Genomic DNA, 115,343 nt, shown 5'->3' with positions numbered 1-115,343 from the left:
GCGTGATGACGGGATCGGCTTTGAGATGGATGAGAGCAAGCAGACATCCTACGGTTTGTCTAATATGCAGGAGCGGATAACGGAGATCGGGGGCTCGATCCAGTTCATCACCGCTCCCGGCAAAGGAATGCGGATTGATATTACCGTACCGGTAGTCAATGAATAGGGGGCAAGGGTAACCATGGAGATGGAGGAAGCGGAAGCGATCAAGGTCCTGCTGGTGGACGATCACGAAATGGTCCGGATCGGACTTGCTGCGGTGCTTGGCACCGAGGATGGCATTGAAGTCGTAGGTGAAGCCGGAAGCGGCGAAGAAGGAATCCGGCTGGCACAGGAATATAATCCGGATGTGGTGCTGATGGATCTGGTAATGGACGGCATGGACGGGATTGAAACGACAAGACAGCTGCTGAAGCTGTACCCGGACTGCAAAGTCATAGTGCTGACCAGTTATTTGGATGATGAGAAAATGTATCCGGTCATTGAGGCTGGCGCGTTCAGCTATCTGCTCAAAACCTCGCGGGCCAGTGAAGTTGCGGATGCGATCCGGGCTGCCGCAAGAGGCCAGTCGGTGCTGGAATCACAGGTGGCTTCCAAAATGATGAACCGGTTCCGCTCGAATGCCAGAGGTGAATCCCCGGCCTACAAAGAGCTTACCGAACGCGAGATGGAAGTGCTGAAGCTGCTGGCCAAGGGCAAATCCAATCAGGATATTGCCGATCAATTAATTATTGGAATCAAGACAGTGAAATTCCATGTCACGAATATTCTTGCCAAGCTGGGCGTCGAAGACCGGACCCAGGCGGCTATTTATGCATATAAGAATGGACTGGCGGAATAAAGCCATAGACCATAGAAGCCATTACGCACTTTCAAGAGAAATCAGCCCTGGCCTGGGAAGGACGGGGATTATCTTGAAAGTGTTTTTGCGTGCGCGTAAGGCTCGCGTCCTTGCAGTTTGTATACATAACCTAAGGATAAGAGCAGATAACTTAACCCAAACCCGAGATAGACACCGGTTAATTCGAGCTTCCGGATACATACATAAATGATCACCAGGGACACTGCATACACCACCCCCGAGTACACAAGCACCCACTTCTCCAGATCAATCGCCTGCAGGGTGGAACGCATAATCATCTGCAGCCCGTTCATCAGATTCAGCGCCAGCGCCAGCGGAAGAACATGTTCCACTAGTGAAATAACAACAGCTTTGTCAGTGATGATGGCAATAAGCGGATAGGAGAAGGAGATCACGATCAAGGTTAGCGGAATACTGAATATTAACATAAGCTGGAGCGACAAATACGAATATTTGGTGTACCCCGCTTGCTGCTTGCCGTAGGCCTTCGCGGTAATTGTCATACAGCTGCTTGCGAAGCAGTACATCGGAATCATAATGATCTCAAGCAAAGTGGTCACAACGGTGTATGACGCGATGAATTCAGACTCCATTCTGGAGATGATCGCCATGATGCCCATTGCAAACAAAGTGTATTCAATAAGGTCCTGAAGGGCCATGGGGAAATAAAGTTTCAGCAGCTGCTTGGCAATGGGCCGGCTGATCCGAAGGGAGAAGCTGAATAAGCTGCTTTTGCGGAAAAAATAGATGCAGACTATAATGCTCGCACCATAGCCTGCGACAGAGCCGACAGCGGCGCCGCTCATACCCAGCGCAGGAAATCCCCATTTGCCGAAGACGAGCACATAATCAAAGAATATATTCACGATGCCTGCTGCCACGAAACTGAATGTTAACAGCTTGGCTTGGTTGATGTTCTTGAAATAGGCTGAGAAATTAAACAGAACCATATTCATGCCCATAGTCATTCCGCTGATATACAAATAATGAGTGGCAGGTGCGAAATTCAGATCATAGACCGTGCCCAATATCCATTTGCCTGTCCCTAACAGCAGCAGTTCGAACAGGATGCCGATAATGATGGACATTGTCATGCTTGTATTAAAAGCTTGGCCAAACTTAGGAATCTCATTGTTGCCGAAGAATCTTCCGCCGATGATGTTGAAGGCCGCGCACAGAATGCCGATCGTTCCGGTGATTAGAAAAATAAAAGATGAGGCGATGCCCACTGCGGCAAATTCTTCAACGCCAAGCCTGCCGATAATCGCCTGGTCGCCGAGTTGAAAGAGTAGCTGGAGAATCTGAAGGAAAAGCATAGGGACAACCAGATCGTTGATGAGCCGGAAGTCAGCGCTGTTTCGGTGAAACCACTTTTTAAGCATGCTGTATGTGTACCTCTTCTATATTAATATAATGTGAATCCTATTAATGGAAATATAAACTAATAAATACCTCTATAGAAGTGATTAAAATCTCATTACTTTCGGTGTGAACTATGCAGCTGCCGGATCGGGAGTCTCGGTCAGTCTCTCTCTGCGGGGTATATCTTTCTCTGAAGCTGGATATCCTGTCTAGTAGATTACTAGAACGGATTGAGAGGGAGATGCAGAGTGGGGAACAGAGGACAGAGCAGAGTGATACTGGTGCTGGCGGGCTTGTGTGTGGCGGTTATGCTGCTCAGCGGTTTCCGCAGCGCGGGGACAGCCGGAGGGAATAGCTTACAGGGGGAATCTGCTGCATCTGCGGTCAGTGCTTCCTCTTCTGTGGCGGGAGAGCTTGAGGATTCGCTGGCGCTGCTGACTACACTCGGACGCGGGGCTTCTGCCCCCGGAACTCCGCTCCGGCTCGTATTGAAGTGGCAGGGAGAATACAGCGGAGAAGCTTCGGCAGACGCTACTGTACGGGACCTGTCCTCCAAACTCGGACTTGGTGAGGTCAGCCGCACGGATGAAGACGGGCATCTGACCTCCCGCTCCTCCGCAGAACTCAGTGGAGGAGCGCAGGTCTCCCTGTTCTGGAGCGACCTCGGCGGCGGACGCAGTTATTGCATTGTCACCTTCGAGACGGCGGATCTCCTGGGCTCGCCGGAGCTTCCGGCAGCAGCAGATGACGCCGGGAAGGCGATGCTTCAGGCGGGCATCGCTGCAGAATGGAACGTCTCGCTGCAGGCTGCGGGGAAGGAGCAGAGCGGACCGCAGGCTGCGCTCCTGGCCACAGAGCAGAATCTTGCAGCGCAGCTCCCCGGAATTCACGCGGAAGAGAACTACACAGATGAAACTACATCCAGCCGTTCATATAGTGTACCCGGCCTGCAGCGTTCCGTCAGCAGCGGCGGACATGATCTTGCGCTCCAGCTGGCTGTACACAGAGACGGGAATGAGGACAGTAACCGCGTGACCATCGGACTTCCGCTGATTACGATCGAATATTGAAGCCGGAGATTATCCGGGTTCGCTCCGCAGGCGGCTTCACGTTGCGGAGCTTTTGGCGTGGCGGTATAATATCGGTAGTATAAGCGGGAACATGTGAAAGCATAAGAAAGAGTAATGGAAAATTACGAAATCCCGAGAAAAACTGTCAGGAATGTGATAGCATCCTTAGTGCGTTTATGATAAAATGACATCACGCCGTCATGCGTGTTTTGTACCACGACCGGCGCTGAGAATGAATGTCAACTATATTACATACAGAGAGATGAGGAGCCATGGCTGAAAATCAAACCCTTGATGCACTGCATACACCCGGTGCTGTATTCTTTATCTTCGGGGCAACCGGAGATCTAGCCCGGCGTAAGCTTTTCCCGGCGATCTACAGTTTGTACCGTGAAGGCAAGCTGACACATGATTTTGCGGTAATTGGCGTGGCTCGGCGTCCCCGTACCCAGGATGAATTCCGGGAAGATGTGAAGGAATCCATCCGCGAGTTCTGCCGCTACCAGGCAGGAGATGCTGCGGAATGGAACGAGTTCGTACAGCATTTCGAATATAAGTCTCTGGACATCAACAATATCGACGGCTTCCGTGAGCTTAATGCCCAGACGGAGGCGCTCGAAGAGAAGTTCCATATTCCGGGCAACCGCTTGTTCTATCTGGCACTTGCACCGGAACTGTTCGGCAGTGTCTCCTTCAACCTGAAGGCTGGCGGCATGCTGCAGACCAGAGGCTGGAACCGTCTGGTGATCGAGAAGCCATTCGGCTACAATCTGGAATCGGCTGAACAGCTGAACGAGCAAATCCGCCAGGTGTTCAAGGAAGAAGAGATTTACCGGATTGACCATTACCTGGGTAAGGAAATGGTGCAGAATATTGAAGTGATCCGGTTCGCCAATGCCTTCTTCGAGCCGCTGTGGAACAACAAGCATATCGCCAACATTCAGATCACACTCGGGGAAACCGTGGGTGTGGAAGAGCGCGGAGGGTATTACGATCATGCCGGAGCACTGCGCGATATGGGCCAGAACCATATTCTGCAGCTGCTGACAATGATCGCTATGGAACCGCCAAGCCGTCTGCTGGCTGAGGATATCCGTGATGAGAAAGTGAAAGTGCTTCGTTCGCTGCGTCCTTATGCTACGGCTGAAGAGGTGCGCGAGAATGTGGTGCGCGGTCAATACACGCAAGGGCTCTACAAGGGCAAGACCCTTCCGGCTTACCGCCAGGAAGATAAGGTGGACCCGGAATCGAATACGGAGACGTATTTCGCAGCCCGTGTATTTGTAGACAACTTCCGCTGGGCAGGAGTTCCCTTCTACATCCGTACCGGCAAACGTCTGCCTGTGAAGACTACGGAAGTGGTTGTAGAGTTCAAAGGAATGCCGACCAACGTTTATCTGGGCCAAAAGCATAATCTGGAGCCGAACCTGCTCGTAATCCGTGTGAATCCGATGGAAGGCATCTACGTGAAGATCAATGCCAAGAAGCCGGGCTCCGAATCGGAAATTCAGCCGCTGGCGATGGATTTCTGCCAGAGCTGCATGATCGGCATCAACTCGCCGGAAGCTTATGAGCGTCTGCTGCATGATGCTGCGCGCGGGGATTCCACTTACTTCACCCGCTGGGATGAAGTGTCCTCGGCCTGGTCCTTCGTGGACCGTATCGCCAAGGCTTGGAAGGAAGAGAGCAATGACCTGGCTTCCTATCCTGCCGGTTCCTGGGGGCCGGTCGAAGCCGACCAGCTGCTTGCCGGAGAAGGCTTCCACTGGTGGCCGGTCAACGGCCAGGATGAAGATAATGTGGTATGGCAGGTTAACCGCTAGACCCTGAATAAGAGAACTGTTAGAGATCCCTCTGCATATCGCTGCAGGGGGATCTTTTTGCGGAATAATGAGTTTCCTGCGGACTATTCAGCAGATTTTGTGCCAAAGCCGGAGTTTCTGCACATAATATTGCAAGATATTTGACTTACGGAGCTTTTTTGTAGATAATGTTTGCCGGATTTTGCTATACTAAAAAGGATGCTTTCAAAATAAAGAATTTCTAGGCAAGGCGCCATAAATTATCCTATAAACCGTACTTCAACGATGTAACGATGAATTCTAGGTGAAAGGATCTGGACAAATGAGTAGTGCACCGATTTGATTGAAATCCGGTAATTGAAGCAGAAGCAGGGATGAATTTATATATGAAGGGATATGTGTAATGAATAAGGCACAGGACCACAAGCTTCAGAGTGAAGTAGACAAACGCAGAACCTTTGCGATTATTTCCCACCCGGATGCGGGTAAAACAACGCTGACCGAGAAACTGCTCCTCTTTGGGGGCGCTATCCGCTTAGCAGGAACAGTCAAAGCCCGTAAGGCAAGCAAGCACGCCACAAGTGACTGGATGGAAATTGAGAAGCAGCGCGGGATCTCCGTCACTTCTTCCGTCATGCAGTTTGATTACCTGGATCACCGGGTGAACATTCTGGATACTCCGGGTCACCAGGATTTCAGTGAGGACACTTACCGTACGCTGACTGCGGCTGACAGCGCGGTCATGCTGATCGACGTCGCCAAGGGTGTGGAAACACAGACGATCAAGCTGTTCCAGGTCTGTGCGAAACGCGGCATTCCGATCTTCACCTTCATCAACAAGCTGGACCGTGAAGGCCGCAATCCATTTGAGCTGATGGAAGAGCTGGAGAATGTACTGGGTATCCGCTCTGTGCCGATGAACTGGCCGATCGGTATGGGCCGCGAGCTGTGCGGCGTATACGACCGGATGAAGAATCAGGTTGAGCTGTTCCAGGGCGACGATCATTCCGTGATCAGAGTACAAAAAGTGGAAAGCTACCGCGACCCGATCATCCGCGAGATGGCCGGAGAATACCTGCATGACCAATTATGTGCGGATCTGGAGCTGCTGGATGTAGCGGGCGATCCGTTTGACTATGAGAAAGTACTCCGCGGAGAGATTACCCCGGTATTCTTCGGCAGTGCGATCAATAACTTCGGGGTGCAGACCTTCCTGGATAACTTCCTGGATCTTGCACCGAAGCCAGAACCGCGCCGCAGTACAGCTGGATCTGTTGAACCGACAAATGAGAAATTCACCGGCTATGTGTTCAAAATCCAGGCTAACATGAACCCGGCTCACCGTGACCGCATTGCCTTCCTGCGCATTGTGTCCGGCAAGTTCGAGCGTGGCATGAGTGTGAAGCATGTGCGTGCCGGCAAAGACATCAAGCTGTCCCAGCCGCAGCAGTTCCTGGCCCAGGATAGAGATATTGTCGAAGAAGCGTATCCGGGTGATATTATCGGTCTGTTTGACCCGGGTATCTTCCGGATTGGCGATACGCTGAGCCAGGCAGGGGATATCGAATTCGATGAGCTGCCGACGTTCTCGCCGGAGATTTTCTCCAAAGTGAGCATTAAGAATGCGCTGAAATCGAAGCAGTTCCAGAAGGGCATTGACCAGTTAACTGAAGAGGGCATGATCCAGGTGTTCCGCACCGTTAACTTCGATGATATCCTGCTGGGTGTTGTCGGACAGCTGCAGTTTGAGGTGTTCGAGTACCGCATGAAGGGCGAGTACGGCGTAGATGTCCAGCTGCAGCGGATGAGCTACCAGTTCGCGCGCTGGATTGTGGATGATAATAAGCCGGACGCTAGCAAATTCCGGATTAACTCCACACTGGTTACCGACAAGAAGGGCAATTATGTGGTGCTGTTCGAGAATGAATACGCCATGCGGACCGCGATGGAGAAGAATCCGACGGCCAAGTTCCTCGAAACCGCGCCTTGAAAAGTACAGTTGAAGTAGGATAAGCTGACGGCTTATTCGATTGTTATGTAATAAAAACCTCCGCCTCCACTGTGCAGCTTGCACGGTGGATAGCGGAGGTTTTTGGCGGAATGAACCTCTTTAGGAGGTTATGGACCCTGGCGTAAGCTTCTCCAGATGTCTGTGCAGCATGGAGAGTACCCGGTCCTGCTTGGCGGGATCAAGGTCCTTCCAGATCATTTCGAAGACAACGCCGAGTCCGGGAAGCGCGGCTTCCGGCCCGTCCACGGAATTCTCGATCACTTCCCGCAGACCTTCTTCGGTCTGTCCGTGAATCTTGTGTACAATAGCCTGGCGCAAATCAATGGTGACTGGCATAATCGACCTCCTAAAAGTTTTGTTAGCTTAGGCTTCCTGGGTCAGCTTCGCAAAACTGGCTTCGGGAGCGTGGGCTTAAGTTTTGTTAGCATAGGCTCTTTATAAGGTGCCCTGCGGCAGTGCTGAAAATTCAAGTTTATAACGGCTTATGCTATACTGTTTGAGATGCGAAATGCGGGCGGGAGGTACAACAATTATGGCAAAAAAACAATATGCCGTCATCGGAATGGGACGTTTCGGCTCAAGTGTAGCCAAAGCGCTCAGCGGTATGGGCTTTGATGTACTGGCCATTGATGCGGATGAGCAGCGCACCCAGGAAATCTCGAATATTGTTACTCATGCCGTATCGGCGGATTCCACAGATGAAGAGGCACTTCGTGCACTCGGAATCCGTAACTTCGATGTGGTCGTTGTCGCGATTGGCGAAGATATTCAGGCCAGTATTCTAACCACGCTGATCTTGAAGGATCTCGGCGTGCCTGCGATTCTGGTTAAGGCCAAAAGCGAGCTGCACGGCAAGGTTCTGAGTAAAATCGGGGCGGATAAGGTAATCTACCCTGAACGGGATATGGGCCTCAGGGTGGCGCATCATCTGGCCTCGCCGAACATCCTCGATTATATAGAGCTGTCACCGGATTACAGCATCCTGGATATGAAGGTCTCCGGGCCGATGCTGGGCAAGAATCTGCAGGAGCTTAACATTCGTGCCAAATATGGCTGTAACGTAATGGCCATCCGCCGGGGAGAGGAAATGAATATTTCCCCCAGAGCGGAGGATCGTCTGAGCGAGGGCGATGTACTTGTCATCGTCGGCCGGAAGGACAACCTGACGAAGCTGGAAATGGCTTATCAATAGGGGAAGTATGAGTGAGTACAGACACAGACATAGATACAGGTACAGGTAAGGTTAATTGTATTTTGTGCAGTTATTTTAAATGAATTAATCCGTTATTTGCAAATAGATGTATCTGGTACAACTAAAATCACACAAATGGCGGAGTTTTACTCAAACTGCTACTTTTAGTTGTACAGACTCCAGTTAAAAGGGGATTTGCTGCGGAAAGTCTGTTTTTAGTTGTACTAACTACAGTTAAGTCGCCCGGTTGGTTTAGCATACTTAAGATCAGGAATCTGCAAGCAACAGAAAGGTAGGACCTCATGGAAATTATGTCGCCGCAGAATACGCGGGTGAAGGAATGGGCCGGACTGCAGGAGAAGAAGCACCGCGACAAATCCGGTAAATATATCGTGGAAGGCATTCATCTGGTGCAGGAGGCGCTGCAGGCAGAAGCAGATGTGGAATGCCTGGCGTTTGATCTGGATAAAGGCATGCCGTCCGAGCTGAAGCCTCTGCTTCAGGCCGTTCAGGGCATGGAGGTAATTGGCGTGTCAGCAGCGGTGATTGCGAAGTGCAGCAGCACGAATACACCGCAGCCGGTGTTTGCGGTTGTGCGCAAGGAGCAGCAGGGCGTGGAGGCCATCCTGGCGAAGCCGGATAGTCTGGTTGTCGTGCTGGACGGGGTCCAGGACCCCGGCAACGTGGGCACGATCATCCGCAGCGCCGATGCAGCGGGTGCCGACGGGGTCATCCTCGGCCAAGGCTGCGCCGATCTCTTCAATCCGAAGACCATCCGTTCCACGATGGGCTCGATGTTCCATCTTCCGGTGGTGGAGGGAGACCTCGGCATGATTCTGCCGCAGGCGCGGGAACGCGGTGCGCTGCTGGTCAGCACTTCACTGACAGGTGAAGATTCCTGCTACACCCATGATTTCCAGGGCAGCCAGTGGCTGCTGATCGGCAGCGAAGGTAAAGGTATCTCACCGGAGACGGCAGCCCTTGTCGATAAGAGCATCATCATCCCGATGGCCGGCCGCGCCGAATCGCTGAATGCTGCGATGGCAGCGACGATCCTTTTATTTGAGGGGATGCGGCAGCGGGGGAGTCACGGGAAGTAGACTAAGTTGTTGTCGGATATGCCTTCTCCGAAGGGCAATTGGTCCATGACCATTTCATAACGGCACGCCATGGGACGGCCGAGCCGGTTTACCAGGTGGCGTTATCAGCGAAGAGATGACAGCAGGCAGATAAAATTCAAGACAGCATCAGAGCAAGGCCCAAGCCGGAACAAGGCTTGGGCCTTGCGCTTTTTACTCTCCGGCATCAAAACTTTCGACCCGGATGTCATTTTTTTCAACCTTAATCGGGCGGGGATTAATTATATAATCAATTCAAGGCAACAAGCTATAAACACTGGAAGGAGGAAGGCGGCTAGGTCAACACTAATGACAGGGGGAATAATGATGAAGAAAAAAACTTCGGTATTGGCATTATTTTTAGTGCTCTTGATAGCGGTTACAGGATGCGGCGGAGGGGCTGGTAATGCAGGCACGACAGAAGCGGCCAGTACATCCGAAGGCTCCAATTCATCCGGGAAATCGGGAGACGGAAAAATTGTAATCGGTTTCTCGCAGACGGTCATGAATCACCCGTTCCGGATTGCCAACGTAGATACGGCAAAGAAGGCAGCCGCCGATCTCGGGGTTGAGATTATTGTGACAGATGGACAAGGGGACGCAAACAAGGAAATCGCCAACATCGAGAGCCTGATCGCCCGCAATGTCGATGCCCTTATCGTGAGCAGCCTGTCGGGCAACGCGATCTACCCCGCATACAAGGAAGCGGAAAGAGCGGGCATCCCGCTGATTATCGCAGCCTCCGGAGTACCGGACGATGACAGCATTCCCTATACGACATTCGTTGCTTCGGATGAGGTGACGATGGGCCAGCAGGCGGCGAAGTACATTGCCGACAAGATGGGCCAAAAGGGCAATCTGGTCATCCTCAACGGTGTCGTCGAGTCGACCAACTCCCAGCTTCGTACGCAGGGGTTCATGCCGGAGATCCAAAAGTATCCGGATATCAAGATCGTGGCGGAGCAATCCGGAGAATGGCTGCGGCTGCCTGCGATGCAGGTGATGACGAATATTTTGCAGGCCAACAGCAAGATTGACTTCGTGTTCGCCCAGAATGATGAGATGGCGCTCGGCGCGATTGAAGCCATTAAGAAAGCAAACCGGATGAGCGAGATCAAGGTGGTCAGTATGGACTCCCAGAAGGAAGCGCTGGAGAAGATCAAGAACACGGATGAGCTGATGATGTCCGTGAAAAATGAATGGAGCTTCGAGACGGCTGTGAAGCTGGCGATCGATGCGGCGAACGGCAAAGAGATTCAGAAGAGAGTGATTCTGGACTCTCCTGTAATCGACAAGTCGAATGTCGATGACTTCTACGATCCGAATTCAACGTTCTAAAAGAAACATATCCGCCAAGACCAATCCAATTATAAATTCAGGAGGAATTCATCATGGGCTTTGAAGACGTATTGCAGGAAATTCCGGTAACCGAGTACAAGGAACGTTTGCAGAAGGCAAGAGTGAAAATGGAAGCGGAAGGCCTGGACGGGCTGCTGGTTTATTCAGACTCGTACCGTATGAGCAATGTCCGCTGGTTAGCCAACTATCGCGCATTTGACGGGGTATTCCCATATCCTGCTATGGTGTTTATCCCGCTTGACGGCGAACCTACGCTGTTCGCGGAAGGCAGTCTGGTATCCTATGCCGCCGACGAGACATGGTTCTCCGATGTAAGAGGCATCCGCCAGGAGCTCGGCAATGTGCTGAAGGATTTCCAGAAAGGCAGAAATTCTGCCAAAATCGGCCTCAGCGGCTCGAAATACTGCGCGCTTGAATTCTATGAGACGATCCGCGACAGCCTGAATCCAACCTCGGTGTTGCAGAAGACCAATATTATCGAGTACCTGAAATCGATTAAGAGCGAAACGGAAATCCGTAATATGAAAGTAGCCGGCCGACTGGCGGACATGGGGATTGAAAAAATCCACGAGCTGCTCGCCACCGAACGCCTGACCGAGAGAGAAGTGACGCGTCAAGCGATGGCGCACATGTTCGCGAGCGGTGCGGACACCGTCTCGTTCGATATGATGGTCCAGTCGGGACCGAACTCCGGGGACTTCTTCCTGGCCCGCCCGCGTGACCGCGAAATTGTCAAAGGCGACACGATCCTCATCGATATCGGCTGCCGTTATAACGGATATTCGTCCGATATGGCGCGTGGTGTAGCTTACGGCAAGGTGGATGCGGAGAAACAGCGCCTGCTCGATACCTGCCTGGAAGCATGGAGAGCGGGAATGTCCGCTCTGAGACCGGGTATGACCGGCGCGGAGGCCGATGTGGCCGCCAACGAAGTGCTGAAGCGCGAAGGATATCCGCATATGGCCGGTGAAGGCCGGGGCTGCGCCCACTCCACTGGCATGGATCCGGAGGAGGAAATTCCGGTAGTAGGCCCGGACAGCCAGGATATTCTGGTCGAGAACCAGACGATCGCTTTTGAAATTACTCTGCTCATTCCCGGATATGCCGGTACCCGTGTAGAAGATACAGTTGTGATCCGCAAAGACGGACCGGAGTCGCTGACCAATCATCCGTATGTCTGCAACTGGTACCAGGATTAAAATTTGAGAATAGCAATGATGGCTTTGCCTCAGTTAAGCGTCAGTAAGCAAAGCCATCATTGTCCCATTAAATAAAGGGGAATCAGGCAGATGGAAACCATTCAGAAAGCCCGTACGCTCTTGAAACAGGAAGAGACGCTGCTGCTGCTGTTTATCGTAATCGTCACATTAATCTCTCCAATCTTCTCACCGGAGTTCTTCACTTCCTATAACTTCTCAAATCTGCTGCGGCAGATCTCCTATCCGGCCATCGTGTCGATCGGGATGCTGCTGACGGTACTGATCGGCGGCATTGACCTGTCGGTGGGTTCTGTGATGCAGGCGGTAAGTTTAACGGCCATTATGCTCGTTCAGCTGCAGGCGCCAACCGTTGTAATCGTGATTGTTGTCCTGGCACTGGGTTTGTTCCTCGGTCTCATTAACGGCATGCTGATTACCTTCGGGAAGCTGCAGCCATTCATCGTAACGCTCGGGACCAAGGTAATTATCGACGGAACCACGCTGTTTATGACGAAAGGCAAAGGCATCAGCGGAGACGCGAGCGACAGCTTTCTTTCCATTGGCGGGGGGTACATCGGGGCTATTCCCAATCCCGTCATTATCATGCTGGTGTTATACATTATCGGGTTCATTATGCTGAACAAAACGATCTTTGGGCGGCAGATCTACAGTGTAGGGTCCAACCGGGTGGCGGCTTATAACTCGGGCATCAACGTTAAAAAAGTACAGCTGAGCGTTTATGCGCTGTCCGGATTGTTCGCCGCGATAGCGGGCCTGCTGATTGCCTCCAGAACCGGCGCTTATCAGCCGATGTCCGGCAACAGCGGAGCAACAGGCATGGAGCTGAGCGCCATCGCCGCCGTCGTGGTGGGCGGAGCCAGCTTATCCGGCGGAAAAGGCACAATCTGGGGAGCATTTTTAGGTGCTCTGCTCGCCGGGCTGCTGTTTAATCTGCTCGTATTCCTGAACATGAATCCTTATATTCAGCAGTTCATTCTGGGCATCATCATTCTGGCTGCCGTCGTCTTTTCCGCTTCCAAGAACCGCAAGTAACTACAAATCCATGTATATGACAAAGAGGGAACGATATGGATAATGTCATCCTTAAATTAGACGGAATCTCCAAGCAGTTCGGCAATCATTATGCGCTGAAAGATATTAACGTGAACATTAGCGAAGGGGAATTCCATGCGATTGTCGGCGAGAACGGGGCCGGCAAATCAACCCTGATCAAAATATTATCCGGCGTTCATTTGCCTTCGGAAGGCAACGTTCATTTTAAAGGCCAGTCCGTCAAGTTCCTGTCGCCTTATATGGCGCAGAAGAGCGGGGTCAGCACGTTGTTTCAGGAAATTCAGGAGATTCCCGCGCTGTCGGTGGCGGAGAATATTTATCTGGGGAGAGAACCGCAAAAGGGTTCCCTGCTGCAGTGGAAGACGCTGTATAAGGAAGCGGGAGAGCTGCTGAACAATCTCGACATCAAGATTGATCCTTATAAGAAAATGGAAGAGCTGAGCATCTCGGAACGGAAGATGGTCGAGATCGCCAGAGCCGTCTCGTTCAACGCGGAGCTGCTGATTATGGATGAACCTTCCGCGAACCTGAACGAAGACGAGCTGGCTGTGCTGTTCAAGACGATTGCCGAGCTCAGAAAAAGAAAGGTAACGATCATCTATATTTCGCACCGGCTGCGGGAAATTTTCGCCATGGCTGACCGGGTTACCGTTCTGAGGGACGGACAGCATGTAAAAACGATGGATATCAAGGATACGGATGAAGCGCGGCTCGTCCAGCTGATGATCGGGCGGGAGCTGAATGAATATTATCCTGTGAACACGGAACAGATCGGTGCCAAAGTGCTGGAGATTTCTGATTTGAATGTGCCGGAGTTGCTGCATAATGTGAGCTTAAGCCTGAACAAACGCGAAATTCTCGGCATTGCCGGATTGGCGGGCTCGGGCGGAAATATTTTGACTAAAGTACTGTTCGGGCTGATCAAAGGCTATTCGGGTAAGATGGTGCTGGACGGCAAGCCGTTCGCTCCGAGAAATCCGCGGCAGTGCATTGCGGAAGGGATTGCATTTGTGCCGGAGGACCGTAAGACGCAAGGGTTATTTCTGAATTTAAGTGTGCGGACCAATATGTCCATTACTTCGCTGCGCAAGTTCAGAACGTTCGGTCTGATCAGTGAGCCGAAGGAAAGCAGGCAGGCCAATGAATTGGTGCAGCAGCTGTCGGTGAGACCGAAGAACATTAAGGCGCCGATCCGCTCTCTCAGCGGGGGCAACCAGCAGAAGGCGCTTATCGGACGCTGGCTCCTGGACAAGTATAAAATTCTTATTCTCGAAGAGCCTACCCGGGGTGTGGATGTCGGGGCCAAGATGGAAATTTACCAGGAAATCAACAAGCTGCTGAGCCAGGGTCTGTCCCTGATCATGGTCTCCTCCGAGCTTCCCGAGCTTCTGGGAATGTGTGACCGGATTCTCGTCTTCTCCGGCGGAACCATTACCGGCGAGCTGCAGCGGGACGAAGCATCCGAAGAGAAAATTATGGAATACGCACTGCAGGAGGTGAAATGAATATGGCGAAATGGAGAAGCTATCTTCCGCTGGCAACCCTCATCCTGTTAATGATCGTAGGTTCACTGCTGTCCGATAAGTTCCTGACGTACGCCAATCTGATGAATTTGCTGCAATACAGTGCGGAAAGTGCGCTCATTGCCGTGGGTATGACACTTGTAATTCTTACGGGGGGGATCGATCTTTCGGTCGGATCCGTTGTGGCTTTAACGGCGGTCGTCAGCGCCAATACGCAGCATTTGGGCGTGTGGGGCATTCTGACTGTGGTGATCCTGATCGGCGCTCTTGTCGGTGCGCTCAACGGAGTCGTGCTGACGAAATTCCGGGTCGAGCCTTTTATGGCGACGCTGGCTACGATGGCGATCTTCCGGGCCGTTGCTCTCTGGTACACGAACGGCGGGCCGATTATCGGAACGGTGACACCTGCGTTTTCGAATATAGCGAACGGAAGTTTGCTGGGCATTCCGCTTCCCGCCGTCTATGTCGTAGTAGTGTTCGTCCTCGGATATTTCGTTCTAAATCGTACGCCGTTTGGCAGACATGTGCTGGCTGTCGGCGGCGGGGAAGAGACATCCCGGTTGTTCGGGATCAAGGTTGAGCGCGTCAAGGTGATCGTATATATCATTAGCGGCGTTCTTGCCGCCCTGGCCGGGCTGCTGATTACTTCCCGGATCGGCATGGGTGAACCGCGCTCGGGCTTTCAATTTGAGCTGGTGGCCATCGCCGTCGTGATTGTCGGGGGAACCAGCCTAACCGGAGGCCGCGGCACGATCGGCGGAAGCTTCATCGGACTGCTCATTTTCGCTGTTGTCATGAACATCATGAATCTGCTGAACATCTCATCCTTTGTCCAACCGATCGTGCGGGGACTGATCATTATACTGGCCGCCCTGGCGATTTCCCGGATGGTGAAATCGAAATCCGCAGCTGCGGAAGCTTCGTGAGCGAAAGACGCATAGCGAATGTGCACAAGAGTACAGGCCGGACGGTCCGCATCATGGGACGTTCGGCTGTTTTCACTGTATGGAGTATAAAGGCGATCCGTGTTGGATTTGCGGCAGGCAGGTTAATTTTGTTTATTAACATGTAAAAGGATTCTTGGTAATATAGGTACAACCTATGTTTGAAGGAGCTGCTGGATGTTGAAGCGCGCACTGCTAACCTACCTGTCTTCCAGTGTAAAGCGCAAGATGATTCTGATGGTTGTAGTTATGCTAATTCTTGTAATCGCTATCATCGAGATTGTCACTTACGCCGTTTCCATTAATTTTCATCTGAATGACGCCAAGGCAAATGATGCCCAGAAGGTGCAATTTATCAGCGAGAATATGGACGATGCCATTTCGTATATGGGCAAGCTGATGGACAGCATTACCGAAGATTCAGAAATCCAGTCTATGCTGCTGCAGACGAACCAGCTTACATATGAGAAGTTAAGCTCGCTGGAACAGCTGGTCGTTTCCAAAATCCTGTACTCCACCGATAAGCTGGAAACCGTCTATCTCTTCAATACGCAGCAGTTCCTGGTCAAGCTGAACTATAACACTTCCGGGCTTGTGAATAATAAGGACGATGTGCAGTCCGAGCTGAAGAAACAGCGTTATGACACGGTGGGAAGAATCACCTGGAGGGTCAACAAAGGGGTTATTTATATCGAAAGAGCCATCCGGGAACGGGATTCGCTCAAGATGCTCGGTTATATTACCATTTCGCTCAAGGACGATTATTTAAAGCAGCGCCTGCAATCCGAGCCTTACCGCTACAGCTATGTGTTTGATGAGCAGGATCGTATCGTTGTCAGCAGCAGCGAGGTTCCCGATATCCACGTGGAGGATCTGCTCCGCCGCGCGAAATTGCAATCCGCCGAGGGGCCTTCTTTATTGAATATGGAGCCGTATGGAAAAATGCTGTTCACAACCTTTGTATCCGCCCAGGAAGGGTGGAGAGTAGTCTCGCTTGTGCCGCTTAAGGAAATCTCCAAAGGCACGGAACTGATCGGACGCTGGATCACCGCGATCGGAGTGATCGGCGTGCTGCTGGGCATCCTCTTGACCTGGTTCACGACCAGCCGCTTAATCGCTCCGCTCCACGCGCTGAAGCAGGTTATGGATCAGGTGGAGACAGACCGTTTCGATCAGCAGGTCAGAATCAGCCGGAGGGATGAGTTCGGGCGGCTCGGGCGCAGCTTCAACCAGATGATGGGCAAGATCAATTATTTGATCTCCGAGGTGTACCAGAAGGAGCTGGCCCAGCGTGAATCCGAATACCGGGCGCTTAAGGCCCAGATTAATCCCCATTTTCTGTACAATACGCTGGATACGATCCGCTGGCTGTCCATGTACGGTGAGAATGACAAGATCGAGAATGTGACCATCTCCCTGGCGCAGCTGTTAAAGGCCAACCTGGCCGATCACCGGGAAATGGTGCCGGTCCGCTCGGAGCTGGAATATATCAATGCTTATTTGGCTATTCAGAAGACCCGTTTTGAGAGCCGGATCACGGTTTCAATCCACATGGACGACGACATTGCGGAGCTATGGATTCCCAGGTTTATTTTGCAGCCGATTGTGGAGAATTCGTTCGTGCACGGGCTGGAGAATAAAGTCGGTCCGGGCAACCTGAGCATAATCGGGATCATGGATGGTGGGAGCGTAAGATTCCGGGTGATTGATGACGGTGTCGGGATCGAGGCACAGAAGCGGGACCGGCTGCTGGAATTCACGGGCGAGGTGGACCTCGGCAGTGCCAAAGGGACAGGCAACGGAATGAGAAACGTACACAAACGGATTCAAATGCTGTTCGGCGAAAGCTACGGTCTGACGATCAACGGCATGCCGGGCAGCGGTACCATTGTCGAGATTATAGTGCCTGTAATGGAGAATGTAACTGCGCCTCCCAATACTGCGGATGAAGGTGGGAAGAATATTGTATAAAATCGTGATTGTGGATGATGAAGACATCGTAAGCCGGGGGCTGAGCGAGAAGGTAGACTGGAGCAAGCTGAACTGCACAGTATGCGGGACGGCCGCCAACGGACTGGAAGGCCTGGAAGTCATTGAACGCTTTAAGCCGGATATCGTCATTACTGACATCAAGATGCCCGGGATGAACGGGCTGGAGCTGGCCGAGCATATCAAGCGTCATTATCCGGGGATGATCACGATTCTCCTCAGCGGATACAGTGAATTCGACTATGCCCGTACCGCAGTAAGGCATCAAGTATTCGATTATCTGCTCAAGCCAATCAAGATTCCCGACCTGAATGCCTGCATTCTTAAGGCGGTGGACAGGATCAACGGCAAGAGGGCTTCTCTGCTGCAGGCGGCCAGTGACTCCAAGCGGGAGAACGCGGACATCGTGGAGGCGGGCATCCTCATGAATGTGATTGTGAACGGCAATAAGGATATTGCCGCTATGCGTACAAAGCTGAAGGATTACGGCATCCAGCTCGGCTGCGGTGTGGTCGTGGTGTTTGAGATGTATAATCCCTCGGATCTTTCTTATGAAGAGTATGCCTCCCTGTACCAGTATGCCGTCAACAATATAGTGAATGAAACGTACCTCCGCTTCCAAATGGCGACCTCCATCGTTGATATGGAAGGGAAGAGTGTTGTCGTCGTCAAGTCCGATCCCGCCTTGCAGCAGGTGATTATCCGCAAAAGAGTGGTAGAAGCGACAACCGAATGTCTGGAGAACATCGAAATGTATTTAAAAAAGCAAATCAGCGTCGGCATTGGCACCAACTTCCGGGAAATCAGCGAGCTGTACAGCTCCTTCCAGCATGCGCTCAAGCTGCTCGAGACCCAATTGTTCTGGGGAAGTCTGATGCCAAAGCTGCAGGATGCACTTCAGTGCAGCTCTGGCAAGCCGCCCTTGGGCCGCATGGATGCGGAATGGTTTGAGGCGATCTGTGACGGCGACGAGCCGAAAGCGAAACGGTATTTGGACGAATTCACGGCCGGCATTAGAGCCGGCAGGAATAAAAGTATCGCCCTGAACAGCTGTCTTGACTTCCTGCTCGGCCTGTCCAAGCATGTGCCGGAGTGGAAGATAAAGGACCAAATCACGGAAGCCATTGCGGGAATCGCCGGACTGCGGACCTTTGAAGAATATACGGACCTGTTAAGCCGGATTACGGCCCTGGCCTGCGAGGAGGCGTTATGGAGGAAGGAAGAAGCGATGGGAAGAAGCCTGGCGGAGCGGATCGCCCGGTATGTGGATGATCATTATGCCGAAGCCGAGCTGAATCTTCAATTGGTTGCAGACTTGTTCCATGTGAGCGCCAGCCATCTCAGCAGAATTTTTAAAAAAGAGCTGGGGACTAACTTTAACGAATACCTGTCGCTCAAACGGGTGGAAAAGGCCAAGCAATTACTCACCGGCAGCCGGCGTTTGACCGTACTGGAAGTTGCCCGCCGGGTCGGGTTCGCGGACGGCAAATACTTCGGGCAGGTGTACAAAAAATACTATGGAATGACGCCCTCGGAATATAAAGAAACCTTGTTCGGCCCCCGGTGCAATGCGTTATAACGCCTAGAGGGCGCACAGCAAAAATCTCTATCCCCGGCCGGTTTGGCAAAACAAGCGGGGATAGAGATTTTTTATTTGATGCCCTGCTTTTCGATTTCCGCCTTGGCTTCATCCAGCGCCTGCCTGGCCGTCTTCCTGCCGGTGAGCACCGAGGTGATGGCATCCTGCAGCACACCCGACCACTCCACATAAGATGACATGCTCGGCCTGTTGATCGCATATTCGAATTGTTCGGTCATCAGGTTCCGGTTCAGGTATTTTTCCTCATTCTCGAACTGGTCGATCTGCTCGCTCCAGACTGAAAGGCCTCCAATTTGGTCCTTGGCGGACACTTCATTTCTCATGCTGATCGTCAAATCAATAAATTTCCAGGCCCAGTCTTTATGACGTGAAGTTCGGGTAATGCCGAGTGCGCCGCCCCCGGTAACGGTGGAGCTTCTTTGATATCCCTGGAAACCGGGCACGAGCGCCATTTTAAAGCCGGGTTTGCGGCTGAGGATCGGATCGGCATAAGCCCAACTGATCAAAAAAGGCAACTTGCCCTCCGCGAAGGTCTCAATAGCCGACATATCGCCTGCAGTCAGGGAAGCGGGATCGGATAAACCGCTGCTCAGGGTGTTCACCATGAATTCCAGCGCCTGCACGCCGCCGCCCTCATTGAATACCCAGCGGCCGTTGGCATCCTTCGCCTGCACGCCAAGGGCATTGGCCAGTAGCGTATAATCGGTGATCAAGCCTTCGCCCGGCTTCCAGCTCCAGATCAGGCCGTACTTGGCAAGTCCCTTATCCTGAATGTACTTCGCCATGTCCTTCAGTTCCTCCCAGGTGGCTGGAGGAGCATAAATGCCGGCGCTTCTCAGCATCGATTCATTATAGTAGAGGAACTTCTCTTCCATGATGACCGGGAAGGCATATAAATCGGGAAGCGCATACAAATCATTGCTGATGACCCGCTGGTTATAAGCAATGGGTACCAATTTATCAATTACGCTGCCTGTGACATAGTTCCGCAGAGGCTCAAGCAAGCCGGTTCTGGCGAATCCGGTGGTCCAGACCGTATCGACCAGAATAATATCCAGATCTGTGCCTCCCCGCAGGAGGCTGTCTTCTATCTGGTCATGCAGCGAGTTGATATCGGTGGAGCGGATATCGACTTTGATCCCGTATTGCTCTTCATACCGCGCGGCAATTTTCCTGATATATGGCAGATAGGAGTTTTCGATCAGAATGCTGATCTGGTCAGGACGGCCGGAGGCCGTAGACGTTGACTGGGCTGCTTCATTTCCGGATCCACGTTCATTCGAACGGGTGCTGATGATGAAGATGGCTGCCAGGGTCAGGAGTGACAGTAATAACAGATAATAAAAAAGCTTGGATCTGAGCATAGACTTGTCCATACACCCCCAAAGCAAAGTCGGGTTATCTTCCTCTAATAGTATAGTGGGATTATTTGATTAAATCGACAGAAATGTTTTTTTCGAAACTGCCATCCGCTTGATCTAATAAAATTTGGAATAAACCGTAATTTCAAACAAAATTTTTCGGCAGGCTGTTGTATCTGAACATATTGAAGTCCCCGGGATTATAATTTGCAAAAGAACGTTACAAGTTCGCTCGAATTACTCCTTTTTAATGCCAAGATGATATACAACTCACAAATAGCGAATCAGCATTTATAAAAGATATTGAAAAGCCCGCAATCAGCCTAACCGCTGATTGTGGGCTTTTGTCTTACAGAAGCTCTCGTCCGTTCTCATTCTCTGTATAGATGGAGATTAGTACAATTGCCGTGTCTTCACCAATATTTCGTACTAAATGAGGCGTACATGCATTCCAGCTAAAGGAATCCCCTTCACCAAACTCAGCCCCATCCTCGCCTTGTTCTGCGTAAATTCTCCCTTTTAAGACCACATGTACCTCTTGGCCTTCATGTGCATGAGGAGCATCTCCGATAATAGCACCGGGAGGGAATTCTACAATTGTCATTCGCACATTCTTTGTTGAACTCAAGTGCTCCACCTTCAAATTATCCGGACCGCTGGTAGTAATTGTCCGTTCACCCTTCCGAACAATATGCATTCGCTCTTCTTTCTTTAAAAGCAAATAAGCTAACGGTACTTTTAGCGCTTGGGCTATATTTTCCAGTGTTGAAATAGAGGGTGAGGTTTTATTCGTTTCAACCTGACTCATAAAGCCTTGAGATAGTCCGGTAGTCTCACATATCTGAGCAATGGTGATGTTTTTTCTTTTCCGGATTGTTCTTATCGAAGAGCCAATATCCATAGGATCACACCTCAATAATATTTGTAATACAAAACTTAATTACATATTATCAATTTTCATGTTGACAAGTCAATGTGGCATGAGTTAAATTACACATATAGAATTTATATTTTTATTACTAATATTTATAGAGGGAGTGAACAGAATGAACAGAACAACTGTAGTTTCAATTATTATGCGTGTGGTGCTGGGAATCATCTTTGTATTCCATGCTGTAGATAAGTTTCAAATGGGTCTTGGTAATGTAGAAGCGTGGTTTACCTCATTGGGTATTCCGGGATTTGTAGCCTATGTTGTTGCGGTGATTGAATTTGTCGGCGGTATTATGCTTATCCTGGGATTGTTTACCCGTTATGTATCCGCAGTATTTGTGATTGTGCTCATCGGTGCCATTATGACAGCCAAATTATCTGTAGGTCTTCTGGGCAATGGTCAGATGGCCGGTTATGAGCTGGACCTCGGATTCATATTGATCTCGCTTTATCTGATTGTTGCAGAACGGACACCGCTATCTATTGACCATTTTATTTCGAGCAAGCGTAGCAGATAACTTACAGCAAGGAGAGATGAAGATGAATCCCACATATCAGTATGACGTTCACCTACCTGTTAATCTTGAAGAGGGCAAGAAGTACCCTGTGATTATCACCCTACATGGCAAAGGATCGAATGAACGCAATATGTTCGGTCTGGTTGCTCCACTGGCTGCAGATTTCATCATCATCGGGGTTCGCGGGAACCTGCAACTTGGCAGTGGATATCAATATTATGATTTGAAAAGTCTTGGCAATCCCATCCGGGAGATGTTTGACCAAGCGGTTACAGATCTCGAAGCTTTCATTCAATATGCAACAGAGAAGTACCCGATCGATCCTGACAAACGTTATTTGCTCGGTTTCAGCCAGGGTGCAATCCTGTCCATGACGCTTGCGCTTACGATGGGGGAACAGCTGAAAGGAATTGTGGCGCTGAACGGATACATTCCTGACTTTGTGAAAACGGAGTATTCTCTTCGCAGTATTAAAGATGTTTCTGTATTTGCCTCACATGGGGAATATGATTCTGTGTTCCCGGTTCGTATAGGGCATGAGACTGCCAGCTATCTAGAGGGCCAAACAGAGCGTTTAACATTTAAATTATATCCAACTGACCATGGCGTATCCGAAGAGAACCAGCTAGATTTTTTGAATTGGATTAAGCAAGATGCTAAATTCAATACTAATAAGGGGTGAAAAATCATGATGCCATCTTATTTTTTTGCACACGGTGCACCATCAATCGTGCTTGAGGATAACGAATATACAAAGTTACTTAAACAGTTTAAAGACAACAATCCAAGGCCAAAAGCAATTGTTATCTTCTCCGCTCATTGGGAGGAGAATGTTCAGACGGTCAGCGCCGCCAAAACGTATGAAACCATTTACGATTTTGGTGGATTCCAGGACGAGTTGTACCAGATGACTTATCCGGCGCAAAGTGACAGAGTACTTGTAGATCAGATCCAAAATTTATTTTCCAAGTATGGTGTTGATAATGTTAGAAATGAGACAAGAGGCTTGGACCACGGCGCTTGGGCTGTTCTAAAACTGCTGTATCCGGATGCCGATATCCCGGTTATAGCACTATCCGTAAACCGTTATCTGTCTAATGAGCAGCAGTATGAGATCGGCAAGGCACTGGAGGAGCTTCGCGAGCAGGATGTGCTGATTATCGGAAGCGGAGGTACCGTTCATAATTTAAGAAAATTAAACTGGCAGTCGGAGGCGGTTGACGGGTGGGCAGAACAATTCGACAACTGGATTCAAAGTAAGCTGGAGGCATGGGATACCGCAGCCTTGTTTCAATACCGCGACCTTGCTCCCCATGCAGGGGAGGCTGTTCCTACGAGTGAGCATTTCATTCCACTTCTTCTCGCTATGGGAACAGGTGACTCGGCCCGTAATGCGCAGCTTCTTCACCGGAGCTACCAATACGGTAATCTAAGCTTAAGCTGCTGGCAATTTAATTAAGCTTATACGGCAGTGGGGATTACATTCTCCATTGCTTTTTGTTTTTCATGGAATCATTCTACATAGCGGGGGATTTTTAGCGCAAAATAAGACATGCTTTTCATGGAAAACAACATAAAGGAGTCCTCTATATGCCAGGTACACAAAGTCTGAATTCTCAGGTACTCTCACATCTGCAGGACAAAATAAAACTGATCAAAACCGAAAAGGGAGCCATATATCTGGTCGGCCCCATTAATCTGCCGGTTAATTTACTTGGGGATACTGCCCAGTTCAAATGGTATTGCTGGCTTAATTGTGATGAGGTGACAGAAGATTTCGAGCATATTATCGCAAAGCTATCCTCCGCTAATCTGGCTGAACTGCAACAATCGAGTGTACTTGTTCATGGTGACTTTCAGAATGCCGGCCATGCGTTGATCCGGTTTCATTCCATCTGCCATACCGGAGATATTTTCGGCAGCAAGCGCTGCGATTGCGGATATCAGCTTAAACAGGCGATGAAGCATATTGCGGACCACGGACATGGTGCGATCTTTTATTTGGCGAATCATGAGGGGAGAGGCATAGGCCTCTTCAGTAAGGCACTTGCTTATATTTTGCAGGAAAATGGATACGACACAGTAGATGCTAATCTTAAACTTGGATTTGTGGATGACTCGCGTGATTACAGCGATGCCATTAAGGTATTAAAGGTGCTTCGTACCAAACCAGTTACATTGATTACGAACAATCCCAAAAAATTAGAAGCACTTCGTCAAGCCGGACTAGACCTGGAAGGCCGGGTACAGCTATGGGGAGATATCTCTGAGTATAACGAGAAATATCTCAAAACGAAAATTGAACGTTCAGGACATCTAAATGAAGACGAGGGTTGTTGTAACAATGACTAATTAAGAATAATATGAGGAGATGGTTCCCATGGGAGAGGAAAACCATACTAAAGATGGCATAGAGATTGGACTATATATGGTCATAAGCGGTTTCTTGCCCAAATTGATATTGGCGGAATCCCTTATCATAAAGTTGCTGAAAGCATCGAACGAATAGCTGCGGACATTGTACCTATAATTCGAAGAGCAACGAGTAAGTAAGGTGCAAACTACTAAAGTCCTGGAGTCGCTTTATTAGCATTCCGAATATTATCGGCAAAATTCAAATAATTGTTTTCTGAAAGAAAGGGTTTACATCTATAAAAACGATATGCTATAATCAGGCCACAAGTAAATAAGCTTCTTGAAGATTGTAACTGTTAAATCAGGCAAGACTTCAACTAACATAGGATTATTTTCCATATGTTGTTGATGTCTTGCTTTTCTATTTTTTAGACCTGGAGGGGTAGTATGGTAATAAAACAGCTCATTAATAATAATATTGCCATAAGCATAGATGCCCAAGGGGATGAAATTATATTAATCGGGAAGGGGTTAGCCTTTGGTAAGAAGAAGGGTGATGAAATCGATGATCTGAAAGTTGAGAAACGCTTCTATCTGGAAGATAAAGGATTGTATTCTAAGTTCAAAAAACTTCTGCAGGAAGTATCGATCGATGATATTAATATCGCGGATGACATTATTAGCTTAGCCAAAAGAAAACTGAAAAAAGATTTAAATGAGAGCATCTATATTTCCTTACCTGATCATATCAGTCTGGCTATAAGCCGCACTAAAAATGGATTGAAAGCAAAAAACGGATTGCTCTGGGAAATTAAAAAGTTATACAGAGAAGAATATGAAGTGGCCCAAATAGCTGTGCAAATGATTAATGAAAAATTCAATATTGACCTGGGTGAAGATGAAGCGGGGTTCATTGCCTTTCACTTTGTGAATGCAGAACTAAACAGTGGAATGAATACGATTACAAAGATTACCAGGTTTATCAAGGAAATCTTAAGCATTGTCAGTTATCAGCTGAACATGCAGATCGATGAAGAGTCTTTAAACGCCTTCCGCTTTATCACCCATTTGAAGTTTTTTGCCCAGCGAATCTTTTTGGAAGAACAGAATGATGTGATGGACGATCCCTTTTTGTACGAAGTGGTAAAAGAAAGGTACTCTAAGGCATTTATCATTACACAAAAAGTTAAAGATCATATAAGTAAGCATTACTCCTATCAATTAATGGATATGGAAGCCATCTATTTAACGGTTCATATTCAGCGTTTGTTAGAACGGAAAAACTAAATAGGACCGATTCAAACTTGTTACTCTTCGGGAGGCCAGACTTGGATTAAATCTGAAAGTATTGTCTTTGACAATCATTTCGGATTGAATCCAAGTCTTTTTATTTATCAGGAGGTGTTGTGAAGTGGATTATAAACAACTGGCAAAAGAAATTACTGAAAAAGTGGGCGGAGAAGACAATATTGCGGATTTGTATCACTGTGCCACGCGTCTTCGTTTTACGCTGAAAAATACGAAAAAAGCAAAAAAGGCTGAGCTTGAAAAAATGGAAGGCATTATCACCGTTGTTGAAAGCGGCGGAATGTTCCAGGTTGTAATTGGTAACAATGTAGCCGCCGTACACGATGCAATTTATGCACAGACAAACTTGGAAAAGAAAGAAACAAATGATGACGATGCTGTAAAGAAAAATTTGTTTGAAAAGTTTACGGATCTGATCTCAGGGATCTTCAGTCCTCTTTTGGGCCTCCTGGCTGGGGCAGGTCTCATTAAAGGAGTATTGGCACTTCTAAATAATTTCAAATGGATTGACCCGGCTAGTGGAACTTATAGAATACTTGCAGCCGCAGGGGATAGCTTCTTTTACTTCCTCCCAATGATCATAGCCTTTACAGCTGCCAGAAAGTTTAAAGTCAATCAATTCCTGGCTGTAACCCTGGCTGGCGGTTTGATTTATCCGGATCTGGTAGCAGCGTATGTGGGGAAAGAATCGCTTGATTTCATCGGCATTCCAATCATTTTGGCTAAATACAGCAGTACGGTTATTCCAATTATTCTAGCTATTTGGGTGCTCAAATTTGTTGAAGACTTCTTCAAGAAGCTTCTTCATGAGACTGTACGTAATCTGTTAACGCCATTCTTTTGCCTAATTATTATGGTGCCTCTAACCTATTTAGTAATTGGTCCAATCTCTATTACCGCAAGTAATCTGCTAGCTGATGGCGTTCTAAGCATCTATAACTTAAGTCCAATTGTATCCGGTATTGTAATGGGGGCAAGCTGGCAGATTCTTGTCATGTTCGGCCTGCACTGGGGGATTACGCCAATCGAGCTGAACATGATCTCCAAATTTGGCAGGGACCCCATCGGTCCAATGTGTGGTCCGGCAGTCGCAGCCCAGGCGGGTGCTTCTCTCGGCGTATTCTTCAAAACGAAAAATAAAGTAATGAAGGGTATCTCTCTCTCTGCATTCATCGCCGGCTTATTCGGGATTACAGAGCCTGCTGTGTACGGTGTTACCCTAAAGCTGAAGAAACCATTCATTATTGCCTGTATATCCGGTGCGATCGGCGGTGCGATTGCCGGCGGATTCGGCGCTGGAGCGATTGCGGTTACTCCAAAAAGTATATTAACCTTCCCGGTTTTTGTGGGCCACGGTTTCCTTGCTTACATCGGCGCCTATTTCTTCTCCATGATATTGGCTTGTGTGCTTACTATGGTGATCGGGTTTAAGGAAGAAGCAGACGTTACCCCGTCAACAACTTCTAATAATGCCAAAGATAATAAAGAGAAATTAGTCAAACAAGGAAGTATCAGCAGCCCATTAACAGGATTGGTCAAATCACTATCCGAGATTAGCGATCCGGTGTTTGCATCCATGGGCAAAGGGTTCGCCATTATTCCTGAAGAGGGAAAGGTGTATTCTCCGGTGGATGGAACTATTGCCACAGTGTACCGCACTAAACATGCGTACGCACTGACAACAGAGGCTGGTGCGGAAATCTTAATCCATATTGGCATTGATACCGTGAAGTTAAAAGGCGAGAACTTTACCAGCCATGTAGAAGACGGAATGAAAGTGAAGAAGGGGGACCTTATTGCTGAGTTTGATTTGGAAAAAATAAAACAGCTTGGCTACGATGTCACAACCTCTGTAGTGATTACAAATTCAAATGACTACTTGGATGTACTGCCGTTAACTAAAAAACACGTTGTTCATGGAGAGGAAAGCTTGTCGCTTATGATTTGAGAACATGCGGGGGATCTGTCGATCAGACAAATCCCCTTAGCTATTCAAGTTAGTTAAATTCAAAGAGGAGGTGCATGGGATGCGGATGGCAGAGGTATTGCATTAAGTGATGTGATAAGAGGGGGAGGTGAATGAGAATGGGGAAAAACATCTTATAGAAATTGCAGAGGCCATTGAAGATGGCGTCGAATTAATGGGCTATACCTGGTGGGGGCCAATCGATATTGTAAGTGCGGGTACGGGTGAAATGAAGAAACGCTACGGGTTCATCTATGTAGATAAAGACAATGAAGGAAAAGGTACACTTGAACGTTTGAAGAAAAAAAGCTTCTATTGGTACAAAGAAGTTATCGCAACAAACGGAGAAATTTTGTTTGATAAGTAACATTGGGAAGGGTACGTGGAAGGCGGGAGTGTCGTGGAATTTGTTCTAATTATATTACCGGTATTTTTGATCATGGGAGCAGGATTCCTTGGACAGAAGCTGCTCAAGCTGGAGATCAGGTCAATCTCAACGATGGCTCTTTATCTGATGATGCCTTTTTTGACGTTTAACACCTTTTATACGAATGAAATAAATATTGATTATGCTTATATGTTTTTATTCAATATATTGCTTATTCTGGTGCTGGTTATTGTGACAGTTGTTGTGGGAAAGGCTATCAAGGCGGATAAATCCAGTATGTCGGCTATGCTGCTGGGGACTGCTTTTCCTAACATGGGGAATTACGGAGCACCGGTGATCCTGTTTGCATTCGGAGCTACCGCATTTAATTATGCCGTTATTACAATGGTCATCCAGACCTTGTTAATTAATACGATAGGCATTTTCATCGCGGCATATGGCAGTGAACAACCGACTTCGGTAAAACAAGCTTTACTGAGTGTTGTGAAGATGCCTGTGTTATACGGTGTGCTTTTGGGAGTAGTCTTTCAAGTGATGCCTATAACATTACCCGGAGCGATTATGGATGGAATCGAATTGATCGGATCAGCCTCGATTCCCACCATAACCTTATTGTTAGGGATGCAGCTGGCGCAAATGAAAGCACAACAATTTGAGTTCAAATATGTAAGCAGTATTACATTGATCCGTATGGTAGTCTCGCCACTTGTAATGGCAGTGTTGGTCAGCCTTATGCCGGTAAGCCCTATGATCCGGAATGTATTTATTCTGTTAGCGGCGATGCCAATTGCAGCCAATACAACGCTGCTCGCGCTTCAATTCAACACAAGACCCAATTTAGTTTCCTATATTACGCTCGTTACAACCCTGGTGAGCTTACTGACGGTTCCGATAACTTTATATCTGCTAGGATAACAAATTCACTTAAATACAGGAGGATTACAAACATGAAACCACTGAATACTAAATTCCCGAAAAACTTCTTATGGGGAGGCGCAACGGCAGCCAATCAGGTCGAAGGGGCATGGGATGTCGATGGAAAAGGTCTGTCGGTCGCGGATGCCTATAGCTTTGACGAAAACTTACCCAAGGAGCGCTGGTCTGATCAATGGCTGATGATGACATATGAGCAGTTAGAGGAAGCCCAGAATCCTGCCAGTAAACAATATTATCCTAAAAGACATGGTGTAGACTTCTATCACCACTACAAAGAAGATATCGCTTTATTCGCAGAAATGGGCTTTAAATGTTACCGGATGTCGATCGCCTGGACCCGGATCTTCCCTAAAGGAGATGAGCTGGAGCCCAATGAGGCAGGCTTGGCATTCTATGACCGTGTGTTTGATGAGCTGCATAAATACGGCATTGAACCGGTTGTGACGATCTCTCACTATGAAATGCCGCTTCATCTTGCTACTGAATATGGCGGCTGGGTGAACCGGAAGCTGGTAGACTTCTATGTGCGCTATGCAACGGCAGTTCTGAGCCGTTACAAAGACAAGGTGAAATACTGGATGACCTTTAATGAGATTAATTCATTGAATCATCATCCCTATACCAGTCTGGGAGTTGTGGAGGAGAATCATCCTCATCTCGAACAAGCCAAGTACCAAGGGGCTCATCATCAATTCGTAGCAAGCGCACTGGCGACCCGAATTTGTAAAGACCTTAACCCAGCAGCACAAATGGGCTGCATGATCAGCTATCAGCTTCTGGTACCCTATAGCTGTGACCCAGATGATGTTCAAGCGACTGTAGAGAAGCAACGCCATGCCTTGTTCTTCAGCGATGTGCAGGCGAGAGGCTACTATCCTGCCTATACCGCGCGGATGCTGGCCGAGAAGAATGTAGTTCTCGAAACGCAGCCTGAAGATGAACAAGTGATGAGAGAGAATCCGGTGGATTATGTCTCCTTCAGCTATTACATGTCCAGTGCAGTAAGTGCACACCCTGAGAAATTAGAAGGTGCAGTTGGGAATATGCTTACCGGAGGAATCAAGAATCCTTACCTGTCAGCCAGTGAATGGGGATGGCAGGTAGATCCTAAGGGACTGCGGACTGCGCTGAACCAGCTGTATGACCGTTACCAGAAGCCATTGTTTATTTCGGAGAATGGACTAGGGGCTATCGATACCGTTCAAGAAGGGGATATCATCGAAGATGATTACCGGATTTCGTATTTGAACGATCATATTGTGCAGATTAAAGAGGCCATTAAAGATGGCGTGGACGTATTCGGCTATACTTCTTGGGGATGTATTGATATTGTCAGCGCCAGCACCAGCCAGGTATCCAAACGCTACGGCTTCATTTATGTCGATCAGGATGATATGGGCGGAGGATCCAAACGCCGTATTAAGAAGAAATCCTTTGATTGGTATAAGAATGTTATTGCAACGAATGGCGATCAGTTGGCTTAAGCGGATGCTGGCAACACTATAAATATAAGCGAAACTGGAACCTGTAATTGCAGGTTCCGGTTTTTGTTTTTGACAAAGACTCAATTCTTGTAGGTTCAGGTAATATATATCCGTTCTCATCTGGACTTAATCACCCAATAGTAGTTAATGAAACAGTGGATGGATGTTACCATTCATACTGCAGCGTATTCCCTTGTTTGTCATCAGAAAACTCATACATGGATGCAGAACCGTGTTCGATATAGAACATAGTAAGGATAGGGTTATCAGCCGAACCATAAATCTTCTTAATGTTAGGGAACATCTCCAACGTGCGGTCAATTAATTCATAATTGTATTCAAACACAACTTCCGCGCTAATTCTCAGCGATTCGGTGTAATCCCGATTGCTCGAGACAAACTTAATATAAGGAAGCTTTTGCAGATCCTTATATAATGAAGCATTTGTATCGGTCTGAAAATAAATTCTTCCGTTCTCAAACCACTGGAATTGAATCGTCCGGATCGCCGGTTTGCCATCTGTACCCACCGTAGCCATCTGGGGGTGTATGGCTGGAAGTGGGGCTGGGAATAACAACTGTAGTTGGTTGTACGGCAGATGTTGGAACAGGCGTGGACGTATTGTTCTGAGTGCATGCAGAAAGTCCGAATACGAGCAGCAGTGATACAGGTAATGTAAAAAGCTTCATCACATTAATTCCCCTTATACCTTTAATTATCCTATCTACTATATATGCCAGACATCTTTTTTGTAAGCAGGCACCTTTTTATTATTAAGTAACCTTTAAGTAACCCGCGCCAACTCCAATAGTTACAAAAAGGTGACTCTATTATAAAAAAGTGCCTACTTCCAGTAAGTAACTGTATATCTTATGCTTAATTTAGCGCTAGTAAATGCAAAGGCGGGGTTCAGCTTGGACAGCAGCTTATGGGAGCAGATTACGAACTATTTTACAACTGACATAGGTGCTTACTTGCTCTCTGTAAAAGAGCATATCGTCATCAGCGTCTTGGCTTTGGCGGTTTCGGCCTTGATTGGAATAATCCTGGGATATTTGTGTACTGTACAGAGAAAATATGAGAAATGGATTATCTCCCTCTTTCAGGTTTTGCGGATTGTGCCAAGCCTGGCGATCCTCTTTCTGCTAATCCCGGTGATGGGGACAGGCTTCCAGCCGGCAATGACAGCACTGATATTATTAGCCATTCCGCCTATTCTGATGAACACTGTGGCCGGACTGGAAGAAGTGCCTGATTTCATGCTGGAAACAGCGTACGCGGTAGGAATGTCGAATTGGCAGGCGCTGTGGAAGGTAAGGCTTCCATTAGCTGCACCGCTTATTCTGACGGGAGTCAAGACGGCTGCCATTGAGATCGTAGCGAGCGCGACATTAGCTGCAAAGATCGGCGCGGGCGGACTTGGAAGCATTATTTTTACCGGCCTGGGCCTGAACCGGATTGATCTGCTTCTGATTGGCGGTATATCAGTGGCCGTGCTGTCCATCGCCATCGGACTAGTTCTGGATAGGTCGGAAAGATGGTTATTCAAATATAAATACACTGGAAAGTAGGGGTTAACGATGAAGAGAAACATAAAGACATTCGCAGCAGCAGCAATGGTATTAGTATTAATGCTTACACTGGCCGCTTGCGGCAGCAAAAACGAAGATGAAGGCGGAAAGCCGACTATACGTATCGGAAGCAAGGATTTCACAGAAAATTTGGTCGTTGGTGAGTTATACGCCCTGGCGCTAGAAAATGCGGGATACAAAGTCGATAGAGTGTTCAACATAGCTGGCTCTGTCATCCACACTTCGCTTATCAATAAAGAGATTGATTTATATCCGGAATACACAGGGACAGGCCTGTTATCCATTCTCAAGCTGCCGCTGATGACTGACCCTGACGAAGTTTATAATACGGTGAAAAAAGCATATGAAGAACAATTCCAGGCCACCTGGCTGAATTACTCCAAAGCTAACGACGGAGCCGGGCTGGTAGTGCGCACTGCGGTATCTAAGGAGCTGGGAATTACAACGATTTCTGATCTTCAAAAGCATGCTGCAGAGCTGCGGTTTGCCTCACAGGGTGAAGTGGATCAGCGTGAAGACGGCATTCCAATGCTGGAGAAGGTCTATGGTCCGCTGAAATGGAAGTCCTCGAAGGTCTATGATAACAGTCTGAAATATGAAGTACTCTCTAATGATGAGGCGGATGTCGCTCCGGCCTATACAACCGAAGGCATGCTTGCAAATACGGATGAATTCACACTGCTGGAAGACGACAAGCAGGTATGGCCGCCGTATAACCTGGCTCCTGTTGTCCGTGACGAAATCCTGAATGCTAATCCGGACATTGCGGAAGCGATTAATAAAGTAAGTGCTGCGCTGGATACTCAAACGATCACTGCCTTGAATGCAAAGGTGGATGTGGACAAGGAAGAGTATGAAGATGTAGCTAAGGAGTTCTACGACTCCATTAAATAAACGGAATTCATGGAGGGTAACATGGCACAGACTGCGATCGAAATCAGCAATGTGAGCAAGATATATAGTCAGACCGGTACTTACGCGGTGGATCATGTCAATCTGTCCATTGAGGAGGGGGAGTTCATTACGATTCTGGGCTCCTCCGGCTCCGGCAAAACAACATTGCTGAAAATGATTAACCGTCTGTATGAACCGGATGAAGGCAGCATTACGTTATTTGGAGAAAATATCGCTGCCCTTGATCCAGTTTTGGTAAGAAGACGCATCGGTTATGTCATACAACAGGTAGGCCTGTTTCCGCATATGACGATAAAGCAGAATGTGGCCGCTGTACCTAAGCTTTTAAAATGGGATACCGCAAAGATTGCAGCAAGAGTGGATGAATTATTATCCCTTGTAGGCCTTACACCGGCGGTGTTTAAGAGCCGCTATCCGGCCCAATTGTCAGGCGGCCAGCAACAGCGGATTGGCCTTGCTAGGGCGCTGGCGTCAGATCCCAAGATTATGCTGCTGGATGAGCCTTTTGGAGCCATAGATGCTATCACCCGGATGAATCTGCAGGATGAGCTGCTGCGCATCCACGGGGGACTGAAGAAAACCTTTCTGTTCGTGACCCACGATATCAATGAAGCTTTTAAACTGGGTAACCGGGTTATTGTTATGGATCAGGGCCGGGTCTGTCAATTCGATACGCCGAAGAATATTGCTTCTTCCCCCGCAGATGGCTTCGTAGCCTCCTTAATTGCCTCTTCCCGTGAACAGGAGAAGTTCTGGGAGGGATTAGTTTGATTGAATATATCACTGGTCACCCCGATAAATGGGGAACGGCGCTTCTCGAGCATCTGGAGATAGTGGGTATCACGCTGCTGGTATCCCTCTTACTTGCCTCGGTTCTGACCTTTCTATCCATGACATCTATAACGTTGTCCAAGGTGCTGGTTTATTTATTCTCGGTCATCTATTCCATTCCGAGTGTTGCACTATTTGCGATGATGATTCCTGTTACGGGGCTGGGTATGACTACGGCTATTACAGTGCTGGTCGTATACAATCAGTATTTGCTCTTACGCAATTTCATTGCAGGTCTGAACGGGGTTGATCCGGCTATCATTGAAGCGGCTACCGGGATTGGCATGAGTAACCTGCAGGTGTTGTACCGGATCCGGCTGCCGTTATCGGTCAGAGCCCTTTTTACCGGAATCCGGCTTGCGGTAGTGTCTACGATAGGTATGGCTACAATCGCTGCATTTATCAATGCGGGCGGGCTTGGCGATATCCTGTTTGACGGACTGCGTACCATGAATGTGTACAAAATCGTATGGGGGAGCGTACTCTCCGCCGGTATGGCGGTTGGCGTAAATGCCCTATTTATTCGGATAGAAAAAAGCATCTAGAAGGAGAGCTGCAGCATGAAAGCAGTAGTATTGGAGCACCCCTGCGAACCTCAGGAGCTAAAGGTAAGGGACGTCCCCTTACCCGAAGTGAAACCAGGCTGGGTGCTGGTTAAAATTAAGGCTTTTGGCATCAACCGTTCAGAAATTTTTACAAGACAGGGACATTCTCCTTCCGTTCAGTTGCCGCGGATTATCGGGATTGAATGTGTCGGCGAAGTGGAAGATCCATCAGATAGCAGTTGGGTCAAAGGTCAACGCGTTGTCTCCTTAATGGGCGGGCTTGGACGGGATTTTGACGGCAGCTATGCAGAGTATGCACTTATTCCGTCTGACCAGGTGTATCCGGTCGACATTCAGCTGGACTGGGCAGAGCTGGCTGCCATTCCTGAAATGTACTACACAGCTTATGCTTCCTTATTTGATACGCTAAAATTAACCCATGGAGAGACACTGCTGATTCGCGGGGGCACGAGTTCGGTAGGACTCGCAGCCTTGCAGCTTGCCAAGAGTATAGGCGCAAGAGTGATCTCAACGACCAGAAATCCGGACAAGTTCGAGCTGCTTAGGCAGTCTGGAGCGGATCATATTCTGCTGGACGACGACAGCTTGAGGGAGAAGCTGTTTGCGATTGCCCCAAGTGGTGCAAATAAAATACTGGAGCTGGTGGGAACAGTTACGCTGAAGCATTCTCTTAGCTTGGCCGCTGAATACGGCGTTGTATGTGTCACGGGGATTCTAGCAGGGGAATGGGTCATGAGCGGATTTGAGCCAATGGTGGATGTTCCGACTAACGTGTACCTGACCTCATTCACAAGCACACCTGTTAAGAGTGACTTGCTTTCTGATCTTTTTCAGCATATGGAGAAATATGAGCTCAAGGTCCCTATTACCAAAGTGCTTCCGCTCGAGCGGATTCATGAGGCGCACCTCCTGATGGAGAGCAACACGGCAAACGGTAAAATTGTAATCGTGAATAACAGCTCTGAGTAAAGGTGGGACGACCGTGCGTAGTAGTTATAAGAAACGTCTGGAACGGGCCAAAAGAGCGCTTGAAGGAGCCGAATATGTATTATTAGGCGGTGGAGCGGGCTTATCGGCTGCTGCCGGAATTACGTATAGCGGCAAAAGATTTACGGAGCACTTTGAGCCATTTATCAATAAGTATGGCTTCACCGACTTATATACTTCCAGCTTCTATCCCTTCAAGACGGAGGAAGAGAACTGGGCGTATTGGGCCAAGCATATCAGCGTCAACCGCTTTGAAATAGGGGCTACCTCGCTGTATGAAGATTTATTTCAGCTGGTAAAAGAAAAGGAGTACTTTGTAATCTCAACGAATGTGGAAAGCCAGTTTGTTAAAGCTGGGTTTCCGGAAGATAAGGTCTTTGAAATTCAAGGGGATTACAGTTACCTCCAGTGTGAAAAAGGCTGTCATGATACCCTTTATTATAATGAATCGCTTGTTAAAGAAATGATTGAACATACAAGGGATTGCCGTATCCCTACTGAGCTTGTGCCCAAATGTCCTGTGTGCGGCGGGAAGATGGATGTGAATCTGAGGAAAAACGGGTACTTTGTACAGGATGAGAACTGGTATGAGGCCGATCGGCGGTACACCCAATTTCTCAGCAAGTCAGACAAAGGGAGAATCGTTTACGCTGAGCTTGGTGTAGGTTTCAATACACCGGGTATTATCCGGTATCCGTTTGAAAGAATGACGTATAACAATGACAATGCGGCCTTAATCCGTTTCAATCTGGAACACCCTGAAGGTGCGCCCGAAAATAAGTTCAAGACCATTGCTTTTACTGAAGACATGCGGGAGATTGTACGGGACTTAATGGAGTGAGGTGGGGATAATATGCCCAAATTGCAGCTGCAAGACTATGCTTCAGCTATTCGCCTGAAAGAGAAATTCAAGCCAACACTTAGCTCTCCGAAACATAAAAATGAGCTTGTAGATGAGTTGCTTACTGTATTCCTGCAGGAAAGTGACCAGGCCGGCCTTTCAGAGATTCCTATACCTTATACAGATAAGCGAAACCTGCTGCGGGGACTATTAAATGTCAGGAAACCGCAAGCCATTGCAGCTCCATATCAGGAGATGCTCGATTCACTACTGCAAGCCGAGCTACAGGAACGAAGTATTATTCAGGCCGAAGAGCTTGAATCGGTATTAGCCCAGTTTCCTGATACCCCTTTTCTATCAGCAGAGAAATTGATTCTGTGGCAAGGTGACATCACCTGCTTAGACGCGGATGCAATCGTAAATGCGGCCAATAAATATATGCTGGGCTGCTTCCAGCCTTGGCACGCCTGCATCGATAATGCCATCCATTCCGCGGCCGGTCCCCGGCTCCGGGAAGACTGTAATACGATAATGTCCCTGCAAGGTGCAGATGAAAGTACAGGTGAAGCTAAAATAACAAGGGGATATCATCTGCCTTCGGCTTATGTGCTTCATACCGTCGGACCCATCGTGCGGGAGGGGAGTGCTGTACAAGAGCTTCACAGGCTGCAGCTGGCTTCCTGTTACCGGTCTTGCCTGGAGCTGGCGAATGAAGTTACTGAAATCCGCACAGTCGCCTTCTGCGCAATTTCAACAGGTGTTTTCGGATTTCCTAAGCCTGAAGCTGCCCGGATTGCGGTTAAGACCGTAGATGAATGGCTTGTCCGGAATCCGAAGCGTTTCGATAAAATTATATTTAACGTGTTTAGCGCTGAAGATTACCTGGAGTATGCCAACGTATTCTAATCCGCAGGTATTTCTTCAGCCAATGCTGCTGCCTGATTATCCTTATATGTTTCTTGATATCCATTGCCCCATTGCTCCATTGCAGCGATGATGGGCCGCATCGTATTCCCTATTTCACTTAAAGAATATTCGACCCGCGGAGGGACTTCAGCAAATACCGTTCTCACGATAATCCCGTCTTGTTCCATGGAGCGGAGATTATCCGTCAGCACCTTCTGGCTGATGCCGGGAATGGTATTCCGCAGTTCAGTGAAACGGTTGGGCCTCGCCAAAAGATTTCTCATGATCAGAAGTTTCCACTTGTTTCCAATTAATCCTACTGTAACAGCAACCGGGCAAAAGGGCATTTCATCTTTAGTCAGCATAGGTTTATCCTCCAATAGTTACAAAATGAGTCTTACATAATAAAATGAATGTATGCTTTAAAAATGGATATTGCATCATTATCATAGTATGGGAATCCTCGTAAAGCAAGTAAATCGACTGGTGGGGAAGAGACGGTATACCACATGCCTAGTAAAAGAGTTCAAAGCCAGATGGCTTACAAGTCGGGCATGAACTATGTGGGTAAATCCATCGAATTTTTGCTGACCGACAGTTTTGGTCAAATGATTGATGAGAATGAGCGCTATGTGCCAAAATACCGGCCGCATTGTTCTACGTGCAGCAGTAAGCTGATTTGTAACGGCTGCAGTAATTGCGGAAAGTGCGGCTGATAAGTAATGGACTGCTTTTATTTGAGTGTATATCCTAATGCTCTGGACAATTCCGAACCTTTTTGCTGTAGCAATTGTATAAACTCTGAAGTTGCTGATGTATCTAATGCACCCGTCATGAATACGACTGTTAGAGCGGCGGCTATATTGCCGTTAATGTCTAGCGCAGGACAACTAACAGCCGTGATGCCAGGGACCACGGAGTCAGTAGATACACAGTATCCTTTTTGCCGGATATCCATAATCTCATCGGTTAACGAGTCCATTCCAATGCCGCGTTCACTTAACTCACGATCGATAAGATGTTGCGTTCTCTCCGCGGGCAGATAAGCAGCAAATAGCTTGCCGGGAGCACTTTCAGTTACACTCACCTGTGAACCTGTCTTAATTCCCAGATTAACTGCCCGGTTGCCTGCTTCCCATTGAATGAAGAATGGCCCGTGTTCTCCCCAAATGGCAAGTGCTGCAGTTTCATTGAGATATTCTTTTAGTTGAATAAGATAGGGATGACAGATGCTTTGAATATCAAACTGCTCGGAGGCTTTAATACCCAGAAGAATTAAGTCGATACCCAAAGTATATTTCAGATCCGCATTTTTCTGCAGAATTCCGCTTCGGGAGAAGCTTGTAAGATAGCGGTGCAATTTACTCTTGGAAATGCCGCACAGTGACGATATTTCTGTAACCGTAAGGGGTTTTCCTACACCAGCGATTTTTTTTAGGATATCTAATCCCAGTTCAAGAGACTGTATACCATGACCCTTTGGCTCTTCCATTATCATACAATGACTCCCTCTTCTATGAATTGAAGTTTCCTTTCGTTAAATTCGTAATATTTGTTCTTTAATGTGAGGTTTATGTGCCAGCTTATGACCTTTCCCTGTACCATGCACGCCAAGCGATAAACATAATACGACGATGCTTCCTATAAGAGCAGTCACGTAATAATGCGTATAATTCAGTGATGCTTTAGCAATAAGAACGCTTATTGCCGGATTTAAATAGAATCTGATGAATTGGACAGTTGTCATTCTCTCAACCAGATGAGTAAGCGGGCCTCCTAAGGCAGCGCCCATAAGACCGGCTCCGACCGCTATTCCAATCCCTGCTGTCATAAGGATTAGATTGTAAGGCATGAATAACAAGGAATGGGACTCATTTAAGAACAGCCACTGAATGCTGACGGTCACCATAACCAGAGCGCCTATAACGCCAAGGAGCCCCGGACCTATTTTATCATAGAAAAGAGTGCATACAACTGCCGCGATAATTACCCCTATCAGGGGAAACAGGAATAGCAGCATGTGCTGTCCGGAAGAAATCCGGTACAGGTTTCTTAGCTGGCTCTGCACGGTAAACAGGCTGCACACCATTACAACATTGCTGCAAATAGTGATCAGCATCCCCAGCAGTGGTTTGGGTTCTATAATCATTTTAAAAGATAAAAGAGGATGCTCAGCTGTCCGCTCCGCGAACCCTATAATAATGATCGTTATAAGGATTCCCCCCGCAAATATCCAATCGTCAAGCGCCATCCCCGCCCATTTGTCGAGATTATTCACTGTAACCAGAATTGTAACGGAGACAAAAGCTAAAAGTGCTAATCCGGCTCTATCCTGCGAAATTTTCACCTCCGGATGAGGGGGATGTTCATCTTTCAACGTAAAATGGCAAAGAATCAAAGCTATTACGGCTATTGCCCCGGATACATAAAAGATCCAGCGCCACTCATTGAGATGGACGGCGGCAGCGCCCAAGAACATTCCTGTAACCGCAAACCCGAAAAATCCGCCTATAAGGGTGAGTAATGAATAATTTCGTTTTTCCATAGGGAAAGAAAGAACCAGCATAGGCAGCATAATCATTAATATTACACCTGTTGCTGCTCCTTGCAAGAAACGTCCAAGTAACAACCAGAGAAGGACTGGTGAGACGGCTGCTAATAAGGAGCCTAATACAAAAAGGGCCATGGCTATCTGATATGTACGTCTTGCACCCAGCTTATGTCTGAGCACGGGTCCCAGGGGAATGCATAAAGCGAGTGCAGTAAGGCCGATGATTCCCGGACTGAATAAGGAATGGGGGGGAACTCCAAAAGATAGCTGAACTAGGCTTTGGAAAAAGGGCAAAGCGCTATTCATCATTAAACCGGGGCCTACAGCCAAGACTGCAAGGATTGATACTCTCCAATGCTTGGGTATCTTCAGATTTCGGTGCGTAGTTCTTCTGCTCAGAATCATGTTGTTCAAATCAGTAACACTCCTATGTTCACCATTAGTAAACTTTATTTACTAATAGTATACAACACTTCCTGCTTCGGATATATTAAAATTAAAATAAAAAAGGGGGGAGCCGCATGCCCGTTGATATAAATGAGATTGTATCGAAGAAGATCCTTAATGAAGCTAAGGGGTATTTGGATATCGGCTTTACACATTCCCTTAACCCGTACAGCGGATGTGCCTTTGCTTGCAAGTACTGTTATGTAAGAGAAATGCCCATCCAAAAGTATAAAGAAATTCCCTGGGGGGAATGGGTCGACATTAAAGTAAATGCAGCCGAAAATTACCGGAAGGAAGTTATCCTCCTTCGACGTAAACGTAAACCCATAAATATCTTTATGTCTTCGGCCACAGACCCCTACCAACCCGTTGAGAGACGGATGGAGCTAACGCGGCAGCTGCTTCAAGCGATGATTCAAGATCCGCCGGATCTGCTGCAAATTCAGACGCGGAGCCCGTTAATTACAAGAGATCTGGATCTGTTGCTGCAATTAAAAGAACAGTGTGAAGTTCTTGTATCGCTGACAATCGAAACAGATCGCGAAGATATGAAACGGATTTTTGCTCCGTATGCACCGGGCATCCGGTTGCGGTTGAAAGCTCTGAAGGAAGTCCATGATGCGGGTATATTCACTCAAGCATCCATTTCACCTGTTTTACCGTTCACCCCTGATTTCCCTAAAGTGCTGGAAGGGCATGCCGACCGTATTTGGATCGATACGCTGAATATAGGAGATGGATCTATGGGGAGGCGCTCTGAGCAGCTTGGTATGCCGCAATTATTTGAAACATCCGAGGTGTCGAAGTGGTATGAGAAGGACATCCATGTCAGAGTGGAAAAGTACTTTAAGCGGTTTTTTCCTGATGAAATGGTGCAGGTATCTAAGGCTGGCGCATTTCCATTAAGTATGAGCCAGACCAAGGATCGCTTGCCCTAACTTTCCTGTGAAATCTATCGCGGAGAAATTCGGGTTGACCTCTGAACATCTCTCGAGATTCTTTCAAAAAAATATGGAGATGACCGTACTTCAATCTTTTTTGCTGCATTCCCATCCTTCCAACAGAGAAACAAAGATAAGGCAATATTTAAATCCCTATATATGATACTTATTGCAATAATAATATCTATATTTGACATTTTATTTGGTGCACCCTATACTGAGTTAGAAGTAACTTCTCCACTAATTTTGCAAATATACACACGAAAGGATAGATGGAAATGAACTTCGATACGAATAAAACAGCGTTACTAATTGTTGATTTACAGAACGATAACCTGATTAAAGGAGGCAAGTTTGAAGCTTCCGGAGCTGTTCAGCACGCTGAGAAACAAAATGTGGTCGCTAACATAAAGGCAATTGCAGATAAGGCGCGCGAGGCTGGAGTACCGGTCTTCCATAACCATTTTGTAGTAGAAAAGGGCGCGAAGGGAATCGGGAATAGAGCTCCAATATTCAGAGCCATTGCTGAAGCAGAAAGTATCGTTAGAGGAACCTGGGGAGCTGCACCTGTCGCTGGAGTAGAGCCGCAAGAAGGTGATTTTGTCATCGAGAAATCCCGGATGAGCGCATTCAATGGTACGCAGTTAGATACATTGTTAAGAGGACTGGGCATTGAAAATATTATTGTTACAGGTGTATGGACGAATATGGCTGTAGAGCACACCTGCAGAGATGGCGCGGATTATGGTTATAACGTCACTATCGCTACTGACGGCACATCTACCCTTAATGAGGAATGGCAAAAAGCAGCCTTGGATTACGCGATGAATAACATAGCAACCAAAATGACTACAGAAGAGATCATCAAAAATTTAGGGTGATTGTAAGGAAACAAAAGAATAGTCATCCTAAATGTCTCCTTTAAATTGATTAGTCACTTGGTTATAATGAATGAACGAATAGACTAACTATGTTTAGGGGACGGATTGTTGTGAACGAAGTAGGTACATTAAAAAAAGGCATTGATATACTGTGGCTGATCATTGAAAAGGGCAGTCTGTCGGTACTTGAGGTTATGGAGATTCTTTCTTTGAATAGAAGTACCACATACCGGCTCGTTAATACATTGGAGCAAAATAATTTAATCGAAAAGAACAGTGATAATACGTATTCTGTATCAGGGCAACTGATACAAAGTCTCCAGGATAATAATTTCAATTTCGATTTGGATTCAAGTATTCTCCGGGCTTCGGATGAATTCAGAGCATTAACAGGGGAGACCATTTTTATTGGGGTGTTAAGCGGGGATCATGTTATTGCAACCCATATTATTCCCGGCCGATATGCGACCAGGACGCACTATGAAAAAGGAGACAAGCTTCCGGCAAGCCAAAGCGCTCTTGGAAAATGTATACTAGCGTTTCAGCCTCTAAGCATCCAGGACCAATATAAAGCCCAACTATCGGATGAAGCAGATTCTTTTTTTACTGAGCTTGAACGTATTAAAGCTTCCGGGTACTCCGTTGATAATGAAGAAACCGAACCAGGTGTTCGTTGTATTGCGGCCCCAATCTGGAGAGGCGGACGGGTTGCTGCGGCGGTGGCGATTTCCGGACCTTCTGTAAGAGTTTCGGAAGAAAAAGATGAAGAGAACAGTGAAATTGTACGAAGGTTTTCTCAGCAAATTTCAGACTCTTTAAATAATTAACGATCCCAATCATGAAAGAAAACGCATTCTTTTTCTTGCCAAACTGAATTTAGTATGATACTTTAGTTATGGGCTTGTTACTGAAAAGGCATAACCCAGGACATGTATGCTATTGCATGTTTTGGGCTATGCCTTTTTGTTTTATTAGTTGAAATTAATGGGAACATTAAAGGAGCGACTACCATGAATGAACACAATTCTTCTCTAGATAAAACAGGTAAGAAAAAAGGATTATTTAATAAGCTGATGGATAGAATTTCCGGATTACCGCAAGAGGAGCAGGCAGAATCGATTGCATCCGTTGATACTATTATCGGTAGTCCGCTTAAAGGGCAAGTTCTTCCTCTTAGTGCTGTGAAAGATGAAGCCTTCTCTTCAGAAGCATTGGGTAAGGGAGTGGCGATCCTTCCAACTGAAGGAAAGGTCTATGCACCAGTTGACGGAATTATGACAAACATATTCCCATCCGGTCATGCTCTTGGGATTACAAGTAAATCAGGCGTCGAAGTCTTGATTCATGTGGGCCAGGATACAGTGAAATTAAAGGGCCAGCACTTTAGACCGATTGCTAAGCAGGGGCAAACTGTTAAGAAGGGGGATTTGTTACTGGAATTCGATTTAGAGGCTATTATAGCCGCAGGGTTTGATATTACGACACCAGTAATCATTTCTAATACCGCTGAATTTGCGGGAGTTCATGAAACGGATAAACGGATTGTTGATTACAACGAACAATTGCTACTAGTCGCGATCTAGACGTTGCCCTGCAACACAGATATTGAAGGTGGGGTTGCTAATGAAAGTTATTAAGAAAATTAACAACAACGTAGCTCTATGCTTGGATGGTAACGATAATGAATTGATTGCTTTTGGAAAAGGGATCGGATTTCCAGTCGCACCTTATGAACTTTCAGATCTAAGTCAAATTTCTATGACGTTCTATAGGATTGACAGGAATTTATATAAATTTATTCAGGAAATTCCAGAGAATGTGTTCGAAGTTGCTGCTCTTATCGTGAAAAAGGCCCAGTCTGAAATTAAAAGTAACCTGAATCCTAATCTTGTGGTTGGCCTCTCTGATCACATCAATTTCGCACTGATACGTATGCAGAACTACAAAGAAATGCAGATGTTGTTTTCTTATGATGTGCAGCAGCTATACCCCAAGGAAACTGAGCTTGGAAGATACGCAGTCAGGCTTATCCAGGAAAAGCTAAATGTACAATTGCCTGATAGTGAAATCACAAATATTGCCATGCATTTCGTTAATGCAGAAGAGGAAAGGGAACCTGATGAAGGCACCGCTGCCGAAGCATTGATTCTAGAGATCGCTGATAAAATTGAAGAATTTTATTCAATTGCAATAGACAGAAAGGATTTCAACTACAACAGATTTGCCATGCACCTAAGGTATTATTTAAAAAGAGTGAAGGATGAATCGCAGTTTAAGGATGATAACGCTTCCTTCATCCAGGCAATTAGGGACTTGAATCCACAAGTCTATGAATGTGCCTATATGATTGGAGAATTTATTGATCAACGGCTTAACTCCAAAAGTACCGAAGATGAAATTCTGTATCTGATGATGCACATTTACCGTATAGTCAGGAATTCGAAAATTGAAAATAAGGGATTGTAACTCGTAATGGAGGCATTACCCAAAGCGGATGTGAGTAATAACTCATATTAGCTTTGGGTTTTTTTATTAAATTTAGGGGTGATAAATTATGGCACAAAACGAAAAAATCGAAAAGACAGCTAGCGAGGTATTAAAGGCAGTTGGAGGAACAAACAATATCACTACAGTTACACATTGTATGACCAGACTGCGGTTTAACCTCAAGGATGAGAGTGTACCGAATGCAGAGGAAATTAAAAGGATTCCGGGTGTCTTGGGTACTGTAAATGCCGGGGGACAATTCCAGGTCGTTATAGGACAGACCGTTGATCAGGTCTACAAATCTCTGAATTCAATCGCTGGTCTGGACAATAATGCGCAAGCTGATAACCAACCTGTAGAGCAGAAGAGAAAAATAACTTTAAAATCTATTGGAAGCGGTATCCTTGACGGTATTGCCGGCTGTCTTACACCATTAATTCCACTTATGATGGCGGCTTCTATGTTCAAATTGCTAGTAGCATTGCTCGGACCAAGTATGCTAGGTGTTATTAGTGAATCCAGTGATTTGTATACTTTGTTTACTCTTGTGGGAGATGCGGGATTCTACTTCTTCCCGGTTGTGGTTGGTTATACCGCTGCTAAAAAATTCGGAGCGACGCCAGTGTTGGGGATGTTCCTGGGCGGTATTATGATACATCCAACCCTAATAGATATTGCTACAAATGGCACCGGCTTTTCTGTCCTCGGTATTCCAAGTAAAATTCAAAATTATAATAGCACTATATTCCCGATTATCATGTCAGTGTGGGTTATGTCTTACATCGAAAAATTCATCAAAAAATATTTACCTAACATACTAAAGAGCATATTAGCTCCGTCCCTAACAATTCTAATTATGCTTCCTATTGCACTTACTGTACTTGGACCGGCAGGGTCCTTCCTGGGAAGTTATATCAGCAGCGGACTTTTAGGATTATCGGGAGTTACAGGATTCCTTGGAATTGCAATTATTGCAGCAATCTATGAGTTCCTGGTAATGAGTGGCATGCATATTGTGCTGATAACTACACTTATCCTCGCTTTTTCTACGAATGGGCATGAGGGTTTGGTTACTCCTGCTGCGATTGCAGCCAGCTTTGCTGTTGCAGGGATGTGTTTGGGAGCGGGGCTGCGAATTAAAGAGAAGGAACAGCGTAGTCTTGCAATTGGTTATTTTATAGCCTCACTTATCGGTGGAGTTACCGAACCAGGACTTTATGGGGTAGGAATGAGATATAAACGTCCGTTTATCGGAATGATCATCGGCGGATTTGCCGGTGGACTTTATGCTGGAATAGCGGGTGTTACTGCGTATACTTTTATTCCGGTAGCAAGTTTTCTGGCCGTGCTTGGTTTTGCCGGTGGGCCGACTTCCAACCTTGTGAATGGGATTATAGCAGGAGTAATCGGTTTTATCGTTTCTGCGGTCGCTACGTATTTCCTGGGTTTTAAAAAAGATGATCCGGTAACTGTAAAACTTCCCGTAAATTAATAAAGGAAATTATATATAGGATAGGAGAAGAGTTCCAATGAAAAAGCTACTGTTAAGAGCTGATGATCTAGGCTACTCCGAGGGAGTTAATTATGGGATTGCTAAGAGTGTGAAAGATGGCATCATAGGAAGTGTGGGAGTGATGCCCAATATGGCATCGGTAATCCAGGGGCTGGAGCTTCTGAAGGATACAGAGGTTTGCTTGGGACAACATACCAATATATGTATTGGCAGGCCGCTCACGCATCCTTCCTTAATTCCAAGCATCACAAATAGTAATGGTGAATTTAAATCATCGCGTGAATACCGCCAGACTAAAGAAGACTTTGTCGTTCTTGATGAAGTAATCCTTGAAATAGAAGCTCAGTATCATAGATTTGTCGAGCTTGTCGGCGAGCCTCCGCGTTATTTTGAAGGCCATGCCGTTTTCAGTGCTAATTTTTATAAAGGTCTGGAAATCGTTGCGGTAAAATACGGTCTTAAGTATTCAGGCATCTCTATGGACGGTAGTCCTGTGCACATAGGAAGTAAAGATGTTATATTTCATATGGATAGTATGAAGCCTGAATACGTTCCTTTTGAGTCTTTAAAATCAGCTATGGAAAAGGCCAATGAGGATGAGTACAATATGTTTATTTGTCATCCCGGGTATTTGGACGGCTACATTTTAAAGAATTCGTCTCTCACCTTGCCAAGGCCAATGGAAGTAGATATGTTATGTGATCCCATGACGAGAGAATGGCTAGAGGAATCAGGAATAGAGCTAATCACTTATGATGATTTATAAATCGAATGAACCAGCTTAATAGGTGTGAGACTGATGCAAAAACCAGTAGTAGCGATACCCTTGCTATGACTGGTTTTTTGCGATAGACCGCTCCATTAAACATCTCAGACCCCCTTCTGGAAAGGCAATCGCAGCCGAAAGGTGAAGATATCATGATTATGTTCAAGTGACAAGGTTCCATGGTGCAGCTCCGCGATATTCCTGGCAATCGAAAGGCCAAGACCGGCTCCGGATTGAATGCCTTCGCTTTTTCTGGAATGGTCCGCCTTATAAAATCGTTCGAATAGACGGTTCTCCTGGTCTTTTGAGAGAGGTGTTCCTTTATTTTCAACCTCAATGGTACATTGTTCCGATTCCGTTATCATTCGTATGCGGATACTCCCCGGTTTGAGAGAATACTTTAAGGCGTTCATGAGCAGGTTATCGATGGCTCTGGCGATTTTTTCACTGTCGACTAACGTGATGGTTGGACTCTTACCAATATCTTTGACAAGAAGAACGCTGTTGTCTTGAGCGAGCGGTTCGAATTCAAACAACAATTGATTCAAGAGCTGTGATAAATCGACCCTCTCCAGATTTAACCGGGAGTCCACCGAGGACAGCCGGGTATATTCAAACAAGTCATCCAGCAGCTGTTTCAAATGAATCGCTTTATTATAGGTGTTCTGAACAAACCGCGAGTATTCTTTCTTATCTTGAAAAGATTCTGTTCTAAGAAGCTCAATATAGCCGATAATGCTTGTAAGCGGTGTACGCAAGTCATGTGAAATCCCGGTGATCAGTTCCATCTTGGATTTTTCTACTTCCCGCTCTTTGATAATCTGTTGCTCTAACCGCTCCGCCATCCGGTTGATGTTTAGCGCCACAAGTCCCAGTTCATCCTGCCGCTCAACATCTACCCGGTAACTCAAATCACCCTCAGCTATAATCTGAAGCCCTTGCTCTAGCGTAACTAAATCTTTGACGATTCGCCGGGTCAATGTGAAAAAAGTAAAAACAAAGATTACTAAAAAAAGTGGTGTTAGAAGAAAGGAGAGGACGTTCAATACCCATCCCCAGTTGGTTACATTTCCAAGCTGAAGAAGTAGGATGCTGAGAGAAATATTTATGGAACAAGTAATAATTAAACTGAGCACCATCCTGATTAAAATATGGGTCTGAATGCGTTTTTTTTGTCGTGGCCTTTGCACATCATTAATCAATTTTATAACCAACTCCCCAAACGGTCTTAATATACAGAGGGTCCCTTGGATTTTCCTCTATTTTCTCCCTCAAGTTACGAATATGAACCATTACGGTATTGTCAGAATATCCATAGGGCTCTTTCCATACACTCTCATAAATCTGTTCCGAACTGAAAACCTGTCCAGGCCGAGTGGCAAGCAAAGTTAAAATGGCAAACTCAATTGGAGTCAAAGAAATATCAAGTCCGTTTAATTTCACGGAATGTTTATTTTTATCGATGATCAGGTTTTTAATGATAAGTAACGAATTGAATTCTTCCTTCCCGGTTAACGACTGACGGCGTAATTGGGCTTTTACACGGGCTAATAGCTCCAGGGGATTGAACGGTTTGATCATGTAATCATCTGCTCCGGTAGTCAGGCCGGTGATTTTATCAATGTCCTCCTGTTTGGCGGATAACATAATAATTGGAGTGTTGGATATTTCCCTTATTTTGAGGCAGGCTGTGATACCATCCATTTGAGGCATCATGACATCCAGAATGACCAGTTGGATAGGGGTTGTTTTTATAGCATTCAGTGCCTCTAGTCCATCTGATGCTTCAAGCACGTAGTAGCCCTCATTTCGTAAATAAACATGAATCACGTCGCGAATTTCAGAATCATCGTCGGCAACAAGGATTGTATTCAATAGCAGCGGCTCCCTTTTCGTTTTTTTTTATCAGGTTTCCCTTTTACGGCAGACATAGACGAACGCAGGCGGGAAATTAAGCGGTACATATTTTACAGTATCAATATTAAAGTATTCGGAAAGTTGCTTCTTCATTTGAAGTGAATATTGAAAGGCGATAAATAATCCTCCTGGTTTGAGGGACTCATGAATCTGTTCAACCAAAGTATTTCTTAATTCAGGCTCAAAATTGAAAAAGGGCAATCCGCTAAAAATACAATCCAGCTCATCAATATTCGAATTTTTCATTGTTTCTACTAAATGGGCAGCATTACGATGGCATGAAAAGTTAGGGTATTCCGCTTTCAAGTTATTTCTCATCGTGGTGTCCATCTCAAACAGCAGGACTTTAGTTGTGTCCGTTACCTTAGTATTCATTATACGGGTAATCGCACCTGTGCCTGATCCAAGCTCGGCAACTGCCTTAATCTCATGCCAAGGTGCTTGGTTTACCATGCTGCGTGCCAGAAATCGTGAGCTTGGCGTTACACTGCCCACCCGTTTGGGATCTTGAATAAAGCTTCGTAAGAATAAGTAATTTTCGTTTACCCCCATTTGATTTTCCTCCATAAATTTGTGAATTGTTAGATATTGAATAGTTTAGCGAGAAAATGATTTCCGAAGAATGTTCCTGCTGAGAAGAAAAGCAAGGTCCAGCCTAATGCACTGGAATATGAAATAAGGGCGAACCGTTTATAGCTTGTACCGCTCAGTCCAATGAACATAGGGATGATGTATCGTACAACTGGAATAAACATGCCTATATACATAGCTGCATGCCCTCGTTGCGTGAGAATCTGCTCGGCCTTTTGGAAATGTTTGTTCTCCTTGAATTTGTTCTTCAGCTTCTGACCAAAGAATCTACCTGCCAAATAAGAAAGCGTAAAGGCAGTCAATAACCCTGATAAAACGCAAAAATAAGTCGTCCACGGACTAATCACCCCCATATGGCTCAGGGTAGCTCCGGTGAGAATCGTAATTTCATTAGGGATTGGAATACCAAAAGGGCCAAGCGTAAAAGCAAGATAAAAAACCAGATATCCATACTGATTGATTAGCTCTAAGATCGTATGACTAGCCAACATGCCATCTCCTTCGCTTACTTCAATACAGAAATACTAACTAAAAATTCTGAGGAATTAGGTAGGGGAAATCTAAAGAATTTCTGAAGGGAGGGCTAGACTCTGCATAACTCAAAATTAGATTTGAATGTCAAGTCGTGTTAGTGATACAATGTTTGCGCAATGTAAAACGTTTAAATAGGGTGAATGGATGAAGAGAATCGGAATTAAAGATATTGCTTTGCGCGCAAATGTATCCACCGCGATAGTATCATATGTGATCAATGGTACCCGTAATGTGAAGCCTGAGACGAAAGAGCGGGTCTTGAAGGTAATTGAAGAGTTTAATTACAGGCCTAACGCGATTGCCCAGAGCCTGAAGAGCAGAAGAACAAATACGATCGGAGTCATTGCGGAAGACATAACGGTCTTTAACACGCCGGAAATTATTGATGGAATAAATGATTATGCGGAGCAACATGATTTGCATATCCTGTTAACCAACCTGCGGCTGCAAAAAAAGGTAGGTTACAATTATGCGGATACCGCTGCTTACCAGAAGTACGCACAAAATGCGGTATCGGATCTGGTATCCAATCAGGTGGAAGGGATTGTATACATTGGGGTGCATCCCCGCGATTTAACGGGATTAATTCATACGGGTGACAAGCCGATTGTCTATACGTATTGCTACGCGCAGAATGAGTGCTCTATTCAGTATAATGATGAACAAGCCTCCTATGATGCCATCCAGTATTTAGTCAGTAAAGGGCATTCCCGGATTGCGGTCATCAGCGGCTTAATGGATTCAATTCCTTCGAGACTGCGGTTTAACGGGTATTACAAAGCATTGACGGAATTTCAGCTGTATTTCGACCCGCAGTTTATCAAGGTAGGCGACTGGGGAGGGGAGTCAGGGTATCAGCTATTAGGTGAGCTAATGGAATTGCCCGACCCGCCTACGGCTATTCTTGTGATGAACGATTTGATGGCTGCCGGTGCCCTGAGAGCTGCAGCTGAACGCGGGATTTCTGTGCCTAAGGAGCTGTCGATTATCGGTTTTGATAACCGGGAATTCAGCGCTTATCTGAATCCCAGAATTACGACGATGGATTTACCGCTGCATGACATGGGGATATTGGCGATGAAGACTCTAATTAACCGGATTAGCGGAAATGAGGAGACAATAGAGGAACCTCCGTTATGCAAACTGATTGAGCGGGATTCTGTAGCGGGGCCAAGAGCCTCTATGAAATAATAATTGCGGGAAGAGACTGTACACATAAATTAGGCAGTCTCTTTATCTGCAGCAGGGATAAATGGCTTGCTGGCAATTTTACACTATGGTAATATTAACCCAAAATCTAAACGTTTAAATTAAATCGGTAGGAGTGATATCTTGAGACTGCTTCGTAATGATACGTTTGAAGTAAACCTCTCAGCAGAAGGAACAGTCGAAGCCCTCTTTATGACAGAGGATCCCGCAAGGATGAACTGGGTAATTGATGCAGGTTATGTTCAAGAGGCCGGCTACGCCCAGGAGCATAAGCCCTTTGGACAATGGACGGCTATGGTTGATGATGAACAGATTGAAAGCGCTAACCTGAAACCCTGTATTGAAGTTGCGGGTGATACATCGGCTACTGTAACTTTTGTGCATGATAAATTTAAAGTTCAATATGAATATCTGCTGAACAACAATGGAGAATGGACATGGAAGATCCGTTGTTCCAATCCTGCTGCTGCCGCCGTAAGAATCAATGGATTTCACAGCTGGTTCTCTCTGGCCTATATCATGTTCCGTGATCGTGATGTTATGAGGAATATTAAGCATTCCTGCGCAGTATTTCCGCATATGGGCGGGGATTTCAGCAAATTTGCAGCAGTACGCAGAAGTAATGAGGCACCCCATCTGGCTATATACAGTACCGGTGAACGTGTTGCCGCCTTTGGTACATATTGCAGTTATGTCAATCGTTTTCTGGAACAGGTCTCCCCGTCACTGGATGGAATGCTCTACCACCGCTTGTCCTTTATTGAGGATGGAAGCTCGCTTGAGCAGTCGGCAGACAGTGATTGGATCTACGGCGGCTATGCACCTGTCATCTTAGAGCCTTATGGCGAGAGAGAATGGTCATTTGTGTTTACAACATTTGACGGGCAGGCGGATTTCTATACTAAAGCGCTCAAGTACGGACATCCGGGCTGGACCTATTCATCTGTTACTACTACTGAAGGGAAATATATTGCCGAAGTAGATTTGCCGGAGCAGGAAACACTGCAGTCGGTAAAAATGTATAGCGCAACCGGTGAAGCAGGTGTTGTATACGAGAAGGATATCTCAAGTGAATTCACAATCGTTCCCGCAGCAAAATCTAATCGGTTACGCGCAGTTCTGCCGCTGAAGTCAGCGGGGGAGATCAAGCTGGTTGCTGAGCTCAGCAACGGCAAATGTGATATGCTAGTCGGCAATGTCCTCGAGCCTGTTCATAAGATTCTTGAGAGACGGGCCGAATGGTTATGTGACAACAGCTTTAATACAGCCTCAGTAACCCGCCCCTATTCATTTCTGCCGTTATCCAATCAAGGAGAATCGCTTGGCAAATTAGCTTTCATTCTGATGAAGAATCTTCTATCGCCCCCTGTACCGGCACAAGTCAGAAAAGTGGAGCTGTCTGCTTTCCTTGATCTAAAATACCATTGGTTTGAACATGGGGATTTCCTGCATCCCAAACCGCTTTACGGGTCCTTTTACCGTATTTATGATTTTGACTATATCGGCCACGTGTATTATTTATTATCCAAATTTGATCAATCACATTTATATTACGGAAGTCCGGAAATGTATCTGACTTGGGCCGCTCAGGTCATGTGTATGAGGCTGGACCCGGAGTGTCACCGGAATAAGCGTGAGCAGGAAGAATCGCAGCTTGTAGGGATATTCATTCTGTATATTGCAGATTTGTTAGCGGACCTGTGGAAGAGCGCATTAATGTATTGGCATGATAAGCTTAACAAACTATGGTTAGCGCTGGTAGAAGGGCTGAAGCAAGGTGCGCAGGGGTATCAGGGAGCCGTGACGGAGCATTTCTATGATAATGCCGGGTTTGGACTTACCTGTGAAGCTTTATGCCTGGCTGGTTTAACCGATGAAGCAGAACGATACGCTCCGCTGATTATTGCCAACATCGGATTCAGCAATGATTATAGAGCCAATGCCCCGGACCGCTGGTGGGAGGCCTTATCCTTCATGACACATTCGTTATGGGGGGGATTGGCAGCAGGTGCCGCCCGGTCTTCTTATGAAACGATTGGAGATGCACGCTTGCTGGAAGCCGGTTACCGGGCAACAATGGCGATGTTTAACTGCTATGATTGGAATGTACATTCAACAACCCGCAAGCTTAAGCCCGGCGAGGCAGCTTCTACGTACAGCATTGCCGCCCCTAATTTAAATATGCCGGAGCTTTCCCGTAACCGCTTTGGCCAATCCATTTTCAAAAAGTCGAGTGATCCGTTATTCAGCAGCCTGTTCTCCGATATTGAGGGGGATGACTGGGATATGGGAGAGGAACTCGTCGCTTATCTGCTCGGCTTTGGAACAACCACCTATCTGTATACAGACAGCGAAGGAGAGCTGCGATGTGTAAATGGTTTGATTGAGCCGGCAGAGCGGGGCTGGGAGATTACAAGCTACGCTGCATATCCGGCCAGATATGTGATGCTGGAGCAAGGGCTGTCATTCGTTTCATCGGCAGGGGAAAGCATCAAGCGTGTATTGTTTACCGGGGGAAAGTTTGAACGAGCAGAAATTTAAACGTTTTACTTCGATATACTGATTGAAAATTCATAAATATAGGTTGAAATAGTCGTTATTCAATCTAAACTGCGGGTGATATAATAAAGTAAGCGCTTCCTAAACGAGGGGGACGTTGAAATAAGCTAGGGTTAGTTATACGTTGAGTTGCCAGCAGTGTGAAGAATGTCCTGAAAAGTCACTTTTATCGGATGGTTTTAATCTTTATGCTAAACGTTTAACCTTTCAGTCCGGGTTGAATGGATAGACATACAAATTCAGGCTAATTTCGAAGGGAGATCAGAGGCTATGAAAACAGGAAAGAAACTCGGGGCAGGTCTTATCCTGACTGCACTATTAGTAAGTGCAGCTGGATGCGGGGGCAATGAGGCCAATACAAACAAAAACACAGGCACATCGTCACCCGGATCAGAAGCTACCAAAGCACCTGAAGCATCTGCTGAAAAGGTCAAAATTATTTACTCCATGTGGGGCAGCGCGGCTGAGGGGAATACAACCCAGGCCGTGGCAGACCGGTTCAATGCTTCCCAGGATAAGATTGAAGTGGAGGTGCAGGCGATTCCCTGGGAGAACTACATGACGAAATTAAATACGCTTGCAACAGCCGGACAGCTGCCGGATACAGGGATGCTGAAGGAGGACGGGGTCATTCAATGGTCCTCTGAAGGGATGCTGAATGATGTAAGCGCCATGTACGAGGGAAGCGACAGCAAGCCGCTGGACAGCCTGGCCTACAAATATCAGGGCAAGCCCGTAGCCTATGCGGCGGCCAATGAAATTCTCCTGCTCTACTATAATAAAGACATGTTCGATAAAGCGAACGTACCGTATCCTCCATCTGCACTGGATCAGGCCTGGACATGGGATCAATTCGTAGATGCCGCGAAGAAGCTGACGAATGACAAGAACGGCAAGCATCCCGGCGATGATGGCTTCAATGCACAGAGCATCGTTCAGTTTGGGGCTTCTGTGGAGAATCTTCCGTGGCAGCTGGAAGCCTGGACACTCAGTAATGGCGGGGGCTTCTACTCCGAAGATGGTACAGAGGTTAAGGTCGGGGAGGACGCAAGCATTGAAGCTATTCAGAGGGTGGCTGATCTGTACCTGAAGGATCATGTTGCCCCGTTGTCGGTCGGACAGACCGATGATGGAATCCAGCGCACGATTATTGCCGGTACTGTTGCTATGGCAACTAACGGTCAATGGAATGTAGGAACCAGCCTGAATACGGCAAAAGAAGAAGGACTGAACTATGGTGTAGCTGTACTGCCATATATGAAGGATAAGGTCACCATCAGCACAGGCGGTGCCAATGTTGTATTCTCCCAAACCAAACATCCCAAAGAAGCGATGGAATGGCTGAAATGGTACAACTCCGAAGAAAACAACTGGGAACTCATCTCTTCAGGTATTTGGATGCCAACGCTGGATAAATGGTATAAGGATGAAGCACTTACCCGCAAATGGGTAGAGAATCCAAACTTCCCTCCGTATGACGAATATAAGTCAGCCGTTGTCGATTATGCGCAATCTCCTGCCGCGAGACCGGCTGCATGGTTCTATACGAACTATACAACGGACTTTAATACGCTGCTCGGATCCATATTGGGAGATGTCTGGACCGGTAAGACTACGGCCAAGGATGCGATCTCCAAGAATCTGGATGCTTTGAAGGCGGCTCATACAGGCAACAAATAACAGACAGGGGGATAACCGCCGGTATTCTGGAAGCGGTGGTTATCCCCCTAACCATGAGGTGGGGAGCAAGGTATGGAAACCATTAAGACGAAAACCATTAATCCACTGCAGAAGCGGCGTTCCCGGATTTTTTCAGCCGAGGCGCGCGTTGCTTATATCTGTTTGATTCCTGCTTTTCTGGGATTAATCTTTCTGACGTATTTGCCGCTTGTCGGTGTGCTGGGAATCAGCTTGACGAATTGGACCGGACTCAAGAGCCCTGTGTTCATTGGCTTGGATAATTACATCAAAATTTTCACTACCGATCCTTACATTAAAGACTCGATTATCTCGACCATCTATTTTGCAGCGCTATCTGTAACCGGAAGCATGATTTATTCCCTGTTTATTGCGCTGCTGCTGAACCGGAAAATTCCGGCGAGGGGATTTTTCAGAGCCGTGTTCTATGTGCCTTATGTGCTGCCGGCTGCAGCGATTTACGTAGGATGGTCTTGGCTGTACGAGGGGAATTTCGGATTCTTTAACTATGTCCTCTCTGAGCTGGGGCTGAACAAAATTCTGTTTATCGCTGATTCCAGCTTTGTCGTCCCTTCCCTCTCCCTGATCTCAGTCTGGCTGGCGGGGAACCTGATTGTTATCTTTCTGGCGGGGCTGCAAAATGTTCCGGTCACGTATCATGAAGCAGCGGAGATGGACGGTGCGGGCGGATGGCATCGCTTCCGGCACATTACCATTCCGTGTATGACACCGATTATTTTCTACAACCTGTTGATGTGCCTGATCGCCAACCTTCAAGTTGTAACACCTGCGCTGGCGTTAACGAATGGCGGCCCGGGCAACTCTTCGCGGTTCCTGACCTATCTGATGTATGATCAGGCATTTGTGAATTACAGGCTGGGTTATGCCTGCGCAACGACGCTGATTATTTTTGCCATACTGGCGGTCTTTACCACAGTGCTGTTTAAGACGTCGGGCCGGTGGATCTACAATGAAGGAGGCGATGACAAATGAGCACAGCGGCATACGGCAGACTAAGAAGCAGGAAACGCAGAGACAGAATCCTGAACATTATAACTTTTGCCGTCGTCATCCTTTTCGCCATCCTGGCTATCTTCCCGATCTGGTGGATTTTCCGCACATCGCTTATGACGAACGCTGAGATTTACAAATATCCGCCCTCGCTGATCCCGGACAACTGGCTGTTCTCCAATTATGAGAAGACCCTGCAGGTATTTAAATTCTGGAAGTACCTATGGAACACGATGGTGATTATCGTCCCTTCCTGTCTGGCAGGTACATTTACGGCTACTTTGTGCGGATACGCCTTTGCAAGACTGCGTTTTCGCGGCAAAAACCTGATCTGGGCATTATGTGTGGGGTCCATGCTGCTGCCTGCGATGGTTACGCTTATTCCCCTTTATATCGGCTGGACGCGGGGGCTGGGCTTCAGTGACAGCTATTGGCCTTTGATTCTTCCGTATTTCTGCGGCGGCGGCGCGTTCAATATCTTTCTGATCCGCCAGTTTATTATGTCGATCCCGCGGGAGCTTGATCAAGCAGCAACCATCGACGGTGCCGGATATTTCCGCATCCTGTTCAATATCATCATGCCTGCCATCAAGCCGGCTATGATCGTCGTCGCGTTGTTTATCTTCATCACACTATGGAATGATCTGCTCCAGCAGATGATTTATATTAATTCAAGCGATAAATATACGATAGCCCTTGGACTTACCAATTTCCGGGGCCAGCTGAAGAGCGACTGGTCGTTAACGATGGCTGCAACCTGCTTATCCTTCGCTCCGGGTGTCATTTTCTACTTAATCGGTCAAAGGTATTTCGTAGAGGGTATTACCCTTACCGGCTTAAAGAATTAGTCCGTTCCCCTTGTACAAAGGATTGTTCATACGACATGTATACAGGAGGTTATGATGACCATCATTTCTAAGAAAATGAGGCCGCTGGCGATCGCGCTGCTGCTGGTCTTTCAAACGCTGCCTCTGGAGGTTAGTGCTTCGCCTTCGGCTTCGGTGACAGCAGTAAAGGATGAAATCTCCAATGCCAGCCTGTCTGCCAAAGTCGGAGATCTGGGACAAATTGAGGAGCTGTATATTAACAATAACCCTGCCAATAAACAGGGGGAACCGGTCAATTTCGTGCTGCCTAACACTACATCGCCGCAAAATGGGATCCAGCACCAGTGGATGGGTGAAATGCTCTTTTCCTACCGTACCGGTGCCAGTGAAGTGTTTCCTGATAACAGGGATGGCTTCGTAGAAGTTGACACCAATAAAACACTGGCCGCCGGGGGATCTACGCAATATTCGGCCATCAATCCGGATAACCCTTATATAGACAAATCGGTTTCAGCAGACGGGAAAAAGGTCGAAGTCAATTTTATCGGACAGAACCTGGATTCCACCGCCCAGCGGGTAATGAAAGGCTTCGATGTGAAGTCTGTCTTCGATATGGAGACGGATGACGGTTCCTTGCTATGGGAAATTACTGTGAAGAACAAGAGCAGCCAGTATATCGAATTCGGGGATATCGGCTTGCCTATGCCTTGGAATAATAAATACCAGACCTTATCAGATACCTATGATGACCGTGTGACTGTGCATAATTTCGCTGGTGCCGACAGCGGGTATTCCTATGCTATCCGCACCAGCGGGGAAGGGAATTTCATGCTGTTCACCCCGGTGCCCGATAGCGGCGCACGCATTGAGTATGTGGATTATTGGATGCATGAAGCAGGAGAACAGCGTGCTGCGGATACATTCGCGAACTGGACAGGCGACAGCGGCGGCTGGTATCCGGGGCTGAATGTTCTGTATATTCACTCCAAGGACATCCAGAAAACCGGCCGCGGATACTTCACCGATGCTTCCAGCCTGGTGCTGGCACCTGATCAGGAGAAGACGTATAAGTTCAAATTCTCAGCGGTACGGGCCGGCGACAACACGCCCCAGGAAAGTGCCCAAAGTCCGAATAACCGTTCAACTTCGATGGAAGACCGCGAGACTAACCTCCGGTCCATCCTGTACAAGTCAGGCATCATTGATGCCGTAGCAGTGCCGGGCTTCCAGACAGCGATCAATATGCCTGTGAAGCTGGATCTGCACTATGATGACAGTATCGTTGATGTACAGTCGATCGATATTCAGAATGTGGACGAGAATGACCCGTTTGACGAAGCGCATATCCCGGATATCAAGCCCGGCAAGAGCAGGGAGGATATGGTCGATAATTCCCGGACCGGCCGCGGGCTTCCAGACGGGAATCCGGGCTACGCTGAATCGTCTCAGTTTGTGGAGACCAAGATTGTGAATGGCGAACAGCATCATATCTATTCACTTCAGTTTGGCTCCATCGGCAATAACAGCGTGCGTGTGGAATATAAGCTGAAGGCCGGTAATGAATGGGTGGATAAATTCACCCAGTATGAATTCAATGTTCTGGCCGAGCTGGATGCCACTTCGGAAGCTCATTCCGAGTTTATGGCTGATCAAACACAGGACAAGGACCCGGAAAGTGCGACTTACGGTAACTACTTCGACTGGTATCTTACAAGCGGTATCGACCTGAGTACAAGCCACTGGGGAGATGACTGGAGCCATGATAACATCAACTTCATGACCCTGAAGAACTACCTTGCTCCGGATCCCGATGAAATCCGCTCCATTGAGACTTACCTGATCGACTTCATGTGGGAACGGTTCATGAAGAATACGCAGGACAGTTATATCGTTGCGAACTGGCTGAAGGATTCCGGCGCGTACACCGATAAAGACAAGCCTTATACACGAACGTTCTCCGAGATCATGGAAGCGACCGGATTCTTCAACATGTACCGGATTCAGAAGGCGTATCCTAATCTGATCGAGTACCGGGAATCGCCGCAGTTCTATCTGGAGAAGGCTTATAACATCTATTATAAGCGTGTTTCCACCGGAGCCATCGGTTTCTATGGCGAGCAGCAGATTCCGGATATGATTGAAGCCCTGAAGGAAGAGGGAATGCCGGCCGAGTCGGCCAATCTGCAGAAGAGGTTCGCCCTCGATAAGGGGCGGAATATGACTTACGCCAACTATCCTTACGGGTCGGAATTTGAATATGATAATACCGGCGAGGAAGGGGCTTATGCTGCAGCCAAGGCGCTGCGCACCTACTACCCTGCAGACGGGCGTGCAGAAGCAGCTGAGGCTAGTATGGAAATGGCCGACTGGAAAACCCGTGCCATGCGCGGTATTCAGCCTACCTGGTTCCATTACTCCGTGCCGGTCTTCCGCGGCGGCGAGGGCTGGTGGAATTTCCAATATACGGCGTCATTAGCCGGATACATTATGGATGACTGGCTCCGCTATGAGGATGACGGCAGGTCCGCGGAGCAGACCGCGATTGCGCAGCAGCGCAACTATGCCGCGAAGCTTTCGAACTTCAATGCCGTCAACATGGGGCAAATCACGGCGGATTCTGTCGGCAGCACTTCCTGGAGATATTCGATGTATAAAGGAGGCACCGGCACCAAGGACGTATACGATGGCGGCTCGCGCGTCATGCATAACGGCTGGAATGATTTTTCCGGTGAATCTGAGGAAGGCCTCTATGGCTCTTTGCTCAGCATCAGCTCCGATATTGTGACAGATCCGGTATTCGGACTGTTCGGATACGGCGCTCAGGTCACTGACGATGGCGGCAGTTACCACATTACGCCTAAGGACGGTTTCGGTAAGCGGATCAATCTGATCGATGAGAACATCTATCTGGCTCTGGAAAGCGATAAAATTGAACGTGCACAAATTCAAAAAGACGGTAAGGGATTTACTCTGCAGCTCCTGAATCCTACCGCAAAGGAGCATGCTTCGCGGATTACGTTTGACGGATCCGGAATGGAGAATGGCTATTATAACCTTAAGCTGAATGGTGCAGCTGCCGGACAGTTCTATGTGAAGAACCATAAAGGCGTTGCTGTGTTCCAGATGGGCAGCGCGGAGAGTGCCGAATTGACCATTGAAAAGTCAGCCGGCGGCGAGAATCAAGCTCCGCAGATGACTGCAGAGCTGGCGACGCAAACTCCGCAGGCGCTGATTCCATTTATGCTGAATGGGATTGTGACCGATGACGGCGCGCCGGAAGGAACACTGACCTACACATGGGAAGCCGTCAGCACGCCGGAAGGCGGCAAGCTGAGCTTCAATCATCCGAAGGCAAGCATTACACAGGCTACCGGTACCAAAGAAGGCTCGTATACGGTTAAGCTTAGTGCGAGTGACGGGCAGAAGAACGGTTCCGGCCAAGTGACCTTCGAGCTGGCTGCACCGCCGGAGAAACAACCTCCGGCTATTGGCCAGGTGACTGCGGCCCAGGATGTTGCCAATAACAGTATTGTGGTGTTGTCCGGCGCGGCAACGCCAGATCCGGTACACAGTGGGGCAGGTGAGTCCCAGCTGACGTATACATGGGCTGTCAAGCAACAGCCGGATGGCGCAGCGGATATTTCCTTTGTAGGCGGCGACAAAGCAGTGGCTTATGCCCGTGTAAGCAAGGCAGGTACTTATGTGTTTACCTTCACCGCAGCAGACGGAGATAAGACAGCCAGCAAGGATGTAACGATTGAGATTAAGGAAGATACCGTTGATGCCTACCGGGCACTCAGTGTAGTGACCAGGAAGGATACCGTCCCGGTACTTCCCGGCCAGGTGAATATTCTGTCTGGGGACGGATATAGCGAGAGGGAAATTGCCTGGGAGGCAATTGATCCGGGCAGCTATGCGGGTACAGGCCAGTTCGAAGCCAAGGGTACAGTCCAGGGCAGTGAGCTGGAGGTACGGGCCACCGTATATGTCGTGAATACAGGGCTGCAGAATGCGGCGCCGACAGCCAAAGCCTCTGCCAGCTTCTCCGGCGGCGACGGGTATCCGGAAGCGATGAATAACGGCATTGATCCTAAGAGCTCGGCAGATTTCTCACCGAACCGCGGTGCCGCGAACAGCGCATGGCATAACTGGGGAAGAGAAGGAGATCCGGCATGGGTGACGTATGAATGGGATCAGCCATTCCTGGCCTTTTCCATGGATGTCTATGTGTTCCAGGACGGCGGCGGAAACTTCCGTCCGAAGGATATGCAGTTAATGCTTCGCGATGAGAACGGGAAATGGTATACCCCAAGGGCTTTGAAGGGACTTGGCAATGAGCTTAATAAATACAATACAACTACCTTTGAGCCTGGCTTTATTACAGGGGCCCGCATCGACATGAAGCCTTCTGTTAATGGCTCCGGTATTCTGGAATGGAAGGTATACGGATACACAGGGGCGGCAGATAAGTCAGAGCTGGTTAAGGTATATAACTATGTAAATACATTAAATGCGTCAAACTTTATAGATCCGGGTCTTGCGCCGGTTGATGAGGCGAAGGCGGAAGCTTCCGCTGTGATTAAGAATATGAATGCCACAGACGGGGAAATTTTCCAGGCACTTGAGAAGCTTCTGGCCGATCTGCGTCTGCTCAGTCCGCGTGATGGCAATATGGCGTTCTTGGCGAATCCTTCTTCCAGTTACACCTCACCTTGGGAGAGTCTGGCTGCGGTGAATGACGGGAAGAAAGATAGCGGCAGCATCCCGCACTGGGGAACATGGGGCCACGAAGGCGCAGAGGAATGGGTGCAATATGAATGGCCGCAGGGTGCTGCCATCCAAAGCTCGAACCTGGTGCTGTGGTCTGATGCCGGCGGGATCATGCCGCCTACTAAGGTTGTGTATTCGTATATCCCGCTTGATAGTGTCACCAATGAATGGGTGACAGCTGGTACGATAACCGATGGCATCAAGGTGGTTGACCATACTCCGGCAGAATCCTCGAACCGTTACACGTTTAATTCTGTGCTTGAGGTTAAGGCGCTGCGGGTTACCATGACCAAGCAATCAGCGGCAGGCGATAACGGCGTTGGCCTGTGGGAATGGGAAGTTATCCAGGCCGCATCCAATCCGGACCGCCCGGCACCGGTAACTCCTGCCGGAGTTGCACCTTCCGTTCTGCATGGGGATGACGGCAAGCTGACCGGAGTGACCACGGAAATGGAATATAAGAAGGAAGGCGCTGGAGAATATACTGCAATCACAGGAACTGAGATTACAGGCCTCACCGCCGGCAGGTATTATGTCCGGTATATAGCTACTGGTTCGCTGAGTGCCAGCCTGGATAAGGAAGTTATTATTCCGGAAGGACAGATACAGGAGCAGGCTGCACCGGATTCAAGCGGGTGGGCGATCACGCACGCCAATTCGGATAACGGGACAAAAGGTATAATCGAGGGTGTAAATGACACTATGGAATACCGGAAGCTTGGCGATGAGAGCTATACGCCTGTTACTGGTACAGCTATCAGCGATTTGGAGCCGGGCAGCTATCAGATCCGGTACGCAGCGGCAGAAGGGCTGCAAGCAAGCCCGCCGGTAATTGTAGACATCCGCAATGAAGCCAAGGAAGACAGAGATGCGCCATCAGCAGATGGCCTGGTGATTACGCCGCCTGCAGCGGCAGGCGGAAACGACGGGAAGATTGACAATGTAACTGTCGATATGGAATACCGTAGGGTGGATGGCGACCTATTCATCCCGGTCAGCGGAACCAGCATTGAAGGTCTGGAAGCCGGGAGTTATGAGCTCCGGTACGCCGGGACGGATACCAGCAATCCAAGCTCAGCGATCCTGATCGTAGTTCCTGACGGAATCAAGCAGGAACAGAATCCGCCGGCCGGTACAGAGGTCAAAGGTGTGGATGTCAGTGTAGCCGGCGCTAAGGACGGCAAGATCACCGGTGTGAATCCGGCGATGGAATACCGGCAAGAGGGGGGAGACGCTGGCAGCTGGATCTCCATCACAGGTGCAGAGGTTACAGGTCTGGGCAGCGGAACCTACGAGGTGAGAGTTAAGGAAACGGCAACTCATTATGCGAGTCCGTCCCTTACAGTCGTCATCAGCAATCCTGCTGTAGACCCTGGGCCGACTGCAACGCCGGATCCAACGCCAGCACCTTCGCCTACATCTGCACCAGCGGATGCAGCAGCACCGGTCACGACACCTTCGCCGACTCCTGTAACCATCAAAGTCGAAGGACATTTGATTAAGGTTGAGGCACCAAAGGCGGATCCGGCAACCGGTATAGCCAAAGCGGCAACAATCCGGCAGGCTGATATTAATCAGGCGCTGGAGCATGCGCAAGCAGACAGCAGCAATGTGAAGACGGTTAGAGTGGAAATACCGGAAGCGGAGGGAGCAAGTGCCTATGTGGTTGAGCTTCCCGCAGCTGCACTAGCCTCGGATACAGGCAATATCAGGATAGAAGTTGTTACGGAAATCGGTACAATTATAGTGCCTTCTAATATGCTAAAGAGCGTAGGGGCGGGTGCCAAGAGTGTGGAACTGACACTTAGCCGGGCGGATACTTCCAAGCTTGATCCAGCGGCAAAAGCCATGATCGGCAGCAGACCTGTTATTGAATGGGCTTTCAAATTGGATGGGGTGGCAGTACCAGCCAATAACCTGAATGCACCGGCAGAGATCAGACTGCTATATGCTTCTGGTGCTGAAGAATTGGCAAACTCCAAATATTTAGCTGTATCGTATATTGATGCAAACGGAAGGCTTGTTCAGATTCACAATGCTGATTACGATGCTGCCGGGCAAGCCATGGTATTTACAGCGGCAAATGCCGGTAAATATGCAATTGTGTATACCAAGAAGAGCTTCAATGATGTAATCAAGGATTCATGGTATGCAGCAGCGGTTGAAACGATGGCGTCCAAAGGCTTCATTGAAGGAACATCTGAGGCGACCTTCAATCCCGGCAACAAGATTACAAGAAGTGTGTACCTGGCCTGGCTGGTAAGAACGCTGGAGCTTACTGCGGACTTCAACACCAGCTTCAGTGATATCCAGAATACCAGCCCGTATTATAATGAAATTGGAATCGCCAAAGCGCTTGGAATCGCACTGGGCTCGGACGGCAGCTTCCAGCCGGATACGGAAATTACAAGACAGGATATGGCTGTGCTGACCATGCGTGCCTTGCGGGCAGCAGGCAGAGTCCTGCAGAATGGTACAGCTGAGGATCTCAAGAAATTTACGGATGCCTCGAAGGTAGCAAAATACGCAGCGGACGATATGTCTGCAATGGTTAAGATGGGCTTCGTCAACGGACGGGGGAATGTAAGCCTGAGCCCTGACGGGACAACAACCAGAGCAGAAGCTGCTCAGGTTCTGTATAAGATTTTCTTACAGTAGTAATATAGTTAAGTTAAGCGGCCTTGATTTACATCTTATTGATTGGCAAAAGCCCGCACCCGTAGCCTAACTGGCCCGGGTGCGGGCTTTTAACTCATATAAGCTCCTGCCCGTTCTCGCTCTCCGTATAGATGGAGATCAGCACGATAGCTGTATCCTCACCAATATTTTTGACTAAATGGGGCGTGCAGGCATTCCAGCTAAAAGAATCGCCTTCAGCAAATTCGGCTCCGTCATCCCCTTGTTCTGCGTATATTCTTCCTCTAATGACCACATGTACTTCCTGTCCTTCATGCGCATGGGGGGCATCCCCGATCATGGCACCGGGAGGAAACTCTACGATCGACATCCGTACGTTTTTGGTGGAACTGAGATGTTCTACTTCAGGGCCTGGGCGGAAGGGACTATTCCATTTAAGGAAACATCTGCTTGTCTACTTTTCATAACATTCTTGGTAAGGTAGGGAGATAGCTATTCATAAGAGGTGGTAAATTGTCATGCTTAAAAAACACTGCTTGTTCTGCGATCAGATTGTCCCGATTACAGCTGAAGGCGATTACGATCGCTATGCAGACTGCTCCTGTTCACCCGGGGGGTTCTATAACCTGCTGAGGGACAGTTATGAAACCATACTTTCGTTCTCACAACAACAGAAACGTGAAATGCTCTATTTGGTATCAGCTTATATCCGGGAGAAGACAGATTGTGGTGAGAGGGTCACTCTAAGTGCCGGCGATTTGGATTCTATTGTGAATTCTCCGGCCATTCCTGTGACCCTTGAAGATAAAGGAAACCGATTGCTGCAATATCTGTATAGACATTCCGAGGGTCCGGGGGAGCCGGTTGTCATTCAACCCCTTTCCAGCAGCTATAACCTGACCTACTCTCCCAATCTGCAAGAACTGGTCTATCTCATCGAAAAGCTAAGAAGTGAGGAGTTGCTGATAAGGGAGGGTATGACCTTTAAGCTTACCGCGCAGGGGTGGGGAGAAGCCGCTGCAATAACCGGAGGTAAAAAAATAAAGCAATGCGTCGTTCTGCTGCCGAATGAGGAGGAATTACGGACGGAGTGGCTGGAGAAGCTGCTGCCTAAGATCGAGCAGTATGGTTATCTACCCCGCGTGCTTGCACAGGCAAGCGAAGAATATTCTTTGACGCCTATAGCGGACAGCAAGCTGATTATCGCCGATGTAACCGGTCAGTCCCCTGCGGTGTATTTTGCAGCGGGATATGCGCTTGGTTTGAACATCCCGGTGGTTTGGACTGTTAAGAGCGAGGATGCTGATAAACTTTGGGTACACCTGCAAGAAATCCGTCCTCTCGTCTGGGATACAGCTGAAGATCTAGTGATACTGCTCCAGCAGAAGTTGAGTTTATAGAAGAGTCCCGTTACAATACAGAGATTATATTGAAGCAAAGAAGCAGTCGTAAGAAGAAACCTGATATGCTAGTTTCAAAATAATGCTTGCAATGAATATCCATACATGATATATTCTATTTCTGGCCGCGAAACATCAACGCCGAGCTCGAAAAAGAAGTTGAAAAAATAGCTTGCATTGATCGGTTGGATGTGATATATTATAAGAGTTGCTGGTGACGCGGTAAGCGGCGCTGACAACGAGCTTGATCTTTGAAAACTGAACAACGAGTGAGTATCGGAAATCACCTCGGTGAGATCCAAATTAGAGAATATAACAATTCTCGTCAGATGTTTCAAAATGAGCAATCGCTCTTTCTAAATACAATTTGGAGAGTTTGATCCTGGCTCAGGACGAACGCTGGCGGCGTGCCTAATACATGCAAGTCGAGCGGAGTTTGAATGGAAGCTTGCTTCCATTCATGCTTAGCGGCGGACGGGTGAGTAACACGTAGGCAACCTGCCCTCAAGACTGGGATAACTACCGGAAACGGTAGCTAATACCGGATAATTTCTTTCCTCTCCTGAAGAGAGAATGAAAGGCGGAGCAATCTGCCACTTGGGGATGGGCCTGCGGCGCATTAGCTAGTTGGTGGGGTAACGGCTCACCAAGGCGACGATGCGTAGCCGACCTGAGAGGGTGAACGGCCACACTGGGACTGAGACACGGCCCAGACTCCTACGGGAGGCAGCAGTAGGGAATCTTCCGCAATGGGCGAAAGCCTGACGGAGCAACGCCGCGTGAGTGATGAAGGTTTTCGGATCGTAAAGCTCTGTTGCCAGGGAAGAACGTCCGGTAGAGTAACTGCTACCGGAGTGACGGTACCTGAGAAGAAAGCCCCGGCTAACTACGTGCCAGCAGCCGCGGTAATACGTAGGGGGCAAGCGTTGTCCGGAATTATTGGGCGTAAAGCGCGCGCAGGCGGTCATTTAAGTCTGGTGTTTAAACCTTGGGCTCAACCTGAGGTCGCACTGGAAACTGGGTGACTTGAGTACAGAAGAGGAAAGTGGAATTCCACGTGTAGCGGTGAAATGCGTAGATATGTGGAGGAACACCAGTGGCGAAGGCGACTTTCTGGGCTGTAACTGACGCTGAGGCGCGAAAGCGTGGGGAGCAAACAGGATTAGATACCCTGGTAGTCCACGCCGTAAACGATGAGTGCTAGGTGTTAGGGGTTTCGATACCCTTGGTGCCGAAGTTAACACAGTAAGCACTCCGCCTGGGGAGTACGGTCGCAAGACTGAAACTCAAAGGAATTGACGGGGACCCGCACAAGCAGTGGAGTATGTGGTTTAATTCGAAGCAACGCGAAGAACCTTACCAGGTCTTGACATCCCTCTGAATCCGCTAGAGATAGCGGCGGCCTTCGGGACAGAGGAGACAGGTGGTGCATGGTTGTCGTCAGCTCGTGTCGTGAGATGTTGGGTTAAGTCCCGCAACGAGCGCAACCCTTGACTTTAGTTGCCAGCAGGTTAAGCTGGGCACTCTAGAGTGACTGCCGGTGACAAACCGGAGGAAGGTGGGGATGACGTCAAATCATCATGCCCCTTATGACCTGGGCTACACACGTACTACAATGGCCGGTACAACGGGAAGCGAAACCGCGAGGTGGAGCCAATCCCAGCAAAGCCGGTCTCAGTTCGGATTGCAGGCTGCAACTCGCCTGCATGAAGTCGGAATTGCTAGTAATCGCGGATCAGCATGCCGCGGTGAATACGTTCCCGGGTCTTGTACACACCGCCCGTCACACCACGAGAGTTTACAACACCCGAAGTCGGTGGGGTAACCCGCAAGGGAGCCAGCCGCCGAAGGTGGGGTAGATGATTGGGGTGAAGTCGTAACAAGGTAGCCGTATCGGAAGGTGCGGCTGGATCACCTCCTTTCTATGGAGAATCGTTTCCTGCAACGGAAACATTCAAATCGGAAGCTAAGCTTCCACAACTTACTCACTCGTTGGTCAGTTTTGAGAGTTTAAGCTCTCATCTTTAACTTGATCCTTGAAAACTGGATACCGAAACGAATTTGCGTTTTAGAACATCTTTTAGCTGAAACTTGTGAAAGCAAGTTGAAATAGTTATTAGTGCAGAACGAAGGTTTTCGATTGTGCAGCGACCTTTGGCTTTGAATGTGTTGGTGAATGGAGCAATCCATGAGCAGCATTCAAAACAAGATGAGCAAACAAGCGAAACACCGGAGTGACGGTTAAGCTAATAAGAGCACACGGAGGATGCCTAGGCGCCAGGAGCCGACGAAGGACGTGGCGAACAACGAAACTGCCTCGGGGAGCTGTAAGCAAGCTTTGATCCGGGGGTGTCCGAATGGGGAAACCCAGCTGTGGTAATTCGCAGTTACTCGTATCTGAATACATAGGATACGCAGAGGCAGACCAGGGGAACTGAAACATCTAAGTACCCTGAGGAAGAGAAAACAATAGTGATTCCGTCAGTAGCGGCGAGCGAACGCGGAACAGCCTAAACCAAGGGGCTTGCCTCTTGGGGTTGTGGGACGTCTCACATGGAGTTACAAAGGAATATGGTAGGCGAAGAGGTCTGGAAAGGCCCGCGATAGAGGTAAAAGCCCTGTAGCCTAAACTGTGTTCTCTCCGAGACGGATCCCGAGTAGTGCGGGGCACGTGAAACCCCGTATGAATCCAGCAGGACCATCTGCTAAGGCTAAATACTACCTGGCGACCGATAGTGAAACAGTACCGTGAGGGAAAGGTGAAAAGCACCCCGGAAGGGGAGTGAAATAGAACCTGAAACCGTGTGCTTACAAAAAGTCAGAGCCCGATCTATGGGTGATGGCGTGCCTTTTGTAGAATGAACCGGCGAGTTACGTTTAACATGCAAGGTTAAGGTGAGAAGCCGGAGCCGCAGCGAAAGCGAGTCTGAATAGGGCGACTGAGTATGTGGACGTAGACCCGAAACCGTGTGATCTACCCCTGTCCAGGGTGAAGGTGCGGTAACACGCACTGGAGGCCCGAACCCACGCATGTTGAAAAATGCGGGGATGAGGTGGGGGTAGCGGAGAAATTCCAATCGAACTCGGAGATAGCTGGTTCTCCCCGAAATAGCTTTAGGGCTAGCCTCGGTGAATGGAGTGGTGGAGGTAGAGCACTGATTGGGTGCGGGGCCCGCAAGGGTTACCAAGCTCAGTCAAACTCCGAATGCCATTAACTTCTTGCCGGGAGTCAGACAGTGAGTGCTAAGATCCATTGTCAAAAGGGAAACAGCCCAGACCATCAGCTAAGGTCCCCAAGTGTGTGTTAAGTGGGAAAGGATGTGGAGTTGCACAGACAACCAGGATGTTGGCTTAGAAGCAGCCACCATTGAAAGAGTGCGTAATAGCTCACTGGTCGAGTGACTCTGCGCCGAAAATGTAACGGGGCTAAACACACCACCGAAGCTATGGCTAGATGCTTTGCATCTGGGGTAGGGGAGCGTTGTATGTAGGTTGAAGGTGTACCGTAAGGAGCGCTGGACAGCATACAAGTGAGAATGCCGGTATGAGTAACGAAAAGATCAGTGAGAATCTGATCCGCCGAAAGCCCAAGGTTTCCTGAGGAAGGCTCGTCCGCTCAGGGTAAGTCGGGACCTAAGGCGAGGCCGAAAGGCGTAGTCGAAGGACAACAGTTTGAAATTACTGTACCACCGTAATCCGCTATGAGCGATGGGGTGACGCAGGAGGGTAGTGACGCGGACTGATGGATGTCCGTCTAAGCAGTGAGGCTGGTGTGTAGGCAAATCCGCACACCATTAAGGCTGGGCTGTGATGGGGAGCGAAAATTGTAGTAGCGAAGGTCATGATCTCACACTGCCAAGAAAAGCCTCTAGCCAGGAGAAGGTGCCCGTACCGCAAACCGACACAGGTAGGCGAGAAGAGAATTCTAAGGCGCGCGGAAGAACTCTCGTTAAGGAACTCGGCAAAATGACCTCGTAACTTCGGGAGAAGAGGTGCCTCGGTAGGGTGAATAGCCCGAGGGGGCCGCAGTGAAAAGGCCCAAGCGACTGTTTAGCAAAAACACAGGTCTGTGCGAAGCCGCAAGGCGAAGTATACGGGCTGACGCCTGCCCGGTGCTGGAAGGTTAAGGGGAGTGGTTAGGGGTTAAACCCGAAGCTGTGAACCGAAGCCCCAGTAAACGGCGGCCGTAACTATAACGGTCCTAAGGTAGCGAAATTCCTTGTCAGGTAAATTCTGACCCGCACGAATGGCGTAACGACTTGGGCGCTGTCTCAACGAGAGATCCGGTGAAATTTTAATACCTGTGAAGATGCAGGTTACCCGCGACAAGACGGAAAGACCCCATGGAGCTTTACTGCAGCTTGATATTGAATTTGGGTACGATCTGTACAGGATAGGTGGGAGCCGTTGAGGCAGGAGCGCAAGCTTCTGCGGAGGCGCCGTTGGGATACCACCCTGATCGTATCTAGGTTCTAACCTGGTACCCTAAGCGGGTACGGGGACCGTGTCAGGCGGGCAGTTTGACTGGGGCGGTCGCCTCCTAAAGAGTAACGGAGGCGTTCAAAGGTTCCCTCAGAATGGTTGGAAATCATTCGCAGAGTGCAAAGGCATAAGGGAGCTTGACTGCGAGACCTACAAGTCGAGCAGGGACGAAAGTCGGACTTAGTGATCCGGTGGTACCGCATGGAAGGGCCATCGCTCAACGGATAAAAGCTACCCTGGGGATAACAGGCTTATCTCCCCCAAGAGTCCACATCGACGGGGAGGTTTGGCACCTCGATGTCGGCTCATCGCATCCTGGGGCTGAAGTAGGTCCCAAGGGTTGGGCTGTTCGCCCATTAAAGCGGTACGCGAGCTGGGTTCAGAACGTCGTGAGACAGTTCGGTCCCTATCTGTCGTGGGCGCAGGAAATTTGAGAGGAGCTGTCCTTAGTACGAGAGGACCGGGATGGACGTACCGCTGGTGCATCAGTTGTTCCGCCAGGAGCATGGCTGAGTAGCTACGTACGGACGGGATAAGCGCTGAAAGCATCTAAGCGTGAAGCCCCCCTCAAGATGAGATTTCCCAATTAGTAAGACCCCTTGAAGACGACGAGGTAGATAGGTTGGAGGTGGAAGTGCAGCAATGCATGGAGCTGACCAATACTAATCGGTCGAGGGCTTATCCAACAATTCTAACACGCAGATTCGTTTCGGATTCAGTTTTCAGGCGATCAAGCCTGGTACACCTTAAGCTGCATGTCCTTTCTGGGGACTGATCTTTTCTTGCAGCGATTTCGAGAAGCGGAAGCTTCGAAAAATCATGTTTGGTGGCGATAGCGGAGGGGTTCCACGCGTACCCATCCCGAACACGACCGTTAAGCCCTCCAGCGCCGATGGTACTTGGACCGAAGGGTCCTGGGAGAGTAGGACGCCGCCAAGCACATGAAGCCATTGTTGAGTAATCGACAGTGGCTTTTTTGTTGCGTTTGGCGCCATTTTTATAACATTAGAATCCATAGTATACCGTGAAATGTCATGCAGGCTCTTAAATCTGCTATGATAAGGGGTAATTAGTTAGCGGAACATTTTGCTATTACAGGAATCAGGAGGATATTCAGCAGATGGCTCATATACTAGTAGTTGAAGATGAACAGCCGATCAGCGATTTGATTACGATGAACCTTAAGCTGGTTGGACACACGTATTCCAAAGTGTATACCGGTTCAGAGGTTGCGGGGATTCTGGAACAGGAGCGGACGGATCTTATCCTGCTCGATGTGATGCTTCCCGGTCTGGACGGGTTTGAAGTGATGCAGCAGATTGCTCCTTTGCAGATTCCGGTTATTCTGATTACGGCCAAAAATGCACTCTCTGACCGCATGAGAGGATTCGAGCTGGGCGCCGAAGATTATATTATCAAACCCTTTGAAATCCTGGAGCTGCTGGCCCGCATCAACGTCGTGCTGCGCAGGAATGAACAAACGGCCTCTGCTTTTATTTGTGATGCAGTAGAGGTCCGCTTCCCGGAACGTCAGGTCCGGGTAGGCCAGCTGCCGGTGGATTTGACGGCCAGAGAATTTGAACTGCTCGAAGTGCTGATCCGCAACCGGAATATAGCCCTCTCGAGAGAGAAATTGCTGGAGCTCGCCTGGGGTTATGATTTTGCCGGAGACACCCGCACCGTGGATGTTCATATCCGTCAGCTGCGCAAAAAGCTCGGCTGGGAAGAACGGATCAAAACTGTATTCAAGCTGGGCTACCGCCTGGAAGTTCAGGTCTAGCCATGCGGTTCTGGCATAAGATCCTTCTCGCCGTCCTGGTTCTCTTCATAGCTGCTCTTGATGTAAGTGTGATTATGGTGATGAAAAAAAGCTGGCAGCTGAATATGGATAGCGAGACCAAGCGTGCGGCCAGTGAACAGCTGCTGATCACCAACAATATATACGAGAATCTGGATTCGATCCGGACACGGGGCCTGACCCTCACCCCGGCACTGCTGGTCAGTGTGGCTAAGTCATACGGGGAACACTACCGTAAACAGGGAATAGGACTGGAGTTGCGGGAGGACGGGCAGCTTATCTATCCCATTCAGGCGGTGAAGAGCACTGTGCAGGAAGAGCATATCATGACGTTGGCTATGCCGCTCCCTGCTCCTTATCAGCATCTGGAGCTGACCTATAAGCGCGACATCAGCGGGCTGTATGCCCAGCAGCAGGAGCTTAACCGCTTTTTCGTGATGATTAACTGGATTGTCGGCCCCTTGCTGGTGCTGCTGCTCTATCTTCTGATCCGGCACCTGACTAAGCCGCTCAAGCTGCTGTCCGAGACGACCAAAACGATTGCCGAAGGTAACTATTCTAACCGTGTGGAGCTGAACAGCAGGGATGAATTCGGGGAACTGGCCTTCAACTTCAACCGGATGGCTGCTGTGGTGGAGCAGCGGATGACCGAGCTCGCAGGTATGGCCGAGGATAAACAGCGGATGGTCGATAATCTTGCTCATGAACTGCGGACACCGCTGACCAGTATGCAGGGATTCGCTGAGTTACTTACCTCGGCCAATATTGGCCAGGAGGATCAGATCAAGGCCGGCCACTATATCTTAAGTGAGACTGTCCGGCTTAAGAATCTGGCCTTCAAGCTGCTTGATTTGTCCGTTCTGCGGCATCAGCCCCTGGTGCAGGCAGAGGTGGATGTGGCAGCCCTGTTCCGGGCGGTAGCGCAGACCGAGCAGCAGAAGGTAGCAGAGCACGGATTACTGCTGCAGATGGACAGCTCCATTCCCGCCGTGTGGGGAGATGCGGATCTTCTGGCATCCTTTCTGGTAAATCTGATTGAGAATGCCATTCCTGCCTCCCGGCCAGGCAGCATCATCCGCTTGCTTGCCTTTGAGCAGAACGGGAAAGGGGTGCTGGAAGTGCAAGACAGCGGAGGCGGCATGACGGAAGAGCAGAGCAAGCGGGCGTTCGAGCCGTTCTACCGCGCAGACCCGGCACGTTCGCGGACTTATGGCAATGCTGGCCTCGGCCTCTCCTTGTGCCGGCAGATTGCCGAGGCGCATGAGGCCAGGGTTGAGCTGCATTCTGTCCTTGGTCAAGGGACAAGCATCCGTATCTTTTTACAACTCCATAACAACTGCCCCTCTACTCTATAACATCCCGGGATTAAGGTATAGACAGAGTTAATATCTTAATCCGATGGAGGTAATACAATTGAACACAAAGAAATGGTCGGCTACGGTGGCTGTCATCTTAGTCTCTGGAGGTGTATTCGCAGCCAGTGCGTTTCTCGTCCCCAGCCTGGTGAACTCTGCAGTCGTCGCTAAGAACAGCACGGCAACGCAGGGCAATAGCCAGCTTAATCTGACAGGAAGTACGGTTCCTGTACTGAAGGTGGAGGCACCGGCGCCGGTATCTACGGTGAATGATGATCTGCTTAAGCAGATGACTGAGGCGCAAATCCAGCAGATCTATGACTATATAGAGAAGCCGGGCGATCCCAATGTTTCAGGCCGGGAACTGACCGGTTCAGAAATCAACCGCAGACTTGTGCTGGAGGATCAGTATGTGTATGATGGCGTACGGCCCCAGAAGCCACTGCCCCTAGAGCCGGGTCAAGGTGCTTTGTATCTGGATATGAATACCAATACATACCACTATCCAGAGAAGACTTGGACCGATGAAGAGCATCTGCAGCTGATCGACTGGTACTCCCGCCTGAATTATGTATTATCCAAACGATATGTGACAGCACCTCCCCTTCCGCAGAAGTATAGCAAGTCTGAAGTAGAGGCGTTTGCGGCTGAAAGTGTGCGCAGACTGTATGATGCCGATGTGTCCAAGCTAAACACCTATGTTGCTCAACCTGAACAGGAATACGGCTTTCGTTCAACCTGGATGGTTCACTTCGCTCCGTACAAGTCATCTACCTTGCGCGGACAAGGTCAGGAATTCTGGGAATATGATGTGCAGATCGATCCAGAGACCGGGATCGCAGTGGATACGACAGCCATTAATGGGGCGTTGAAAAGAACTCCCATCGACGCAGCTGCCGCAGCTGCCATCCTCAAGGATAACAGCTGGATCAATAAAGCTACTCAGGTCGTGAAGGATAAGCAGGGAGAGAAAAGAAAGATAGTCAAAGCTTATCTGACCGACACCGAGGTGAACAACAAACGCGGGATGGTAGCCGTGGATGTATTATTAGAAGACGGCAGCAAATATAATGCGGAGTTCCGCTATCCGAGTAAGATGCTGCGTTGTCTGATCTATGAACCTGCCGGAAAGGAAAATAAAAGATAGCCGTACATTTTGCACAAGAAAGTCAGTCCTGATGATCAAGCAGCCCTTGATTCGTCAGGACTTTTGTATACTTTGGAGCAAGAAAAAACATACGTTTGTCCATTATTGAGGGAGGACTCCACCAAGCAATGCAGAACATACTTACATTAGAGGAAGATGGTGTGAGCGCAGGTTATCGGAAATTTATAGAGTGAGGTGGAGAGATGAGAATTCATTGCCTGCAGCATGTTCCTTTTGAGGCACCGGAGGAAATAGCAGTCTGGGCCGGGAACAGAGGACATTCACTTACAACAACACTACTGTATGAGAGTCAGGCGCTGCCTTCTATTAATGATTTCGATATGCTCGTAATTATGGGCGGGCCTATGGGAGTATACGATGAGGCGCTCATCCCCTGGCTGAAGGCGGAGAAAGCATTTATTAACGCAGCCATCCGCTCGCGCAAGCTGACGCTTGGAATCTGTCTGGGAGCCCAGCTCATTGCCGAACAAATCGGCGGTGAAGTCTATACAAACAAATGGAATGAGATTGGCTGGTTTCCCGTGAGATTGATTGGGGATGCAGCTGCGTCTACCTTCTTCAAAGCGTTCCCGGAGCAGTTTGTACCGTTTCACTGGCATGGAGATACCTTCAGCCTACCCGCCGGAGCTAAGAGGCTGGCATTCAGCTTGGGCTGTGCCAATCAGTGTTTTGAATACGAGGATTATGTAGCCGGCCTGCAGTTCCACCTGGAGGTTAATGACCTCAGCATCCGGAAAATCATCGATAACTGCGGAGAGCATATAGAGCCGGATGAGTATGTTCAATCACAGTCTGAAATGGTGGACCAGCTTGAGAAAGTAGCAGCATCCAATGAACTGATGTTCACGCTCCTCGATGCAATGGAGGACAAATTTCTGTCCAGATCCTAGCTGTCTGGCTCGCCATAGAAAGGAATATACGATGAAAAATTTGAATGTCGCTATACCGACTCCTTTCCGGGAGGATGAAAGCTTACATGTTGACGGGTTTAAAGCCATCGTAGACTATCAGAAGCAGAATGGTATAGAATCGCTGCTTGTCTCGGGAAGTACCGGGGAACAGCATTCGATGAGCATAGAAGAGAGACTGCAGATCATTGAATATTTTGACCAGCAGCGCTTCCGGGATATAGAGCTTATCTTCGGGGCTTCCGCTATAAGAACACGGGATGCCGTACGTCTGGTCAAGGCGCTGGAGGACTCTGTTATAGATGTAATTCTCATTGGATTCCCGCCGTATATCCGGCCCACGCAGCAGCAGGCAGTGGCTTATGTGGAAGAACTGCTTAGCCACACCACCAAGCAGGTGGCCCTGTATAATAATCCCGGCCGGACCGGGTTCGATCTGACTCCGGAGGCGCTTCATTCGTTAATTAACCGGTACCCCAACATCGTTGGCTATAAAGAAACAGGAGATTTGCAGCGTCATCTGCGGCTAACTTACCCGGACTATTTCATCATGTTTGCTGCTGGAGATGTGAATCTTGTAGGTAATTTTGTCACAGGCGGATGTAATGGTCTCTCCAGTGTGGCCGGTAACATCTATCCGCAGCAAATCAAACATACCGTGGACCAACTGCTTCAGCATGAGCCGGTTGACGCTGAGCCGATTGAAGCTTTGGTATCACGGGTCATAAGCGGGCATGCGATTATGAATATCAAACAGCACTATAACAGCCTGGGGATTCATGCAGGGGTCTGCCGCGCTCCGCTCATCTAATTAATAATTAACCTATATGAATATTAACCTCCTTACTTACCGTGACGGGGACAGCTCTGACCCATGCATTATATCTGTTAATGATGTAGACTGGATTCAGCAGCCACAATGAACAAGAGAGGAATAAGTGAGATGAAGCATCCTTTTCAACTGAAAGCAGTATGGAACGGCGGACGTAACAGTGAGGGACATATTGAAGCAGGCGGACTCCGGACGGTAATCTCGATTCCGCAGGAGATGGGCGGTCCGGGAACCGGAACGAACCCTGACGAAATGCTGCTGGGGGCAGCTTCGACTTGTTATTTGATTACGCTGGCAGCGATGCTTGAGCGTTCAGATATAACCCCACAGGAACTCACGCTGGAGTCAGAGGCGACGGTAGATGTTACAAACAATGTTTTTACCTACGAACGGATCGTGCACAAACCGCGATTGGTGCTCCAGGCAGATGCAACAGCAGTCCAGCTTGAGAAGGCAGAGCGGCTGGCACATAAGGCAGAAGAGTCCTGTATGATCTCCAGAGCCGTGGCGGGGAATGTCTCGATTGAGACGCAGCCGGTTATTGAGATAGCCGTGGCAGGAAAATGATGCCCGTAAATCCTCCATCCAGCATACCTGCGCACGGAGGAGGTCAAGCTCAGAGATACACCGGTGGAGGAAGATGCTGCTCCAGCCGGTAAAGCGGCAGCTCCACGATCACGGAGGTACCCTTGGTGAATTCACTCTCGATCCGCAGACGCCCGTCATGCAGCTCAATGATCTCCTTGCAGATGGCCAGGCCCAGGCCGCTTCCGGACTGGCGGGACCGTCCTTTGAAGAATTTGGTGCCGAGCTGCGCCAGGTCTGCGGCCTCAATGCCTTCGCCGTTGTCGGCTACAGTGACGATGATCAGCTCCCCGCTTAACACAGCTGTAAGGCGGATCGCTCCCTGGGCAGGCGTGAATTTGAAGGCGTTGTCCAGCAAATTGACAAAAACCTGCTTCAGGCGGTTGAAATCACCGTCTACCGGCAGGGGTTGATCGGGAAGGTCAGCATAGAGACGGATCTGTTTGGTCTGTCCCCGGTATCTGAACTGCAGCAGCAGATCCTCAAGCAATCCCCTGAGGTCATAGGGCTGGCGTACCATCCTGATCTCCCCGGCCTGGAATTTGGAGAAATCGAGCAGATCCTCAACCAGTCCAATTAGCCTGTCAGTCTCCCCGGTCATGACTTCAAGACCCTGCAGGGTCTCTTGTTTATCCGATAAATCACCGCCCAGCAGCGTTTCGCCCCAGCCTTTGATCGAAGTTAGCGGAGTGCGCAGCTCATGAGTGACAGAGGAAATGAAATCATATTTGATCTTCTCACTTTTGAGAATTTCTTCGGACATATAATTCAGTGTTACCGCTAGCGTACCGACCTCATCGTCATACTGCTTGGCTGCCCGTACGGCAAAATTGCCGGTGGCCATTTCCTTCGCAACCCCGGTCAGCTGCCGGATCGGACCCACGATTCTTTTGGCGATCAGCAGACTCATTACGAACCCGAATCCAATTACAAGCACGCCGACTACGGCAGCATTCAGCACAATTCTCATAATAACGGCATATAAAGGCTCGGCAGAAACAGAGTAACGCAGCACGCCAATCGTACTTCCGGCTTCCTTAAGTGCAATCGAGACGGCAATAATCCGCTCACCCTGTAACGGCTTAAGACTCTGGAAGCTTCCTTTGCCGCTGGCCAGCGCTGCTCTCACATCAGGGGTGTTCACCTGCTCCTTACTTGAGAAGCCGAAGGAATTAATAATGACGTTCCCGGCCGGGCTCAGCACTTCCACCTTACTGCTCTCTTCCGGAGAGAGATTCTCCAGAATATAACGGGCCCGTTCGCTCAGCGTATAGCCCTCCAGATACTTGTTGAAAAAAGTCGCTGAAGTAGCGGCCCGGGAATTCAACGTTTCCATCGCGCTGCCCAGATAGTAATAGTGGACGGCAGCAATAAAAACTCCCTCCAGCAGCAGGACGATCAGGAGCAGCATAAGGGTAATATAGAAGATAAGCCTGGACCTGATTCCCTTCAGCAAAGTTAGCCCCTCCATATATAGCCGAATCCCCACACCGTTTCGAGGAACTGCGGCCCGGAGGATTCCTGTCCGATTTTGTGGCGGATTCGGCTGATATTCACATCTACAATCTTAAGATCTCCCATGAAATACTGCCCCCACACGGCTGTCAGAATATCGTCCCGGTTCATCGCCTTGTTCGGCTGCTCCATCAGCAGCTTGACGATCATGAATTCGGTGGGGGTCAGGGGGATATCCTGCCCGTTCTTCAGTAATTTCCGTTCATCCAGCATAAGGGTAAAAGGCGGAAGCTCCAGGTTGTTCTCCTGCGGCAGAGCTTCTCCCGGATACAACCGGCGGTACAGGGAGCGTACCCGCGCGACCAGCTCAACCGGACTGAACGGCTTGACCACGTAGTCGTCTGCGCCGGCTTCGAGGCCCATGACCTTGTCTACTTCCTGGCTTTTGGCCGTAAGCATAATGATTCCGAGCCGGGGGAACTGTCCCCGGAGGCGGGTGCATACCTCGAAGCCGCTCATGCCGGGAAGCATCAGGTCCAGAATAGCGATGTCAAAATCCTTCCGTTCCCCGGCGGTTCTCATCGCCTCTTCACCGGTAGAAGCCTCAGCAACCTCGAAGCCTGCACGCTTAAGATTTACACACAGAAGATCCCGGATCGGCTTCTCATCTTCCAGTATCAGCACTTTCATGAACAGCCTCCTTATTATTGCCGGAGCTTCTGCGGTGTGCCGGCCAGCTGTACGACTTCTTCGAGTGTCAGCTTCAGCTGATTATACTCCTGAAGGGATGCACCCTGCAGCTTGGCGGCTGCACCGGCAGCCGGCATGACAGCAACGAACACGGTTGGTGCCGTATCATCATTGGTATTCTGCAGCTCATACAGCAGCTTATATTCTCTATTCTCTGACTTCAGCTTAGTCTCTGCAGCTGCCCAATCTTTCTTGGCCAGCAGGCGAAGCTCAAGCAGCGGGGCCTGCCGGGCAGATTCGGCATTCTTGTAGCTGAAGACGATACTCTCCCATGGCGCCGGTGACTCTCCCGGCGTCTCCAGAAGGGTACGGCCAGCCCAGCCCTTAGGAATATGGAAGTTGAAGCCCCAGCGGTCAAACTGTTCTTGCACGAACTTCAGGCCGGTTCCGCCATCCCATTGATAATACTTGGTGATGAACGGAGTGGCCAGCGGGGCGTAGCTTTCTGTGCCCGCTGGCGGTACAAGAAAGCCAACCTCAACGATTCCATCACCGTTAATATCTGTGCTGGCCAGCGGGTAATCCTTGATGGCCATGTTATTGCTGCCAAGCAGTCCGTCAGGCGCCGGCGCCAGCGGTGTGAGTACAAGATCCTTGCTGGCGGCAAGCGCAGCACGCTGATAATCATCTGATGCCAGTATATCAGTAAATTTGCCATTTTCCCAAGTCAGCAGCGAAGTATAGGAGGAATGCGCACCAACTGCGGCATCGATGAATAAGGCACTGCGGGTAGGGGAAGCCTTGGCGAACTGTGCCCCAATCACGTTACCGTCAAGCTTCTGTTCGGACAAGGTCTGCAGCGTACCGCCCTGGAGCCGGAGCAGCAGAAGCCGGGTCTCGGGCTGAGTATCTGTGATAGAGGTTCCCTGGAGCACGGCAATGTCGGTTTGCCCTTCCCCGGTCAGATCCCCAACCACCACCTGATCATAGGGCTGTTTGAGAATCTCCGTTAATTTGCCGCTGTTCAGGCTGTGGACGGACAGCTCTTTACTTAGTCCTTCCCCGCCGCTATATCCAAGCAGCAGGTCCTCCGCTCCATCCGCGGTAACATCGGTGAACGCCACGTAATCCAGCTCACTGCCTACTCCGGTCAGAGTGGCGAGCTTACTCCATTTCCCGCTCTGCTGAGAGAGCAGGAGGGTGTTGATTTCATAATCGGTTTGGTCTGTCTTATAGAAGGCCAGCAACTCATCCTGCCCGTCATTGTCGAGATCCTGCAATTGAATGGCGCTGCCGGATTCGGAATGGACAGGCACTGTTAAATGCGAATTGGCGGGAAGGTATAATTTCACGATACCGGTTAATGTGCCGTCGGCATTGCCCTGGGCAGGGGCCTGAAGCAGATCGCTTGGAGCCTTCAGAGAGCCGCAGCCGGAGGTGATTATGCTTAAGAATAGAAGGCCGCTCAGGCCGGGTATGAATTTGTTCATCCAGTTACTCTCCTTATGATTCATCTGTGGCTAGTATATCCCAACCTTTCTGGGAATTAGTTGCAAAATGGTAAAGGAGCTATCTGAATGTCTATAGACGATGAAGCTAAGGTACTAACGGGAAGCTGCGGCGTCTCTGCGGTGAACATTTGGACTTCCGGCCGCTGTTATGTTTGGATTTCCTGATCTAAACCGCTGATCGCGGTAGAAATCCAAACATAAAGGCGGACGCTATCGCTCCTACAGTTCCAAATTTCCCCTCCGGTCCTTCCGCTTCTGGATATAAACCTTTGTTCCTCTGGAATATATACTTTCAGTTACGCTCCGGAGGGGAGGGAAGGAAAGGGCAGAAAGAGACGGCCTGTGGCTGCTCGTCCTGTATGGAGCGGCAAGAGGAGCTGCCGCTGTTGTTGGCCTAAACGGTGCAGTGAATGGGATGCCAAGCATGGTCCGGCTACCATTGGCAGGGTCGAAACCAAGTGCACACCTTTGAGCTACCCGGAGCTCGTGGAATGTGCCTTTCGGTAGGTTTGCGGGGCCTGGCCGTAGCTTTTTTTGAATGCTTTACTGAAGTAGCTCAGGTCGGCAAAACCCGCCTGTTCAGCGACTTCCGAAATATTCGAGCCGGGGAGCAGCAGCAGCTCCCTGGCTTTTTCCAGCCGGATCTTGTTCATCCGTCCGACCAGCGTATGCCCTGTCAGCTTCTTGTACTCGCGGGATAAGTGGCCATAGCTCATGTGCAGCGATGCCGCGAGTTCTCCCACGTTCAGCCGGTCTCCCTGGAAATCCTCCAGGTAAACCTCGACCTTACGCACCAGCGGTTCAGAGGCGATTGCCGGGGTTCCGGTATGTCCCTTCAGTGTCTGCTGCAACAGGCATAGACGCTCAAGCAGCCGGATCAGCAGCAGCTGCAGTCCCAGCTCCGACGGTTCTGCGGCTGCCGCTTCCTTAAGGAAGTGAGTCAGCATCGCACTGAAACCTTCAGTATCACGAAAAGCGCCAGGCTTCCACTCCTGAAGCGACTTGAGGTGCGAATACAGTGAACGGGTATCATCCCCGGTGTGTCCGGAATCCGCGTGGCGGAGCCGCCAGCGGAAGCAAAGTCCTTCATGCGGGTTACCCCGGGTGTAGGTATGGGAGTGCACCCTGCCGGGAGGAATCAGGAAAAATTCACCTTCCCGTACGGTGATCTCGTCTCCGTCGAAACGCGTGCCCAACTGACCGGACAGCACATAGTTAAATTCGAACCAGGTGTGGGCATGAGGCGGACACTTACTGGCGGTGCCGATTTGTTCAAAAATGATATCAACCCATTCGATGACGGCGTCCTGAACACGGATCTCCTGACATAACATATTGAGTACAGGGGGGAGTTCGCTTTTGTAACGGCTAATATCCATTCAATCATGTCCCTTCGCAGTTAGGCTTCTTCACGTTGGTATCCCTAATTGTATCATAATAAGACAAATATTCGCGAGAATAGGAAATGTACTCTGCTGCTGTCCGGCCTCACAATAGAGGTAGAAGAACTACGATCTAGGGAGGGGACTCAGCCATGAAGAAGAAACTGCATTTGCTCAGTAACGCCCATCTGGACCCGGTGTGGCAGTGGGAGTGGGAGGAGGGCGCCGCTGCTGCGGTATCCACATTCCGTGCTGCTGCGGAATTCTGCGAGGAGAACGAAGGATATATTTTTAATCATAATGAGGTCATTCTCTATCAATGGGTTGAGGAGTACGAGCCGGCATTGTTCAAGCGGATTGAGCGGCTGGTTCAGGCAGGCAAGTGGCATATCATGGGCGGATGGTATCTGCAGCCTGACTGCAATATGATTTCGGGGGAATCTTTTGTGCGCCAGATTCTGCTGGGTAAAGCTTATTTCCGGGCGAAGTTCGGTGCAGAGCCTACCACTGCCATCAACTTCGATTCCTTCGGTCATACGCGCGGACTGGTGCAGATTCTGGTTCAGGCGGGATACGATTCATATATCTTCATGCGTCCGGATGAAATGGAAGGGTTGCCTGCGGGCGACTTCAGCTGGGAGGGATACAATGGCAGCCGGGTGATGGCCCACAAGATAGAGGGCGGATACAACTCGCTCATGGGCAAAACCCGCGGGAAGATTGAGCAGTGGCTGGCGGATCATCCGCAGCAGAGGACAGGACTGGTGTTATGGGGTGTGGGCAATCACGGCGGCGGGCCGTCACGGATGGATCTGGCGCAGATTGCGCAGCTGATGCAGGAACGGGAGGATGTGGAGGTTGTCCATTCTACGCCGGAACGTTATTTCGCTGAACTGGCGCAGCAGGGGGAGTTGCCCGTCTATGCTGGGGATCTCAATCCCCGTTTCGTGGGCTGTTATACCTCGATGATCCGCATGAAGCAGCAGCACAGGCTACTGGAGAATGAACTGTACATGACGGAGAAAATGCTGTCCGCCGCTGCGCTGCAGGGACTGCTCGCCTATCCTGCAGCCGGGCTGCAGGGGGCGATGCAGGATCTGCTCACCGCGCAGTTCCATGACATTCTTCCAGGCACAGCTGTGCAGAATGCGGAGGAGGCGTCCCTCCGCCAGATCAGCCATGGCCTGGAGACCGTTGCCCGGCTGAAGGCACGGGCTTTCTTCGCCCTGGCCGCCGGACAGCCCAAGGCGGCGCTGAAGGAGTATCCGGTTCTGATCTACAATCCGCATCCGTATGCGGTAACCGGAGTATTCGAATGTGAATTCATGCTGGAGGACCAGAACTGGAATGAGGAGTTCTCCATGCCGGTAGTCTATCAGGGAGAGAACCGTCTGCCCTGCCAGCCGGAGAAGGAGCACAGCAATATTCCGCTGGACTGGCGGAAGCGGGTGGCGTTCACTGCTGAGCTGGCCCCTTCCTCGATGAACCGGTTCGACTGCCGGATGGAGATGCTGCCGGCCAAGCTGCTGCCGCAGCTCGCTGAGCAGGACGGCTGCTACCGGTTCGAGACCGCTGAGCTGCGGGTCGTAATCAATGCCCGGACCGGACTGATGGACGAGTATGCCGCCGGGGGCCGTTCACTGCTGCGCAAGGGAGCCTTCGCTCCACTGGTCATGAATGACAATGAAGACCCGTGGCGGATGGATACCGACCGCTTCAATCAGCTGGAGGGCGCATTCACGCTGATGAATGCGGAAGCCAGCGCCTTGTTCTCCGGTGTGAAGCAGCCGCTGCCTGCCGTGCGGGTTATCGAAGACGGCGAGGTCCGCACCGTTATTGAAGCGGTGCTGAGCTATGGCAGCTCCTCCATCTGCCAGACTTACAAGCTGCCGAAGCAGGGGACCGAGGTGGAGATTGAGCTGCGGGTCTACTGGAACGAGAAGGACAAGATGCTGAAGCTGTCGATCCCTACCGTGCTTGCGCAGGGGGATTTCTTCGGCCAGACGGCCTTCGGCGTACAGCCGCTGGACCGGGAAGGCCGGGAGACAGCGGCGCAGAAATGGGTCTCCGTTGAGGATGCCACCCAGAACCTGGCGGTGACCTGCATCAACAACGGAATCCATGGCGGAGATTTCCGCCAGGGCGAGCTGCGCCTGTCTCTTCTGCGCAGCGCCGGATATTGCGCACATCCGATCGGCGACCGGCCGATCATGGCCCAGGACCGCTTCCTGCCGCGGATGGATCAGGGGGAGCGCAGCTACACCTTCTGGCTGAACGGCGGAGCGCAGAGGGAGCGCAGGAAGCCGGTGGACCGCGAAGCGCTGGTCCATAACGAGCGGCCTTATGCGTTATCCTTCTTCCCGTCAGGGGAAGGAGAGACGCCTGCCCCGCTGCTGATGCTGGAGGATGACAGCATTCAGCTCAGCGCATTCAAACAGGAGGAGCAGGGAGAGAACTATATCCTGCGCCTGTTCGAGCCTACAGGACTGGGCGGTGTAACCACGATCAGTCTTCCTTCGCTCGGCATCCGCCGGGAGGTCAGCCTGAACGGATTCGAGATCAAGACCTTCCGCCTGCGGCCTGCCTCCGGCGTGCTGGAGGAGGCTCCGCTGTGCGAGAGTTGAGATGGCGGCGACGGGATGAGGAAATGAGGGTATGAGGGTAGGGTGGAACCTTATTTGAAATATAGAATTTATATGCTGAGCAGAATAAGTGGAAAAATGTCATTTAATAATCCTGAAACCGGCGAGTTCAGAGAGATAGTTAGAAAAAAGGCACTTAATCATCGGATAATAGCTATGAGGAGCCGAAATCAGGAAAAATAAGTGTCGTTTCTCCACTTAATCCGATTTTACCGACTGAAATTATATAATCAAGTGTATAATTTCCACTTATTAGGGGGATGTGTGTTGGAAACAGATGTTTCTACTTCGAGAATATCCTGTAGTGAGCTGAATGGTGTCAGGCTAAAGTTATCCAAAGCGTGAAGCGGACTGAGAAGCCTCTATTTTCCGGAAAACCTTACAATTTAGGATGAAGCGGACTGAGATTCCGTTATCTTGTTCATTTGAGCCCGAAAGAAGGCATGACGGGGCATATAAGGGATTCTGAGTCCGATTGGCCTGTAATTTCGCCGGTTTTGCCTAAATAACGGAATCTCAGTCCTACTCACTAACTTCCGGGTAATCAAGAGCACGGCTGGCTTCCCGCTGCTAAAGTGCGCGATGATAAACACATATTAAGGGGGCTCTGAAGAAGCAGGTAACGGAGGGCTGGAGGCGACTATGCTTAGCAATAAAAATAGACTAACCGTATGGAAATTTCCATAAAGTTAGAACATTAACCCCAACAAAAAAGACAGCCGAATGGCTGCCTTTTTTAGGAAGAAAGAGCTTAACGCTGCAAGCTCTCTCCATTGGACGCAATAACGTCCTTGTACCAGTGGAAGGATTTCTTGCGGTAGCGCTCAAGGGTACCGGTATTGTCGTCGTGGCGGTCAACATAAATGAAGCCGTAACGCTTGCTGAGCTGTGCGGTTGAAGCGCTGACCAGGTCGATACAGCCCCATGAGGTGTAGCCCATGACATCTACGCCGTCTTCGATTGCTTCGCCCACCTGCACCAGGTGGTCATTCAGGTACCCAATCCGGTAGTCGTCATTGACGGTTGGCACGCCGTCTTCGCCAGTGATCAGCTCGTCCTTGGCGCCGAGACCATTTTCGACGATAAACAACGGCTTCTGGTAACGGTCATGGAACATGTTCAGCACATAACGCAGGCCCTGCGGGTCAATCTGCCAGCCCCATTCGGAAGCCTTCAGGTACGGATTGGCTGCACCGCTGAACAGGTTGCCTTCGGTCTGGTTGCGCTTATTGTCGTCTCCTGTCTCACAAATGCTCACATAGTAGCTGAAGGAGATGAAGTCTACCGTGTGCTTCAGAATCTCGGCATCGCCAGGCTCCATATGGATTTCAATGCCGTTCTCTCTGAAGTAACGCTTCATATAGCCCGGGTATACACCTCTTGCATGAACATCCCCGAAGAAATAGTTCATATGCTCCGACTTCATCGCCGCGATTACATCATCGGGGTTAGGAGTGAGCGGATAAGTCGGCATACTAAGGATCATACAGCCGATCTGGGACTGCGGGTTGATCTCATGACCTATCTTCACGGCCAGCGCACTGGCTACCAGCTCGTGATGGATTGCCTGGTACAGATCCTGCTTGCTTAGCTGCTCCTTCGGCGTGTAAATGCCACCGCTCATGAACGGTTCATGCAGAATAGAGTTGATCTCGTTAAAGGTCAGCCAATATTTCACTTTGTTCTTGTAGCGGGTGAATACCGTTCTGGCATACCGTTCGTAGAAGCCGACTAAATCGCGGTTAACCCAGCCGTTATACTGCTTGGACAAATGCAGCGGCGTCTCATAGTGGGAGAGGGTAACAAGCGGCTCGATGCCGTATTTATGCAGCTCGTCGAACAAATCATCATAGAACTGAAGGCCTTGCTCATTAGGCTCAAGCTCATCGCCGTTCGGGAAAATCCGCGACCAGGCAATCGAGGTACGGAAGACTTTGAAGCCCATTTCGGCAAAAAGCTTCACATCCTCTTTGTACCGGTGGTAAAAGTCGATTCCGACCAGCTTCATATTATCCTCGGTTGGAACCTCGGTGATCGGACCTTTAATCCCTTGCGGAGCCACGTCCTGGGTCGACCAGCCTTTGCCGTCCTCATTATATGCACCTTCAAGCTGGTTCGCAGCTACAGCGCCGCCCCACAGGAAGCCTTCAGGAAACTTAATACTCATGGAATATCCCGCCTTTTTATAGTTATGGATTCAGATATGGTAAGCTAATAATATGCCCATAAATGAATGCTAAATGTTGTAACGCGTTACATGTCAAGGATTATTTTAAAAGATAAGAATGGATATAAGGAGAAGCATCATGTCGAATCTTGATCAAATTGCCAAGCTGTCGGGATTCTCCAAAGCCACCGTCTCGCGGGTGCTGAATCATTCCCCCCATGTGAGCCAGGCGACGCGGGATACCATCATGAAGATCATGGAAGAGCTGGACTATGTGCCGAACGGCAATGCTATTTCGTTGTCCAAAGGGCAGACGGAGCAGATTGGCATGGTTACGGAAGGGATCAACGAAGTGATGCTGCCGTTTCTGAACAGCTTCGTCGAGACCGCCAGCCAGCACGGGTACCAGACGATCATTTATACTTCCGGGGGCGATCCGGCCAAAGAACTGCAGGCCTTCGAGGATATGCGGCGGAAAAGAGTCGATGCGCTGGTCATCAGCACCTGCGTCAACGATCAGGCGCTCTTAGGCACCTTTTGCAAATACGGGCCGATCGTGTCCTGGCAGCGGATGGAGCGTCCGGAGATTCAGAGTGTCGCCATGAACCAGTATGACGGATATATGCTGGGGCTGGAGCATGTGATTAAGCAGGGCTATACGCGGATCGCTAATGCTTTTGGCAGGCCGACCAGCATGAATACATCCGGGCGGATTCAGGCGTATCAAGATATAGCCCGCAAATATGCGCTGCCGGTTAATCCCGACTGGTCGCCTACCGGCATCTATTCCATCCGCCAGGGAGAGCAGCTGGTCCGTGAACTGCTGCTGAATCCCGGGGAACGTCCGAATGCCATTCTGTGTGCCAATGATCTGGTAGCGGCAGGTGTGCTGAATGAGGCCCGGAGGATGGGTGTGAAGGTGCCGGAAGAGCTGGCGGTTGTCGGATTCGATAATACAGAGCTGGCCCATACCCTTGGGATTACTTCAATCTATAATCCGATTGCCGCGCAGGCGCAGAATGCGTTCCTGCTGATTCTCAGCAGGCTCAAAGGAACGGAACCTGAGCAGCAGGAGCTGGAGTTTCAACTGGTGAAGCGGGCTACTACGTAGGAGGAAGCGGCTTTGCCGTCCTTCCCGGAGGGGGACAATCATGTGAACAAAGGGATTGGTAGATGTACATTAAGCCGTGAACCGTTCGGGCAGAGCGGGTTCGCGGTTTTTTTTGTCTGCAGGGGTTACAGCCGTTCCCCGCTGCCATCCAGAACCTTCAAATGCTCGCGTCCCCAGCCGCACATATTATCGAGGATGGTACTTAGCGTTTTTCCGTGTGCGGTAAGACTGTATTCGACCTTTGGAGGTACCTCGGGAAATGTTCTCCGTTCCACCAGCTTAGCCTGCTCTAATTCCCGCAGCTGTTTCGTAAGAGTGCCCTGTGATACATCGGGGATCAGCCGCCGCAGCTCGCCAAAGCGCCGGGTCCCGTCTTTTAATAAAATAAACAAAATTAACGGTTTCCATTTGCCGTCGATGGCATCAAGTGTTGCAATGACGCCTCTCAGCCTGGGTTCCTGCAGATTCATCGCTTCTCTTCCTCCGTCATCATGTTGTTATACTTCTCTTATCATACCGGAATAGAGGATATTGTCCATTCTTTCGCCCTTATCAGGGCTGAAGGGTACGATATTTCGTACCTGGTACGAAAAAAGTGCCTACTGTACGTATCTCCTCTTTCATTCCATAATGTACAAAATATGAACCGGGAATTCCGGAGAATTCCCGGCAGCGGAGGAGAAGGCAGACATGGACTATTGGAATTTAAAACATAAGAAAGTGGTTATTATCGGAGGCAGTACGGGGATCGGGCTTGCAACGGCGGCAGCTGCTGCAGCGCTGGGGGCACAGGTTGTTATCGCAGGGCGCTCCAAGGACAAGCTGGAGCTGGCGGCGGATCATATCAGACAGAGCAGCGGCGGTGCGGTTGAAACATATGAGCTGGACAACCGGGACGAGCGGCAGCTGGAGCTATTCTTCGCGGCAGTCAGCCCCTTCGACCATCTGTTCACACCTGGAGCGGCGTATGTCCGGGGTCCGCTCACGGCTGAACGGGATGTGGCAATCAGCTGCTTTGACGGCAAATTCTGGCCGCAGTACTTTGCCGCTAAATACGCTGCACCTTATCTGGCGGAGTCCGGCTCTATCGTGCTAATGTCCGGCGCTTTCAGCCAGCGTCCGCTTGACGGTGGCGCCAGCTATGCCGCCTGCAACGGGGCAATTGAGAGTCTGGGCAAAGCACTGGCAGTCGAGCTTGCGCCTGTCCGCGTGAATGTCGTATCGCCAGGAACGATCTGGCGGGAAGGACAGGAGGGTACGCCGCGTGGTGATCATTTTAAAGAATATGAGACGATGTCGCTTGTGCGGCGGACCGGCTATGACGAAGAGATCGCCCATACAGTGCTGTACCTCATGACGAATCCCTTCACTACGGGAAGCACTCTCTTTCCGGATGGCGGGTACCTGTTGCGGTAAGCTGTAGACGGGTAAAGTTTGCCGGATTCGAACATCACCCAATAATATTTCTCCAGGCTAAACGGACCCCGGTGTGCGCTATTCCTTTAAAATCTGTGTGGGGGCGCAAGTGCTCCCCCTCCAATAAGCGTTCCCTATCTTTCATTTCAGCGTGCATATCTCCTCTGACCTCTCCGAAGTTTCCAAACTATGTCTATCCCCACACATTTCCTTTACTTCCATCAAAGCCTCCAGAAGCAGACAAGACATCACCCTGCAAATTCCCCGTCATTTATGCAGTATATCTAAAGTTTAAGGGGGCGAAGGGGTAAAAACCCGGTGCTATAATGGCGTTACCAACAGAAAGAAAGGGGTAATTTCCATGAATTCCGGCGATCTGTTCTCGTCATTGCAGCGTACATTACCGCGTTTTCCCCTACATCATAACTGGAAGGGCGGGGGAGCCGATGAGCAAGCTAACCGCTGAATCCAACCTGGCCGGTGCGTCGCTGCACCCGGTGAGCCGCAGAGCTTTTTCCCGCTTAGTCCGGAAGTTTGGTCCTGCGTATCTGATGCTGCTGGTGCCGGTCTGCTTCTTCGCCGTATTCTCGCTCTATCCGATCGGCTGGGCACTGAAATATGTCTTCTATTATTATGACGGCGTGATGCCGGAGCGGTTCACGGGAATGGCCAATTTGCACCGGCTGATGGAGGATCAGATTTACTGGTCTTCGCTCTGGAAGCAGGCACTGTTCTCCCTCAAGATATTGATCGAGCTTCCGCTCGCTTTTGTGCTCGCCCTGTTCCTCTACACCCGCCTGCGGGGGAGAAATATATTCCGGGCGATGTTCGTCATGCCTTATATCCTGCCGGGCTCGACGATGGCGCTGGTCATGTACATTCTGCTCAACCCTTATAACGGCGGGCTCAACCAGTTGCTGCTGCTGAAGCTCCATCTGATTGATCAGCCGATTCAGTTTCTGTCCGGCGGGTGGACGGCTTTTGCCAGCGGGATGGTGATGGATGCCTGGCAGAACTTCGGGATCAACATGCTGTTTTTTCTGGTTGGGCTTACCAGTATTCCGAAGGATGTCTACGAGAGTGCGGATATGGATGGAGCTACCTGGTGGAAAAGAATGCGCTACATCTCGATCCCCATGATGTACCGCATCCTGCAGATGATTCTATTCCTGTCGATTCTCGGCACGCTGAAATCCATGGGCCCTTTCCTCGTCCTCACGAACGGCGGACCGAATCATGCTACGGAGCAGACGTTCCTGTACATCTTCCACCAGTTCTTCGGGGGCGAAGCCGGCAGCAACTATGGATATGGCGCAACAGTGGCCGTGGTCACTGCGCTTATGCTGGTGGTGGTCTCCGTGGGTTACTTCAAGCTGACCAAAAGAATGGACTATCATGAATAAGGGGGAGCTGCAATGAAGCCTATCGGGCAGACGCTGAAATATATTTTTCTGGCGGTGGCGGCGCTGGTGGCACTGGTGCCGGTGCTGTATGTCTTTTTCTATTCTTTTGGCTATGTTAAACTTTGTTGTTGATATTTGATAATTACGAACAAGTATTCTATATTAAGGGCAAAATAACTGTTCGGAGAAGATTTGCCCATGGATTTAAAGGAACTGAAAAAGCTTGCTGATACGTTGGACGATAATGATAAGCGAGAACTTATCTACTTTTTGCAGTCCCGAACCAAGGGAGTAGCACTTCCAGTTCGAGCGATTGATGAAATTCAAGAGCAGAAGCATAAAGATGGACTTGTTTGCCCGCATTGCAAAAACCATTCTGTTGTTCGACTTGGAAAGTACGCTGTAAGCACACGCACTTAAACGTCAACGTTACCGTTGTAAGTCCTGTCGCCAAACATTCAATGACCTTACGAACACCCCTCTGCAACGAATGAGGCGACCTCATATGTGGGTTCGTTTTATCGAATGCATGATTGAGGGCTTTTCTCTGAGAAAATGTGCAGAGCAGTTAAACGATGAAGTCACGCATGTCACCTTGTTTTACTGGCGGCATAAGATTCTTTCCGCTCTGAAGCAGATTCCAACCGAAGCATTTCAAGATATTGTTGAAATGGACGAGACCTACTTTCTTTACTCGGAAAAGGGCAAGCGGAATATTGCCGAACGCAAGCCACGTAAACGTGGCGGCAAAGCGAAATATCGTGGTATAAGCCACGATCAAGTGTGCGTGCTGGTTGCCCGTGACCGTCAGAAAATGACTTACTCTGGCGTACTTGGGCGTGGACGTATTAGGATTACAAAATTAGACGAAGCGATTGGTGGTCATCTACTCATTACCGATTCAAGTCCGACGGAAAACAACGTGTGAAAGGCGTGTACCATATCCAAAACGTAAACAGCTACCACAGCCGCTTGAAGAAATGGATGGATCGCTTCAATGGTGTTGCAACAAAGTATTTGCAGAATTACTTGGCGTGGTTTCGTTACTTAGACAGCAAGGAATATGAGAATACCGCATCGAATAAGAAAAATATGTTGGTCAAATCGTGCCTGTTTACTGTGACCGACACGAACACCAAACTTCGGCTTTCTGCTTATTCTTGTTAAGCTAACGGGCAGTTATGCGTAACTTTTAGGGAATGTAAACATCTAAATAACGTAAGGAACGAGGAGGAAGACAATTCATGGGAGGAACGAATGTATGGGATGCGGAGTGGGAGGTTAACGAAGAGCAGGCGCGGACGCTGATCGGCAGACAATTCCCTCAGCTGTCATCGAAGCAAGTGAAGCGATTGGGCTGGGGCTGGGACAATACGGTTTTTCTCATCGGTGACGAGTACGTGTTCCGGTTTCCAAGAAGAACGTTTGCAGTTGGCGCGATTCGTATGGAAGGGAAGCTGCTGCCGAAGCTTGAGGCATATTTGACCATCCCCTATCCGAAACCGTTGTTTTATGGCGAAGCAAGTGACGAATACCCGGCACCATTTCTTGGCTATGCCCACGTGCCAGGAGATTTCCCAATCGGTTTGACGGAAGAACGCCGGGCTTTATCGGCAGAGACGCTGGCGAAATTTTTGCGCAGATTGCATGAGTTCCCGGTGCAGGCGGCGCTGAAGTGCGGAGTTCAGCAAGATCATCGAAACTTGACGGACATAGCATCGCGCAAAGTGAAATTGATGGGCTTTCTATCGAAGGTGGTTGAACACTTGTCGCCGGAGGAATCCGGTGTGATCGGAGCGTATATTAGCAGTCTGCAAAAGGACCGTGTCGAGGCGGTGAATGCACTGCTGCATGGCGATCTTCATTTCAAAAATATGCTTGTGAATGAGAACGGGATCGTTTCCGGCATCATTGATTGGGGCGATCTGAGCGTAGGTCATCCGGCTTGCGATTTGAGCGTTGCTTATAGCTTTTTACCGCCTTACGCTCGCGGCGTGTTTTTCGAAACGTACGGGGGAGCGGACGAGGAAACGAAGCTGCTGGCGCGGCTGATCGCGGTATACATCCCCATGCTGATCTTAATGCAAGCGGTCGATGACGGGAATGAAGCGATTGCGGCAGAAGCGAAATCCAACATCATACGGGCACTGTCGGATTAGGCTCATTATGTTCGTTGCCGGCTATGGGGCTATGGCTAACTGCACCATTTTGTCGGTTAAAGGCCGCGATAAGGTACGATCCGCCTTCTCTGATGCCGCTTTATGTTGAGGAACACGAAATTCAACAGAGTAAGTCGTTGCGCTAACGGGACACGATAGCAATAAACCGCCTTTTCAACGAAGGCGGTTTTCTTATGGTCAAATATCAACATTAGAATTTAACATAGCCATTCTTTTAAATCCAATCAGGAGCTGATTACCGGGGGCAGCCTATTCGCCAAGGAATGGACCTGGTCGAACTACTCTGAGGTGTGGCAGAAGCTGGATTTCTCGTTATACTTCTATAACTCGGTTGTTTTTGCCGTGGTGAGTGCGGGTGAGAACGGCATGGCAGTATGGACGCCGGCTGCGGGGGAGAGCCGTATTTGGGAGATGGTGGGTACAGCTGAAGGTACTCTGCAGGAATCCGCTTATTCCCTGCAGCTGAAACTCACCCGGCTGCATAATGGGGCGGAATGGACAGTCCTCCGGGTGCCTTTTTCTCTGGTCCGCGCCCATGGCTGGCTGGTCTCCGGTCTGGACCGCACGGCGGAGCAGCCGGTCTGGATCTCCGGGAACCGGGTCCGGCTGGACGAAGCTGCCGGATCACAGACAGTGGGCTGGTACACTGGCCGCACGGCGCTGCATAATCCGCTGGACCGTGAAGTCTGTCTGGCGGTGTCGGCTCCGGGAGCAGTCCGGCTGAAGCTGGACGGCCGGACGGAGCTTGATAGACCGGGAGCCGAAGACGCGCTTCCGGTCTATCACCGGGGAGCGGACGGGCAGAGAATCGAGCTGCAGCTGTCCGCCGGTATTCACGAGCTGGAGGTGGAAGCTCTGCGCGGGCAGGAACCGCTGGAGCTGTATGTACTGACGGTAGCTCCGGCTGAGACCGAGCAGCCTGGGATTCTGTTACAGCCTGAATGATCTGCTGCTGGATCTGCCTGAGCTTTCGGGAAGCTGAAGAGTATAGTGCAAGTTATAAGAGCTGTCCTCTGTGCAGAGAAATCTTCATAGGGGCAGCTCTTCGTGCTTATGGATAAATTTGTAAAGGTTAGTCTCAAAATTGGGTGGGACGAGGAAATGAGGAGCAGAAGTGCTCTTGAATATGCTGAAAGTGGGCGGGAGGAGGAAATGAGGAGCAGAAGTGCTCTTGAATCCGCCGAAAGTGGGCGGGAGGAGGAAATGAGGAGCAGAAGTGCCCTTGAATCCGCCGAAAGTGGGCGGGAGGAGGAAATGAGGAGCAGAAGTGCTCTTGAATCCGCCGGAAGTGGGCGGGAGGAGGAAATGAGGAGCAGAAGTGCTCTTGAATCCGCCGGAAGTGGGCGGGAGGAGAAAATGAGAGGGATAAATGGACCTCTGTTAAGAAAGTAGACGTCACAGAACGGTTTTTCAAGTAAATAGCTTATGTTTTACGGACAGCAGAGACGTTAAGCTTGCGGAAAGCACTGAGAGCCGGTCCTTGCGGACACCATGCCTTTATTCCGCCCGAAAAGTGGAGCTGGCCTATAAAAAGTGGTGGATAAGGGCTGTGGTGTCCGCAAACCCGTCAAAAGGGCTTATTATGAGTGGTTAAGGGCTGTGGTGTCCGTAAGGGTCAGATTTGGCTTGTATTTGGACCCGGAGAGATGGGGAAAATCCCACTTTACCTCCAGAAGTCGGCAGCATGGTGAAATCAAAGGGAAAAATCCCTCTAATTCTGCCGAAAGTAGGCCGGATAAGCAAATCCCTCTGAATCCGCCGAAAGTGGAGCGGATGAGCAAATGAGAGGGATAAATCCCTCTGATTCCGCCGGCAGCGGGGCGGGCTATACAAACAACAAAGGACTATCCCATGCTGCCAATTAGCGGCACTTGGGATAGCCTGAGTAACTTGTAATTTGTAACATTCAATAGGTCAAAATTGAATCCGCGCAGGCCTCAGAAAATAATCTTCTGCGCCGCCATGATCCGGCCGATTTCAAAGATAGCGGCACACTCAGCGAAATGAACCTCGGAGATGACGGAATGGTCATGCGTTCTGTAGTAATACTTGCCGTCGGTATACACATGATCATAGATGGGGCTGATGTCATACACCGAAGTAGGGTAGAGTTCCCCTTCGCCCTTGATGATCCCCGCCGTCACCGAATGATGGCCCGAGCCTTCTACGAAGGAGATGCCGAGCGGTAGCCACAGTGTGACTTCATGGCCGATATCTTGTCTCCAGCTGCCGTTCAGGGTGCCTTCCCCTATGCGGATCAGACTGTCGCGCAGCTTCCGGGGAATCCAGGGGGAAGGAAAGACCAGATCGCGCGCCAGGTGAATGATCCTGCTGCTGTTGTCGATCTGTCTCATCAGGAAGTGGAAGCTCTTCCCGTCCAGCGTAACCTCTGCCCATTCGTCAAAGAACAGGTTGTCCGAGAAAATCCGTTCCATCTGATCCATCTCGCCGTAGAGCGCGGGCATCAGCATCAGCTGGCTCTGAATCCGTCTGCCGATGAGCCGTATAAAGTCCACAATCGGGTGGGTCTCCGGCTGGAAGTACCCGTAATTTATATCATAATAAAAGCCGAGATTCTCATTGATTAAGTCATTGGCAAATGCCATGAGATTATCAAATTCTTGTTTCGTGTTCATGCACAAGCTGCTCCTTCAGTCGTATGATATTTTGCTTATCATATTACGCACTTTGCCCATGTGTCTGTGATGAATACAGCAGGTAATGACTGGGTTTATCAGCAGCGTTCCTCTTATCGTGCCTCCGATGGCAATGAGGCCACCCTGCATTTACAGTATAGACAAAAAAGTGACCCATAACGCCCGAAACGGACGGTTATGAGTCACCTTGTGCTGCTCAGGTATCAGTGATCTGAGCTTGTCTACAGCGCGGCCTGCCGGACAAACTCCTGAACCTCGCCTTGCGTGGGCAGCGCAGCGATTGCCCCGACCTTAGTGCAGACGATCGCGCCTACCTGATTGGCGAAGGCTACGAAGGCCTGCTGCAGCTCCGCGCTCTGCATGAATTCGGCCGGCTGCGCCAATTGGCTGATCTCGCAGAGCAGGGCTCCGACGAACGCATCCCCGGCTCCGGTGGAATCGATGGACTTCACAGTGATGCTTGGAATCAGCACACGGGAAGCCGGGGAGGAGACCAGGGTGCCGTCTTTGCCCAGAGTGACTGCTACCGCCCCGGCTCCCCAGGCATGCAGCAGATCGAGAGCGGCATCTCGGTCCGCTTCGCCGCTAATAATCTGCAGCTCCTCATCGCTTACCTTCACCAGATCGGCCTTGGAGATGCCTGCTCTGGACAGTGCGATGAATTCCTCCTGCCGTCCGTTCCATAGATCGCCCCGGTAGTTGGGGTCGAAGGAGATAAACTGCCCGTTCGCCTTCGCTTCATCCATGAGGGTCAAATAGACCTCACGGAAGGGATCTGCCAGCAGTGCAGTGGCCGAACCGAAATGGAGCATGGCTGCCTTACGGATAGCTGACCGGTCAAGCTCTTCCAGGCTGAGCAGCCGGTCAGCACCGCGGTTAAATACGAAATCGCGTTCTCCGCTTGCCGCGAGCGAGACGAAGGCCAGCGTGGTCGGTGCTGCGGCATCGAGCAGCAGCATTGAGGTATCAACCTTCTGCTCCTCAAGCGTCTGCTTCAGGAATAAGCCGAAGGGGTCAGCGCCGACTTTGCCGAGGAAGGCGGATTGGCCTCCGAGCCGGGCAATGGCTGCACTTACATTCGCCGGTGCCCCGCCAGCCTGCTTGGAGAAATGCCTGCCTTCCGTCAGGCTGACGTCAACATCTGTGCAAAAGAAATCAATGAGCAGCTCGCCCACGCAAAGTACTGTACCATATGGTTTCACTGTAAAATTACCTCCAGGCAGTATTAGTTCGGAACGGGAGTAGAGTCTCTGAATACAACATCGGTGGCGACATGCGTCACCTGATAAGGCTTGGCAGGTTCCTTGATTCTGGAGAGCAGCATTTCGGCCGAGACATTCCCCATATGGCTGCTATAAATATGTACGGTCGTCAGATGGGGCTCGATGATCCGGGATTCCGAGGCATCATCGAAACCGCAGACCGCAATCTGCTCCGGTACCATAACCCCTCTGTTCTTAAGTGATTTCATCACACGGATCGCAATGAAGTCATTCGCGCAGATGAATGCGGAAGGCCATTCACCGAGGGCATCCAGCTGGCGGTCCATCCAGTCCGCTTCCAGCAGGTAATCCCGGTCCCGGCCGACAATGCAGGATTCGGGATTCAGCGGGATACCGGCAGCGGAGAGTGCCCGGTTGAAGCCGGTCCAGCGCTCATTGAAGCTGCGGCAGTGGTTGTAATCGCCTACAAAACCAAAGCTCTGCAGCCCCTGATCCATCAGCTTGCGGGTCATGGAGTATACGCTGTGCTCATTCTCCATGAGCAGCAGGTCGGCCTTCAGCTCCGGATAGACAATATCGGCCGCGCAGTCAATGAATATCGTTGGAATGCCGAGTCCGGTAATCAGCTGGCTGTATTCTTTACTGAACATTTCAATACAGATGATGCCGTCCACACTCGCAGGCTCGAAATTGCCGGGCAGGGTCATGCCGTTAATGTCGTTCTCCCGGACGAAATAAATGGACAGGGTATAGCCTTCGGTACTGATACTCTTCTCCAGTCCGCTGAGCAGCTGGGAACCGAAGTGGGAGCTGTTGGGGAGGTTGCTGGTCAAGAGAGCGATATTACCCTGATTCTCGGAGGCGCTCCCCGCAGCTTCCATATAGGAGAATTGTTTATATTTAAGCTCGACAGCCTTATTAATTACCTTTTCCCGGGTCTCGGGAGGAATGCTCTCTGCGCCGTTAAGTGCCTTGGATGCCGTATTTCTGGAGATCCCCAGAGCATCCGCAATGTCTTGAATGGTGACTTTCGCTTTCTTCATCACTGTGTTCCACCTTTGTTTCCCCGTATTAGTAACCTCTGCTACCTAATATATAGCATTTATTCTGCGTTGACAATATAATTTTACAAATGCACAAATTATTTTTACATTATTGCTGGTATGGACGACTGTTTAAGCGTTTATTAAGGGTATTGTTACATTTGCATCACTAAATGCACGATTATCATTATTTTTTTGTGCAAAATGTATTGACTTTCTGTAAGCTGCGATGATAAATTGTAAAAGCGAAATGTGTTCAAATGTAAAGTTGAAAACCTATTCATTTTGTTAAATGTAAATTAATAGTTAGACCGGAGGTGGGAAGGCTAACCGTCAGGAGCTACATAGATCCGGGCGGACTTATGCCAAGGAGATTGGCAAGCAAGCAGCGGCCTGCTGCACAGCAGTATTGACGCAGCCGCATCGTAAGGAGGGAAAGGATTGGCAAATCCGATGATTCAACAAAGGGGAACAGAAATCAAAAAGCGCAGCCAGTGGTTAGGATACATGCGCCGGAATTACATCCTGTATCTGTTTTTGGCTCCGGCCGTAATTCTGACAATTATATTCAAATACGTTCCCATGTACGGCGCGATTATTGCCTTCAAGAATTTCAGCCCGCGCAAAGGCATCATGGGCAGCGAATGGGTCGGTTTCGAGCATTTCCAGCGGTTCCTCTCATCGCCGAATTTCTACGACATTTTAATGAATACGCTTAAATTAAGCGCCTATGGGCTGATTCTTGGTTTTCCGGTGCCGATCCTGCTGGCGCTCATGCTGAATCTGATCCGCGGAGCGAAGATCAAGAAGAATATCCAGCTGATCGTGTACGCGCCTAACTTTATCTCGGTCGTGGTGGTCACCGGGATGCTGTTTGTCTTCCTGTCGCCGGCCGGTGTGGTGAACGCGCTGATTACTTCTTTTACGGGGAAGCCAGTTTCATTCATGAGTGATCCCGCCTATTTCCGGACCGTGTATATCCTGTCGGGCATTTGGCAGACCGCAGGCTGGTCATCGATTATATATGTGGCTACTCTGGCGAATGTCGACCCGCAGCTGCATGATGCAGCAACGATTGACGGCGCTTCCCTGCTGAAGCGGATCCGCCATATTGATCTGCCGGCGCTGAAGCCGGTGATGGCTGTGCTGTTCATCCTTGCAGCGGGTGGCATCATGTCCATCGGCTATGAGAAGGCCTTCCTGATGCAGACGGCGCTCAACACCCCGACCTCGGAGATTATTGCGACCTATGTCTATAAAGTGGGTCTGCAGGCCGGCGATTATGCCTATTCCACAGCAATCGGATTATTCAATTCCGTCATCAATGTGATCCTGCTGGTCTTCGTCAATACGGTCGTCAAGCGGCTGAACGAAGGGGAAGGGCTGTATTAATAAGGAGGTAAGTATGGATATTCAATATTCCGGGAAGGACCGGATGCTGCTGGTTGTTACTTATATACTGCTCGGTTTGTTCATCCTGGTGATTCTGTTTCCGCTCGTGTATGTCGTGCTGGCCTCCTTTTTAACACCGAATGTGCTCATTACCAAGGGGCTGGCCATTGCGCCTTCGGACTGGACGGTAACCGGCTACGTCAAAATTCTCAGCAACAACGCGATGATCCGCGGCTTCTTCAACGCTGTTCTGTATTCTGCGGCCTTTGCGCTGGCCACTGTGTTTTTCTCCGTCTTTGCGGCTTACCCGCTGTCGATTGAAGGGCTGGCGGGCAAGCGGCCGGTGATGATTTTTTTCCTGATTACGATGTTCTTCGGCGGCGGTCTGATTCCGACTTACCTGGTCGTGAAGGATCTGGGAATGCTGAATACGGTGTGGGCGGTAATTCTGCCCGGAGCGATCAGCGTGTTCAATATCATCCTGGCCAAAACCTATTTCCAGGGTCTGCCCAAAGAGCTGTTTCAGGCGGCCAGTATCGACGGGGCATCGGAGCTGGGTATTTTCTTCCGGATTGTGCTGCCGCTGTCCAAGCCGATTATCTTCGTGCTGGCTCTGTATGCCTTCGTGGGACAGTGGAATTCTTATTTCGACGCTATGATTTATCTGGAGGATTCCAGACTGTTCCCGCTGCAATTGGTGCTGCGTTCGATCCTGATTCAGAATCAGGTGCAGCCCGGTATGATTGCTGATGCGCTGGCCCAGGCGGAGCTTAAGAAATTGTCCGAAATGATCAAATACTCTTCCATCGTCATCTCCAGCCTGCCACTGATTGTGATGTATCCGTTCTTCCAGAAGTACTTCGAGAAGGGTGCCATGGTAGGCTCCATTAAATAATAGGGGGAATCTATATGAAAAAAACACTGCAAACCTTATCCGTGCTGGCACTCTCGGCCTCTGTGCTGGCCGGCTGCGGCGGAGGGGGCGGCAATTCCGCGGCCTCCGAGGATTACAAGCTGGAGAATGTGACGCTCCCGCTGCAAGAAAAGGTAACGCTCCATTTCATGTCCCAGAGCTCGGCGCTGGCTCCGGCCGATCCGAACGAGAAGCTGATCTACAAGCGGCTGGAAGAGAAGTCCGGAGTACACATCGATTTCACCAACTATACGAATGACTCTTTTGTCGAGAAAAGAAATCTGGCAGTAGCCAGCGGAGATCTGCCGGATGCCATCATCGATGCCGCCTACTCGGACTACGATCTGCTGACTCTGGGCAAGGACGGAACGATCGTTGCGCTTGAGGAGCTGATTGAGAAATACATGCCGAATCTGCAGAAGGTGCTGGCAGCAGCGCCGGAGTACAAATCGATGATGACGGCGCAGGACGGTCATATCTATGCTTTCCCGTGGATTGAAGAGCTGGGTTCCGGCAAGGAGAGTATCCATTCGGTTAATGGCATGCCGTGGATTAATGTGGAGTGGCTGAACAAGCTGGGGCTCGCTATGCCAACTACGACGGAAGAACTTAAGAACGTCCTGGTCGCCTTCAAAAATGATGATCCGAACGGGAACGGCCAGAAGGATGAGATTCCGCTGTCTTTTGTGCTGAATAACGGCAATGAAGATCTGAACTTCCTGTTCGGTTCGTTTGGACTGGGAGATAATGGAGATCACACCGTGGTCACCAATGACGGCAAGGTGGTCTTCACGGCCAATCAGGACGGCTACAAAGAGGGCATTAAGTATCTGAATGAGCTGTATCAATTGGATCTGATCGACGAAGAGGCTTTTGAACAGGACTACAATACGTATCTGGCCAAAGGGCAGAGTGAGCGCTACGGTCTCTATTTCCAGTGGGATAAAGCCAATATTACCGGGTTCAACGATAAATACGATCTGATGAATCCGCTGGCCGGTCCAACCGGTGAGGTCAATGTAGCCCGGACGAACAACTTCGGATTTGACCGCGGCCGGATGGTTATTACCGGATCGAACAAGAATCTGGAGCTTACCGCCAAATGGATTGACCAGCTGTATGATCCGCAGCAGTCGGTTGAGGACAACTGGGGAACGTATGGCGATGACACTCAGCAGAACATCTTCGAATACGATGAAACCGCCAAAATGCTGAAGCATCTCCCGCTGGAAGGCGCGGCTCCGGTTGAATTACGCCAGAAGACCAGCATCGGCGGCCCGCTGGCCATTCTGGACGAATACTACGGCAAGGTGACCACCAAGCCGGATGACGCCGCATGGCGGCTGGACCTCATGAAGGAGAAACTGGTTCCTTATATGAAAGCCGATAATAACTTCCCGCGTGTCTTCTACTCACTGGAGGATCAGAAGGAGTTGACGGCTATCGAGACGGATTTGTTCGCTTATGTAAGCCGCAAGCGTGCGGAATGGACCAAGACAGGGAAAGTGGAAGAGGAATGGAAAGAGTATCAGGCAGAGCTGTCCAGACTCGGGCTGGATAAATGGCTGGAGATCAAGCAAGCTGGCTACGACAGCTATCTCAAGAACAAAGGCTGAGGTTACGCAGCCGGATCATATACAACACATATAAACAGATAAAGGTGGTAATGGAGTGGGAATTATGGAGAGAGCCAAATACAGGCCTATACTGCATTTTACGCCAAAACAGCATTGGTTGAATGATCCGAACGGATTAATCTATTTTGAAGGCGAATATCACTTGTTCTATCAGTATCATCCGCATTCCTCTATATGGGGACCGATGCACTGGGGACATGCGGTCAGCAAAGACCTGATTACCTGGGAGGAGCTGGATATTGCACTGTATCCGGACGAGCACGGCTATGCGTTCTCCGGCAGTGCAGTCGTAGACTGGAACAATACGAGCGGACTGTTCCCGGAGAAACCGGGTATCGTCGCAGTCTACACCAGTCACCTGGAGCCGACTGAAGCCTCGCCCTCCGTGCAGAGACAGAGCCTGGCCTACAGCCAAGACAACGGCCGGACCTGGATCAAATATGCAGGCAATCCGGTGCTGACCCATCCTTCCAAAGCGGATTTCCGTGATCCGAAGGTGTTCTGGTCCGAAGCTCACGGGAAGTGGGTGATGGTGCTGGCAACCGATCAGACGATTACATTCTACTCCTCCCCGAATCTGCGGGACTGGCGTCTGGAGAGCGAATTCGGTGAGGGGGCAGGCTCGCATGATGCAGTATGGGAATGCCCGGACCTGTTCCAGCTCCCGGTTGAAGGGACAGGGGACAGCAAGTGGGTGCTGCTGGTCAGCATCGGTGATAATAGCGGGCAGAGATACGGCTCGCGGACGCAATATTTCGTCGGTGAATTCGACGGATCCGTGTTCACGCCGGAGCACAGCGACATCCGCTGGCTGGATTATGGCAAGGATAACTACGCGGGGGTCAGCTTCTCCGGCATCCCGGCTGCGGACGGGCGGAGAATCTTCATCGGCTGGATGAACAACTGGCGGTATGCCAACCATATTCCAAGCCAGGGCTGGCGCGGCGCGATGACAGTACCGCGGGTACTGACGCTGCATGCGGCGGAAGGCCGCACGCTGATCCGCCAGCAGCCTGTAGCAGAGCTGGACCGTTACTTCGCAGAGACTGCTGCGCTGCCGGATATGCTGCTGACACCGGGCGAGCACCGGTATCTCAGCAGCAAGGCTTCAGCGATGGAGCTGCGGCTGGAGCTTGAGAACAATGAAGCGGAACAATTCGGTCTTATTATTCATCATACAGATACCGAGCATACAGAACTCATCTATTCTGCTGCCGAAGGCATTCTGGCCCTGCGCAGAGATCAGTCCGGCGAGACCGGCTTCTCGGAGATATTCCCCGATCTCCAGAGCACCGGGCGGATGGGCAGCCTGAAGAACCTCCGTATCCTGCTGGATGCGTGTTCGGTCGAGGTGTTCGCCAATGACGGCCTCTCCGCAATCACCAGCCTGGTCTTTCCCGGAGATGCTTGCACCGGCCTGACCTTCTATTCCACGGGCGGGAGCGTACAGCTCCGTGGCAATCAGTCATTCATCCGATAAATAAATAATATGATAAAGGGTGTTCTGCAAGCCGGGGAAATTGGCTTGCGGAACACCCTTTAATTGCATTTACGCGACAGGAAGCCGGAAGGCAGGCTTAGATCTTCCACCGGTGAGGAGTGACAACAGAATGAGTCCTTTGGAAGCTTTGCGGTTCAGTCTGGCCTTGAACACATTCGTCAGTGTAATAAATACACCCTGAACGAGAATACAATTGGCGAACAAAGTGAAATACGTCCAGAACCGGGCATCGAGTGAACGGCCAAACCAGTTAATCAGTACAAGAGCCACAACTAGCAGGAGAAGAGAGATACCATCCTTTCGGCTGAGCATGGCACAACATCCTTTCTATTGGCTGATTCAATCCAGTGTTGAAAGATATCCATTATTACCTGCAGACTGAATTGATCAAGCAAACGTCAGGCACTATGCGCTGCAGCCGGAGCCGGAAACATCCGGGTGAACAGGAAACGGGTCAGCGGACCGACAACAATCAGCTGCAGCGGCAGGGCACAGATGAAGTTAAGCCCCAGGATAGAGAAGTAATGACGGAAGAAGTTGTCCCTGAATCCGAAGTGTGCTAGTGTGCCATATAGAGACATGAGGATGACCATTCCGCATACCATGAAGCACGAGATCGTCAGGACTTTCTTGATCATAGGGGCGGAAGGCTTCACGATTTTGAAGGCCAGGCCTTTGGCAATTTTACTGACTACAACGATATCGAAGAACAAAGCAACGGCAAGTGCCGGCAGCAGTCCGATGGCCACATCGGCGAACAGCCTGTTATTGAATCCGTTAGAGAGAATTACATTATAAAAAGACATGAAGACGACCATGAAAAAGCACATGAGGCTGGTGAAAATTAAAGCTTCTTTTTTATTGCTGCCCATTTCTCAAACTCCCTTAAATATAAGTTTTTCAAACCTCACTTATAGTAGCAGGGGATGCGATTATTGTCAACTTGGTTGACAATATTTAATCCGGATCATATGCGCTTAAGACTGGAACGAACACAATCAGCGGGTTAATGGGGGCGGAACAAGCCTTGGAAATTATGGGCGTGCAGGCGTGCAGGCGGACGGGCGTGCAGGAAAACAAGCGAACAAGTGAACAGGCGGACAGGCGGATGGGCAGTAAGGATTACCCGGATGGTTCTGCGGCTGGCTAAGCGAGCGAACTTAAGTTCACTAGTGAAGACAGGCCTAAATGTTGTACGTAGTGCAACTTGGACCTATGGATAATGGCAGATTCGTAAGGATTGTTGTATGAAATACAAGAATTTCCCGGCTAGCGGCTTGAATAAGGGAGGAATCCTGCCTTTTATACAACAATTCTTGAATACACCCGATATTGTGAGGGGAATGTTGTATTTCGTGCAGGATTTTAGTTAGACAACTTTAGTTAGCAGCTTAAGTTCAGCTTACAATTAGACTTTACGCTAAATTGCATGTATATATTGGAGGCCTTTAAGATGAAAGAGTATATCCTTGGTTTGAACCTGGTTGATTTAATCAGCGAGAAGCACAAGGTTCTGCGGGACAGGGTAAATACGGCGAGCGGGGAGAAGCTCAACAAGACCGAAACACATATTCTTGCAATGCTTGAGCTGCATGCCATGCTGTCCATTTCGGAGATTAGCAGGCTGATCAGCATTTCCCGTCAGGGGACGCAGAAAACGATCAACAATCTGCTGGCTGGAGGGTATGTGGACACGGCCATTGTAGAGGGGAACAGCCGGGACAAACATATCGTGCTTACTCCGCGGGGGGCTGAGGTGTGCAGGAGTATGCTGGAGATCAAGCAGAACATCGAGGCGGAGATCGCGGCCAGAATCGGCAAGGACCAGGTGGAGGTATTGCGGAAGCTGCTTACCGAGGATTGGCTCTAAGACTGCTGCTACTGCCAGGCGTCCAGGCGGATTCACAGTTTGTCACGGTTAAAATGGCGTTCATTCAAGGTTCCCGGGAGGCTTCCGGCGGGCCTTTTTGTGTTGGCTGAGGGCGAATCCGGCCTTGAGAGGTGTACATCCGATGAGCTGCAGCAGGGACAATGCACACGTTAAAATTTCTTGGATTTCAAGATATGAAAACGCTATAATTGAAAATGATTACATATTGAAGGAGCCTATCTATGAAAAAAGGCAGGATGTTTTATAAGATTTTTATTCCGATTCTGGTGCTGGGCATCGGCCTGGTCATCAGCTTCGGCAGCTATATTTATATGACAACCAACCATTCTGTTATTGAGCGGGTCGCAGCCGGCAAGCAAAGCCTGATTAACCAGATTAAAAATACGCTTGAACAAAAAATTGAAACTATTGAATACGCATTCAATACTTACAGCACTACTAATTCCTTCAGCGAGGTTATCAAGAATCCGATTACCGAATCGGATTTCCAGGCGTACCGCAATGTCAACACACAGCTGAATTACATTGCCTCTCTGGGTATGGATGGAGTGGAATATTCACTGATCAGCCTGGAGCAGGATTGGCAGATTTCCAACGGGCGGCTCACCTATTTGACGGAGGCAGACCGGAAGAGCCTGTATGAGAGTTATATCGATAATCAGAAGCAGTCGCTCTTCTGGATCAAGACAGATAAAGGCATCCGGTTTGTGAACACGCTGCCGGTGTTCTCCCAGACGAAGCAGGCGATCGCTTTATCCGATATTTCCCTTCAGTCGCTCCGCCGCACCCTGCAGACGGAGGACAATACCCCTGTATTTCTGCTGAACCGGCAAGGGGATACACTCTATGAACCGGAACCCGAATCGGGAGAGAAGCTGTTGACCGGCGAACAGCTCAGCCAGGTTACGGAGCTTGCAGGTACCGGTGGACCGGCGGGCATTGTGCCGCTGGAGAAGGCCGATCATCAGAAAATTAAAGCCATCTACGCGAAGTCTTCCTATAACAATTGGATCTATGTGACGCTGCTGGAACAGAAGGAAATCTCGGATGCGCTGAAGGCTACGCGCTTCGGCCTGATTATGATGATCCTGATGATTACGCTGCTGATTGTGGCAGTAGCATACAGCACGGCACTTCATTTCACCAGGCGTATCCAGAAGATCCAGCGGAAGCTCTCCGGGGAGGGCCAGCCTGCGCCCAAGGATGAGATTGACTGGATTATCACATCGATTGATACGATCCTGTCGGAGAAGGAGAGTCTGGAAGGTCTGCTGGAGCTGGAAATGCCGCAGCTGGAAACCCAGTGTATCCTGAACCTGTTTCGGGGCAGCATGTCGGCGGAAGAGCTGGAGCATAATATGGCCCGCTTCGGGTATTCACTTACGGAGCAGACGCATTTCGCCACAATGCTGATCCAGCTCGACAATTACGGGGAACGGCAGGCCAATGATAAGAATCTGCTGCTCGTTGCCGTGAACAGGCTGGTGGAAGAGCTGATTCCGGCTGCGCGGAGAATGATGCCGATTCTGCTGAACGATCAGACGCAGGCGACGATATTGATCTTTGAGGGAGCCGGCGAGCAGGAGAACCGCAAGCAGGTTCTGGAGGATGCCAAGCGGATTATTAAGACCGTAAGGGAGCTGCTCAAGCTGTCGGTCAGTATCGGGATCAGCCGGTTCTACACCGATCTGACTTGCAGCAGGGAAGCCTGCGAGATGAGCAAGCAGGCGCTGCATCACCGGCTGAATCTGGGGAAGGAATCGATTATCTTCTATGAGGATATCTCCCAGGTGATTTCAGGTCCTGTGCTGCTGCATTATCCGTCGGAGCTGGAATCCCGGCTGTTCGACGCGATCCGGCTTGGCGATGAAGAGCGGGTATCCCGTTCACTCTATCCGCTGCTCGGGGAGATGATGAAGCACAGCAAGAACCCGCTCAACTTCGAGGTTACGCTGATCCGCTTCGTGAACAACCTGATTCAGCTCGAACAGCTGATAGGTGTAGAGGTGCTGCTGACCCAGGATAATTCCACGCTGTATCACCGGCTGCTCGATATCCGCAACCCGGAGGAGATTGAACGCGTCCTGGTGAAAGAGGTTATTCACCCGATGGTGGCCTGTATGAAGGAGAAGACTACCCGCCAGTTCCGCGGCCTGTCTGACCAGATTGCTACCATTGTGCGGTCGGAATATGATCAGGATCTGACGCTTGAGCTGATCGGCGAGCGCCTGCATTACAGCCCGAACTATCTGAGCAGCATCTTCAAGAAGGAGTTCGGGATGACCTTCAGTGAATATCTGATGGGGTACCGGCTGGAAACGGCCAAGAAATGGCTGGCAGAAAGTGAAATGACGGTCAAAGAGATCGGTGAGCGCCTCCAGTACCATAATCCGCAGAATTTCATCCGTTCCTTCCGCAAGAAGGAGCATGTGACCCCGGGGGCTTACCGGGCGATGAAGCAGGAGAAATAACGAACCCGACAGACAGCAAACAGCCAGCCCCTGGTGAAGGGGCTGGCTGTTTGGGTTAACCGGACGGTACGGATGGATATGTTCAGTCCGTTTTCACTGAACTTGGGTTCGTCAGCCTTTGACTGCTCCCAGCATAGCTCCTTTGGTGAAGTGCTTCTGCACAAAGGGATAGGCAATCAGCATCGGCACAGTTGCGACAACGATTACGGCCATCTTAATGGTCTGGGCCGGCGGCACAATATCCACTGAGGCGTTATCGCCCTGCATTCCGCTGGACACGATGACGATCTGGCGCAGCAGCACCTGGATCGGCCATTTCATCGAATCGTTGATGTACAGGATGGCAGTCATGTAAGTGTTCCAGTAGGCTACGCCATAGAACAAAGATAAGGTAGCGATGGAAGGCAGCGCGAGCGGCAGCATGATTTTGATAAATACACCAAAGTCATTCGACCCGTCTATCTTCGCGGATTCTTCCAGACCTTCCGGCAGCGCCTGGAAGAAGTTGCGCATTATGATCAGATTGAAGGCGTTGATGGCTGAGGGGATGATCATGGACCAGTAGGAGTCGATCAGCCCGAACATTTTGACCACCAGAAAGGTTGGAATCATGCCGCCGCTGAACAGCATGGAGAAGACGACTACGAAGTTAATGAAATCCCTGCCGGCCAGATACTTGCGGGATAAGCCGTAAGCCATGAGTGAGGTGAGAATCATGCTGAATATAGTACCGGCGATTGTAACACCGATGGACACGCTGAGCCCTCTGAAGATTGTGGGCGTAGACAGAATGAAACGGTAGGCATCCAAAGAGAAGGTAGTCGGGAACAGCACAAATTTCTTCTCGACGACCTCCTGGGTGGAGGCAAAAGAGCTGGCAAAGACATTGATAAAGGGTAATAGACAAATCAGGGAAATGAGTGCCAGCAGCGTGGTATTGACGATGGTGAACAGTCGGCCGCCCATCGTTTCTTTTTTGAATGATGATGATTGCGCCATGCGGTTATCCTCCTTGTAATCGTATCAATGACACTGTATCAAGGGGGATTCATTCCGTATATAATCATTAGCTATGACTTTGCCGGGGGGCGGAATACGGGCGGAAGCAAGCCATGCTCTTTATCCCCGGTGGGTATCCCTGTAAGGGGTAGTGGACGCGGGAAGCCTGCAGCGGCGCGGTTTAACCGATCAGAGTAGGTAATGATTATATACGTAATCCGCCGATAAATTTAAGCTTGAGGCGTAAAGAAACGCGTTCAAGGAGGCCGAGCTGGTGAAGGAAGCAAATATCGCCGTGATGGAATCAAACCCGTCAATGGCAAGGAAGAAGCGGAGCGGACACAGTCTGCTGAGTCTAAAAAGAAACAAGCTTTTATATCTGATGATCCTGCCGGGGTTTGTGTACTTTGTAATCTTCAAGTACCTGCCGATGGGCGGACTGGTGATCTCATTTCAGGAATACCAGCCTTATTTGGGGATCGGAGGAAGCCCCTGGGTCGGATTCAAGCATTTCGTCCGTCTGTTCACGGAGCCTACCTTCCTTATGCTGCTGAGGAATACACTGGTTCTGTTTGCGCTGAATCTTGTAATCTTTTTCCCCCTGCCGATTATTCTGTCGCTGATGCTCAATGAAGTCCGCAATAAGATGTTCAAGAGTGTGGTGCAGACGATCATTTATATCCCGCATTTCCTGTCGTGGGTGATCATCGTCTCCATTACTTATGTATTCATGAATGTGGACGGCGGGGTGCTTAACGAGGCCATTGCCGCACTCGGCGGGCAGAAGATTAGCTTCCTCACTTCTCCGGAGTGGCTGCGGATTGTCTACATCGGCCAGATTATCTGGAAAGAGCTTGGCTGGTCGACCATTATCTATCTGGCAGCGATTACGGTAGTCGATACCCAATTATACGAAGCCGCAGAGATGGACGGGGCCGGGAGATTGCGTAAAACCTGGCATGTCACGCTGCCGGCGATCCGCCCGGTTATTATCACGCTGCTGATTCTCAAAATCGGACATACGCTGGATCTTGGCTTCGAGCATATGTACCTGCTGATCAATTCCCTGAACCGCGAAGTCGGGGAAATCTTCGACACCTATATTTACACTGCCGGTCTTAAGAACGGGCAGCTTAGCTTCAGCACAACCGTGGGCCTGTTCAAAGGGCTTGTCGGCCTGATTCTCGTCATGCTGTCGAATAAGCTGGCCAAGAAGATGGGGGAAGACGGGGTTTACTAATAGGGCCAACCTGTAATTCAAACGTGGAATTCTTGCTCCCTCCTAACCGGGGGAGAGGAAGATAAAGCTATTCAAACGATCTGAAAAGGGGAAAAGGGAATGAACAAAAAAATCAGCAAATTAGCAGTGCTTGCCGTCAGCGGGGCTCTGGTACTGAGTGCCTGCGGCAACAATGAATCAGCAAATCCGGGGCAGGCTGCAAATACAGCCGGGAATGAAGCCGGGAAGGCGGCACCCGCAGCGAAGACAAAAATCAGCTGGATGAACATTCTGCATTCCACCACGCCGCCGACCGATACCGTGCTGAATAAAATTGAGGAGATTACGAATACAGAGCTTGATTTCTCCTGGGTCCCGGACGCCTCCAAAGAGGAACGGATCAATACGGCACTTGCTTCCGATTCACTTGCGGATATCGTCACACTTACGCTCTTGGACAATTCCTCGGTACGCAATGCCTTGAAGGCCGGTGTATTCTGGGAAGTATCCTCTTATCTGGACGAGTTCCCGAACCTTGTAGCGATTTCGCAGGACATGCGGACCTCAGCCTCCATAGAGGGCAAGCTGTATGGCATCCCGATGGTGAAGGATATCGCCAGAAATGGCGTCATTATCCGCAAGGACTGGCTGGATAAGCTGGGGCTGCAGGTACCCACAACAACAGCTGAATTAATGCAAGTTGCGAAAGCGTTTACAGAACAGGATCCGGACGGCAACGGGTCCAAGGATACGACCGGCTTCATTGACCGGAGCGATCTCGTATTCGGCGCATTCAAAACGCTGGGCTCCTACTTCGGGACCCCAAGCAGCTGGCATGTGGATGATAGCGGTAAAGTTACGCCGGAGTTCGAGTCTGAAGGATATGTTAAGGCGATGGACTATATGAAAGAGCTGTACAAAGGGGGTTATATCAATCAAGACTTTGCCGTAACCGCCAAGAATGACCAGCAGCAAGGGTTCGCGCAGGGGAAGGCGGGGATTTATGTCGGAGCACTCTTTGACAGCAAGAACCTGCTCAACCTGGCCAAAGGCATTCAGGATTCGATGGATCTTGTCATGGTGAACGATATAACATCCACCGGCAATGAGGCTGACCGGGCCATCTGGAGTTCAAGCAACGGCGTCGGCGGCCTGCTCTCCTTCCCTAAATCGGAAGTCAAAGATGAAGCGGAGCTCAAGCAAATCCTGCAATTTGTTAATGATATCATGTCAGAAGAGGTATTCGCTCTGATGACTTACGGAATCGAAGGTGTGCATTACACGATTGATGCAGACAAAGCAGTTACCATAACGAATACAGAGCTGTGGCAGCAGGAAGTGCAGCCGTTCTCCTCCTCGCGCCCCAAAGAGCCCGGGTATGCCATTCATGATGCCGATCCGCTCAGAACAGAAGCGGCACGCCTGATTCTTGAGAATGAAAAGTATGCGGTGCTTAATCCGATGTATTCGCTTGAATCCCCTACGTTCTCATCGGAAGGATCTGAGCTGCAGAAGATCATTACAGATGCTACCTACAAGTATATTCTCGATAAAATCGATCTGGCCGGCTTCAAGGCAGAGGTTGAGAAATGGCGCAAATCCGGCGGCGATGCCATCATCTCCGAATACGAAGCCGCGTATAAAGCTGTAAACGGCTGATTGCTGAAAATAAAACGGATAGGAGCAAACGGACGAAGCGTAATGCCTGCTTCGTCCATTTGCTGTTGTTTCGTAACCGGCATGAGCATGGCCTCAGAAGTATGTGCAGTTATCAGATAAGATATGTAATTTAGTAATGAAAAAACCGCAAATGTCTATGGTATCTGCACCTATACAGAATGTTATAAAAGGATTAAGGTATTAACCAGGCGGCGCAGCAAATATAGTGTCTGTATCCAGTTATAGGGCCAGATTATAATTGTGCGCCAAGGGTAATATAACTTAAAAAAGTCGGTGAGCTGAGATGATGTCTTCGGTAAAAAGATTCCTGATTGGACGGCCGCTGAAGTCCGATCAACTGGGCGAGCAGAAGTTAAACAAGACCAAAGCCCTTGCCATTCTGTCCTCGGATGCTTTGTCTTCGGTTGCTTACGGTCCAGAGCAGATTCTGCTGGTGCTGATTACCATAAGTGCAGCAGCATTCTGGTATTCCATTCCTATCGCTGTAGGGGTACTCGTGCTTCTGCTGGCGCTGATTCTTTCCTACAGGCAGATTATTTTTGCCTACCCCCAAGGCGGTGGCGCTTATGTGGTATCCAAGGAGAACCTGGGCAAGTATCCGGGTCTCGTGGCCGGCGGCTCACTGCTCGTGGATTATATATTGACTGTGGCGGTAAGTGTATCTGCCGGAACAGATGCAGTCACTTCCGCTTTTCCGAGTCTTCATCCTTATAATGTAATTATTGCCATCATCTTCGTGCTTCTGATTACGACTCTGAATTTGCGGGGAGTCACCGAATCGGCGTCCTTCCTGGCTTATCCGGTCTATCTGTTCGTCCTTGCCATGTTTATCATGATTGGCCTTGGATTGTTCAACATTGTGACCGGCAATGTGCCTGCCGAACTGCATACCTCACTGGGTACACCGGTGGCTGGAGTGAGCTTGTTCCTGCTGCTCCGGGCCTTCTCTTCGGGGAGTTCGGCGCTGACAGGGGTAGAGGCCATATCGAACGCCATACCGAACTTCAGGGCTCCAGCACCGAACAATGCAGCCAAAACACTTGCCGCGATGGGTATATTGCTGGCGCTGTTATTCTCAGGGATTGTCTTCCTGGCTTATTATTACGGGATTGCCCCGCGCGAGGAAGTTACAGTGGTTTCCGATATTGCCGAGCAGGTATTCGGCCGCAACTTCATGTATTTCTTCGTTCAGGGGACCACGGCGCTCATCCTGGTTCTGGCAGCCAATACCGGATATTCCGCGTTTCCGCTGCTGGCGGTGAATCTGGCCAAGGATAAATTTATTCCCCGGATGTTCACGGTCCGCGGCGACCGGCTGGGTTATTCTAACGGGATTCTCAGCCTCGGTATCCTGTCGATCATTCTGATTATTGCCTTTGAGGGACGGACTGAGCACCTGATCCCGTTGTATGCGGTAGGGGTATTCATCCCCTTCACGCTCTCGCAGACCGGCATGATGGTCAAATGGATCCGGCAGAAGCCCGAAGGCTGGCTGCCCAAGCTTATTATCAATACGATTGGAGCGCTCATCAGCTTCATTGTTACGATTATGTTCTTCCTGACGAAATTCCCGCAAATCTGGCCGGTGCTGGTCTTCCTGCCGCTGATTATCCTGTTCTTCTACCGCATTCACAAGCATTATGAATCGGTGGCCGACCAGCTGCGGATTACTACCTGCGGCGAACCGCCGCTGGCGATTGAAGGGAATATCATTATTCTGCCGGTGGCCGGAATTACGCATGTAGTGGAGAACTCCCTGCGGTATGCCAAGTCGCTGGGTGCCGAACAGATTATTGCGGTGCATATTCCGTTTGAGCGGGAGGATGACGCCATCTTCGAAGAGAAATGGAAGAAATTCCATCCCGAGGTGCGGCTGGTGACGCTGTATTCGCCATACCGCAGCATCATTCATCCGCTGACCAAGTTCATCGACACGGTCCAGCGCAAGGCAAGCGAATCGAATTATCAGGTTACTGTAATCGTTCCTCAATTCATTCCGAAGAAGGGCTGGCATAATATCCTGCATAACCAATCCAGCCTCCTGATCCGCGCGCATCTGCTGTACCGCAGAAATGTAATCATTACTACTGTGCCTTATCATTTGAAAAAATAATCTTTTTGAGTGGACGCTCCGAGAACGGACTGTTGTTCCAATCGCTGTGCTCTCCAGATTTTTTTCATTCCCCTTAGCGGTGAAAATCCGGAGACCAAGGCGACCGCTACGCTTTTCCACAATCAGTCCGTCCTCTCCACTGTTTAAGCGGGAATCCAATTTACAATCTTAAAAAAACAACAAAAACAAAGAGCAGCGATCCTCCAATTACAGGAGAATCGCTGCTCTTTTGATTTTATGGTGTTGAGCATAGATCTGGTCTGTCGCTATTTTTTAAACCTACTTTGGAACAGCTCCTTCTATTGTTGAGCCTGCTACAGGGAACCTGCTAAACTCAGCAGCTGATACAGAACCTTAGCCGCAGCTTCGCGGGTGGTCGGCAACGCAGGGTGGAAGATGAATTGTCCCTGCTGTGCTTCGCCCTGCATCAGTCCGGCATCGCTGACTGCCTGAATGCTGTCCTTGGCATAGCTGCTGAATGCAGCAGCATCGCTATAAGGTACGTGAGCTGAGCCGCTGGTGAACCTGATATCCAGCAGCTTAATCGCTCTGGCCAGCATGACGGTCAGGTCCTGGCGCGTAATCTCATCGCCCGGTCTGAAGCTTCCGTCATAGCCGGTGATGAGGCCGGCCTTGTAGGCGGCATTCACATCTTGCGCATACCATTCACTTCCCTTGATATCCTTGAAGGCATTCGTTCCTGGCTGCTTATCCAGGCCGATGGCCGTCACGAGCATGGAGGCGAATTGTGCGCGGGTAACGGGACTCTTCGGCGAGAATGTATCTGCTGAAGTTCCATTCAGAATGAACCTGCCGGCCAGGGTCTGGATTTCGCTCTTCGCCCAGGAGGACCCGGTATCCTTGAAGGTGATCTGTCTTGTTGCTGCTGCATAAGTCGAGAAGCCCGGACGGCTGATCTTGACTAAGGTTGATCCATCCGTCATGGTCTTGAATTGGGCAGGCACAGGATATACAGTGTCCCCTTCTGTATAAAGCGCGCCTGCATTCGTGGCGTCGATGCCCTTATCCAGTATGAAGGCCCGGTGGACGATCTGATCCGGTGCGAACGTTACTTTGGAGGAGACGCCTGCCACTGTGGAAGCGGCCTCGAAGGTATAAGGTGTTCCGAGAATTACTGCACCCGGGTAGCGGGCAGCAAATGTGGCTTTACTGTCAGCTGCCGGTGCAATCGTGACGGTCAGACCGGCATCAGCGCCGAGTCCTGACAGGGCAGACAGCGGTAAGGCTACGGATGCCCCTTTCCATGTGAAGGCCAGTGAACTGCCCGCAGGCGCGGACTGCAGCAGCTTCACTTGCCCGGCAGTCAGCTGCAGGCTGGCCCCCTCGCTGCTGTTCTCCGCAGCAGTTATGCTGTAGACAGCAGCTGCGGCTTTAGCATCCAGTGCCTTCTGAAGCGCGGCATTATCGATGGAGACCACCGTCTGGTCTCCTTCCAGAGCAGCGGTGCCTGTAAGGGCGGCAACGCTTTGCCCTGGCTCAACTACAGCCGCGAGCTGTTCGGCAGAGGTTGCCGTACTTGGGCTTGAGGCTGGTGTTGAGGATGGCGTTGGCGTTGGTGAAGGTGCCAATCCTCCGCCACCGCCGCCATTACCCGATACAGGGGTTGGGGTAGGAACAGGACTTGCAGTAGGAATAGGCGTTGGAGTAGCCGTTCCTCCGCCGCTGCCCGGATCAGGCGTAGGCTGGGTTGGTCCGGTGACTTCTTCGTCCTCACCCACCGCATAGAACGTCATATTTACAAGCTGGACATCTGCGACATTAAATTTC

At 49.6% G+C, this 115,343-nt stretch carries 91 protein-coding genes, 3 rRNA genes and 4 pseudogenes (2 of these 98 only partly in view); 72 read left to right on the top strand and 26 right to left on the bottom strand.

The window, feature by feature from the left end; all coding sequences use genetic code 11:
• Window positions 1-166 carry the final stretch of a sensor histidine kinase gene (locus tag PBOR_RS29850; RefSeq protein WP_042217523.1) on the top strand. 869 nt of this gene lie to the left of the window's left edge, so 166 of the gene's 1,035 nt are visible here — the last part of the coding sequence; the start codon falls outside the window, past its left edge; its stop codon occupies window positions 164-166.
• A 21-nt stretch (window positions 167-187) separates the two neighbouring features.
• Window positions 188-841: a response regulator gene (locus PBOR_RS29845; protein WP_042220078.1), complete on the top strand. Its 654-nt coding sequence runs from the start codon at window positions 188-190 to the stop codon at window positions 839-841.
• A 68-nt stretch (window positions 842-909) separates the two neighbouring features.
• Here PBOR_RS29845 and PBOR_RS29840 read toward each other — a convergent pair whose 3' ends face one another.
• Window positions 910-2,244 (bottom strand): MATE family efflux transporter, encoded by a 1,335-nt coding sequence (locus tag PBOR_RS29840; RefSeq protein ID WP_042217522.1) that lies wholly within the window; start codon window positions 2,242-2,244, stop codon window positions 910-912.
• Window positions 2,245-2,472: 228 nt separating this feature from the next.
• On the opposite strand from PBOR_RS29840, the gene PBOR_RS35830 reads away from it, so the two are divergent.
• From PBOR_RS35830 to PBOR_RS29825, 3 genes are all read left to right on the top strand, one after another.
• Window positions 2,473-3,294, top strand: a complete 822-nt coding sequence (locus PBOR_RS35830) for a YwmB family TATA-box binding protein (RefSeq protein ID WP_052429701.1) — start codon at window positions 2,473-2,475, stop codon at window positions 3,292-3,294.
• A 272-nt stretch (window positions 3,295-3,566) separates the two neighbouring features.
• Window positions 3,567-5,117: a glucose-6-phosphate dehydrogenase gene (zwf, locus tag PBOR_RS29830; protein WP_039307355.1), complete on the top strand. Its 1,551-nt coding sequence runs from the start codon at window positions 3,567-3,569 to the stop codon at window positions 5,115-5,117.
• A 382-nt stretch (window positions 5,118-5,499) separates the two neighbouring features.
• Window positions 5,500-7,086, top strand: a complete 1,587-nt coding sequence (locus PBOR_RS29825) for a peptide chain release factor 3 (RefSeq protein ID WP_042217519.1) — start codon at window positions 5,500-5,502, stop codon at window positions 7,084-7,086.
• 120 nt (window positions 7,087-7,206) lie between these two features.
• Here PBOR_RS29825 and PBOR_RS29820 read toward each other — a convergent pair whose 3' ends face one another.
• Window positions 7,207-7,443, bottom strand: coding sequence for a small acid-soluble spore protein SspI (locus PBOR_RS29820; protein ID WP_042139923.1), 237 nt, complete (start codon window positions 7,441-7,443; stop codon window positions 7,207-7,209).
• A gap of 172 nt (window positions 7,444-7,615) precedes the next feature.
• Here PBOR_RS29820 and PBOR_RS29815 point away from each other — a divergent pair, with 172 nt between their 5' ends.
• The 9 genes from PBOR_RS29815 (at window position 7,616) to PBOR_RS29775 (ending at window position 19,084) form a co-directional block, all read left to right on the top strand.
• Window positions 7,616-8,299, top strand: coding sequence for a potassium channel family protein (locus tag PBOR_RS29815; RefSeq protein ID WP_342671096.1), 684 nt, complete (start codon window positions 7,616-7,618; stop codon window positions 8,297-8,299).
• 302 nt (window positions 8,300-8,601) lie between these two features.
• Complete coding sequence (locus tag PBOR_RS29810; protein ID WP_042217514.1) at window positions 8,602-9,399, top strand: TrmH family RNA methyltransferase; 798 nt, start codon at window positions 8,602-8,604, stop codon at window positions 9,397-9,399.
• Between the two features lie 342 nt (window positions 9,400-9,741).
• The gene (locus PBOR_RS29805) at window positions 9,742-10,755 is read left to right on the top strand and encodes a substrate-binding domain-containing protein (protein WP_157764166.1); all 1,014 of its coding nucleotides are present in this window, start codon (window positions 9,742-9,744) and stop codon (window positions 10,753-10,755) included.
• Between the two features lie 53 nt (window positions 10,756-10,808).
• Window positions 10,809-11,975 (top strand): M24 family metallopeptidase, encoded by a 1,167-nt coding sequence (locus PBOR_RS29800; protein ID WP_042217512.1) that lies wholly within the window; start codon window positions 10,809-10,811, stop codon window positions 11,973-11,975.
• A gap of 90 nt (window positions 11,976-12,065) precedes the next feature.
• Complete coding sequence (locus tag PBOR_RS29795) at window positions 12,066-13,028, top strand: ABC transporter permease (protein WP_042217510.1); 963 nt, start codon at window positions 12,066-12,068, stop codon at window positions 13,026-13,028.
• Window positions 13,029-13,063: 35 nt separating this feature from the next.
• A complete protein-coding gene (locus PBOR_RS29790) occupies window positions 13,064-14,554 on the top strand; it encodes a sugar ABC transporter ATP-binding protein (RefSeq protein ID WP_042217508.1) in 1,491 nt (496 codons plus the stop codon).
• Window positions 14,555-14,556: 2 nt separating this feature from the next.
• Entirely contained in the window at window positions 14,557-15,498 is a 942-nt protein-coding gene (locus PBOR_RS29785) for an ABC transporter permease (protein ID WP_245647943.1), read from the top strand.
• A 195-nt stretch (window positions 15,499-15,693) separates the two neighbouring features.
• Window positions 15,694-17,487, top strand: coding sequence for a cache domain-containing sensor histidine kinase (locus PBOR_RS35825; protein WP_052429699.1), 1,794 nt, complete (start codon window positions 15,694-15,696; stop codon window positions 17,485-17,487).
• Window positions 17,480-19,084 carry a response regulator gene (locus PBOR_RS29775; RefSeq protein ID WP_042217505.1) on the top strand — a complete coding sequence of 535 codons (1,605 nt, stop codon included), beginning with the start codon at window positions 17,480-17,482 and terminating at the stop codon, window positions 19,082-19,084. Before PBOR_RS35825 ends, PBOR_RS29775 begins: the two co-directional genes overlap by 8 nt.
• A 71-nt stretch (window positions 19,085-19,155) precedes the next feature.
• Here PBOR_RS29775 and PBOR_RS29770 read toward each other — a convergent pair whose 3' ends face one another.
• Both PBOR_RS29770 and PBOR_RS29765 read right to left on the bottom strand, forming a co-directional pair.
• A complete protein-coding gene (locus PBOR_RS29770) occupies window positions 19,156-20,481 on the bottom strand; it encodes an extracellular solute-binding protein (protein ID WP_042217503.1) in 1,326 nt (441 codons plus the stop codon).
• 334 nt (window positions 20,482-20,815) lie between these two features.
• On the bottom strand, window positions 20,816-21,367 hold the full coding sequence (locus PBOR_RS29765) for a helix-turn-helix domain-containing protein (protein WP_042217502.1): 552 nt from the start codon (window positions 21,365-21,367) through the stop codon (window positions 20,816-20,818).
• Between the two features lie 145 nt (window positions 21,368-21,512).
• Here PBOR_RS29765 and PBOR_RS29760 point away from each other — a divergent pair, with 145 nt between their 5' ends.
• From PBOR_RS29760 to PBOR_RS29720, 10 genes and pseudogenes are all read left to right on the top strand, one after another.
• Window positions 21,513-21,917, top strand: a complete 405-nt coding sequence (locus PBOR_RS29760) for a DoxX family protein (protein WP_042217501.1) — start codon at window positions 21,513-21,515, stop codon at window positions 21,915-21,917.
• 22 nt (window positions 21,918-21,939) lie between these two features.
• Entirely contained in the window at window positions 21,940-22,599 is a 660-nt protein-coding gene (locus PBOR_RS29755) for an alpha/beta hydrolase (RefSeq protein ID WP_042217499.1), read from the top strand.
• A 6-nt stretch (window positions 22,600-22,605) separates the two neighbouring features.
• Window positions 22,606-23,376 (top strand): DODA-type extradiol aromatic ring-opening family dioxygenase, encoded by a 771-nt coding sequence (locus PBOR_RS29750; RefSeq protein ID WP_042217497.1) that lies wholly within the window; start codon window positions 22,606-22,608, stop codon window positions 23,374-23,376.
• A 131-nt stretch (window positions 23,377-23,507) separates the two neighbouring features.
• On the top strand, window positions 23,508-24,269 hold the full coding sequence (locus PBOR_RS29745) for a GTP cyclohydrolase II (RefSeq protein WP_042217495.1): 762 nt from the start codon (window positions 23,508-23,510) through the stop codon (window positions 24,267-24,269).
• Window positions 24,270-24,347: 78 nt separating this feature from the next.
• A pseudogene (locus PBOR_RS38665) lies at window positions 24,348-24,470 on the top strand (LLM class flavin-dependent oxidoreductase); the annotation flags it as partial.
• 249 nt (window positions 24,471-24,719) lie between these two features.
• Window positions 24,720-25,559: a BglG family transcription antiterminator LicT gene (gene licT / locus PBOR_RS29740; protein ID WP_042217494.1), complete on the top strand. Its 840-nt coding sequence runs from the start codon at window positions 24,720-24,722 to the stop codon at window positions 25,557-25,559.
• A 124-nt stretch (window positions 25,560-25,683) separates the two neighbouring features.
• Complete coding sequence (locus tag PBOR_RS29735) at window positions 25,684-27,528, top strand: beta-glucoside-specific PTS transporter subunit IIABC (RefSeq protein ID WP_042217493.1); 1,845 nt, start codon at window positions 25,684-25,686, stop codon at window positions 27,526-27,528.
• A 142-nt stretch (window positions 27,529-27,670) separates the two neighbouring features.
• A pseudogene (locus PBOR_RS29730) lies at window positions 27,671-27,913 on the top strand (family 1 glycosylhydrolase); the annotation flags it as partial.
• Between the two features lie 33 nt (window positions 27,914-27,946).
• On the top strand, window positions 27,947-28,849 hold the full coding sequence (locus PBOR_RS29725) for an AEC family transporter (RefSeq protein ID WP_042217491.1): 903 nt from the start codon (window positions 27,947-27,949) through the stop codon (window positions 28,847-28,849).
• Between the two features lie 32 nt (window positions 28,850-28,881).
• Window positions 28,882-30,354, top strand: a complete 1,473-nt coding sequence (locus PBOR_RS29720) for a glycoside hydrolase family 1 protein (RefSeq protein WP_042217490.1) — start codon at window positions 28,882-28,884, stop codon at window positions 30,352-30,354.
• A 166-nt stretch (window positions 30,355-30,520) separates the two neighbouring features.
• Here PBOR_RS29720 and PBOR_RS29715 read toward each other — a convergent pair whose 3' ends face one another.
• Window positions 30,521-30,892 (bottom strand): pyridoxamine 5'-phosphate oxidase family protein, encoded by a 372-nt coding sequence (locus PBOR_RS29715; RefSeq protein ID WP_042217489.1) that lies wholly within the window; start codon window positions 30,890-30,892, stop codon window positions 30,521-30,523.
• 376 nt (window positions 30,893-31,268) lie between these two features.
• Between PBOR_RS29715 and PBOR_RS29710 the strand changes: the two genes are divergently transcribed.
• Genes PBOR_RS29710 through PBOR_RS29680 form a run of 7 tightly spaced genes read left to right on the top strand, consistent with a single transcriptional unit; the run spans window position 31,269 to window position 36,992 of the window.
• On the top strand, window positions 31,269-31,925 hold the full coding sequence (locus tag PBOR_RS29710; RefSeq protein WP_042217488.1) for an ABC transporter permease: 657 nt from the start codon (window positions 31,269-31,271) through the stop codon (window positions 31,923-31,925).
• A 9-nt stretch (window positions 31,926-31,934) separates the two neighbouring features.
• On the top strand, window positions 31,935-32,840 hold the full coding sequence (locus tag PBOR_RS29705; RefSeq protein ID WP_042217487.1) for a glycine betaine ABC transporter substrate-binding protein: 906 nt from the start codon (window positions 31,935-31,937) through the stop codon (window positions 32,838-32,840).
• 21 nt (window positions 32,841-32,861) lie between these two features.
• Complete coding sequence (locus PBOR_RS29700) at window positions 32,862-33,632, top strand: ABC transporter ATP-binding protein (RefSeq protein WP_042217486.1); 771 nt, start codon at window positions 32,862-32,864, stop codon at window positions 33,630-33,632.
• Window positions 33,629-34,237, top strand: coding sequence for an ABC transporter permease (locus tag PBOR_RS29695; protein ID WP_042217484.1), 609 nt, complete (start codon window positions 33,629-33,631; stop codon window positions 34,235-34,237). The genes PBOR_RS29700 and PBOR_RS29695 overlap by 4 nt, the downstream gene beginning before the upstream one ends.
• A gap of 15 nt (window positions 34,238-34,252) precedes the next feature.
• A complete protein-coding gene (locus PBOR_RS29690) occupies window positions 34,253-35,227 on the top strand; it encodes a zinc-binding alcohol dehydrogenase family protein (protein ID WP_042217482.1) in 975 nt (324 codons plus the stop codon).
• Window positions 35,228-35,240: 13 nt separating this feature from the next.
• The gene (locus tag PBOR_RS29685) at window positions 35,241-36,086 is read left to right on the top strand and encodes an SIR2 family NAD-dependent protein deacylase (RefSeq protein ID WP_042217480.1); all 846 of its coding nucleotides are present in this window, start codon (window positions 35,241-35,243) and stop codon (window positions 36,084-36,086) included.
• 12 nt (window positions 36,087-36,098) lie between these two features.
• On the top strand, window positions 36,099-36,992 hold the full coding sequence (locus PBOR_RS29680) for a protein-ADP-ribose hydrolase (protein WP_052429697.1): 894 nt from the start codon (window positions 36,099-36,101) through the stop codon (window positions 36,990-36,992).
• Here PBOR_RS29680 and PBOR_RS29675 read toward each other — a convergent pair.
• The 3 genes from PBOR_RS29675 to PBOR_RS29665 all read right to left on the bottom strand — a co-directional run bounded on the left by PBOR_RS29675 (window position 36,989) and on the right by PBOR_RS29665 (window position 39,948).
• Window positions 36,989-37,357 (bottom strand): winged helix-turn-helix transcriptional regulator, encoded by a 369-nt coding sequence (locus PBOR_RS29675; RefSeq protein ID WP_042217479.1) that lies wholly within the window; start codon window positions 37,355-37,357, stop codon window positions 36,989-36,991. The genes PBOR_RS29680 and PBOR_RS29675 overlap by 4 nt on opposite strands.
• 368 nt (window positions 37,358-37,725) lie before the next feature.
• Window positions 37,726-38,490, bottom strand: coding sequence for an IclR family transcriptional regulator (locus PBOR_RS29670; RefSeq protein ID WP_042217477.1), 765 nt, complete (start codon window positions 38,488-38,490; stop codon window positions 37,726-37,728).
• 39 nt (window positions 38,491-38,529) lie between these two features.
• Window positions 38,530-39,948, bottom strand: coding sequence for an MFS transporter (locus PBOR_RS29665; protein WP_245648315.1), 1,419 nt, complete (start codon window positions 39,946-39,948; stop codon window positions 38,530-38,532).
• Between the two features lie 116 nt (window positions 39,949-40,064).
• Here PBOR_RS29665 and PBOR_RS29660 point away from each other — a divergent pair, with 116 nt between their 5' ends.
• The 7 genes from PBOR_RS29660 to PBOR_RS29630 all read left to right on the top strand — a co-directional run bounded on the left by PBOR_RS29660 (window position 40,065) and on the right by PBOR_RS29630 (window position 46,578).
• On the top strand, window positions 40,065-40,928 hold the full coding sequence (locus tag PBOR_RS29660) for an SPL family radical SAM protein (RefSeq protein WP_042217475.1): 864 nt from the start codon (window positions 40,065-40,067) through the stop codon (window positions 40,926-40,928).
• 281 nt (window positions 40,929-41,209) lie between these two features.
• A complete protein-coding gene (locus tag PBOR_RS29655; RefSeq protein ID WP_042217474.1) occupies window positions 41,210-41,812 on the top strand; it encodes a cysteine hydrolase family protein in 603 nt (200 codons plus the stop codon).
• Between the two features lie 110 nt (window positions 41,813-41,922).
• The gene (locus tag PBOR_RS29650; protein ID WP_042217472.1) at window positions 41,923-42,639 is read left to right on the top strand and encodes an IclR family transcriptional regulator; all 717 of its coding nucleotides are present in this window, start codon (window positions 41,923-41,925) and stop codon (window positions 42,637-42,639) included.
• 183 nt (window positions 42,640-42,822) lie between these two features.
• Window positions 42,823-43,395 (top strand): PTS sugar transporter subunit IIA, encoded by a 573-nt coding sequence (locus PBOR_RS29645; protein WP_042217470.1) that lies wholly within the window; start codon window positions 42,823-42,825, stop codon window positions 43,393-43,395.
• 40 nt (window positions 43,396-43,435) lie between these two features.
• The gene (locus PBOR_RS29640) at window positions 43,436-44,278 is read left to right on the top strand and encodes a PRD domain-containing protein (protein ID WP_042217469.1); all 843 of its coding nucleotides are present in this window, start codon (window positions 43,436-43,438) and stop codon (window positions 44,276-44,278) included.
• Window positions 44,279-44,366: 88 nt separating this feature from the next.
• Entirely contained in the window at window positions 44,367-45,791 is a 1,425-nt protein-coding gene (locus PBOR_RS29635) for a PTS transporter subunit EIIC (protein ID WP_042217468.1), read from the top strand.
• Window positions 45,792-45,828: 37 nt separating this feature from the next.
• Complete coding sequence (locus PBOR_RS29630) at window positions 45,829-46,578, top strand: ChbG/HpnK family deacetylase (protein WP_042217466.1); 750 nt, start codon at window positions 45,829-45,831, stop codon at window positions 46,576-46,578.
• 104 nt (window positions 46,579-46,682) lie between these two features.
• Here the strand turns inward: PBOR_RS29630 and PBOR_RS29625 are convergent, their stop codons facing one another.
• The 4 genes from PBOR_RS29625 to PBOR_RS29610 are packed head-to-tail and all read right to left on the bottom strand — an operon-like array spanning window position 46,683 to window position 49,577.
• Complete coding sequence (locus tag PBOR_RS29625; protein ID WP_042217465.1) at window positions 46,683-47,780, bottom strand: sensor histidine kinase; 1,098 nt, start codon at window positions 47,778-47,780, stop codon at window positions 46,683-46,685.
• The gene (locus PBOR_RS29620; RefSeq protein ID WP_081972244.1) at window positions 47,773-48,453 is read right to left on the bottom strand and encodes a response regulator transcription factor; all 681 of its coding nucleotides are present in this window, start codon (window positions 48,451-48,453) and stop codon (window positions 47,773-47,775) included. The genes PBOR_RS29625 and PBOR_RS29620 overlap by 8 nt, the downstream gene beginning before the upstream one ends.
• Window positions 48,454-48,483: 30 nt before the next feature.
• Window positions 48,484-49,047 (bottom strand): class I SAM-dependent methyltransferase, encoded by a 564-nt coding sequence (locus PBOR_RS29615; RefSeq protein ID WP_042217462.1) that lies wholly within the window; start codon window positions 49,045-49,047, stop codon window positions 48,484-48,486.
• A gap of 29 nt (window positions 49,048-49,076) precedes the next feature.
• The gene (locus tag PBOR_RS29610) at window positions 49,077-49,577 is read right to left on the bottom strand and encodes a DedA family protein (RefSeq protein ID WP_042217460.1); all 501 of its coding nucleotides are present in this window, start codon (window positions 49,575-49,577) and stop codon (window positions 49,077-49,079) included.
• Window positions 49,578-49,764: 187 nt separating this feature from the next.
• Between PBOR_RS29610 and PBOR_RS29605 the strand changes: the two genes are divergently transcribed.
• The 6 genes from PBOR_RS29605 to PBOR_RS29580 all read left to right on the top strand — a co-directional run bounded on the left by PBOR_RS29605 (window position 49,765) and on the right by PBOR_RS29580 (window position 64,352).
• Window positions 49,765-50,811, top strand: a complete 1,047-nt coding sequence (locus PBOR_RS29605) for a LacI family DNA-binding transcriptional regulator (protein WP_042217458.1) — start codon at window positions 49,765-49,767, stop codon at window positions 50,809-50,811.
• Between the two features lie 141 nt (window positions 50,812-50,952).
• Window positions 50,953-53,370: a hypothetical protein gene (locus PBOR_RS29600; protein WP_042217455.1), complete on the top strand. Its 2,418-nt coding sequence runs from the start codon at window positions 50,953-50,955 to the stop codon at window positions 53,368-53,370.
• 288 nt (window positions 53,371-53,658) lie between these two features.
• Window positions 53,659-55,068 (top strand): ABC transporter substrate-binding protein, encoded by a 1,410-nt coding sequence (locus PBOR_RS29595; protein WP_042217453.1) that lies wholly within the window; start codon window positions 53,659-53,661, stop codon window positions 55,066-55,068.
• 72 nt (window positions 55,069-55,140) lie between these two features.
• The gene (locus tag PBOR_RS29590) at window positions 55,141-56,079 is read left to right on the top strand and encodes a carbohydrate ABC transporter permease (RefSeq protein WP_042217452.1); all 939 of its coding nucleotides are present in this window, start codon (window positions 55,141-55,143) and stop codon (window positions 56,077-56,079) included.
• Window positions 56,076-56,945 (top strand): carbohydrate ABC transporter permease, encoded by an 870-nt coding sequence (locus PBOR_RS29585; protein ID WP_042217450.1) that lies wholly within the window; start codon window positions 56,076-56,078, stop codon window positions 56,943-56,945. Before PBOR_RS29590 ends, PBOR_RS29585 begins: the two co-directional genes overlap by 4 nt.
• Before the next feature lie 51 nt (window positions 56,946-56,996).
• Window positions 56,997-64,352, top strand: coding sequence for a DUF5695 domain-containing protein (locus tag PBOR_RS29580; RefSeq protein ID WP_081972243.1), 7,356 nt, complete (start codon window positions 56,997-56,999; stop codon window positions 64,350-64,352).
• Between the two features lie 94 nt (window positions 64,353-64,446).
• Here PBOR_RS29580 and PBOR_RS29575 read toward each other — a convergent pair.
• Window positions 64,447-64,704: pseudogene (locus tag PBOR_RS29575) on the bottom strand (cupin domain-containing protein); the annotation flags it as partial.
• A 145-nt stretch (window positions 64,705-64,849) separates the two neighbouring features.
• On the opposite strand from PBOR_RS29575, the gene PBOR_RS29570 reads away from it, so the two are divergent.
• The 10 genes from PBOR_RS29570 (at window position 64,850) to PBOR_RS29525 (ending at window position 76,841) form a co-directional block, all read left to right on the top strand.
• Window positions 64,850-65,731 carry a hypothetical protein gene (locus tag PBOR_RS29570; protein ID WP_042217446.1) on the top strand — a complete coding sequence of 294 codons (882 nt, stop codon included), beginning with the start codon at window positions 64,850-64,852 and terminating at the stop codon, window positions 65,729-65,731.
• A gap of 364 nt (window positions 65,732-66,095) precedes the next feature.
• Window positions 66,096-67,653, top strand: a 16S ribosomal RNA gene (locus PBOR_RS29565).
• A 317-nt stretch (window positions 67,654-67,970) separates the two neighbouring features.
• A 23S ribosomal RNA gene (locus tag PBOR_RS29560) occupies window positions 67,971-70,899 on the top strand.
• A 136-nt stretch (window positions 70,900-71,035) separates the two neighbouring features.
• Window positions 71,036-71,152: ribosomal RNA gene (rrf, locus tag PBOR_RS29555) — 5S ribosomal RNA — on the top strand.
• Together the 16S, 23S and 5S rRNA genes form the textbook arrangement of a ribosomal RNA operon.
• A gap of 181 nt (window positions 71,153-71,333) precedes the next feature.
• Entirely contained in the window at window positions 71,334-71,993 is a 660-nt protein-coding gene (locus PBOR_RS29550; RefSeq protein WP_042217445.1) for a response regulator transcription factor, read from the top strand.
• A 2-nt stretch (window positions 71,994-71,995) separates the two neighbouring features.
• On the top strand, window positions 71,996-73,366 hold the full coding sequence (locus tag PBOR_RS29545) for a HAMP domain-containing sensor histidine kinase (RefSeq protein WP_042217443.1): 1,371 nt from the start codon (window positions 71,996-71,998) through the stop codon (window positions 73,364-73,366).
• Window positions 73,367-73,424: 58 nt separating this feature from the next.
• Window positions 73,425-74,513 (top strand): hypothetical protein, encoded by a 1,089-nt coding sequence (locus PBOR_RS29540; protein ID WP_052429695.1) that lies wholly within the window; start codon window positions 73,425-73,427, stop codon window positions 74,511-74,513.
• A 203-nt stretch (window positions 74,514-74,716) separates the two neighbouring features.
• Window positions 74,717-75,424 carry a type 1 glutamine amidotransferase gene (locus PBOR_RS29535; protein WP_042217440.1) on the top strand — a complete coding sequence of 236 codons (708 nt, stop codon included), beginning with the start codon at window positions 74,717-74,719 and terminating at the stop codon, window positions 75,422-75,424.
• Window positions 75,425-75,455: 31 nt separating this feature from the next.
• Complete coding sequence (locus PBOR_RS29530) at window positions 75,456-76,253, top strand: dihydrodipicolinate synthase family protein (protein ID WP_042217438.1); 798 nt, start codon at window positions 75,456-75,458, stop codon at window positions 76,251-76,253.
• Between the two features lie 132 nt (window positions 76,254-76,385).
• On the top strand, window positions 76,386-76,841 hold the full coding sequence (locus tag PBOR_RS29525; protein WP_042217436.1) for an OsmC family protein: 456 nt from the start codon (window positions 76,386-76,388) through the stop codon (window positions 76,839-76,841).
• A 49-nt stretch (window positions 76,842-76,890) separates the two neighbouring features.
• Here the strand turns inward: PBOR_RS29525 and PBOR_RS29520 are convergent, their stop codons facing one another.
• The 4 genes from PBOR_RS29520 to PBOR_RS29505 form a co-directional block, all read right to left on the bottom strand.
• Entirely contained in the window at window positions 76,891-78,330 is a 1,440-nt protein-coding gene (locus PBOR_RS29520) for a sensor histidine kinase (protein ID WP_042217435.1), read from the bottom strand.
• Entirely contained in the window at window positions 78,318-79,004 is a 687-nt protein-coding gene (locus tag PBOR_RS29515; protein WP_042217432.1) for a response regulator transcription factor, read from the bottom strand. The genes PBOR_RS29520 and PBOR_RS29515 overlap by 13 nt, the downstream gene beginning before the upstream one ends.
• A 14-nt stretch (window positions 79,005-79,018) precedes the next feature.
• On the bottom strand, window positions 79,019-80,494 hold the full coding sequence (locus PBOR_RS29510; RefSeq protein WP_042217430.1) for an FG-GAP repeat domain-containing protein: 1,476 nt from the start codon (window positions 80,492-80,494) through the stop codon (window positions 79,019-79,021).
• Between the two features lie 494 nt (window positions 80,495-80,988).
• A complete protein-coding gene (locus PBOR_RS29505) occupies window positions 80,989-81,894 on the bottom strand; it encodes an AraC family transcriptional regulator (protein ID WP_042217427.1) in 906 nt (301 codons plus the stop codon).
• A 155-nt stretch (window positions 81,895-82,049) separates the two neighbouring features.
• On the opposite strand from PBOR_RS29505, the gene PBOR_RS29500 reads away from it, so the two are divergent.
• Window positions 82,050-84,521, top strand: coding sequence for a glycoside hydrolase family 38 N-terminal domain-containing protein (locus PBOR_RS29500; RefSeq protein WP_042217425.1), 2,472 nt, complete (start codon window positions 82,050-82,052; stop codon window positions 84,519-84,521).
• A gap of 769 nt (window positions 84,522-85,290) precedes the next feature.
• Here PBOR_RS29500 and PBOR_RS29495 read toward each other — a convergent pair.
• Window positions 85,291-86,706 carry a glycoside hydrolase family 1 protein gene (locus PBOR_RS29495; RefSeq protein ID WP_042217424.1) on the bottom strand — a complete coding sequence of 472 codons (1,416 nt, stop codon included), beginning with the start codon at window positions 86,704-86,706 and terminating at the stop codon, window positions 85,291-85,293.
• Between the two features lie 139 nt (window positions 86,707-86,845).
• Between PBOR_RS29495 and PBOR_RS29490 the strand changes: the two genes are divergently transcribed.
• Window positions 86,846-87,817, top strand: coding sequence for a LacI family DNA-binding transcriptional regulator (locus PBOR_RS29490; protein ID WP_042217422.1), 972 nt, complete (start codon window positions 86,846-86,848; stop codon window positions 87,815-87,817).
• A 125-nt stretch (window positions 87,818-87,942) separates the two neighbouring features.
• Here PBOR_RS29490 and PBOR_RS29485 read toward each other — a convergent pair whose 3' ends face one another.
• The gene (locus tag PBOR_RS29485; RefSeq protein ID WP_042217419.1) at window positions 87,943-88,287 is read right to left on the bottom strand and encodes a winged helix-turn-helix transcriptional regulator; all 345 of its coding nucleotides are present in this window, start codon (window positions 88,285-88,287) and stop codon (window positions 87,943-87,945) included.
• A gap of 220 nt (window positions 88,288-88,507) precedes the next feature.
• Here PBOR_RS29485 and PBOR_RS29480 point away from each other — a divergent pair, with 220 nt between their 5' ends.
• From PBOR_RS29480 to PBOR_RS29450, 6 genes and pseudogenes are all read left to right on the top strand, one after another.
• Window positions 88,508-89,233 carry an SDR family oxidoreductase gene (locus tag PBOR_RS29480; protein ID WP_042217417.1) on the top strand — a complete coding sequence of 242 codons (726 nt, stop codon included), beginning with the start codon at window positions 88,508-88,510 and terminating at the stop codon, window positions 89,231-89,233.
• Window positions 89,234-89,679: 446 nt separating this feature from the next.
• Window positions 89,680-90,636, top strand: coding sequence for a carbohydrate ABC transporter permease (locus PBOR_RS29475; protein WP_052429694.1), 957 nt, complete (start codon window positions 89,680-89,682; stop codon window positions 90,634-90,636).
• 198 nt (window positions 90,637-90,834) lie between these two features.
• Window positions 90,835-91,803: pseudogene (locus PBOR_RS35125) on the top strand (IS1595 family transposase).
• 77 nt (window positions 91,804-91,880) lie between these two features.
• Window positions 91,881-92,795 (top strand): phosphotransferase, encoded by a 915-nt coding sequence (locus PBOR_RS29460; protein WP_042217416.1) that lies wholly within the window; start codon window positions 91,881-91,883, stop codon window positions 92,793-92,795.
• Window positions 92,796-93,104: 309 nt separating this feature from the next.
• Window positions 93,105-93,761, top strand: coding sequence for a hypothetical protein (locus PBOR_RS29455; protein WP_042217414.1), 657 nt, complete (start codon window positions 93,105-93,107; stop codon window positions 93,759-93,761).
• Window positions 93,762-93,863: 102 nt separating this feature from the next.
• Window positions 93,864-94,208, top strand: coding sequence for a hypothetical protein (locus tag PBOR_RS29450; RefSeq protein WP_042217412.1), 345 nt, complete (start codon window positions 93,864-93,866; stop codon window positions 94,206-94,208).
• A gap of 545 nt (window positions 94,209-94,753) precedes the next feature.
• On the opposite strand, the gene PBOR_RS35820 is transcribed toward PBOR_RS29450, so the two are convergent.
• From PBOR_RS35820 to PBOR_RS29435, 3 genes are all read right to left on the bottom strand, one after another.
• Complete coding sequence (locus tag PBOR_RS35820) at window positions 94,754-95,452, bottom strand: DUF6710 family protein (RefSeq protein ID WP_052429693.1); 699 nt, start codon at window positions 95,450-95,452, stop codon at window positions 94,754-94,756.
• A 242-nt stretch (window positions 95,453-95,694) separates the two neighbouring features.
• Complete coding sequence (locus tag PBOR_RS29440) at window positions 95,695-96,675, bottom strand: carbohydrate kinase family protein (protein ID WP_042217410.1); 981 nt, start codon at window positions 96,673-96,675, stop codon at window positions 95,695-95,697.
• Between the two features lie 23 nt (window positions 96,676-96,698).
• The gene (locus tag PBOR_RS29435; protein WP_042217408.1) at window positions 96,699-97,739 is read right to left on the bottom strand and encodes a LacI family DNA-binding transcriptional regulator; all 1,041 of its coding nucleotides are present in this window, start codon (window positions 97,737-97,739) and stop codon (window positions 96,699-96,701) included.
• 453 nt (window positions 97,740-98,192) lie between these two features.
• Between PBOR_RS29435 and PBOR_RS29430 the strand changes: the two genes are divergently transcribed.
• The 4 genes from PBOR_RS29430 (at window position 98,193) to PBOR_RS29415 (ending at window position 103,161) form a co-directional block, all read left to right on the top strand.
• The gene (locus PBOR_RS29430) at window positions 98,193-99,131 is read left to right on the top strand and encodes an ABC transporter permease (RefSeq protein WP_042220066.1); all 939 of its coding nucleotides are present in this window, start codon (window positions 98,193-98,195) and stop codon (window positions 99,129-99,131) included.
• A gap of 13 nt (window positions 99,132-99,144) precedes the next feature.
• Window positions 99,145-100,026 carry a carbohydrate ABC transporter permease gene (locus PBOR_RS29425; RefSeq protein WP_042217406.1) on the top strand — a complete coding sequence of 294 codons (882 nt, stop codon included), beginning with the start codon at window positions 99,145-99,147 and terminating at the stop codon, window positions 100,024-100,026.
• Window positions 100,027-100,040: 14 nt separating this feature from the next.
• Window positions 100,041-101,660 carry an extracellular solute-binding protein gene (locus PBOR_RS29420; RefSeq protein ID WP_042217405.1) on the top strand — a complete coding sequence of 540 codons (1,620 nt, stop codon included), beginning with the start codon at window positions 100,041-100,043 and terminating at the stop codon, window positions 101,658-101,660.
• Between the two features lie 64 nt (window positions 101,661-101,724).
• Window positions 101,725-103,161 (top strand): glycoside hydrolase family 32 protein, encoded by a 1,437-nt coding sequence (locus PBOR_RS29415; RefSeq protein ID WP_042220065.1) that lies wholly within the window; start codon window positions 101,725-101,727, stop codon window positions 103,159-103,161.
• Window positions 103,162-103,230: 69 nt separating this feature from the next.
• Here the strand turns inward: PBOR_RS29415 and PBOR_RS29410 are convergent, their stop codons facing one another.
• Both PBOR_RS29410 and PBOR_RS29405 read right to left on the bottom strand, forming a co-directional pair.
• Complete coding sequence (locus tag PBOR_RS29410) at window positions 103,231-103,494, bottom strand: hypothetical protein (protein WP_042217404.1); 264 nt, start codon at window positions 103,492-103,494, stop codon at window positions 103,231-103,233.
• 86 nt (window positions 103,495-103,580) lie between these two features.
• The gene (locus PBOR_RS29405; protein ID WP_042217402.1) at window positions 103,581-104,054 is read right to left on the bottom strand and encodes a DUF2798 domain-containing protein; all 474 of its coding nucleotides are present in this window, start codon (window positions 104,052-104,054) and stop codon (window positions 103,581-103,583) included.
• A gap of 137 nt (window positions 104,055-104,191) precedes the next feature.
• Here PBOR_RS29405 and PBOR_RS37830 point away from each other — a divergent pair, with 137 nt between their 5' ends.
• From PBOR_RS37830 to PBOR_RS29395, 3 genes are all read left to right on the top strand, one after another.
• Window positions 104,192-104,332, top strand: coding sequence for a hypothetical protein (locus PBOR_RS37830; RefSeq protein ID WP_218918867.1), 141 nt, complete (start codon window positions 104,192-104,194; stop codon window positions 104,330-104,332).
• Between the two features lie 303 nt (window positions 104,333-104,635).
• Window positions 104,636-105,052: a MarR family winged helix-turn-helix transcriptional regulator gene (locus PBOR_RS29400; protein ID WP_042217401.1), complete on the top strand. Its 417-nt coding sequence runs from the start codon at window positions 104,636-104,638 to the stop codon at window positions 105,050-105,052.
• Between the two features lie 242 nt (window positions 105,053-105,294).
• Window positions 105,295-107,544, top strand: a complete 2,250-nt coding sequence (locus tag PBOR_RS29395) for a helix-turn-helix domain-containing protein (RefSeq protein ID WP_042217399.1) — start codon at window positions 105,295-105,297, stop codon at window positions 107,542-107,544.
• A 111-nt stretch (window positions 107,545-107,655) separates the two neighbouring features.
• Here the strand turns inward: PBOR_RS29395 and PBOR_RS29390 are convergent, their stop codons facing one another.
• Window positions 107,656-108,543, bottom strand: a complete 888-nt coding sequence (locus tag PBOR_RS29390; RefSeq protein WP_042217398.1) for a carbohydrate ABC transporter permease — start codon at window positions 108,541-108,543, stop codon at window positions 107,656-107,658.
• Between the two features lie 316 nt (window positions 108,544-108,859).
• On the opposite strand from PBOR_RS29390, the gene PBOR_RS29385 reads away from it, so the two are divergent.
• The 3 genes from PBOR_RS29385 (at window position 108,860) to PBOR_RS29375 (ending at window position 113,555) form a co-directional block, all read left to right on the top strand.
• Window positions 108,860-109,783: an ABC transporter permease gene (locus PBOR_RS29385; protein ID WP_425415554.1), complete on the top strand. Its 924-nt coding sequence runs from the start codon at window positions 108,860-108,862 to the stop codon at window positions 109,781-109,783.
• Between the two features lie 99 nt (window positions 109,784-109,882).
• Window positions 109,883-111,421: an extracellular solute-binding protein gene (locus tag PBOR_RS29380; RefSeq protein WP_042217397.1), complete on the top strand. Its 1,539-nt coding sequence runs from the start codon at window positions 109,883-109,885 to the stop codon at window positions 111,419-111,421.
• Window positions 111,422-111,725: 304 nt separating this feature from the next.
• Window positions 111,726-113,555: an APC family permease gene (locus PBOR_RS29375; RefSeq protein ID WP_042217396.1), complete on the top strand. Its 1,830-nt coding sequence runs from the start codon at window positions 111,726-111,728 to the stop codon at window positions 113,553-113,555.
• A 314-nt stretch (window positions 113,556-113,869) separates the two neighbouring features.
• On the opposite strand, the gene PBOR_RS38405 is transcribed toward PBOR_RS29375, so the two are convergent.
• A protein-coding gene (locus PBOR_RS38405) for a S8 family serine peptidase (protein ID WP_052429692.1) crosses the window boundary here: on the bottom strand, window positions 113,870-115,343 show its end. The gene runs 2,888 nt beyond the window's last position; 1,474 of the gene's 4,362 nt are visible here — the last part of the coding sequence; the start codon falls outside the window, past its right edge; the stop codon is at window positions 113,870-113,872.

Source organism: Paenibacillus borealis (assembly GCF_000758665.1).
Lineage (GTDB): Bacteria > Bacillota > Bacilli > Paenibacillales > Paenibacillaceae > Paenibacillus_AQ > Paenibacillus_AQ borealis.
The sequence above is the reverse complement of the archived record's forward strand: the minus strand, read 5'-3'. Positions and strand labels throughout refer to the sequence as shown.

Coding starts and splice junctions, on each gene's coding strand:
- PBOR_RS29610 (WP_042217460.1), bottom strand. CDS start 49,577: ATGTTGGCTAGTCATACGATCTTAGAGCTAATCAATCAGTATGGATAT.
- PBOR_RS29580 (WP_081972243.1), top strand. CDS start 56,997: ATGATGACCATCATTTCTAAGAAAATGAGGCCGCTGGCGATCGCGCTG.
- PBOR_RS29660 (WP_042217475.1), top strand. CDS start 40,065: ATGCCCGTTGATATAAATGAGATTGTATCGAAGAAGATCCTTAATGAA.
- PBOR_RS29480 (WP_042217417.1), top strand. CDS start 88,508: ATGGACTATTGGAATTTAAAACATAAGAAAGTGGTTATTATCGGAGGC.
- PBOR_RS29425 (WP_042217406.1), top strand. CDS start 99,145: ATGGATATTCAATATTCCGGGAAGGACCGGATGCTGCTGGTTGTTACT.
- PBOR_RS29530 (WP_042217438.1), top strand. CDS start 75,456: ATGAAAAATTTGAATGTCGCTATACCGACTCCTTTCCGGGAGGATGAA.
- PBOR_RS29645 (WP_042217470.1), top strand. CDS start 42,823: ATGAATGAACACAATTCTTCTCTAGATAAAACAGGTAAGAAAAAAGGA.
- PBOR_RS37830 (WP_218918867.1), top strand. CDS start 104,192: ATGGGGGCGGAACAAGCCTTGGAAATTATGGGCGTGCAGGCGTGCAGG.
- PBOR_RS29615 (WP_042217462.1), bottom strand. CDS start 49,047: ATGGGGGTAAACGAAAATTACTTATTCTTACGAAGCTTTATTCAAGAT.
- PBOR_RS29405 (WP_042217402.1), bottom strand. CDS start 104,054: ATGGGCAGCAATAAAAAAGAAGCTTTAATTTTCACCAGCCTCATGTGC.
- PBOR_RS29400 (WP_042217401.1), top strand. CDS start 104,636: ATGAAAGAGTATATCCTTGGTTTGAACCTGGTTGATTTAATCAGCGAG.
- PBOR_RS29720 (WP_042217490.1), top strand. CDS start 28,882: ATGAAACCACTGAATACTAAATTCCCGAAAAACTTCTTATGGGGAGGC.
- PBOR_RS29385 (WP_425415554.1), top strand. CDS start 108,860: ATGGCAAGGAAGAAGCGGAGCGGACACAGTCTGCTGAGTCTAAAAAGA.
- PBOR_RS29415 (WP_042220065.1), top strand. CDS start 101,725: ATGGAGAGAGCCAAATACAGGCCTATACTGCATTTTACGCCAAAACAG.
- PBOR_RS29770 (WP_042217503.1), bottom strand. CDS start 20,481: ATGGACAAGTCTATGCTCAGATCCAAGCTTTTTTATTATCTGTTATTA.
- PBOR_RS29395 (WP_042217399.1), top strand. CDS start 105,295: ATGAAAAAAGGCAGGATGTTTTATAAGATTTTTATTCCGATTCTGGTG.
- PBOR_RS29380 (WP_042217397.1), top strand. CDS start 109,883: ATGAACAAAAAAATCAGCAAATTAGCAGTGCTTGCCGTCAGCGGGGCT.
- PBOR_RS29845 (WP_042220078.1), top strand. CDS start 188: ATGGAGGAAGCGGAAGCGATCAAGGTCCTGCTGGTGGACGATCACGAA.
- zwf (WP_039307355.1), top strand. CDS start 3,567: ATGGCTGAAAATCAAACCCTTGATGCACTGCATACACCCGGTGCTGTA.
- PBOR_RS29755 (WP_042217499.1), top strand. CDS start 21,940: ATGAATCCCACATATCAGTATGACGTTCACCTACCTGTTAATCTTGAA.
- PBOR_RS29515 (WP_042217432.1), bottom strand. CDS start 79,004: ATGAAAGTGCTGATACTGGAAGATGAGAAGCCGATCCGGGATCTTCTG.
- PBOR_RS29715 (WP_042217489.1), bottom strand. CDS start 30,892: ATGGCTACGGTGGGTACAGATGGCAAACCGGCGATCCGGACGATTCAA.
- PBOR_RS29420 (WP_042217405.1), top strand. CDS start 100,041: ATGAAAAAAACACTGCAAACCTTATCCGTGCTGGCACTCTCGGCCTCT.
- PBOR_RS29805 (WP_157764166.1), top strand. CDS start 9,742: ATGATGAAGAAAAAAACTTCGGTATTGGCATTATTTTTAGTGCTCTTG.
- PBOR_RS29700 (WP_042217486.1), top strand. CDS start 32,862: ATGGCACAGACTGCGATCGAAATCAGCAATGTGAGCAAGATATATAGT.
- PBOR_RS29570 (WP_042217446.1), top strand. CDS start 64,850: ATGCTTAAAAAACACTGCTTGTTCTGCGATCAGATTGTCCCGATTACA.
- PBOR_RS29655 (WP_042217474.1), top strand. CDS start 41,210: ATGAACTTCGATACGAATAAAACAGCGTTACTAATTGTTGATTTACAG.
- PBOR_RS29790 (WP_042217508.1), top strand. CDS start 13,064: ATGGATAATGTCATCCTTAAATTAGACGGAATCTCCAAGCAGTTCGGC.
- PBOR_RS29680 (WP_052429697.1), top strand. CDS start 36,099: ATGCCCAAATTGCAGCTGCAAGACTATGCTTCAGCTATTCGCCTGAAA.
- PBOR_RS29630 (WP_042217466.1), top strand. CDS start 45,829: ATGAAAAAGCTACTGTTAAGAGCTGATGATCTAGGCTACTCCGAGGGA.
- PBOR_RS29535 (WP_042217440.1), top strand. CDS start 74,717: ATGAGAATTCATTGCCTGCAGCATGTTCCTTTTGAGGCACCGGAGGAA.
- PBOR_RS29605 (WP_042217458.1), top strand. CDS start 49,765: ATGAAGAGAATCGGAATTAAAGATATTGCTTTGCGCGCAAATGTATCC.
- PBOR_RS29840 (WP_042217522.1), bottom strand. CDS start 2,244: ATGCTTAAAAAGTGGTTTCACCGAAACAGCGCTGACTTCCGGCTCATC.
- PBOR_RS29435 (WP_042217408.1), bottom strand. CDS start 97,739: ATGAAGAAAGCGAAAGTCACCATTCAAGACATTGCGGATGCTCTGGGG.
- PBOR_RS29675 (WP_042217479.1), bottom strand. CDS start 37,357: ATGCTGACTAAAGATGAAATGCCCTTTTGCCCGGTTGCTGTTACAGTA.
- PBOR_RS29665 (WP_245648315.1), bottom strand. CDS start 39,948: ATGATTCTGAGCAGAAGAACTACGCACCGAAATCTGAAGATACCCAAG.
- licT (WP_042217494.1), top strand. CDS start 24,720: ATGGTAATAAAACAGCTCATTAATAATAATATTGCCATAAGCATAGAT.
- PBOR_RS29745 (WP_042217495.1), top strand. CDS start 23,508: ATGCCAGGTACACAAAGTCTGAATTCTCAGGTACTCTCACATCTGCAG.
- PBOR_RS29460 (WP_042217416.1), top strand. CDS start 91,881: ATGGGAGGAACGAATGTATGGGATGCGGAGTGGGAGGTTAACGAAGAG.
- PBOR_RS29500 (WP_042217425.1), top strand. CDS start 82,050: ATGAAGAAGAAACTGCATTTGCTCAGTAACGCCCATCTGGACCCGGTG.
- PBOR_RS29375 (WP_042217396.1), top strand. CDS start 111,726: ATGATGTCTTCGGTAAAAAGATTCCTGATTGGACGGCCGCTGAAGTCC.
- PBOR_RS35825 (WP_052429699.1), top strand. CDS start 15,694: ATGTTGAAGCGCGCACTGCTAACCTACCTGTCTTCCAGTGTAAAGCGC.
- PBOR_RS29410 (WP_042217404.1), bottom strand. CDS start 103,494: ATGCTCAGCCGAAAGGATGGTATCTCTCTTCTCCTGCTAGTTGTGGCT.
- PBOR_RS29815 (WP_342671096.1), top strand. CDS start 7,616: ATGCGGGCGGGAGGTACAACAATTATGGCAAAAAAACAATATGCCGTC.
- PBOR_RS29690 (WP_042217482.1), top strand. CDS start 34,253: ATGAAAGCAGTAGTATTGGAGCACCCCTGCGAACCTCAGGAGCTAAAG.
- PBOR_RS29795 (WP_042217510.1), top strand. CDS start 12,066: ATGGAAACCATTCAGAAAGCCCGTACGCTCTTGAAACAGGAAGAGACG.
- PBOR_RS29670 (WP_042217477.1), bottom strand. CDS start 38,490: ATGATAATGGAAGAGCCAAAGGGTCATGGTATACAGTCTCTTGAACTG.
- PBOR_RS29525 (WP_042217436.1), top strand. CDS start 76,386: ATGAAGCATCCTTTTCAACTGAAAGCAGTATGGAACGGCGGACGTAAC.
- PBOR_RS29705 (WP_042217487.1), top strand. CDS start 31,935: ATGAAGAGAAACATAAAGACATTCGCAGCAGCAGCAATGGTATTAGTA.
- PBOR_RS29485 (WP_042217419.1), bottom strand. CDS start 88,287: ATGAATCTGCAGGAACCCAGGCTGAGAGGCGTCATTGCAACACTTGAT.
- PBOR_RS29550 (WP_042217445.1), top strand. CDS start 71,334: ATGGCTCATATACTAGTAGTTGAAGATGAACAGCCGATCAGCGATTTG.
- PBOR_RS29635 (WP_042217468.1), top strand. CDS start 44,367: ATGGCACAAAACGAAAAAATCGAAAAGACAGCTAGCGAGGTATTAAAG.
- PBOR_RS29430 (WP_042220066.1), top strand. CDS start 98,193: ATGATTCAACAAAGGGGAACAGAAATCAAAAAGCGCAGCCAGTGGTTA.
- PBOR_RS29750 (WP_042217497.1), top strand. CDS start 22,606: ATGATGCCATCTTATTTTTTTGCACACGGTGCACCATCAATCGTGCTT.
- PBOR_RS29820 (WP_042139923.1), bottom strand. CDS start 7,443: ATGCCAGTCACCATTGATTTGCGCCAGGCTATTGTACACAAGATTCAC.
- PBOR_RS29595 (WP_042217453.1), top strand. CDS start 53,659: ATGAAAACAGGAAAGAAACTCGGGGCAGGTCTTATCCTGACTGCACTA.
- PBOR_RS29390 (WP_042217398.1), bottom strand. CDS start 108,543: ATGGCGCAATCATCATCATTCAAAAAAGAAACGATGGGCGGCCGACTG.
- PBOR_RS29495 (WP_042217424.1), bottom strand. CDS start 86,706: ATGAGTATTAAGTTTCCTGAAGGCTTCCTGTGGGGCGGCGCTGTAGCT.
- PBOR_RS29475 (WP_052429694.1), top strand. CDS start 89,680: ATGAGCAAGCTAACCGCTGAATCCAACCTGGCCGGTGCGTCGCTGCAC.
- PBOR_RS29505 (WP_042217427.1), bottom strand. CDS start 81,894: ATGGATATTAGCCGTTACAAAAGCGAACTCCCCCCTGTACTCAATATG.
- PBOR_RS29765 (WP_042217502.1), bottom strand. CDS start 21,367: ATGGATATTGGCTCTTCGATAAGAACAATCCGGAAAAGAAAAAACATC.
- PBOR_RS29490 (WP_042217422.1), top strand. CDS start 86,846: ATGTCGAATCTTGATCAAATTGCCAAGCTGTCGGGATTCTCCAAAGCC.
- PBOR_RS29545 (WP_042217443.1), top strand. CDS start 71,996: ATGCGGTTCTGGCATAAGATCCTTCTCGCCGTCCTGGTTCTCTTCATA.
- PBOR_RS29510 (WP_042217430.1), bottom strand. CDS start 80,494: ATGAACAAATTCATACCCGGCCTGAGCGGCCTTCTATTCTTAAGCATA.
- PBOR_RS29590 (WP_042217452.1), top strand. CDS start 55,141: ATGGAAACCATTAAGACGAAAACCATTAATCCACTGCAGAAGCGGCGT.
- PBOR_RS35820 (WP_052429693.1), bottom strand. CDS start 95,452: ATGAACACGAAACAAGAATTTGATAATCTCATGGCATTTGCCAATGAC.
- PBOR_RS29825 (WP_042217519.1), top strand. CDS start 5,500: ATGAATAAGGCACAGGACCACAAGCTTCAGAGTGAAGTAGACAAACGC.
- PBOR_RS29760 (WP_042217501.1), top strand. CDS start 21,513: ATGAACAGAACAACTGTAGTTTCAATTATTATGCGTGTGGTGCTGGGA.
- PBOR_RS29585 (WP_042217450.1), top strand. CDS start 56,076: ATGAGCACAGCGGCATACGGCAGACTAAGAAGCAGGAAACGCAGAGAC.
- PBOR_RS29640 (WP_042217469.1), top strand. CDS start 43,436: ATGAAAGTTATTAAGAAAATTAACAACAACGTAGCTCTATGCTTGGAT.
- PBOR_RS29800 (WP_042217512.1), top strand. CDS start 10,809: ATGGGCTTTGAAGACGTATTGCAGGAAATTCCGGTAACCGAGTACAAG.
- PBOR_RS29520 (WP_042217435.1), bottom strand. CDS start 78,330: ATGGAGGGGCTAACTTTGCTGAAGGGAATCAGGTCCAGGCTTATCTTC.
- PBOR_RS29785 (WP_245647943.1), top strand. CDS start 14,557: ATGGCGAAATGGAGAAGCTATCTTCCGCTGGCAACCCTCATCCTGTTA.
- PBOR_RS29810 (WP_042217514.1), top strand. CDS start 8,602: ATGGAAATTATGTCGCCGCAGAATACGCGGGTGAAGGAATGGGCCGGA.